This window comes from Capnocytophaga sp. HP1101 (genome assembly GCF_054772415.1).
The window spans coordinates 1-115,343 of the sequence record NZ_BPUU01000003.1 but is presented as its reverse complement, the minus strand read 5'-3'; the positions used below and the strand labels follow the sequence as shown (position 1 = coordinate 115,343).

Here is a 115,343-nt window from a genome sequence, read left to right as displayed (position 1 = left end):
CCTAAAATAAGGTATTTATCTATCTTCTGCCCCGTTTGCAGGGTCAGTACCGACTTCATCACCCCTAAAAAGATCTGAAACAAAAGCAATACAATCATAATTACCGAAAGTAAGTTCAGTAAACGCCTATTGCCATCCACCAGTACATAGTCAGTAATTTTTTGAATGTAAATGGAAGTCGATAATCCTAAAAGAGTATAAAAAATAGCCCCTACAAGAGCTTGTAACAAAATGCTCCTATGCGGTTGTATCAGTTGGTAAAAACGCTGGTAAAGACTTGTTTTTTCATTGCGTTGTTCAAAATATTCGTTAGGTTCAAGTAATATCAGTACGCCTGTCCATATTTTAGCAAATTCCTCAGTAGTATAAGTTTCTATTTTCCCATAAGCAGGGTTCATTACCGAAATTTTCCCTTTGTAAATTTTATAAATAACCACATAATGTTGGTATTGTTCTTTGAAGATCGTATGAGCAATAGCAGGAAGAGGGGCTTGTGGTAAGTTTTCCAAGGAGGCTTTTACTCCTTTGGCATTAAAACCCATCTGTTCCAATCCTTGTATAAGTCCTAAAGCATTAGTACCTCGTTTATCTGTATGACATAGCTGTCGTATTTTAGCAATAGGCAACTGTAACCCATAATGTCCTGCCACCGAAGCCAAACACGCTGCTCCACAGTCACGCATATCGTGTTGCTTGATAAGAGTAGATAATTTCATAGGTAGCATATTAAATAAAGTGAGAATGAGTTGTGTTATTAGTAAATAGGGCAACTATATCTATATCTAATAACTGAGCAATTAAAAAAAGAGTCTTGACTTTTAGATGGCTATCCCCATTTTCTATTCTTGTGTAAGTAGAGAGGTCTATCCCTAATTTTTCAGCTATTTCTTCGCGTCTGTAGCGTTTTTCTTCTCTTTTTTGTCTGATTTTAACTAAGATTTTTTCAGTCCTTTCTGTAGCGTTTTGTATAATTTGTTCCATTGTGTAATTATTTTAATAGGACAAAGGTAGTAATAAAAATATAAATAGCAAAAAAAACTAAAAAAAGTATTCTCATAAAAAAAAAAAACTTTGTGTTGAAAATAATAAAATTTAATTCTTTTTATAAAGAAATATCGAAAAAATAACACTATAAAGCATTGACTTGTTGACAAATGCGTTTTTTGCACAAATTTTGTGCATTTTTTGCACTACACTTTTATGAAATCTGTTATATCTTTATAGCGAGAATTAAAAGCAAGTTGTGCATAGCTTTTCATACACTCAAAAACTAATTGTTACATTTTAACAAACTAAACAAAATGACAAAATCAATCAACAAACAAGTAGAAGCTCAAGGAGCGAAGAAATTTGACAGTTTTAAAGGTTTTCAAGAACTTAATTCTAAGGAATTAAGAAAAGTTGAAGGAGGAGGTTTTGGACCCTTTTATTGGGGGTTACTTAGATTCAATTGGGTTAGATTAAGTCCTGACTATCCTAAAGATAATTTTGTATGATTATTCTTATCCTTGCAATAATAGTAATAGATTTAATTTTAACTTCTTTTCTATGCTTGAAGTATAAAATTAAATTTTGGCAGTTAAAAAAGCTTTTAATTGCTTGGAAAAAAGAATTTGGATTTTAACTCAAAATAAAATAACAACTCAAGTACTATTTTTAATTCAACAAACTAAACAAAATGACAAAATCAATCAACAAACAAGTAGAAGCTCAAGGAGTGAAGAAATTTGACAGTTTTAAAGGTTTCCAAGAACTTAATTCTAAGGAATTAAGAGATGTTGAAGGAGGAGAAGGAGATGGATATCCTTTCTTTAAACTCACAGGTGCTTTAGATGGTATTCGCCATAATACCCATCTTTATCTTTTTGGATTAAAAATTTTTTAAACCTATTATTTAGGGCAAAGGCTTCTAGAAGCCTTTGCCCTTCATTTCTATTTTATGAAAAATATCTTATATCTTTTACTTTTTTATATTGGAGCTGTAAAAGCTCAAAACATCACACTTTTAGATAGCCTTACTCATTACCCTATTTCAGCTGTTGTTATAGAAAACAGCAAAGGTGAGATTAAGGGAATTTCTAATGATAAAGGACAAGTAAACATATCTAATTCATCAGATATTGTTTATACTTCCCACCTTTCCTATGAATCTAAAAAGTTAAATGTAAAAAATTTAAAAGAAAAACAAGAAATATTATTATCTCATAAAATCTATGAATTGCCAGAGGTTATTCTTAGCAAACAACAACCTGATTATATTTTGTTAAAGTGTTATATTCGCACTTATCAATATGCTGATAGCATTCCAATGTATTATACAGAAGGTTGGATAGATTTCTATCTTCCTAAAAAAGGAAATAAATTACAATATAACATTATTGCTATTAAAGCTTACGAAAACACAAAAAGCAAAAAATTACAAGTTCTTAAAAAAAGTCCTCTCTTTATGGGAAATAATGGTTTGTTCGACTTTATTGCTAATGAACATTTCCCTTTGGATAAAAATTATTCTCTGAAAAAGAAAAATGAGCAACAGTATAGCATTGTTTATCGTCAACAAGAAGGTGCAGGAAATATAGAAAAAAAGAATAATGAATACACCTGTTATTTGAATGCCTTATTCCCAAAGGATAGTATTAGGGGCTCTTTTGCTGGAAGAACAAATGTAATTAAGCATAAAGATGTCTACGAAAAATTTCCTGCAAGTATAGATTTTGAAGCAATTAATAGTACAGATTTTAGTATATATCGCTGTTTGATAGATATAAAAACCACATTCAAAAAAGACGCAATTTCTTTAACAAATATTTTTGAGATATATCCTTTCTTAAAGGAAGAAAAGAATAAATCCGAAGTGAAAAATGTAACTCTTAAAAGCGATTTTGGTAATTTTTTTCATTCCTTTAATACAACATATTTTAAGGACAAACAAACTCCTCTAGAGTTATCCTTGCCTTTTGAAAGTCTTTTAGAAAAAGATTTGGTTCTTTTACCTGAGAAAAAGAAGTAGCTTTCCTTTACATAAATTATTTTGTAGTAAAACTTAATTGTAATTAAATATGAAACTAACAACGTTATCATTATTTTTCTTTACTCTCACTGCATTTGCTCAAAGCAAAATAGTATCCAATAATGGCACACCCATCGAATATGTAAACATCGGTATTGTAGGCACTCACAAAGGTGCAATTAGTGATGCACACGGCAATTTCTCCTTAGAAAAATTACAGCCCAAGCCTACTGATAGTATTTACTTTTCACATATTAGTTACGAAAGAAGAGCTATTTGTATAAAAGACTTTCAGAATGATAAACCTATTGTCCTTACAGAAAAGGAAATAATGCTTGCACCTATAGATGTTTCAGCAAAAACAAAGCGGCTAAAAACTTTAAAAGGGAAAGGAGTTCGCTTTGTAGGGGCTATCCTATATTATACGCCTGAAGATATGAAAACGCAAGAGGAATTTCCTGAAACTATTGGTGATTTTGTGAATCTTAAAACCAATTGGGTTGCTACTGAATTTCATATTACTTGTATCAAAAATAACACTGAAAAAGCGGTCTTTCGCCTAAACTTTTTTCAGATGAACAATCAAGAAATGATTCCTTTGACTGAAAAACCTATCTATATCACCATTCCTAAAACTGAAAGTAAAATAGATGTAGTAGAGAAATTCAGAGTTCCTATCCCAAAAGGAAAAATATGGATAGAATTACAACCTATAGACATACAAGGAGAGGAAAAAGCTCGCATTGTTTTTCCAGCTTCACGTTCTTTAGGCTATGCACGCTACGATACTACTTTTGAAAAAATTCCTTTGGGTGCAGGACTTTCTTTTGCCATAAAAGGGTATGAATACGAAGTCGTAGAATAAACTTTTCTATTTCTTGTTTTTTCAAAATAAAGTTTTACTTTTGTAGCCAAATTATAAACACTATGTGGCTACGCACTTCGCTCTATCTAACCTATATCTATTACCGAAAACTTTTCCCAAAAGGAGATATCTTAACCATTGGGTTGCTGTTAGGAGTATTATGCTATGCCTTATATGCACTTTATCTGCATTATGAAAGTTGGCAATATGCACTTTGGAGTTTGCCCTTAGGAAGTTTTATGTATCATAATAATCGAAAAGATTTATCATTATTAAAAGTACATTCACATTATAGAGCAATTATCATTACTGAATATGTAATCGAAAACCTCCCTTTTCTCATTCTTATGCTCTTAAAAAAGGATTTTATAACAGCGGTTGCTATATCATTATCCTTCGTGCTCATAGGTTATTTACCTCAGAAAAACTTCACCCTAAAATATCCTTTCTCTCTCGCCGACCCTTTTTGGCATATTGCTTTTCGCAAGTATAAACTCATCTTAGGGCTACCCTTAGTTATTGCACTCATCATTATAGGAGCTGTTTATCAAAACCCTAACTTAGCTCTTTTTGCCTTAGCTCTTACCGCTTTCATCGGTTGTATCCCCTTTTTTGAAAGAGAGTTCAAAGCTCATATAAATGTTTCAGCCTATCGAGGAAAAGACTATTTATTACAGCAACTCAAAGCAGGAATATTGAATATATCCTTTCTTTTTGCACCTGTTTTCATCACTTACATCATTTGTTTTCACTGGCAATATACAGAAGTCTTACCTTTGTATATCAGTGTTCCTACCTTAGGTGTTCTTACCAAATACGCCTTTTGGAACAATTCTTTATGGCAAACTTTTGCTTTTTTAGCCGTAAGTATAGGTGCTATTTATATCATTCCAGTGATAGCAATCCCTTATTTTTGCCATTTAGCACTACAAACCATAAAAAGACAGCAATATGCTCAACATTTTCATTAAAGAAAAAAGTTATTCCGATAAACTAATTCTCAAAAACATACAGCTTTCTATTCCTCAAAACGGACTCTATGGGGTAGTAGGTAAAAATGGTGCAGGAAAAACTACTTTTTTCAAATGCTTGTGTAGTTTAACACCTTTCAAAGGGGAAGTAAGCTATCAGCAACAACCTTTAACGCCTCAACAAATCGGGTTTCTCCCTACCGAACCTTATTTATACGAGCACCTTACCGTAGAAGAGTTTTATAAGTTTTACAGCTTGCTATTGGATATAAAACCACAAAACACAATGCCTTTTGAAGTAAATAAAACTCTACTCATCAAAGAGCTTTCCACAGGAATGCGAAAAAAGTGTATTTCAATGCCGTATTACAAAAGCCCTACACCCTCTACATATTTGATGAACCATTTAGTGGTTTAGATATTACCTCGGTACTTCAAATCAAAAAATTGCTAAAAAAACTATCAGAGACTCATATCGTACTGTTCGCATCTCATATTTTAGAAACCTTATCAGATTGCAAAGAAATATACTTATTACACGAGGGAAATGCACAATTTTTTTTACCCTCAAATCTCAATAAAATTGAAGAATTTTTAAGTTTATAAAACTTTTTTAGGCTAAAAATTATTTATAATGAAACACCCTATCTATCTGTCTATCCTCCTACTCCTTACTACTGTAGTTGTTGCTCTGCCCTTTATCAAAGTGCCCATATCCGTATCGGCACGTGGGGTCATACGCTCTAATTTCGAAGATACAGAACTTACTGCTCCTGTGAGTGGTAGGGTAGTAAAGTGCTTTCTCTCTCAAAACAACCAAAACGTCCAAAAAGGTGACACCTTGCTCATTATCACTACAGAACTATTAGATACCCAGCGTCAGTTGGTCAATACTCAACAGCAAGACTACAACGCACAGTTACAAGACCTTACTACTTTAGTCTCTCATAAAAACACCCTCCTACAAACACAACAATACGCCCAAGAAAGAGCCGCTTTTTTAGAAAAAATAGGTCAGTTGCAAGCCCAATTATCTTTAGCTAAAAAGGAACTCGACCGTGCTAATCAGCTTTTTAGTAAAGATGTAATCGCTAAGGCTGAGTATGAAAAAATATACTATCGCCACGAAGAACTCTTGCGCCAAGTGCAAAGCACCCAGCAACAACAATACGCCCAATGGCAAGCTCAACGCACTGAGGTAGAACGCAAAATACAATCGTTAGAATCAGACGAAAAACGCATTAGCCAAGAGCAACAAAACTATGTGATAATAGCTCCTATCACTGGTACAATCACTCAATATAAGGGAGTTAGATTAGGTAATTTTCTTTCTCAAGGACAAGCAGTAGCTACTATTTCATCAGAACAAAACCTCATAGCCGAGTGTTTAGTTTCTCCTAAAGATATTGGTTTTATATATCCCTCACAAAATGTGCGTTTTCAAATAGATACTTACAACTACAATCAATGGGGGTTACTCAATGGTAGTGTGAAAGAAATAGATAAAAATCTTGTAGTAAATGAGCAAACAGGAGAAGGCTTGTTTAAAATACGTTGTGGAATCAGCAAAGGTTATTTACAACTGAAAAATGGCTATCGTGGTAATATAAATAAAGGAATGAGTTTTACAGCTCGCTTTTATCTTACCAATCGCACCCTTTGGCAACTCCTCTTCGACCGCACCGACGACTGGTTCAATCCTAATATAATTTAACGTTTACGCCTCACTTTTCTCTGCAACCACTGCGTAGTATCTATTCGTAAAATACCTTAACAAGGGTCGTAATCCTAATTTCTTCACGGGGTGCGTCCATTTTTCTCTATAAATAATACGAAAGCCCGCTTTCTCTACCAGCATATCCAATTGCCAATCCTCAAACTCGTGATAATGGCAGTCGCGCGGGTCAGACATATTGCGGTAAGCTTTGGCAAACCACAGGCGCAAAGGCACGGTAATGAGTATCTTGTCTGTAGGGATATTTTGCAAAACCGCTAAAGGGTTTACCAAATGCTCTAAGATTTCCAAGGCAGTAGTAAAGTCGGCTTTAAAGTCTTGCAAGGTAGTGGCTTCAAAATCCAAATCCTGCCCCGCAGTGTTGAGCACGGTATACCCCTCCTCTTTCATAATAGCTGAAAAAGGATTCTCTACCCCCACATCGAGGATAGTACTGCCCTGGGATGCATACTTTTTAAGAATACTCAAAGTCTTTTGATAGCGTTTTTTAGGAAGCGTTTTGTACATAATTAACAATAAGTGTTTTACCTTTTACCTCTTACCTTTTGCCTAACCTCAGTGTGCTTCCAGCCAGTTGTCTCCCACGCCTAAATCGGCGACAAGGGGCACGGCAAGGATAAAGGCGCTTTCCATCGCTTCTTTCACAAGAGGCTTAACAATGTCGAGCTCTGCTTTAGGCACGTCAAACACGAGCTCATCGTGTACTTGTAGCAGCATACGGGTTTGGAGTTGCTGGGCTTGTAACTGCTGATAAATGCGTATCATCGCTATTTTGATGATATCGGCGGCGGAACCTTGTATGGGGGCATTCACAGCATTGCGCTCGGCACCCCCGCGCACTACTTGGTTGTGGGAGTGAATATCGGGCAGGTAACGGCGGCGTCCTAGAATGGTTTCTACGTAACCGTGTTCGCGCACAAAAGCGATTTGCTTATCAACATACTTGCGTAGATTTGGGTAAGTAGCGTAATAGGTGTCGATGAGTTCCTTGCTTTCAGAACGAGAGAGGTCGGTTTGCGCCGAGAGTCCAAAAGCCGATACCCCATAGATAATCCCGAAATTCACGGTCTTGGCGTGACTGCGCTGTTCGCGGGTAACTTCTTCTAAAGGCACGTGGAACACCTTAGCAGCGGTGGCGCGGTGAATGTCTTCCTTGCGGAGGAAGGACTCAATCATATTGTGTTCCTCGCTGAGGGCTGCGATAATGCGGAGTTCAATTTGGGAGTAGTCGGCAGAGAGGAGCTGGTAATCGGCATTGCGGGCGATAAACGCCTTGCGCACCTGCTGACCGCGGGGGGTGCGGATAGGAATATTCTGCAAATTAGGGTTGTTACTACTGAGGCGACCTGTAGCAGCAACCGTCTGCATATAGGTAGTATGCACTCTGCCAGTGTGTTTATTCACCTCCAAAGGCAAGGCGTCTACATAGGTAGATTTGAGTTTCTGCACTTGTCGCCATTCCAATATATCGGCTACAATTTTATGCTTAGAAGCTAAGGGAGTTAATACTTCTTCGGAAGTAGCATACTGACCTGTTTTCGTCTTTTTGGGTTTGCCGTCAATCTTCAGTTTTTCAAAAAGAATATCACCCAACTGTTTCGGCGATGCCAAATTGAAGTTCTCTCCTGCTTGTTCGGCTATGGTGGCTTCAAGCTGTGCAATATCGGCATCTAAGGTCTTGGCGTATTCTTTGAGGAAAGGCACATCAAGGTTCACCCCTTCGCGTTCCATTGCAGCTAATACTTTGATGAGGGGCGCTTCCAAATCGTCGTACACCTTTTGGGCGTTCACTGGAGGCATTTGCGCTTTGAACACGTCTTTGAGCTGCCACGTTACATCAGCATCTTCCACCGCGTATTCTTTTACTTGTTCCAGGGGTACCGTGCGCATAGAGCGTTGTGCTTTGCCTTTACCGATAAGACTCTCAATGGTGATAGGGGTATAGCCCAAATAGGTCTCGCTGAGGATATCCATATTGTGGCGCATATCGGGGTTAAGCAGATAATGGGCTATCATCGTGTCGAATAGTGCCCCTTGTACCTCAATGCCATAGTTCTGCAATACTTTAATATCGTATTTCAAATTCTGTCCTACTTTAGCTATTTGGGCATTCTCAAAGAACGGACGGAATTGAGCGATAAGCTCCTGTGCTTCTGCTTTTTCTTTAGGGAAAGGCACATAGTGCCCTTTATGTGCTGACCAACAGAAAGAAATGCCTACCAATTCGGCTTCCAAAGCATTTACACTGGTAGTTTCGGTATCAAAACACACTTCTGTTTGTTGCAATAAGCTCTGCAACAAAAGCTGCTGTGCCATTGGAGTATCGGCTAATTGGTATAAGTGTGGGGTGTTACTGCTGTTTTTCTTTTCACTCACCAATTGCGGTTGCGCAAAGAGGTCACCTTGTACCGCAAACATATCCATTTGTCTATTCTTATTCACTACCGGTGTCGCTGGCACTTCAGGACGATAGGTCTTTAAAAAGTTTTGCAACAACTGACGAAACTCCAACTCGTCAAATATCTTCCCTACAGCTTCAAAATCGGGTTCTGACATTGCAAAATCGGCTTCGTCAAAGGTGACGGGCACGTCCAACATAATGGTAGCCAACTGTTTTGATAAAAGCCCTTTATCCTTGTTGTTCTCAATATTCTCGCGCAATTTACCTTTGAGTTGGTCGGTATGGGCGAGTAAGTTCTCCATAGAACCAAAGTCGGCAAGTAGTTTTTTAGCAGTCTTCTCCCCTACTCCTGGCAGTCCAGGTATATTATCTACCGCATCGCCCATCATTCCGAGTAAATCAATTACCTGCAAAGGGTTTTGCACCTCGAATTTCTCTTGCACTTCCTTCACGCCCCAAATCTCTGTTTCGTTACCCGAGCGCGCAGGTCGGTACATAAAAATATTGTCGCTTACCAATTGGGCGTAGTCCTTGTCTGGGGTCACCATATACACTTGGTAGTCTTGGGCTTCCGCTTGTTTGGAGAGTGTCCCAATGATATCGTCGGCTTCATAGCCTTCTTTTTCAATAATCGGAATATGCAAAGCAGTGAGAATTTCGTGAATATAAGGTATTGCCAACCGAATCGCCTCTGGGGTTTCCTCCCGATTGGCTTTATAGTCGGCAAAAGCTTCAGTACGCGCCACGCTACCTCCTTTGTCAAAAGCGACTGCCAAGTGGTCGGGGCACTCCTTTTTAATCACCTCAAACAAAGAGTTCACAAAGCCGAGAATAGCTGAAGTGTTCAATCCTTTGGAGTTGATACGCGGGTTTTTGATAAAAGCGTAATAGCCCCTAAAAATAAGGGCGTAAGCGTCGAGTAGGAAAAGGCGTTTTTTCATTTAACAGTTATTTTTATGGCGCATTAGGTTAGATGCTTCTTTCAGTTCCTCTCAAACCTAATCGTATCCATATTTTTGTGCAAAGGTAACAAAATAATTGTAATATCCGATTTTATTCGTACTTTTGGCGCAAATATAATCTAACCATTAATATTTAATCATTCATCATTATGAAAGTATCTGTAGAACTTACCTTCAGTCCGTTGCAAGATGATTTCGAGCAACCTATTATCCATTTCATTAAGAAACTGCGGGCCTCCGGTCTTATCGTACAAGAAAACCCGCTCAGCACCCAAGTCTATGGCGAGTACGCCCAGGTGATGAGTGTACTCACTACCGAAATAGAAGAAGCATTCGACTTAGTAGAACGTGGCTTGATGTACGTAAAAATTGTAAAATCGGATAGACACGAGTATAAACCGTTTTTTTAAGCAATAAGCAATAGGTCATAGTCGTTAGGTATGGAAGCTTTTTTCAATTGGTTTTTTAGTCAGTATGCAGGAGTCCCCACCCACTTAGTAGTTCTGGAAATCATCGGCGTGTTCTTTGGTTTCCTCAGCGTTTGGTTGGCTAAAAAAGGAAATATATGGGTCTACCCTACGGGCATTATCAGCACCGTGCTATTTGTCTATTTGCTATGGCACTACGTGCTCTGGGGCGATATGCTCATCAATGCCTACTATACAGCTATGAGCATCTACGGCTGGGTGCTATGGGCAAAGAATGCCGAAAATAACGTCATTACCATTTCCAAAACCACCCGTCGCGATTGGCAAATTTGCGCAGGTTTAGGGGCTTTTAGCCTCACTTTTGTTACGGTTGTATACTACTTTAAGCCTTATATCAAAAACAATTTCTCAATGGAAGGCATCACTTTAGGCTTCCACAACTTCCTCCCTACCGAATATGTCGATGTCTTTACCACTGCCATTTTCTTGGTCGGAATGTGGCTAATGGCTAAACGCAAAGTTGAAAACTGGCTCTTTTGGATTCTCGGCGACCTCATTTCAGTGCCTCTCTACCTCAAAAAAGGAATGCTTTTCACCTCCTTTCAGTACTTTTTATTCACCATCATCGCCATAATGGGCTATATCGAATGGAAAAAACACTTGCGCAACGAGACTGTGCAGTAAAGCGCATCGCTTTTGTAGGTCCTGAGTGCACCGGTAAAACCACCCTCAGCCGTATCCTTGCCGAGCGGTATCACACCGTATGGGCTGAGGAGTATATGCGCACCTACCTGCAACACAAGTGGGACACCCAGCGCCTCACCTGCACACCCGACGACCTGCTACCTATCGCTCGCGGACAAGTAGCCCTTGAAAACAAGCGTATTCAGCAAGCTAATAAATATCTCTTCTGCGACACCTGCCTGCTCGAGCTAATGGTCTATTCCTATCTTTACTACGGCGAATGCGAGCCGGAGATAGAGCGCACAGCCCTCATACATCATTACCACCGTATCTTCCTTACTTATGTCGATGTCCCTTGGCAACCCGACGACCTCCGCGATAAACCCCACGAACGCGAGAGCGTATTTGCCTTTTTTGAGCAACATCTCAACGCTCACGGCATACAATACCATATCCTAAAAGGCACTTTAGAAGAACGCATCGCCCAATGCACTAAAATCTTAACAGCATAACCCCCCTTACAAGCCCCCTTTTTCCCTTCACTAATTCCCCCTTTGAAGGGGGCTAGGGGATGTTTCTTCCATTTTTTCTCGCATCCTCTCCATCGCATCTCCCCCTTTGAAGGAAGTCCGCGATAGCGGAGTATGTGAGAGGGGGGATGTTTATACAATATTAGGCACAGCTGAGTATGTGTATTAGGGGGAGGTTTCCTCCATTTTTTCTCGCATCCTCTACATCGCATCTCCCCCCTTGAGGGGGGCAGGGGGGATGTTATCCCACTTTTTCCCGTCGCCTTTCCGTCACTAATTCCCCCCTTGAGGGGGGCTAGGGGGATGTTTTCTTCGTCCCTCGTCCCTCGTTCCTCATCTATTTCCCCCTATTGCCTATGGCCTAATGCCTATTGCCTCTTTCTTTTCTTTCGTCTCGAAACCCTGTTTTTAGCATTATTAGCATTATTGTATTACAGTATGAATCAATTACTTATACACCCTTTGTATAACAATCGTCCAAGATTCGTATAAGCTTCCTATAAGCTTTGTATAAGCTAAGCATACCCATTTTACCTTTTACCTTTTATCTTTTACCTAAAAACACCCTTCCGAACTTCTCCGTTTCCTTCCGACAGCTCCAATACCTCATTTTCCGTCACATACTCCCCCTCAACGAGGTAGTCTGCGAGAGCAGAGTATGTGAATAGGGGGGGAGGTTATTTCACACTGCTGGCGCGAGCTTATTGCTCGTGTCTCATTTGCTAATTCCTCCGTTTCTCCAACAAGTCCGAAATGTCCGACGAGTCTGACTCGTCCGAACTCCTCCAACCAATCTCCCCATTAACGCCCGTGTGGCTCACACCGTGCTACGACCTCGTACCATTCTTACCTTTTACCTTTTACCTTCAATATTAGCATTATTAAGCATTACTTTTTGTCAATTAAAAAATATTTCGTACCTTTGTACTATCTTTTAAACAGTAACACACTATGAAAAAAGAACAACTCGAACAAATGAAAGACGGTAAGGGCTTTATCGCAGCCCTCGACCAAAGTGGCGGAAGTACCCCTAAAGCCCTTAAACTTTACGGCGTGAATGAAGACCAATATAGCAACGAAGACCAAATGTTTGACCTCATTCACCAAATGCGTACCCGCATCATCAAAAGCCCCGCTTTTAATAGCCATAAAATTATCGGCGCTATCCTCTTCGAACAAACTATGGATAGAAAAATCGACGGTAAATACACCGCCGATTATCTCTGGGAAGAAAAACACATAGTACCCTTCCTAAAAGTCGATAAAGGCTTAGAAAGCTTAGATGCCGACGGCGTTCAGCTAATGAAACCCATCGACGGTCTTACAGATTTATTAGAACGTGCCAACGAGCACCATATCTTCGGTACCAAAATGCGCTCAGTTATCAAAAAAGCCTCCCCTGCCGGTATTGCACGCGTAGTCAAACAGCAGTTTGAGGTAGCTATGCAAATCGTAAAAGCAGGACTCGTGCCCATTATAGAGCCCGAAGTAGATATCAATATCCCCGATAAATCTCCTGCCGAAGCCATCTTGCGCGATGAGATAAGAAAATACCTCGACGCCCTCCCCGATACTGCTAACGTGATGCTCAAACTCTCTTTGCCCACAATTAACAATCTCTACAAAGAGTTTACCAAGCACCCTCGCGTAGTACGTGTCGTTGCCCTTTCAGGAGGCTATCCAAGAGAAAAAGCCAATGATATTCTTGCAGAAAACAAAGGCGTAATCGCAAGTTTCTCTCGAGCACTTACCGAAGGACTCACCGCTCAACAATCCGAGGGAGAGTTTCACGACACCTTAGCTCGCACTATCGAAGGCATTTACGAAGCTTCAATTAAGTAATCAAAAAAAACAGATTGCCCCAAAAACCCTATTTGGAGCAGTCTGTTCTTTTATTATTCAAGAAGCTGTTTGAGTTATTTTAAATATTATTTTGAGGTGCAAATCTGTGGCTTTCTTCACCTTTAGGTGATAAATCCGTGAATAAATATACAGATTATTTAAATTTGTTAATAAAATCTGTGTAATCTGTGTAATCCGTGCGAGATTTTAAAATAAATTTTAGATACAGAAGTTAATTCAAAGAACCTCTAATATGAATCAAGAGTTAAAAAATAATTATCACTGATTTACATCTCATTGCCGTTTTTGCATCACATCTCCCCCCTTGAGGGAAGTCAGCGAGCTGGCGTAGCTGAGTATGTGAAGGAGATGTTTATAATCAATTAATTCACCTCTTGATTCGCATATTCAAAAATATTTTATATCTTTGCCACATCTTAACTAAAGAACAGCAACCTATGAAAGAAGAATTAGAACAAAGTTTAGTAGCTCTCGCTACCGAAATCATCGCTAAACAAGGGAAACTTAACCTCACCGAACTCAATAAACAAGCTCATAGATTAGCTGAAAAAACCACTATCTTGAGTTTCGTAGACCAATATTATCAAAGCTTAGGCGCTAAAGAAAACCGAAGAGACTCTATGATGAAAAAAGTATCTCATTTCATCGATGAAAATCAAGAAAAAGATATTTTCAATATCAAAGTAGAAGCTACCGAAGTACAACCTATTACCCTTAAAGGACAAACAAAAGAAAAAGCTTCGTTTGTAGCAATGGAACCAAAACCCGTTCAAAAACAAACTACAAAAATAGCGCAACCCCAAGTAGAAATACACCAGCCAGAACCCGAATGGGTACAACCTCAAAGAGTCAATAACTCTCAGATAGACTTTGCTATTGAGCAACCCCAACAGGTAACCCAACCCGAACAGTTCATAGAACAACCTGAGTACACCGATGAACAACGCATCTTAAAACAAAGCCCTTCTTTAGAAGAGTTCATCTCTCAGTCTAAGCACACCGTATTCGATAAAAAAGAAACTGACGAAGATATAAAACCCGTACAATCTCTTAACGATAAGTTAGGTAAAAATGCTCAAATAGGATTGAACGACAAGTTGGCTTTTGTGCAAAAACTCTTTTTTGGTAGCGAAAGCGAATACAACAAAGTAGTAAAACACATCAGTGAAGTCAATACAATGCAAGATGCTGTTTTATACTTAGAACAAGAAATTAAACCTACTTACAACTATTGGAAAGGTAAAGAAGAATACGAAGAGCGATTCCTTAACCTCCTCCTCAAACGCTTTGAAGTGTAATGAGTAAACTCTATCTCATTCCCACCCCCATAGGCAATCTCGAAGATATTACCCTTAGAGCTCTTCGTTTGCTTAAAGAGGTCGATATCATCTTGGCTGAAGATACACGCACCAGTAGTAAGCTCCTTAAGCACTACGATATCCATACCCCTATGCAAAGCTACCACCTGTTCAACGAACACAAGGTGGTGGATAGTTGGGTACAACGCATCAAAACAGGTACTACCGTAGCCCTCATTACCGATGCAGGAACTCCCGCCATTTCCGATCCTGGCTTCCTGCTCACACGTGCTTGCCTTGCCGAAAGCGTAGCAGTAGAATGTCTTCCTGGAGCTACAGCCTTTGTGCCTGCCTTGGTAAACAGTGGTTTGCCTAACGACCGCTTTACCTTCGAAGGTTTTTTGCCCGATAAAAAAGGTAGACAAACACGCCTAAGCCAGCTCTCCTCTGAAACTAAGACAATGATTTTCTACATCTCCCCTCATAAACTTCTCAAAACCCTCACCGATTTTATCTCTACTTTTGGTGCCGACCGCTTAGCAAGCCTCTCTCGTGAACTTACTAAACTACACGAAGAAACCCAACGTGGCACCCTCCAAGAACTATTCGATTTTTATAAAGATAAGAATATTAAAGGAGAAATAGTACTAATTATTTCAGGTAAAAAATGATTATTCTTCATATAGAAACTTCAGGGCTTAACTGCTCGGTAGCTTTATCAAAAGATACTTATATTATAGCCGAACGATTTCAGAATGCAGGAAAGTTTACGCATTCGGAGAACTTGCATCTCTTTATTGAAGAGGTGATGCAACAAGCCTCATTGCCTCTTTCTGCTATTGATGCTATAGCGGTGAGTGCAGGTGCTGGCTCTTACACTGGTTTGCGCATAGGTATTGCTACTGCCAAAGGACTTTGTTTTGCCCTCAGTAAACCTCTTATCGCTATCCCTACCTTACAAGTATTAGCTCATCAAGCCAAAGCTGATTGCATTATCCCAATGCTTGATGCACGCCGTATGGAGGTCTATACGGCAGTATTCAATAGTGATTATGAGTTTGTGAAGCCTACTGAAGCTAAAATCCTCGATGAGCATAGTTTTCAAGAAGAATTAAGTAAAGGGAAAGTAACTTTTTTAGGGGATGGCAGTGCTAAGTTTGAGGCTATTTGCAAACACCCTAATGCTGTGTTTATATCTAATGCCTTCCCCGAGGCTAAAGATATGATTCCGTTTGCTATAGAAAAATACAAAAAACAAGACTTTGAAGATATCGCTTATTTTGAACCTCAGTATTTAAAGTAAAGGTCAATGCCCTACAATTAGAATTTCATCATCGGTTAGGAGCTGTTCGTTTCGGAAACGCAGCAGTATTTGGGCTACTGTAATAGTATCTTTTTCACAATAGGTAGCAATGCGGTCTACATCGTTTTCGTTATAGAATACATCGCGTACTTCACTGCCATTGATATCGTCTTTAGGAGAAGGTATTCCGAGAATGTGAGCTAAGAGTTTCAGTGAAGAAAAATGTTTATAGTCGCCAAATTTCCACAGCTCAAGTGTATCGAGATGAGGGATTTCCCAAGGTTTTTTGCCAAATAACTGTAGCTTTTGTGGGATAGCAATACCGTTGATAATCATACGGCGTGAGAGATAAGGAAAGTCAAATTCTTTGCCGTTATGAGCGCAGAATAAGTTATTAGGGCGTGAAAAGTGTTCTTCTACCAGTCGTACAAAATCTCTCAACAACACATCTTCTTCTCCTGTAAACGAGGTAACCCTAAAAGTGCGTTGCTGATGTCTAAACGAAAAGTAACCTACTGATATACATACAATCTTCCCAAACTCAGCCCAAATGCCAGCACGGTCATAAAATTCTTCAGCAGTAAATTCATCTTTACGTTGATAACGAGATTTTTCTTCCCACAGCTCTTGTTCTACTGTTGAAAGTTCATCGTGTTGTTTATAAAGTGGTACTGTTTCGATATCTAAAAATAGAATATCTTCAAGATTGATTTTATTGAGCATTTTTACTGAAATTCAAATATCAATTAATATACTACATCGTATCATTTGCTTGTGTGTCCTAGCATCTTCTCCGCTTCATCAATATACTCATAAATATCTGAAGAGAACTCACTGCCTTCGGGGGCTTTACCTGCGGTGTGATGTCCTAAACGTACAATAATAACTTTATCCTTGGGATTGACAATCACATATTGCCCTAAGTGTCCGCGCATCATAAAATAGTGTGTACCTTTATAATCTAATAACCACCAACCATAGCCGTATTCAGGACTTTCGGGAAATCGTGGTTGTACTGAAGTGGCTACAAAAGTAGAATCAAGCAGTTGCTCACCGTTCCATTTCCCGTAGTCGCGGTAAAGTTTGCCGAGGCGTGCAAAATCACGGGCATTGGAAGCAATACAGCAATAGGCTTTTTCGAGTCCGCTTTCCTTACTATCTAACTGCCAAAGGGCATCACTCTCACAACCCATAGGTTGCCAAAGGCTTTCGGTAAGATACTGGGTAAGTGTTTTTTTCGTAGCTTTCTCGAGCACCATTCCTAAGAGAAAAGTGTTGCCGCTGAGGTATTTATACGCCTTCCCTGGTTGTTCTACAATCTTTAATTTTAGCATCTTTTCGCGAAAATGCTTATCAAAATAAGCACGGGTAGTGATTGAAAAGGGATTGTAATACGCCTCATCCCAGTCGAGCCCTGAAGCCATAGAGGAAAGGTCGCCTACGGTGAGTTGGGCAGCGAGTCCGCTTTTGTATTCAGAAAAAAAATCGCTTACTTTTTGGTCAAGACTCTTGATATAGCCATCGGCAATAGCCTTGCCAAGTAGTGCCGATACGTAGCTTTTCGCCATTGAAAACGAATTGCTTTTGCTCTCGCTATTATAACCCTCAAAATACTGTTCGTGCCATATGCTATCGCCTTTGATGATAAGAAAAGCCACAGAGCCGTATTTTCTATGAGCGTTTTGTAGTTCAGGAGTTTCGGGTATTTTGTTGTAATCTGCTGAAAGAGTCCAAGGTTGAGGCTGGGAACTTTTGGTAATCGTCCGGTTATCGAAATAGGTGTAATCATCAAGAAAAGTAGTAGTGTGTCCTGTGCCATAGACCATTGCCACCGCTTTTAAGATATAGCCATAACCCGCTACGTAAAGTGTTCCAATAAGCAGTAAGAGTACAACCGTAAAATTAATGAGAAACTTTTTCATTTTAGTTTGATCTTTTAATAGTGATTACTACGTCTATTCTTCATCGGGTAACAAAATCGTTTCACCTGTTTCAGTTTCGTACATTACGCCGAGGCGTTTGCCTTTTTTCTGAGTCGTGGAAGCATCGGGGGTGGCGCCTTCTACGGTTTTGTACTTGGTGATTTTCTGTCCTTCGCGACGTAAGATTTCCATATCATCGCCTTTTTTCTTGACGATGGTAAAATCTTCACCAGAAAAGAAATCGGCCATATTAAGGTTCATCACCATCGATACCATTAGGGCAACGGCAAAAACCATTGCCACATCAAAGAGGTTTACCACCACGCTTAGCGGGTCGGTATCATCGTCTCTAAGTCGGGAAATACGTCGGTTTGTTTTCATTGTTTTGCATTTTGGGTTAATACACGGCTCACGTACTCGAGGTTGTTGATTTCCTTGGCGTACCAACGTTGTTTGAACTGCAAGGTTACCAAGCCTACTAAGCTGATTACCAAACCTACCACCGTAGTAGCGAATACCACTTGCATATTGCTGGCCATTTTAGAAATGTCGCCGGTGGAAAGACCTGTAAGCGCGGGACTCATTGCGATGAGCGTACCGATAAGACCTAACACGGGACCTACTTTCGCCAAGAGTTTGGAGGTGGCGATGTCCTTCTCGCCCTCATTCTCAAAGTTGGATATCATATAGTCATAGTAAGCTTCATCGGGCTGATGGCTGAGGATATCGCGCAGGTATTGGGTGTAGAGCGCGTTGTCGCGTTCGGGCAAGAGCGCTTTGAGCTGTTCGGCGCTCTCAGGAGTGAGGGTGCGAATGGCTTCGTTCAGTTGTTTGTCGTTCTTGTACTTAGTGATAAAGCGGTTGTAGAAACTGCCTACCAGTAGCAAGGCGCGCACGAAGAGCACCAAAAGAACGATAATGTCGGGTATCAGAAGGCTATCGGATACCAAGAAAAGAATTTTTGAAATTTCAGACATTGTTATTTGTTAATTGTCAATTGTTAATTGTTTCATTGCCATTTCGTAACCATATTCAAAAGCACGGTCGAGGTGGGTGGTGTCGAGTACGCTTATATCGCTGAGGTTGTGCAAGAGCAGGTGGTCGCATTTCTTGAATTTGCGGTTGTAATTGCCGTCCATCGTGATGTTGTAAATACGTTGCATAAACTGGAAAGAGTTGCTGAGGTCTTTCTCGGTAATCGTTTCCAGCGGATTAACAAAGCTACCGATGATGGTATCACATTGGTTTTTGAGGGGTTCAATAGGGAAATTGTTCAGCAACCCACCATCGCAATAGAGGCTATCGCCTATTCTTACGGGTGAAAAGTAAGGAGGCAGGGCAGCTGAGGCAATCAAAGGTTGAATGAGTTCTCCCTTGTTGAAATACTGCACTTTGCCGTTGAGCAAATTGGTAGCCGTAACGATGAGTGGCAGTTTGAGTTCTTCAAAAGTAGGACATTTGAAATGCTTTTTAAAGAACTTAGTATACTTAGCGCTATCCACTAAACCTACTTTTCTAAAGGTGAGCATCGACCATTTGAACACGGGGGTATCTTTGAAAAACTGCGCCATATCATCGGGTTTTACCTCACAAGCATAGAGGGCACCTACAAGAGCACCGCCACTGGTACCTGAAATAATAGACGGTTCCAAGCCTTTTTCTTCCAAGGCTTTGAGCAACCCAGCGTGTGCTAATGCGCGCACGCCACCGCCTGAAAATACTAAACCTAACTTCATAGTCCTCACCCCCTCCGTTCTCCCCCTCCCCGAAAGGGAGGAGGAGGGAATCCGTAAAAGGGGATTAATTCTTAATATAATTTATTACTGTTATAATATTACCTTTCTTTTCTCTTCTCAGCTTGCCCCCTCTCCTTGGGAGAGGGGAACGGGGAGAGGACTCTAAATTAACCAAAACGCCAGCATTGCACTTACATACGCAATGGCTGTCATAAACAAGAATTGTACGGCTGTCCACTTCCAACTGTTGGTTTCCTTGCGTACTACGGCTACGGTGCTGAGGCACTGCATTGCAAAAGCGTAGTAGAGCAATAGCGAAATACCCGTGCCTAAGGTATATACAGGCGTACCATCAGGACGCACTTCAGCACGCATCTTGGCTAAGATGGTTCGCTCGCCCTCTTCGGCTTCCGTGTCTAAATCTTTACCCAAGCTGTATACCGTGGAGAGCGTGCTGATAAAGACTTCACGGGCTGCAAACGAAGCTACTACCCCTATACTAATCTTCCAATCGTAACCTAACGGACGAAATACAGGTTCTATGCCCTTGCCTATGTAACCTAAAAAAGAGTATTCTAACTGTTCAGATTCAATGTAATAGGCTTTCTGCTCCTCCGTCCATTGTTGTTCTTGAGCTAATTGTTCCGCTCGCTGCTCTACATTGTTGTACTTTTCACCTGTTCCGTGAGAGCCTAAGAACCATAATATAATTGAAATAGCTAAGATAAACTTACCAGCACCCATCACAAAGCCTTTGGTTTTCTCATAAACGGTGATGCCCACATTGCGCCAAAGCGGAATTTTATAATCAGGGATTTCAGCAATAAAATAACTGCTGTTCTTCTGCATTTTTAGTACTTTGTCCAAGACGAAAGCCGAGAGCAAAGCTACCGCAAACCCCAAAAAGTACATCGCAAAGAATGTCCACGCTTTATAGCTAATCCATAAAAAATCACCCTCAGGGATCACCAAATTGATGATAATAAGATACACGGGTAAGCGCGCCGAGCAGGTCATAAATGGTGTTACCAATACGGTAATCAGGCGTTCTTTCCAGCTCTCGATATTGCGGGCAATCATCACGGCAGGCACCGCACAAGCTGCTCCTGAAATCAGGGGTACTACGCTCTTGCCACTGAGGCCGAACCTACGCATCACATTGTCCATCAGGAAGACTACACGGCTCATATAACCACTTTCTTCTAAAAGCGAAATCAGCAAGAACAACACTGCTATTTGGGGAATAAACACGGTAATACCCGCAATACCAGGTAGTATTCCGTCGATGAGTAAGTCGGTAAGGGCTCCTGCGGGGAGTTTAGTAGTCAGCCATTCACCTAAAGCATTAAAGCCGTTCTCAATCCACTCCATTGGGTAGCTCGACCAGTTAAACACCGCTTGGAAGATGAGTAACAAGATAACGGCAAACACCACATAACCAAAGAAAGGGTGCATCAAAAAGCGGTCAAGGCGTGTGCGCAGGGTCTGTGCTTGGCGCTGACTAACTGTATAGGTATTTTTGAGTACCTCATTGATAAACTGATAACGGAAGATAGTTTCTTTTTGTTGACGACGACGTTGTTCGCTCTCACTTTGTCCAAAACTCATCGTCTCTAAGCGCAAGAGGTCTACGCAAGGGCTGAGTGGCAATTCTTTATAACTGAGAAGCTCCTGTTTGAGTTGAGAAATGCCTTCGCCTGTGCGAGTGCTGGTGAGTACAATTTTGGTGTGTAGGCGTTGTTCTAAAGCAGGTATATCAATGCTGATGCCCTTGCGTTGCATCTGGTCAGCCATATTCACAACCAGAATGGTAGGTAATCCAAGGTCTTTTACTTGGGTAAAGAGCAAAAGGTTTTGCTTGAGGTTGTCCACCTCACACACCACCACCACCTCATCAGGAAAAAGCTCCTCTTGACGGTTCGTAAGAATATTCACTGCTATTTGTTCATCTTCTGACGAAGCATTGAGACTATAAGTCCCTGGCAAGTCGATGATTTCGGCTTGCACAGCGTCAGAAAGTTTACAGTGTCCTATTTTCTTTTCAACAGTAATCCCTGGGTAGTTGCCCACCTTCTGGTCCAAGCCAGTAAGAGCGTTAAAAAGAGATGTTTTACCAGTATTAGGGTTGCCCACAAGGGCGATTTTTAAATTTGCCAATTTGCTAATTTTCTATTTTTCTAATTGTATTGCTTTTGCCATATCCTTTCTAATAGAGAGATACGCCTCATTCATACGAATATAAATCGGGTCGCCAAAAGTTGCTTTTTGGAGTACCTCCACCTCGCTACCTGCATAACAGCCCAAATCTATCAACTTTTGAGATATTTTTGTAATATCAAAGTCTTGTATAACTCCTTTTTCTCCCTTTTTTAACTCCGCGACAGTAGTAACACGGTTGTGCTCTTCTTCCATAACGATTATTATTTAGAATGATTTTGCGTGCAAAGGTAGTAAATAATTTTAATACTACAATACCATAACTGTCAATAACAACTGTAATATCTATAAAACAAAAGCTTAAACATTGCATTACGCTAAATGTTTAAGCTCCAAGTTATTCTCCTTCTCAATTCTTTTATCTTGTAGTATATTACCCATATGGCTCATTTCGCCCATAGTCACTACAACCAACCGTATCTCAGTCCGTCGTAATACACCCCTGCCTATTATCTCCCCATATATATCAATAAAATACTGATATCCGCTGGCGATACCCCACTAATACGCGAGGCTTGTGAAAGTGTCGCAGGACGTATCTTCTTCAGTTTCTCGCGTCCTTCAAACGAGAGGGATACAATTTTGTCATAATCAAAGTTATCAGGAATGCGCACGCTCTCTAAGCGGTTCAATTTATCGGCGTTGTTGCGCTCCTTTTCAATATAGCCCGCGTATTTTACCTCTACTTCAGCACAGGTTTTTTCTTCTTCGTTGAGGTCATTTTCTTTAATATAGTGAGCAATGCGCGGAATGGCTTCAAAATCGGCAAGGGTAACATCAGGGCGAGAAAGCACTTTTTGTAGTTTGTCGCCTTGCTTCATTGGCGAAGACTCGTATTTTTCCAATATAGGATTCACTTCCTCGGGGGTTACGCTCAGTTCTTTAATATAAGTAATAAAAGCGTTCACCTTGCGGTCTTTAGCCTGCCAAGTGCGGTAACGTTCTTCGCTTACGGTACCTATCTCGTAGCCCAGTGGCGTAAGGCGACTGTCGGCATTGTCTTGTCGCAATAGCGTGCGGTATTCGGCGCGTGAGGTAAACATACGGTAAGGTTCTTCAGTACCTTTGGTAATCAGGTCATCAATAAGAACACCTATGTATGCTTCATCGCGTTTGAGCACAAAAGGCTCGCGTTCGCGCACTTTCAGCACCGCATTCACCCCTGCCATTAGTCCTTGTGCTGCCGCTTCTTCATAGCCTGTTGTTCCGTTAATTTGCCCAGCAAAGTACAAGTTTCCAATCAGTTTTGTTTCGAGCGTATGCTTGAGTTGCGTAGGCGGAAAATAGTCGTATTCTATGGCATACCCTGGACGTAAGAACTTCACCTTCTCAAAACCTGCTACCTGAGTAAGTGCTGCGTATTGCACTTCTTCTGGTAGAGAGGTCGAAAAACCATTCACGTACATCTCTACCGTGTGCCAGCCCTCGGGCTCTACAAACAGCTGGTGGCGCTCTTTGTCGGCAAACCGATTGATTTTATCTTCTATCGACGGGCAATAGCGCGGCCCCACTCCGTGGATAATCCCTTGAAACATCGGTGAGCGGTCAAAGCCTGTGCGCAGTATGTTGTGCACGCACTCGCTGGTGTAAGTCATATAGCAATCCTTTTGCACCGCCAGCGGTTGCGTCTCAGCAGAAAAAGAAAACTTTTGCGGGTGCTCATCGCCCGGTTGCGGAATCATCTTGCTAAAATCAAGCGAACGGGCATCCACACGCGGAGGCGTACCCGTCTTCATACGCCCTGCTTCAAAACCGTGTTGCACGAGACATTCGGTAATACCGTGTGCCGCGGGTTCACCCGCACGACCACCGCCAAACTGCTTGAGCCCTATGTGCATCACCCCGTTCAAGAAAGTACCATTGGTGAGCACTACACTCTTCGCCTTGATAGTAATCCCCAACGAAGTCCGCACCCCCACTACCCTACCCTTCTCAATGAGCAGGTCATTCACCATCCCTTGAAATAGGTCAAGCGTGGGCAAACTTTCCAATTGCAAACGCCAAGCCTCTGAAAAGCGCATACGGTCAGACTGTGCACGCGGACTCCACATAGCAGGACCCTTCGATTGGTTCAGCATCTTGAATTGGATAGCCGTTTTATCAGTGATGATACCCATATAGCCCCCCAGTGCGTCAATTTCGCGCACTATTTGCCCCTTAGCAATACCACCAACGGCAGGGTTGCAACTCATTTGGGCGATATGTTGTAAATTCATAGTGATGAGTAAGGTACTAGCCCCCATATTGGCAGCCGCAGCAGCCGCTTCTGCCCCTGCGTGACCCGCACCCACTACTATCACGTCATATTCAGTTGTAAACATTTGTTTAGGTAAGAGTTAAGAAGTAAAAGATAAAAGTGAAAGAAACTCTCTTAACTATTCACTCTTCCCTTTTCACTCTTTAAAAGTTTATACAGCTCCTTGATGCTCTTTTCAAAACGCTTAACCAGCTTAGCATTCGATACCCTACTGCGCAACTGAGGTTGTTCATACCAAGCCGTATCAGCTCCCGCCCTACTATGGCTCAGCTCCAACTGGTTGTCTATATTCACAATAAAATAATAATCAGAAGGAAAATAAGCGTCTTTCTCATCAAAGAACACTATAGCCTTCGGTAGATAAAAATCACCGTATTCATACGTAGTGTGAGGCTTTTCAGTATTCCACACTACAGCATACTTAAAACCTTTGGTATTGTTCCAAAAAGCCAAGGTCGATGTCTTCTGAGGAAGCTCAAAAATCTGCAAAGCATCTTCAGGAATAAAAGCACTGAGTTGTATGATTTTATTGAATAAATCAACGGTAATCACCTCGTTCTTCAGCGGGTGACCGTGTAGTTTCCTCTCTCTATAATAGATTCTCGGCATAACGATTCAAAGTCTTTTTTAAGTGCGCAAAGGTACAAAATAAAATCATAACTAAAAAATCATACGCTAAAAATAGTATTTTTTCCCCCTCTAAATACCTTTTTACTGCCATTTTACCAATAACCCTACCCCCCACACAGCTTCTTTTATTTTTGCACTACGTTCTCTTTTCACCCAACCTCGTCCCCTCTTTTGTCGCTACATTCCCCCTCTCTGAGGGGGTTAGGGGGAGGTTTTTTTTCGACACAACTTTGCCAAAGTTTCTACTCGCCCGTCGTGCTACGACCTTTGGCAAAGTTAAATAACCTTTTTCTATCTCTACACTCCCCCTTATCAGATTTATCAGATTTATCCGACCTCCCATCCATCTCCCCCTATTGCCTATGGCCTAATGCCTATTGCCTCTTCCTCTTTCTTTCGCCTCGAAACCCTGTTTTTGGTATTTTTGGTATTATTGTATTACAGTATGAATCAATCACTTATACGCCCTTTGTATAACAATCGTCCAAGATTCGTATAAGCTTCCTATAAGCTTTGTATAAGCTAACCATACCCATTTTACCTTTTACCTTTTATCTTTTACCTAAAAACTCTCTTCCGAAACACTTCGTTTTTTTACAACACCAATATCCCATTTTCCGTCACTACACTCCCCCTCTCCGAGGGTTGGCCACGATAGCAGAGTAAGTGAGTAAGGGGGAGCACCCTTTTCCGTCACCACCTCCTCCCTGTCCGACTGGTCTGACCCGTCCCCTGTCGCTTTTACATCACATTTCCCCCTTTGAAGGTAGTCCGCGAGAGCGGAGTATGTGAATAGGGGGGATGTTTTCTCACTTTGAGGGTTGTCTGCGATAGCAGAGTAAGTAAATCAGGGGAGGTTATCTCCTTCAGCCTCCTCAGAGCTTCTCTGAGTTTCTCCGAAAAGTCTGATCTGCCTGAAAAGTCCAACAAGCCCATACCTCAACTTCGCTTATACAAACTTAAAACCCTCATAAAACATACTTTTATAGCATAAAAGAAGAATAGTCCAAAGTGTTAAATAAAGTTAAATTTCACAGAAAGTTATAATGTGTAAAATATTTGATAGACGCTAATTATTACCCTCTATATATCTGAAAATAAACTTCTTACAAACACATTTCAAAAAATTGAATAAAAAGCAGTGTTTTGGGGTAATTCATTGAAAATATCGCAGTAAAATTAGTAAAATAGTGAGAATAATTCAACGTTTTAGTGAAAATAGCCTCATTTTATTCAAAAAAATAACCTCAAAAAATTATACGCAATTCATTATTTAAAACAGAAATTTTTACACATAAAATTTGCTTTTATAATATTTTTTTCTGAACCTTTGCAAAAATTATTGAACGAAATATATAATAGCGATGAAAGAAAAATTGATGTACGCACTGTTATGCACTGTGCTGTTCTTTGGTGTTGCCTTTGCCCAAGAACGCACCATAACAGGGGTAGTAAAAGATGAAGCAGGCACTCCACTACCCGGTGCCTCAGTGCTCGTAAAAGGCTCTTCTCAGGGGGTCGCTACCGATTTTGATGGTAAATACTCCATCAAAGTAGCTAATGATAGAGCTATCCTCGTCTTCTCCTCATTAGGGGCTCAACCTGTAGAACGAACTGTAGGCTCTAATAAGGTAATTAATGTTACCCTTAAAGAGGAAGCCCAACAACTTAAAGAAGTGGTGCTCACCGGTTACCAAGAAATCAACAAAAAACTCTTTACCGGTAGCTCTCAAACCCTCAAAGCCGATAACATCAAAATGGACGGCGTAGTCGATGTAGGTCGTATGATCGAAGGTCGTTCCGCCGGCGTGAACGTACAGAACATCTCTGGTACTTTCGGTACTTCACCTAAGATTACCATTCGTGGGGGTTCCTCTATCTTCGGCGATACCAAACCTCTATGGGTGGTAGATGGCGCTGTGCAAGAAGAGGTAGTAAACCTATCCTTTGAACAATTAGCCTCAGGTGATGCTTCTACCCTCGTGAGCTCCGCCATCTCAGGTATCAATGCAAACGACATTGAGAGCATCGAAATCTTGAAAGATGCTTCCGCCTTGTCCCTCTATGGAGCACGCGCCCTCAACGGTGCCGTGATTATCACTACCAAAGGCGGTCGCAAGAATATGAAAACCCAAGTAAACTACCAGCTCGAAGAGTCCGTACGTATGATTCCTAACTACAATCAGTACGACATTATGAACTCTCAAGAATCAATGGGCATCTACCGCGAATTAGAAGAAAAAGGCTACTTCTCACTTTCTTCCTATACCCAAGCGCGCTACGGTGGGGCTTATAACATAATGTATCGCGCTATTGATACTTATAACCCTGCTACCGGTCATTTCGGATTAGAAAACACCGAAGCCGCTCGTATTGCTTTCTTGCGCAAGTACGAATATGCCAATACCGACTGGTTCAAAACGCTCTTTCGTCCCTCACTTACTCAAAATCACACTGTGAGCCTTTCTGGTGGAGGTGAAAACGCTACGGTATACGCCTCAGCGGGTTTCTTTGTAGACCCAGGTTGGACGATTGCTGACCGTGTGCATCGTGTTACAGGTAACCTAAAAACATCTTATAACCTTTCACCTAACGTAAAGGTGGGTATCCTTACTCAAGGCTCTATCCGTACCCAAAGAGCTCCTGGTACCTTCAACCGTTCAGCTAACACAGTAGATGGGGGTTACGACCGCGATTTCGATATCAACCCCTTTAGCTATGCGCTAAACACAACCCGTGCTTTGCGCCCTTATGGCGATGATGGTCGTAGTTATGAGTACTACAGCTTCAATTATGCCCCTATGAACATTCTCAACGAACTCAACAATAACTATATGGATTTGAATGTACTTGAGTATAAAATTCAAGGGGATTTAGAAATTAAGTTAGCCAAAGGTCTCAAATACAACTTCCTTGGTTCAGTGCGCCACGTAAAGAGTTCAAACGAACACTCTATGAAAGAAAATTCTAACGTAGTAGGGGCTTACCGCGCCAATCGCACCACCGTGATTGCTAAAGCCAACCCCTTCTTGTTTGAAGACCCTGAAAATCCGGACAGAATTCCACAAGTAGTATTACCTAACGGAGGTATCTATAAACTTACCGAGAATAACCTCCAAAGTTACTACTTCCGCAACGCGTTAGAGTACAAAGGCTTATTTAAAGATGTGCACGATGTAAAAGTGTTCTTAGGACAAGAATACCGCCATACCGACCGCGATAACCAAACTTTCACCGGCTATGGTTATCAGTTTGCACGGGGAGGTACCGCCTTTACCGATTATCGAGCTATCCAAAAAGCAATCCAAGATAACTCTCCTTATTTCGAAAAAGGCTTTACTAAAGAACGCGGTATTGCTTTCTTTTTGCAAAGTACTTATAGCTACAAACAACGCTATGTATTTGCAGGAACGCTTAACTACGAGGGGTCTAATCAATTAGGTAGAAGCCGAAGCTCTCGCTGGTTACCTACTTGGAACGCCAGTGTACGCTGGAATGCCTCTAACGAGAAATTCCTTGAAGATAATAGCACTATCTCAAACCTCGCTTTCCGTCTTAGCTATGGATTAATTGCAGGTTTGGGTAAAGCGAGTAACGCATTGGCTATCTTTAAAAATCAGGTATCTAACCGTTATAATCTCAACGATAGAGAAAACACCATTTATATAGACGAACTTCAAAATACCGAGCTTACTTGGGAAAAAGTGTACGAAACTAATTTCGGGTTAGAACTCGGATTGTTCAAAAATCGCGTAACACTCTCAATGGACTTGTATCAAAAGAACTCTAAAGACCTCATCGATTATGTACGTACCTCTGGTATTGGCGGCCAATTTTACAAATTGGCGAACAATGCCTCTATGGTAACCAAAGGTATTGAGATCGCTTTAGACACTAAAAACATTAAAACTGATGATTTTTCTTGGAATACAGGTATCAACTTTGCCTATTTCAATCAAGAAATTACATCACTTACCTATCGCCCTAATGTGTATAGCTTAGTGCGTGAAGTAGGAAGTAATGTAGTAGGAGGAGCACGTAACACCTTGTATTCTTATGATTTCATAGGTCTGAACAATAAAGGCTTACCTTTGTTCAATCTTCGTGATGGTAGCACTAAGTTTGACGATATCGATTTCCAACAAATCGATAATATCTTAAGCTACCTAAAAAAAGAAGGACCTGTAGAGCCTAATGTTACAGCTGGTCTGTCTAACACTTTTCGTTATAAGAACTGGGAACTCTCTGCCTTGATTACTGCTCAAGCAGGTAATAAGCTCCGCAAACCCGCTCAATACGATGTTGATTACAATGATTTAAGTGTATTCCCTAAAGAAATGCGCAACCGCTGGGTAAACCCAGGTGATGAACGCACTACCAATATCCCTGGTATTGCATCTGCAAGAACTATATATGAAACAGGATTAAGAACTCTACGCCGTGTGTACAACGCTTACAACTACTCTACCGAACGTGTCGTAGATGGTTCATTCGTGCGTATGAAAAACATCTCACTTTCTTACAGCTTCCCTAAAGAAGTGTTAGAACAATTGAAGGTGAACAACCTTACTTTGCGTTTACAAGCAACCAACCCTTTCCTTATCTATTCTGATAAGAGACTTAACGGTCAAGACCCTGAGTTCTTCCGTTCTGGTGGGGTAGCTTATCCAGTAACTCCTCAATATACTTTTACTATCAATCTTGGAATCTAAAATTGTGAGCAAATGAAAAAAAATATATATATACCTATCATAGCTCTTGTTTTGGGACTTTCGCTCAGCTCTTGCGACAAGTTTCTCGACGAAGTGCCCGATAAACGTACAGAGCTTGATACCCCAGAAAAAGTACAAGAACTATTGGCAACAGCTTATCCCAATGCCTTGTATGCAGAGTTCAGTGAAACAATGAGTGACAATGCAGGTGATAAAATTAGGTTTTCACCTACCTCTGTGCTCAACAACCAAATGTATGCTTGGGAAACGAATACCGAGAATAATACGTGGGATACCCCTCCGTACTATTTCTATGCAGCTTATCAAGCTATCGCTGCCGCTAACTACGCTTTAGAAGCTACTGATGCTCTTAAAGGAGATACTAACTACCTCAGAGGAGAAGCCTTGGTGGCTCGTGCCTATGCACATTTTATGTTAGGTGTACTATGGTGCAAACCTTACAATCCTGCTACAGCAAGTAGTGACTTAGGATTGCCTTATGCCTCTAAAGCTGAAAGAAAGGTGTTCGAAGTCTATCGTCGTATTTCTGTAAAAGACTATTACGATGCTATTGAAAAAGACCTCACTGAAGGCTTACCTCTCATCGATAATACAAAGTATAGCAAACCTAAATTTCACTTTACCAAAGAAGCCGCACACGCTTTTGCAACTCGCTTCTACTTGATGAAAGGTGATTGGGATAAAGTAATAGAGCACGCCAATGCTGCATTAGGAGCTAACCCCGAGAACAAACTTCGCGATGTAAAAGGACAGCGTTCTCGTACCTACGCACAACAAAGGTTGCTCTACGCCTCCTCCGATGAACCTGCTAATGCTTTGGTCATAGGAGCAGCTTCTCGATATGCAAGAGTTTTTGCCACTAACAAATATGGTCTAACCTTAGAAAAATCTAATGAGGTTTTAGGTGATGCAAAACACCCTTTGAATAGCTACAATGCCACTTGGGCTTATCCTCTTTATGGAGGAGAAGACCTTCGTAACTTTCCTAAATTTCAAGAATATTTTAGATATGAAAATATTTCTGCAGGAACTGGATATCCTTATGATATGGCTGTACTTCTCTCTTACGATGAAGTCTTTCTAAATCGTATGGAAGCCTACGTGATGAAAGGTGAAAAGGCTAAATTCCTTACCGACCTTATTGTTTATTTGAGAAAAAAAACACAGCAAAACATTCCTAATACCTTTGCAATAACCGAATCGGATATGAATGAGATATACCAAGGGCAAGGTACTGAGTTTGACCCTGTCTATACCCTCTCTACTGAGCAGCGTGAATGGTTGCAATGTGTATTAGATGTCAAAAGAGCTGCTTTCGTGTTCGAAGGGTTGCGTTGGTTCGACAACAAACGTCTCGGTATGAAAATCGTTCACCAAAGAGGAGACGAAACTTTAGAACTTACTAAAGACGACCCTCGCCGTGAACTGCAAATTCCTGAAGATGCTATTTCTAATGGTATCACTGCTAACCCTCGTTAATTGTTAATTATAAATTGCTAATAATATGAAAAAAATATATATCACAGCAGTGTTAGCTTTATCATTGGCAGCCTGCAATAACAAAGAGACTCTCGATCCTGAGAGCGTAATCCAGCCTCGTCAAACGGCTAAAACCGCATTGGATACCTATATCTATGACAATTTCCAGCGCCCCTATAACATCAACGTTACGTATAACTACATTGATGCTGATTTTGAAATGGGAAAATACTTTTATCCGCCTACCGAAGCAAAAGTACAACCGATGCTTGAAATTGTAAAAAAAGTGTGGATTGATGCCTATACCCAAGTGGCAGGACAAGACTTTATCAAGACTGTTGCACCACGACAAATTTCCCTTATTGGAGGTTACAACGTAAATAGCGATGGAACTATCACCCTTGGGTTTGCTGATAGCGGTATGAAAATTACCCTTTTCAATGTCGACCAGCTCGACACTCATAACCACACTGGCACTCGTCAGTATTTCCATACTATTCAGCACGAGTATTGCCATATCATCAACCAGAGGAAACCTTACTCCGAAGAATACGGTAAAATCACTCCTTCAGGCTATACCTCTAACTGGTATAACGTGCGATTAGCCGAAGCTAATAGTAAAGGCTTTATCACTCCTTACTCTATGCTGAATGATATAGAAGATTTTGCAGAGATGACCTCTGGAATGCTCAGTATGAGCAGAACCGCTTGGAATGCCAAAGTGGACGCTATCCCTGAGGAAGGAAGAAATCTTATTCGCCGAAAAGAAGCCTTTGTAGTAGACTATTTTAAAAGCGAATGGAATATTGATATCTACGAGCTTCAAGAGGTAGTAGAAAACCAAATGTTATCTGTATTACAATAAAACCTGAAACACGATGAAAAAGTTATTATATTTATGCACTATTGCTTTAGCACTTTTTGCTTGCAAAAAAAACGACCCCGACGATCTTTTCGGCAAAACCCCCACGCAACGATTCCAAGAACAAGAAGCTGAATTGCGCAGTGAGCTTTCCTCCCCTCAACAAGGTTGGAAGTTGGTATATCATACCACTAAAGATTTCGGTAAATTCGTTTTCTTAATGAAATTTACCCCTGAAGGTTTTGTTACAATGGCTTCCGATGCAAGACTGCCAGGAACTCCTGAAACCAGTAAATACGAAATTAAATGGGGACAAGGTACTTTGCTGTCCTTTACTACCAAAAACTATCTTCACGAACTTTCTGATGCGATGCAAGGAATACCAGGAGTAGGCTATGCAGGTGATTTTGAATTTATATACTTTGGTAAAGAAGGTAACAAACTTAAATTTAGAACTCAACGCAAGAAGACCGAACAATTTGTCTACTTTGAGCCTGCTTCTGCAGAAGATTGGGCAGATATCGAAACGCTTTCTAAAAATGTAAACACATTGGAAGAAAATATTGACAAATACTATTTTAAGGTGGAGAATAATGGAGTAACCACTTACTATAATATGGAATATAACAGCAGAAACATAGTTCTTGCTCCCTTAGCAAACCCTGATGCCATTTTGAGAGCAACCGTTTCATCCAGTAAAGCTGGGATTACTTTTAGTCCAACGATTACTTTAGAAGGAAAAACCTTTACAGAGTTAATTTGTGATAACAGTACTACACCGCCTACTTACAAAGCTACCGTAGATGGTGTAACCGCTGAAATCTTTTACTCACAGACTATTCCTGATGAGTTTATTAGTGATGATTATAAGGATATTGGAACTAAATATAAAGAATTACTATTCTTTGGAGACCCTTTAGCTGAGTATAGTTCAGAAACATTCATTCAAAATGTCTTGAAAATAAATGACACTAAGTCATTTAGTAGAGTTTATTTTGTTTTTGACAAGAACACAGGAAAATGTGACGTTACATTACTTTATTTATTTCCTAACAAATCTAATTTATCTAGAATTGTTTATACATACGATTACGAATTTAAAAATAAACGTTTGTATTTGTCAAATCCGCAATTCACAACGAATGGCACTACAGATATTGCTCTTTGGAGAGCTTCAGAGAATGCCGATGTTTTTGCAAAGGTTACTTCAGCTATCAATAACATTTTGTCTGCCTCTACTGAAGGCTTTTATATAGAAAAGTACCCACGAACTATTAAGTATACTAATACTATATATTCATTATCAAGTCGTAGTATACCAACATTCTCTTTTCTTGCTTATGCAAGTAATTAAAAAAGAAACGCATTAGAGACTACAAAAAGTAATCTCTAATGTGTTTTTTTAAATTCTTATACTAACTATATGAATAAAATTATCCTTATAGTAGCTACAATTTTGCTTATCACCCATATTTTTTATGAGCCATCAATAATAGGTATTAGTGCCCTATCATTGGTGATTATAGCGACTTTTTGGAGAATAAAAAAACTAAACACAAAATGAAAAGTTATTATTATTATCGTTATTATGCGCTACTGTTAGTGCTTTTGGTCAAGAAAAACAAACTGCTAAAGACAGTATCAGTATTCCGTATGAAAAATGGTCGTGTCAGTTTGATGCGGGTTTAGGAATTGCGGATATGGTAAGCCGTGATTTTGAAATGAGAGGTAACTTGTTGCGCTTGCAAATGCGATGTCTCTACGCTCCTGAGAAAAACTTCCGTTTGGAAATAGGGTTTGGGGGTAGTGAATTTTCAGCAGGAGGATTCCAGCAAAGTGAAAGTGATTATGCAATGCTGAAAGTGCATACTCTTGAAGTGCCTGTGCGGTTAGCGGTGGTTACCCCTGTAAGCCGTGATATTGCTATGGTTACGGGTGCTGGGCTTCAATTCAATGCCCCTTTGTGGCGACAGTTTAAAACTCAAGACGTGAACAATAAGGGTTGGATAGGGGGTACTCTCAACCTCGGTGGTCATCTTTTTGGAGGAATGGATTTTTACGCTACTGATTCGAGCAAAATAGCAATTTATGGTGAAATAGGAGCTTCTTTTTGGGGCAAAGGGAATTACATTACTAAGACCTACGCTGCAATTAACGTTAGCTATATTTATATGTTTTAAGAAATCGTAAGTTATCGGAAGGACGTTTTTAGGTAAAAGATGAAAGGTAAAAGGTAAAATGGGTATGGTTAGCTTATACAAAGCTTATAGGAAGCTTATACGAATCTTGGACGATTGTTATACAAAGGGTATTTAAATAATTGATTAATACTATAATACAACAATGCCAATAATGCCAAAAATAGGGTTTCGAGACGAAAGAAAGAGAAAGAAGCGTTAGGCATTAGGCAATAGGCAATAGGAGAAAATGGACGAATGACGAGGGACTAAGAAAACCTCTCCCTATTCACATACTCTGCTCTCGCAGTGCACATACCCAGCTGTGAGCCCTCGCTGGCTATCTCCAAAGGGGGATGTGGTGATACGAAAGGAGAAAACAGTATTTTGCTAATCAGAAGTAATGATAATCAAAAAGAGAGGGGAGGCAGTTTGTACAAACTGCCTCCCCTATTGTTATATAAAATAATAGCGATGGGATTTTACTATAGTTTAAAATACTTCTCTAAACTCTACTTCTTTATCGGTTTTGTTTACAATGAGTATTTCAGAAGATTGGGCTGTATAACCTAAATCTTTACCTTCATCAATGGTGTATTTTACCAAAATACCGCCTGTAAGGGTGGTCTCGAGGGCTTTTACAGCTATTTTTACTTCCTTATTACTGGCAGGAGCTACGATAGCTAAAACGCTTTGTTTGCTAAAATCAATAGCGGTAGGGCGAGCCGTCATAGTAGTAGCGCCTCCAAAGATGCGGTCAAAATCAGCTTGTGAGTCGATTTTTAAAGTTTCTACTTTTGTATTTTGGAAAGTGTTATTCACAAAATAGTTCTCAGCAGGAGTGTAGCTCACAGCGTTTTTACTGTTGCCACAACTGGCGAGAAAGGTTGCTATCACTGCCATACTTAGGATAAGTTTTTTCATTATTTGTGAGTTTTTAATGCTAAACTGCTAACATATTGGCAAAAACCGTGCCAAGACTATAAGAGGTCGCGTGCCATAAGGCGTTGCATACCTATTCTTTTTGCTGCACGGTCACCTTGTAAGCCGTGCAAAAACACCCCTAAGCAAGTAGCTTCTACAGCTCTATAACCTTGGGCACGCAAGCCAGTGAGCATTCCGGTAAGCACATCGCCACTGCCTGCGGTTGCCATTCCTGCATTGCCTGTGGAGTTTATCCAATACTTTTCTCCATCGGTTATCATCGTATACGCACCTTTGATGAGGAGTATTACTTGGTGCTTTTTGGCAAAATCTTTGGCTTTAGCGAGCTTGTGTAAATCGTCGTCCCATTTACCTATAAGGCGCTCTAATTCCTTAGGATGAGGGGTAAGAATTGCGTTTTTTGGAAGGTATTTCAATTGTTCAGGGTGTTGAGCGAGGATATTTAGTGCATCGGCATCTACTACAAAAGGCATATCGGGGTATTGCTGAAAAAGAGCAAAAAGCGAGGAAGCGGTTTCGGTATGCGTACCCCAACCGATACCCACCCCTATGGCAGAGGGCACAAAAGGAATTTCCATCTCTTTGTAGTGCTTTTCTTCGTTACAGGTGAGCACCATCGCCTCGGGGAGTGCTGTTTGCAATACTGCATAACCACATTGTGGAATAGCTACTGTAAGCAGTCCTGCTCCTGCGCGTAATACAGCTGTACCGCTAAGTACTACGGCTCCCATTTTACCATAGCTACCTCCTACAAGCAACGCGTGCCCATAAGTACCTTTGTGCGAAAAGGTAGCGCGTGGACGTTGTAATTGCTGTATATCGGCTTCAAGGTAATAAAAATCGGGGTGAAGAGTGTTTAAAAATTGCTCATCTAAACCTATATTGAGCACTTCCCACTTACGAATATAGCGCCCTGTGGAGGGAAGAAAAAAAGGTAGTTTTGGGGTTTGAAAGGTGAGCACTTGATGAGGGTGTACCCAAATTTCCTCGGGCGATGGGATACGTTCAGTAGGTAGCCCTGAGGGCATATCTATACTTAATACATAGCTGTTGGAGTTGTTTAGTGCATTAAATATTTGTTGTAACCATTCAGGTGCAGGGCGATTCAGTCCTATGCCAAAAACAGCGTCTATCACTATCTTACCAAAAGTAATGTTTTTTACTTGTTCGGCTCGTATTTCAGTAATACTAATACCTTGTGCTATTAAAAGCTCTTTGTTCTTTTGGCAATCAGGTGAGAGATGTTCGCTAAGGCAGAGTAAGTAAATATTCACTTGCCAACCCTCAGCAATTAGCATACGCGCCAGAGCAAGACCATCGCCACCGTTATTGCCCGTACCCGCCAAGACGGTAACCGTCCGTTCTTTGGACAGGTGTTCTTTCACCCATTCAAAGAGTTTGGTTGCGGCACGTTCCGTCAGTTGCCACGAGGTGATACCTTGTGTGGCGATAGTGTGCGCATCGGCATCGCGCATTTGCTGTGTGTTTAGAACTTTCATACCTCTAAAGTAAAAAGATATTAGTAAATCACCGAATTTGTTAATCTACTAATTTTCAAATTTCCTAATTAATTTGCTTATGTGACTCACTCTTAATTCTTATTGGGTTTATAGAGTGATTGCTTAAAGAGCTCATCGGGTTTCATTGCTAAAATTTTCAGCATAGATTCCTCTTTGTGGTTTTTAGCATAAGCCTGCACTATGCGCAGCCCTATAAATCTACCTATTTGTCCAGGGGATTCGTTATCCAATTCTAAGTAAAACTTGGAGAAAGGTGCTGGATACAAAAAGCGAGAGAGCAACTTCTTATCTGTTTGATATAGCAATTCATTTTCTATAAAATAACGCCATATTTCGGCTTCGTTTGCCTCAGCCCAAGCGTACTTCTGCGCATCGTAACGCAAGAGGTCAGCAGGTGTCTTTTTAGGTAATAATTCACTTTCTAAATAAAGCTTTTTACCCTCATAAATCATATTGTCTAAGAAGGTAAGGTGCACACCACGAGGGACGAGTTTATCGGCAAAAGCGTCGGCTACATCTATCACAAGGTTTTTCTTGTCTAAGTCGGCACTGATATACTTATCCATATCTTGATAGTATTTGTGTTGAGCACCTAAGTAATTATCAGTACCGATAAGTAATAAACTATCGGCATAAATCACTCGGGTTTCATAAGCCACCCTACTGATGAGCATTACTACCTTAGGAGGTTCAAACTTTGGAAAATAGTACTTAATATGCTGAAACAGATTCTTAATTTCTTTCTTTTCAGTAGAGAGTGTGCCCACACTCTTTTCAATTTCACCATACAAATCGGCGTAATGCAGATTTGCAAAAGCAGGAATATCGGGGAAGATAGAGCCTTTGCGTATCTCACACCACTCCTCGGGGGTAACGCTCTGGGTAAAGAAATAAGGATATTTTGCACTTAACTCTCCCATCTTTGCATCGGGAGTTTTCATAAAGAGCGAATCAAGACGTATCCAACTAAAATCCATCGGAATTGTGGCTATTTCTTTTTCTTTTTTGTCGGTACAAGCCATTGCTATTAGCAGACCTGTAAAAATAAGTACTTTTCTTATCATAGTATAATATTATTAGTTGTCAGATAATTGTCAAATCGACAAATCTGCTAATTTACTAATCATTCACTTGCCATTTCTCTTCCTCTAAGTTCAACTGTCGGTGAAATTCGCGTATTTGTGCTTCGTCAATACGCGGGTTCTTGTTCAGCTCTCTGAGGAGTTCGCGTTGGTGTTGCAAAATAGCGATGTACTTAGCGCACACTTCGGGGGTGGTGCTGCAAGACGGCGTATCAAGTTGGTACTGCCATATATCTTTTTGCGTTTGCAAGAGAAAACTATCGGTAATACCTTCTTTGTAATATTCTTTCATATAGTCTAACGCTCCTTGCGCTAAGGTTTTACGTATGAGGCTTTCGGCTTCGGCTTCTGGTATATGGTCGTCAAAATCGGGAATTTTAGCCCAACGTATGAGGGCAGGTAGGGTAAGCCCTTGGGTTACCAAGGTTACCAATATCACCACAAAGGTAATGTACAATATCAAACTGCGGTGCAGAAAAGGCTCGCCATTGTCCAAAGTAAGCGGAATTGAGAGCGCTACCGCCAGCGAGAGCACTCCGCGCATCCCTGCCCAACCGAGCACCAAAGGTACTCTCGCTCCATAGGTGCGTTCATCGGCTACCGTGATAAATCGTTTCATTATTTGGGTGATGAGTACTGCTCCATAGGCACTGAGCATTCGTACCACTACCAATACACCTGTGATAAGCAATCCGTAGCCTGTAGCCGTCCATAGGTCAATCCCCTCCGCTTGTACATCAGCGAGAATTTCGTTCAGGTCGAGCCCTATGAGCATAAAGGCAAGTCCGTTCAGCACAAAGCCTAACAAATCCCACACGGCTACCCCTTTGTTGCGAGTGGAAGCTGCTATAGTTGAGTTCAAGTGAATAGACATATACATACCTCCTGCTACTACTGCCAACACGCCTGAGGCTTGCAATTCATTGGCTATTATATACATCACATAAAGCGAAATGAGGGTGAGCATCACGTCCATATTGGCATCGGTGGGCAGGAACTCGTGTAGTTTGCGCATTACCCACGCAATGGCCAACCCTATGAATGAACCACCAACCACTACCCAAACAAAATTCAAAGCCATTTCACTCCACACCAGCTGACCCGTAGTTACTACCAAAGCCGCAAACCTAAACACGATTAGTGAGGAAGCATCGTTCAAGAGGCTCTCACTTTCAATCATCGTACTAATCCGGTTAGGCACTTTCACAAATCGCATAATAGCAGAAGCACTCACCGCGTCGGTAGAGCCTACCACGCCCCCCAGCAAAAAGCCTAAAGCTAATGAAAATCCTGGGAATACCATATTGGCGACCCACGCCACCGCAGCCGCCGTGATAAATACAACAATAAAGGCAAAACTAAAGATGATGCGTCGCCATTTCCACATCTCTTTTAGTGATATAGAAAAAATATCGGCATAGAGCAGTGGTGGTAAGAAGATAATAAGCACCAAGTTCGGGTCGATAGTAATCACTGGCATATTGGGTATAAAGCTAATCGCCAGTCCGCCAAGTACCAAAAGAATAGGGTAAGCTACCTTAAGTCGGTTTGCTAACATTATCAGTAGCATAATCGCTACCATCAAAAGTAATAAGTAAGGAAAGTATTGAACCATTTAGTTGTTATATGGGGCGTGTTGCCTTTCGCCCTTGTTAGAATCAAAGTGCAAAGGTACGGCGTAATTAGCAAATTAGCAAATTTGCCTTTTCTCATTAGTAAGAAAAAGGTTGCTCAGCGTCTGCTAAACAACCTTCGTCATTCGTAATTCGTAACTCGTCTCGTTACTTTTTCTTTTTCTTGTCGAAATTCACCGCACACGAGTCAATTTCCGATACTCGCAACGTATTCACCATTCCTTTGCCTTGCATTGGCATTGATACGAGGCTAATCATTATGTCGCCCATATCTACATAGCCTTTTTCGTTGGCAATGTGGTTGATGTCCTCAATAAGCTCATCGGTAGAGACAAAGCGATCGTAATAGAAAGTAGTTACCCCCCACAAGAGGTTCAACTGGGTGAGGATACGCTTGTTGGCCGTAAAGATGAGAATGTGCGAATTAGGGCGATAGGACGAAATGCGGAAGGCGGCATACCCACTATTCGTTAATGAAGTAATCACCTTAGCGTTGGTATCGTTTGCCATTTTAGCCGCGTGGAAACATATCGTATTGGTCACATAGCGCAACGAACGGATAAAAGGTGTAACCAATGGCACTTGAATGAGGTTAGAATCTTCCACACTCTTGATGATACGGGTCATTTGTTGGATTACTTGTACAGGGTATTTACCTACAGAAGTTTCACCTGAAAGCATCACAGCATCGGCACCGTCCATTACTGAGTTCCCTACGTCGTTCACTTCCGCACGAGTAGGGGTGAGACTGTTAATCATACTTTCCATCATTTGGGTAGCGATGATTACAGGGATGTGGTGTGATTTGGCTTTGCGCACCAATTCTTTTTGGATGAGTGGCACTTCTTCAGCTGGGATTTCTACCCCAAGGTCGCCACGGGCTACCATAATACCGTCGCAAGCAGCCATAATCTTATCGATATTCACCAAAGCTTCTGGTTTTTCAATCTTAGCGATGATAGGAATACGGTGACCGGCATTTTCCTCGATGAGGTCTTTTAAATCCTGAATATCTTCGGGGTGACGTACGAAGGAGAGCGCAAACCAATCTACATCTTGGGTAATCGCAAAAAGGGCATCGCGCACGTCTTTTTCGGTAAGGGCAGGGAGCGAAACTTTGGTGTTAGGCAAGTTTACGCCTTTTTTAGATTTCAGCGGACCTCCTTGTACTACTACGGCTACTACCTCATCTTCACGATTGGTCGATTCCACTTCAAAGATGAGTTTCCCGTCGTCTAACAAGATGCGTTCACCAGGATTTACGTCCATCGGGAACTCCTTGTAGTTCATATAGGCACGTTCTTTGGTTCCCACGAAAGGTTCGCCAGTAACAAAAGTCACGCGGTCGCCAGGATATACCACTGCGTCGTCTTCCATTACGCCCACGCGGAGTTTAGGTCCTTGAAGGTCGGCGAGAATAGCGGTATGGAAGCCGTATTCTTCGTTGATTTGGCGGATCATCTGCACGCGAGTGCGCACATCGTCATAATCGGCGTGTGAGAAGTTGATGCGAAACACGTTCACGCCTGCCTCCATCATATCTTTTATCACCTCAGGACTCTCAGTAGCAGGGCCTAAGGTAGCTACAATCTTTGTTTTCTTTGTATTTAACATTCTTGAAAAATCAATTTATATTTTTTATCTATCGTATCAATAGCTATTTCTCGAGCAGTAGTGGCAGGCACTTCACGAAGGCTATTTAAAATTTTTGACATATCCAAACGCCCCTCAGTATCAATCTTCAAAAAGTAATCCACCTTCTTTTCGTTCTCAACCAAATATTGCACCTGTGGCAACTCGTCAAACAACCCCATATGAACACTATCCGTGAAAGTATCTTGTAACCTATTAGCTATACAATGCCAAGTAACATCGGCAGAGGTGTCCTCCCAAGTGTAATATGAAAACTGTGCTCCTGAAGGCATAGTCAAACAATCTTTCCCTCTTGTCTTAGCCAACTGCAAGTGTAGCGTTTTGTTTAAGAAATATGCCAGCTGATAGTCTTCCAAATGGGTATGAAGAGCGATAAGTTTATAATCGCTGAAAAACTCTGTCGATAATCTCAGTTTTGCCATAACCACTCATTTCGGGGGCAAAGATACAAAACAATTCACAATTAACAATTACCAATCAACATTTTTAACACCATAGCTCTCTTACTATCAAAACCGTATCCCAAAGCCAAATCCCACTCCGCGATACTCTACCAAGTCTGGTGTTTCATCGGCAAACAACGGTTTGGCAGGGGTAAAACTTGTATAAGAAGCGTGTAGAATAACCCCTACACTGTATGATTCCTCAACAAGAAGAGGTATACTCAACCCTATCTTCGCTTCTCCTGTTGATGTTTTTACATTGTGTAAAGGAAAGAAACCTGAGAACTGAGCAAAAGCATATCCAAAGGAATCTTCTATAAGTTCATAACGTATCACCCCTCCTAATTTTAAAGCTGTAGCAACAGGATTTCTGAAATGATTTATTCCCGTTAATGCTCCTATACTAAATCTCTCAAAAAGTAAATAATTCATAGAGAAATCAGTTGAATATATTACTTTCCCCTTCAATACAATTCCTCCATTTTCAAAACGTCTATTTTCTGATATTTTTACGGTATTTGTATTGTAAGAATAAATCGTCTTATCTTTATTGGGTACCATAAGGTTTACCTCAGCCTGTGAAAACCAACGTTTGTCTTCAAGATCTTGTCCTTTAACTGAATATGGTAGTACTAAAAAGAATATTATATAAACTATTTTTTTCATTCTATGATTATTATTTTGTTAAAACCGTATCCCAAAACCAAAACCCACTCCGCGATACTCTACCAAGTCTGGCGTTTCATCAGCAAACAAAGGTTTAGCCATATGAAAAGTGGAGTAAAGTGTGTATAAACTCCCATTAACACTAAACTTGTCCTCTATGAGCACAGGAATACTCAACCCAAGTTTTATTTCTCCCAAATTGTGTTGCAAACTCTTTTTAAGCGGAATGTAGTCTGATAACTGCAAAAAAGCATTCGCTTTAAACTCTTCCGAAAAGTCAAACCGAATAACCCCTCCTAATTTTAAGACCGATATTGAAGGATAAGAAAGATACGTAAATCCTCCTAAAACACCCACACTCCATCGCCTAAACAACTGATAATTTATAGAGTAATTAGTGCCCCACAACACTTTTCTATCTAATACAATTCCACCTACTCTATAGTCTCTGTTTTTTGTTATGTCTACGGTGTTTATATCCGAAAAAGAATACAATACTTTATCTTTCCTCGGGATAGTAATTTCTATTTCAGCTTGTGAAAACCAACGCTTGTCTTCAAGATCTTGTCCTTTAACTGAATAAGAAAGCATTAATAAAAGGATTACATAAACTATTTTCTTCATTCTATGATTATTATGTCACTAAAACAATAGATAAAAGTGAATCTATTCATAACACTTACTTTTAGTTCGGTGCAAAAATACGAAAATAACACACAACACCAAAAATCACCTCCCAAAACTCCCACACTATTCCATCTTCTCATTATTTTCCCGTCACTTCATTCCCCCTCTCCGAGGTCGTCAGCAATTGCCAAGTAAGTGAATAGGGAGATGTTTTCTCACATCCTCTTCATCGCATCTCCCCCCTTGAGGGAAGTCCGCAATTGCCAAGTAAGTGAATAGGTGAATGTTCAAACATTTTTACTCCACCTTTTCGTCACTACATTCCCCCTTTGGAGGGGGCTAGGGGGAGGTTTTTGTCATATTTTCCCCTAATGCCTATGACCTAATGTCTATTGCCTAAGGCCTAACACCTCTTCCCCTTTCTTTCGCTTCGAAATCCCATTATTGGCATTTTTAGTATTATTGTATTACAGTATGAATCAATTACTTATATACCCTTTGTATAACAATCGTCCAAGATTCGTATAAGCTTCCTATAAGTTTTGTATAAGCTAACCGTACCCACTTTACCTCTTCCCTTTTATCTTTTACCTAAAAACCCCTTCCGAACTCCTCCGTTTCCTTTCATTCCCTCAGCTACCCTCAATCTATATAGCTCACACCTCCAAATTATCTAACCTATCTGAAAAATCTGACTCGTCCAAAAACTAAAAAGACTGTCCCTTTTAGGACAGTCTTTTTTATTATATGCTTTCTCAAAGTCCTAAGACTTTGACAAAGTTTGTAACAAATATTATATGTGGCTCACACGGCCTGTCGTGCTACGACTGCCTGTGCGGCTCGCACTATTTCACTCCGTGCATCATTGCTTGTAGCTTCTTGTTAAGGAGTATCATTCCCAAACCACAGAGAATTACAAATCCTGATACCGCTGCAAACACTACGCTCGCACCGAGTTTTTCAACATAAGAAGCAATCACACCTCCAGCAGCATTGGCAAAGAAAGCAGCCATCATCCAAACTCCCATCATAAGTCCTGCTAAACGCGGAGGAGAAAGCTTAGTAACCGTAGAAAGTCCCACAGGTGAAAGGCATAACTCACCAATAGTATGCGTAAGATAAGTAAGTACCAACCAAGCTAAGCTCGCTTTTACAGCCACATCCGTAGGGTCTACACCTATAGCACCACCGCGTTCGTACACAGCTCCCAGCATAAAGAAGAACCCTACGCCCAAGAGTATCATACCCATACCCATTTTAAACGGAGTAGAAAGACGTTGCCCGGCTTTAGTACCCCAGAAAGTCGCAAATACAGGCGCTAACAATACAATAAACAATGGATTCACTGATTGGAACCAAGCAGTAGGAATTTCAAAGCCCATCACCGTACGGTTGATATAGTTATCGGTGTAAAGAGTCAGTGATGACCCCGCTTGCTCAAAGCCTGCAAAAAAGAATATAGCAAAGAAGAAATAGATAAAGATAACAGCAATACGCTCTTTTTCTTCTTTAGTAAGTGGTTTTTGCGCTTCAGCTTCTGAGAGCTCTACCACTTTCTTCTTACCCCCTTGTGGGTGCATACCAAGGTCACCAAGATATTTCTGTGCAAAGAAAATAAATATCAATTCCCCGATGAGCATACCAATAGCAGCTGCTAAGAAACCATATCTATATCCATAAGAAAGAATAATTTCTTTACCTTGTGCATCTACCCCGTGAGTAGCAAAGATGTTATCGGTAAGTAACCCTGTGATAAGCGGTGCTAAGAAGGCACCAAGGTTAATCCCCATATAGAAAATAGAGAAAGCTGAGTCTAAGCGTTTGTCACCAGGTTCATAGAGTCCACCCACTAAGGCAGAAATATTCGGCTTGAAGAACCCATTACCGATGATAAGCAAGAAAAGCCCTAAGTACAAACCAAAGTGTGTGTTGATAGAGAAGAGCGCAAACTCACCAAAGAACATAATAAGCCCCCCCAACAACACCGACTTGCGTTGCCCTAAAAAGTTATCAGCAATCCAACCACCAATCAGTGGGGTAAAATAAGTAAGCCCCGTAGCGAAGCCGTAAATCAAACTCGCAGTTCCCTTATCGAAGGCAAGTCCCCCTTCTAAGAAAGTTTTGGTGAGGTATAACATCAAAATACCTCGCATTCCATAGTAGCTGAAACGCTCCCACATACCAGTGAGGAAAACCAAGTAAAGCCCCTTAGGGTGCTTCTTTTTCGCATTTTCTACGTTTGTATCCATTCTTTGTTTTTAAATTAAAGGTTGTTTATTATAAAATTCGTCATTTTTGTATACAACTGATAACGAGTGCTTCCCGTATTATCGTAAATACCGTGATTCTTATCGGGATAGATAAGCCAATCGAAATCCTTTTGTAAACTCACCAAGGTGTTGATGAGCACCATTGCGTTCTGTACGTGCACATTGTCGTCGGCGCTGCCGTGAATGAGCAAGTATTTGCCTTTGAGTTTATTCGCGTGAAACAAAGGCGAATTAGTGTCGTACCCTTGAGGATTCTCTTGAGGGGTACGCATAAAGCGCTCGGTGTAAATAGTGTCGTAAAATCGCCAATTGGTAACAGGTGCTACGGCTATCGCCATTTTGAATATATCACCTTTTTGAAACAGACAGTTGCTGGACATAAAGCCTCCAAAGCTCCAGCCCCAAATGCCTATTCTGCTCTTGTCAATATAAGGGTAAGAACCTACGAGCTGAGCTACCGCCGCTTGGTCTTCCACTTCGTATTTACCCAATTGCTGGTAAGTGCATTTCTTGAAATCAGCGCCTTTGTAGCCCGTACCACGACCGTCTACACACAACACAATGTAGCCTTTTTGGGTGAGCATCGCGTGCCAAAAGTCGTTCATATCCCACCACTGGTCGGCTACTTCTTGCGAACCTGGTCCTGAATATTGGTACATCAATAGCGGATATTGCTTGTTAGGGTCAAAATCCTTAGGTTTGAGCATATAAGCGTTGAACGTGCCCTTAGCGGTTTTGAGCTCTATAAACTCTTTGGTAGGTAGATTATAAGATTTGAGTCGCTGGGCATACTCAGTATTAGTAACAATTTCTTTGAGTTGTGCGCCTGTTTTAGTATCGTTGAGAGTATAGCGTGGCGGGGTGTTAGCATTGGCGAAAGCGTGTATATATACGCTGTAATCACTGCTAAAAGTGCCCTTGTTAGTTCCTGCTTCTATTGAAAGAGGACGTATTTTACCTTTCAGAGAGACCGCATAGAGTCCCCTACGGGTAGAGCCTATTTGGGTAGATTGGTAAAACAACTGCTGACTCTTAGGGTCGTAGCCATAGCAATCGGTAACTTCCCAAGCACCACGCGTGAGCTGGCGCACTTGCTTGCCTTGGGCATTGCAGTGGTAAAGGTGGTTGTACCCGTCTTTCTCCGATTGGTAAATAAAACTATTATCGGGCAAAAAGAGTATTTCCTTATTGATACTCACATAAGTGGCACTGGTTTCTTTCACTAAAGTAGTAACCGCTTTGGTCTGACTGTTCACTTGCACGAGTTGCCAATCGTTTTGGTGGCGGTTAAGGGTTTGCACCGTCAGCTTATGCGGGTCGTTCGTCCATTGCAAGCGTGGAATGTAGTAAGCGTTTAAAGGCACTTCGGCAGTTGTCTTATTAGCAACATTATAGATGTGCAAACTCACTTTAGAATTAGGTTCGCCCGCTTTTGGATATTTAAATGTATAAAATGTAGGATAGAGGTCGTAGCCGTACACATCCATTGAGAACTCAGGCACTTGGCGCTCGTCGGAGCGTATAAAAGCCAATTGACTCCCATCAGCATTCCACGCAAAGAGTTTCACGATACCGAACTCCTCTTCGTACACCCAATCCACAGTGCCGTTGATAATTTCGTTTTTCTTACCGTCAGTCGTGATTTGAGTTTCAGCATCAGTAGTAAGATCGTACAGATATAGATTGTTCTCGTACGCAAATGCCAATTGCTTCCCGTCAGGTGAAAAAGTGGGCACTTGTATACGCTTTTTGCTTATTTTCTTAAGGTCGCCTGAGGCAATGTTATAGAGGTAGTAATCAGCTATAAACGAATGGCGGTAAATATCCTCTTTACGAGTGGCAATAAGTAGCGATTGTTCATCGGGTGAAAACTCATAGCTACTAATGCGTCCTATCCTTTCGTTAGTTTTAAAAAGAGTTTTCACTTTGCTGAGGGTCGCAAAGTCGTAGAGATTTACTTCCTGTTCTCGCCTATCGTGGCTGTTTTCTAATACTGTATATTGTGGAGTTTTTTTCAGCGCCTTGAGGTTATACATACGCTCAGGGTAAAAAGCGTGTTGCGTCCAGATTTCCTCAAGCGTTTGTGCTTTTAGTAGGTAGCAGGTAATAGGTAAAAAGTAAAAGGTGAGAAATAGTAAGCACAGACGCTCCCTATTGCGCCTAAACACAGTTCCCTTTTGCAATTCATAATTCGCCATTTCTAATTAGTCTTTTGTCGTTTATCTGTCGTCTCTCGCTACTCGTCATCAATCATTAACCACCAACCATTAATCATTATTTCGCGGTCAATATTAGTCAATATTTTTGATATAAAAACTATCTTTTAATACCTTTTTTCGTATTTATCTTCTATATAATTGATTTTGAATAGCTCTCACTGTTCAACTGATTTTCATATTCCCCTAATACTTTCAGCTCTTCAGTCATAATATCCAAAAGTTGCATCGCTTGCTGATATTGGGCATAGCTATTAAACACCACGTCTACAAAAAAAGCGTATTTCCAAGGCGTGTCTATCACAGGCAACGATTGGATCTTGGTCATATTCATATCGTAATCGCGTAACACGTTCAGTACCGTTGCCAAACTACCACTCTTGTCGTACACTTGGAATTTAAGCGTCGCCTTATTGATATCTTCCTTCGGTAAATGAGCATCAGCAGTCTTGAGCACTACAAAGCGCGTAGCATTGCGCTTGATAGTTTGTATGCTCTCGGCAATAATAGGCAACCCATAGAGCTCAGAAGCCGATGCCGACGCAATCGCCGCCACGCCTTTGAGTTGTTGCTGTTGTATTTGTCGCGCCGCCTCAGCTGTATCGGGGGCTTCTACTAATCGAATATGAGGATAGTCGTGAAAGAAATCCTTACATTGTAGCAGTGCCATATAGTGCGAATGCACCTCCGTAATATCCTCCAAGCTTTGCCCCTCAAGCGCCATCAAGTGGTGCTGTATGTTCATATAGTGCTCCCCTGTGATGTGCAAGTTATGGCGGTCTATAAGAGCATAGTTAGGCAATATCGCCCCTGCGATACTATTCTCAATAGCCATTACTCCCCATAGGGTTTCTCCGCTCAACAGTGCTTTCACTACCGCATCAAAATTACGGCATTCTATCACTTCTATATCCTTGCCAAAGTAAGTCTCAGCCGTCTGATAGTGAAACGAACCTTTAGTACCTTGTATCGCTATTTTCTCGCTCATTTATGCAAATCGCCTCTCACTCTTAACTTACGGCAATATCGCCCCTACCGCTATATCGCAACGGTGCCCTGGTTGTCCGTGTGGCGGATTCGGTTTCCCCGAAAAACCTGGCTCTGTAGTCCCCGTGTGCTGTTGTGCCATTTTAGGGTCAATAACTATTTGTTGTTCTACTGTCTGAGGTTGCGCTGGTGCTTGTTGTTGCACAGGCTTACTGTTCAGCGGAGCTCCCACCGGTATATCACAACGGTGCCCTGGCTGTCCGTGAGGTGGATTCAATTTCTGACCCTTCGCTCCCATTGCTTGCTGTGTTTGAGGTTGCGCCACCTGCACTTGTTGCACTTGTGGCATCCCGCCCGAAACTACAGGCTTAGCATCACTACTGCCCACCGGGTGTGCTTGTGTTTGAGCTATCACATTGCCGTCATCGGGTAGTGGTGCCCCCACCGCTATATCACAACGGTGTCCCGGCTCGCCGTGTGGCGGATTGAGTCTTACTCCCTGCTGTGTCACCGGTAACGATACGTTATTAGCAAAATTCGCATCGCTCGCACCAAACGGATTCCCTTCATTGCTCTTATCACGAGCCTCCTCCGCTTTCTGAGTGTTAGCAAGAGCATCTTCAGCAACAGCTATTTCCTGTTGCCCGTTATTACAAGCCATTAAGGCAAACATCGTGGTAGTGAGTATAGTAAATCTTACATTCATAAATGGGTAAATTTTCGGCAAAGATAGAAAATAATTATCAATTAGCAATTCACTGCCGAATATTTTTTTACACCCAACCCCTAAATAACCTACATTCGTCATATATTCTGCACAATCCTCGTTTAAATAGTTTATTTTTCTACCAAAACATTATCTTATAGATATTCACCTTTTAAGCTGAAGACTCACAATAAGTAATAAGAATAAAAGAAACAACAACATTTAGTTTATACTAAGTCATAATAACACTCACTACACTCCCCCTCCACGAGGTGGTTAGGGGGAGGTATCTACTCATTTTCTATCACTTTCCCCATCGCATCTCCCCCTTTGAAGGGGGAAGGGGGGATGTTTACACAATATTAAAAAGATGTTTATATAACAATAATGACCGTCACAACCCTAATGCCTATTGCCTAAGGTCTAACACCTCTTCCCCTTTCTTTCGCCTCGAAACCCTATTTTTAGTGTTTTTGGCATTATTGTATTACAGTATGAATCAATTACTTATATACCCTTTGTATAACAATCGTCCAAGATTCGTATAAGCTTCCTATAAGCTTTGTATAAGCTAACCATACCCTTCTCACAGCTCATCTTTTACATTTTACCTAAAAACTCCCTTCCGAACCTCTCCGTTTTTTTTCTACAACACCAATATCCCATTTTCCATCACATATTCCCCCTCAGAGAGGGTTGTCCGCGATAGCGGAGTAAGTGAATTAGGAGGAGGTTATTTCCTTCAGACTCCTCAGAGTTTTTCAGAGTTTCTCCGACAAGTCCAAAATGTCTGACTCGTCCGAACAAGCCTAACCAATCTCTCTATTACTGCCCGTGCGACTCACATTGCCCGTGCGGCTCGCACTGCCCGTCGTGCTACGACCTTTGGCAAAGTAAATTATCAGTATTATTGGTATTATCAGTATTATTGGCATTATCGGTATTATTGGTATTATCAACTTTTTTAAACTTTATAAAACTTTTTCTTGCTTCGTAAATAATAATTCACTACCTTTGCAACGAAATTTTAAATCATACTAAACATATGAAAACACAAAAAACAAACCGAATTGTAGGTGCTTTCCTAATACTAATAGCAGTCGTCTATCTGTACAACAACTGGACTTCCTTTAAACAAGGACTCCTTGAAGGATTGTACGGACAATAGTCTATTAATGTCAATCAAGAGTTAAAAAATAAATAGCTCCTGATTTACAACTCCATTGTCGCTTTTGTGTCGCTTCTCCCCCTTTGAAGGGGGATGGGGGGATGTTTATAATCAGCAAGTTAATTCAGCTCTTGATTCCTATTATTACCATAATACCCATTTGCAATATGAAAACAAAAGAATCAAAAACCATATCCATACCCAAAATAGTATTCTTAGCAATACTAATGTGGTGGTTCTTATATGGCATATTTTACGCCTTAGGACAGTTTGTAGGAAATATCCAAAAACACTTATGATACACCTCCTTGCCTTAGTCCGTCGCCTTATTCTCAGTGATAAAAGGCTAACCCTTGTAGCTATTGGCTTATCTATACTTTTTATCTATAGATTAGGAAAAGCTACAGGAGAATTTTTGTTTTATATAACCCTTTAAATCCTAATATTATGTGGTTAGTTATTCTATTTTTATGTCTCTTTTTAGCCAGTACTTACCGTGAGAAAGACAAAAAAAGACGCTTAGTACTCTCTGTTATTTGGATAGTAGCAATCCTCCTTACCATAGGCTTTCAAATAGGAAGAGACCACGCAAAAGCTGATATAACTAAAGCTAAAGCTAATATAACTAAAGAAATGACTATGGCAGTTTCAAAAACCAAATAACAAAAAGCCCGTGTTTCTCACACCTGCCCGTGCGGCTCTCACCTCTTACCCTTCTATTTCCTATTTCCTATTCCCTATTTCCTATTTCCTAATCCCTAACTTCTATTTTCTAAAAAAATCTCTTTTTATTTGCTTTTTTCTTTTTTTGTTTATATCTTTGTCCTCTCAAATAATCGTAAGTTATAGAATGTTAAACGAAACTATTATATTATGAATGAATTAACAGAAAAAGACCGCCAACTGCTCATCAAAAAAGGCATCTCCGAAGCTATGCTCGATGCCCAAGTAGCACTATTTAAAGAAGGAGTACCCCCTATCCAGCTCTATAAAGCCGCTGTGATAGACGATGGTATTATCCCGCTCAGCAAAGAAGAAGCTGCTAAATACGCCGCTATCTATCAAAAGCGTAAGCAAGGAAACACTATCCTCAAGTTCGTACCCGCCTCTGGCGCCGCTACCCGTATGTTCAAATCACTTTTCGCCTTTAGAGATGATTTTGAACCCGACCGTGAGTCGTTCGTAGCCTACGTTGCCCGAACAGGAAATAAAGAAATCAAAACTTTCTTCGAAGGTCTTGAACGCTTTGCCTTCTATCCTATCCTCAAAGCCACTATCAACAAACACCACCCCGACTTTTCCTCTCTAAACGAAGATATCCAAAAACACATCATCGTCAATACACTCCTCAATGAGGACGGTCTGGGCTATGGCAATATGCCCAAAGGACTGTTGCCTTTTCACAAACATTCCGAGAAAATCGCTACCCCTTTCGAAGAACATTTCCGCGAAGCCGTACTTTATGCCTCCGATGAGGAGGAAGCTCACCTACACTTCACCATCACCGAACAGCATACCGAAGCTTTCTATCAAGAGCTCAATCACATCAAACCCATACTTGAAGAGCGCTACAATATTGCTTTTGATGTAGATTTCTCTTACCAAAAACCAAGTACTGATACCGTTTCAGTAACCGAAGACAACGAGCTCTTCCGCGACGAAGAAGGCAATCTCCTTTTTCGCCCCGCAGGTCACGGAGCGTTACTGAGCAACCTCAACGATATTGATGCTGATATTATCTTCATCAAGAATATAGACAATGTGGTAGTCAAAAAATACACCGATGAGACCGTGTTCTATAAAGAAGCCCTTGCCGGTAAACTATGTGAAGTACAAGACGAAGTATTTAAGATTCTCCACCGTATCGACAACGATAAGATTAAGAAGAAAGAAATCAAGCACATCCTCGACTTCCTCAAAGAAATTAACATCACTGTCCCCGATTATCTCTATAAGTTCCGTCGCCAATACGCTATGGAGTTCATCAAAGAACAGCTCAATCGCCCTATACGTGTGTGCGGAATGGTAAAGAATGAAGGCGAACCCGGTGGTGGTCCGTTCTGGGTGAAAGACATCAACGGATACAGCTTGCAAATCGTCGAATCAGCACAGGTAAATATGGAAGACTCCAAACAAAAGGAAATTTTCCAACAGTCTACTCACTTCAACCCCGTAGATTTGATTTGCGGTACAAAAAACTACAAAGGTGAGAAATTCGACCTCCAAAAATACGTAGACCCCAGTCAAGCGTTTATCACTTCCAAAACCTATATGGGGCGTCCGCTCAAAGCATTGGAACTCCCCGGACTTTGGAACGGTTCAATGGCGCACTGGATTACCCTTTTCGTTGAAGTACCTATCATCACCTTCAACCCCGTAAAAGTAGTAAACGACCTACTCAAGAAAACTCACCAAGGATAATTCTTTATTAACAATTGATATCATTAAAAAAACATTGCCAAAGGTCATACTATAACCTTTAGCAATGTTTTTTTCTCTTTTACCTTTTATCTTTTACCTAACTATACACTCCCCCGTTGATATTAATCACTTCACCAGTGATGTAGCTCGCTTTTTTAGAAACCAAAAACGACACGAGGTCGGCTACTTCTTCAGCTTCCCCAAACCTACCTACAGGTATCAGTTTCACTAAGTCTTCTTCGTTGAGTGAAGAGGTCATATCCGTACGGATAAATCCTGGCGCAATGGCATTCACGGTAATATTCCTTTTAGCCACCTCTTGTGCTAAAGCTTTGGTAGCCGCAATAATCGCCCCTTTAGCTGCCGAGTAGTTGGTTTGTCCTGCCGTTCCTTTCGCCCCTGATACTGACGAGATGTTAATAATCCTGCCATAGCGGTGTCGTAACATCTTTTGGATGAAGAAGTTGGTTACATTGTAGAACCCGCCAAGAGTAGTTTGGATTACCTTGTTCCAATCGTCTTCGGGCATCCACATAAAAAGGCCATCGCGGTTAATACCCGCATTGTTCACAATCACCTCCACTACGGCATCTTTGTTGTCGTGTTGCCATTGGGTAAGCGCTTTTACAGTGCTTTCGTGACTTGATACATCAAAGCGGATAATCTCTCCCTCACGTCCTAATTTCTTAATATGCCCAAGGGTTTCAAGGGCAGCCACCTCATTGCTTTGGTAAGTAATGAGGAGATGATAATCGGTGTCGTGAGCCAGTTTTTCGCATATAGCGCGCCCTATACCTCGTGACCCGCCTGTAATAATAGCGTATTTTCTCATTTTATTTTTTTATTTAGTTGTTACTTCTTTAAGAATTTTCTTACTTCTTTCAAGTAAGTGTAAAACACCAAATCTTCTTTAAAAAACGGAATAATTTCTCTTATTTCCTTATACCACTCTTGAGTAGTACTTGATAGTTCGTCATAACAACCCAAGACATCAATAGCTTGTGCAATAGTAATCGCCTCAATCGCCAATACTTCAAAAGCGTTGTCTATCACCTTGCGGGTAAGGGTTGCGGCATTGGTACCCATACTCACAATATCCTGATTATCGTTGTTGTTCGGGATACTGTGCACGTACATCGAGGTAGAGAGCGTTTGATTCTCGGCAGTAGTGGAAGTAGCGGTAAACTGCACCCCTTGCATACCAAAGTTAAAGCCCAATTTACCTGCATTTACAAACGGTGGTAATAGCTCGTTAATCTTAGGATTAAGCAAATAATTAAGTTGGCGCTCGGCGAGCATCGTCATACGGGTAACTACGAGTTTGAGCTTGTCCATCTCAAGGGAAATATAATCGCCGTGAAAGTTCCCCCCGTGATACACCTGCTGAGTTTCTACATCTACTATCGGATTATCGTTTGCTGAATTGAGCTCCTCTTCCACAATACGCTCAGTATAAGTGATAGTGTCATATACAGCACCCAGTATCTGAGGCACGCAACGCAATGAGTAGTACTCTTGCACCTTTTCTTTGAAAACTGTCTCTTTGTGCTCACCTTGGTAAAGGTGTTCCGCGCGTTTGCGTGTGCGCTTGCTGTCGTGTAGGAAGTCACGCATCATTCGTGCAATCTCTTTCTGACCTGTATGTTGTTTGGCGTTGTTCAGTTCAACAGAAAAATGGTCGTCATAGCTTTGCACGAGTTCATTAATAGCAGTAGTGAATTTCACTGTCCATTCCAATAGTTTTTCAGCGTAATACACATTCACGCCAGCTAAGCCGGTCATCACCGATGTACCATTTATCAGCGAAAGTCCTTCGCGCAAATGTATCTGTAAAGGTTTTAAGCCTACTTCGGCAAATACCTCTGCCGTGGGTCTACGTTTGCCTTTGTAAAATACCTCTCCTTCGCCTATGAGCACCAAAGCAAGGTGTGCCAATTGCACAAGGTCACCACTGGCACCCACGCCACCGTGCTTAAAGATGAGGGGCGTAATGCGGTAGTTCAGTAGGTCACGCATCAGCTCAATCGCCTCCATATGTACCCCCGATTTGCCAAGTGATAAGCTCGTGAGTCGGCACAATATGGCAGCACGCACCGTCTCTTCATCAAATGCCTCCCCACAGCCCGAACTGTGACTGCGAATCAGGTTGTACTGCAGTTGCAGTTGGTCGGCTGGCTCTATACGGTATTGTGCCATCGGTCCAAAGCCTGTGTTCACACCGTAGATAATCTTGTTCTCTGCGAAGTCTTTGAGAAACTCGTAACTTTCCTCTATCAGTTGTTGAGCTTCTTTGCTAATAGCCACTTCTTTCTTATCAAAAACGATGTCTTTAAAATCGTCATAAGTACGTAATGTTTTCACGTTCAATTTTTATATATTAGTTATTAGTTATCAAAAGATTATATTTCCCGTGTATAATGACCGTCCCACACTCCCCCTTTGGAGGGGGCTGGGGGGAGGTTATATTCCTTTGGAGATAATCTGCTCTTGCAGATTATGTGAATGAGGGGAGGTGTAAATAATAATACAATCAAGTAATATATTATATCTGGCGACAAAGGTAATAACTAATTTGTAAATTAGCAAATATTAGTTTTAGCCTCTCCCCCTTCACCTCCATTTTTGTCCAAAAAAACTCTATTTTCGTCTAAAAAAGACATTTTTGTAATAAAAAAGCCCCTAATGCTTTCTATTTAAAAAACTTTTCGTACTTTTGTCGCTCACTATTCTGCAATAGATATGAAGCACTTCATCGTCTTACTTATCATTCTCTGGGGGCATCTCCCCAACATAATAGCCCAAAATCAGGACTTGCCCCTTGTCCCCCCTATCTATAACTACTCTCAAACTCAATACAAGGCAGGCTTGCAAAACTGGCAAATAAGCCAATGCAAAAACGGTATACTATACGTAGCCAATAATCAAGGGCTACTTACTTTCGACGGACAGGTATGGCAACTCCACTACCTGCCCCAGAAAAAAATAGCCCGTTCTGTTCTTGCCGATAATAACGATCCCAAACTGCGCGTCTATGTAGGCTCTTTCGAAGAGTTTGGCTACTTCCAGCGCAATGCTCAAAACCAATTGGTCTACACTTCTCTAAAAGACCAACTCAAAGATTACCGCTTTCACAACGATGAAGTCTGGCGCATATTCAAGCATCAAGATAAAATTTACTTCCAAACTTTCTCCTCCTATTTTGTGTTCGACGGCAAGCAAGTACGCGCTTTCAGCCCTAAACCCGCCCCTTTTGCAATGTTCTCCGACGGCAATACCCTCTATATGCAAGGCGTAAATGCCGACTTTTATACCATCGACCCTCAGCATCGCCTCCACCAAAAACTCTCTACTAACAGCTTAGGAGGCTTGGTAATCGCTACTATCCCCTATCAAAAAGAACTCCTTCTGGTAACCGACAAGAACGGTTTGTTCTTCTTCAACCCTCAAACCGACCAGCTTCGCAAGTTCACTACCGATATTGATGCCCTCTTACCCAACATTAGGCTCAATCGCGCCATCATCACTAATAAAGGCAACCTCATCTTAGGAAGCCTTACCGAAGGATTATACGCCCTCAGTACCCGAACGGGAAAACTCTTGTGGCATATCCATAAAAAAAACGGACTCAATAATAACACCGTCCTCGGACTCTATGAAGACGTCCAACACAACCTATGGGTAGCCTTAGACAACGGCATCGCTATGATTGAAATCCCCAGCAAACTCCGCTTCTTAAACCTCAATGGAGATGTTGAACTCATCAGCGATATGGCTGAGCAAGGTAACACCTATTATTTAGCCTCCAATAAAGGCGTCTTCTCATTTAGCAACGGAAAACTCAACAAACTGCCCAACTTCTCAAACCAAGTATGGTTTGTAAAACAGTACGACCACCAACTTTTTGTAGGGCATAACAAAGGAACGTCCGAACTTATAGGTAATCAATTGCGCCCCCTTAGCAATGTAGGCGTCGGCGGTATGGATTTAAAGAAAGGTGTCATTCACGGTCAAGAAGTGCTCGTCGGTTCATCGTATTCTGTACTCACTATTTACAAGCGCGACAAAGCCGGTAGGTGGGCGCCTTCGCATATCGTCAATGGCTTTTTCGACCTTACTTACCGCATCGAAATAGACCCTATGGGCAACATATGGACAAACCACGCCTATAAAGGCGTCTGCAAAGTTTCTCTCTCCGAAGACCTAAAAAACGTCAAACACAAAGTAGTGTTCGATAAACCCAAAACCAAAGAAGCTCTCAGATTGCTGAAAATACGCAGTAAGGTTATTTTTGCTGACGGCTCTCAATTCTACTACTACGACGAAGATAAAGAAGAAATTGTACCTTATACTATCCTCAATGAACAACTCCCTCAGCTCACCAAAACTCGCAATATAGTACCCGTAAACGATAATCGGTTCTGGTTTATCACTGCCACCGATTACTTTTTAGTTTCCTTTGTCGATGGTCAATACAAAATAACCGAAAAGATTGCTTTCGATGACCTCCAACACCCTACCACCGAAGACCGTGCCTCTGTATTCGTGTCCTCCGACGGCGCTTCTTTCTTTTGTTTAGACGGTAGTATTGCTCGTTATACCGATAATACCCCCCAAACCTCCTACCCCGATAACCTCAGCCTAAAAAGCCTCCGCTCCTACGAACGCGATACCGACCAATATCTTTTAGAAGAAATTACCGCCAACCCTTCTTTCCCTTACGCCAAAAACAATTTGGTGTTCCAATTTCAGTATCCCAATTTTAGTAAAGAACACTACCAACTGTGGTACGTCTTAGAAGGATATGACAAGCGGTGGGCGCAAGCCGACCCCGATTTTAGCATCAGCTATCAAAATCTCCCCCCTGGTAAATACAGGCTCAAAGTAAAAGTGCTCAACGAACTAAACAAAGAGCTCTCCCTCTATTCTCTCCCGTTTCAAATCACCACCCCTTGGTATAAAAGCCTCTGGGCTTATATATTGTATTTCGTCAGCTTCATCGGGGTAAATATCGTAGCAACAGCTATCTACTTCCGTTATAAAATGAAGAAAAAAGAGCGTTCCTTCTTGCGTGAAAGAATACGTCGCCAACGCCTGCTCGAGTCACGCGAACAAGAAGTGACTAAACTCCAAAACCAAATGCTCGCCAAGCAGTTAGAGTACAAGAGTAAGGCTCTTGCCGAAGCCACTATGCTAAACATCAGGCGCGACGAGTTCCTTACCAACCTCATAGTAGAGCTCGAACAACTAATGGACAACCAGAAAGTAAGTAAAGCCAAAAGTCATCTTATCTTGCGACATATCCGCGAGAATATCTCAGAAGAAGACCAATGGGCAGTATTCCAAGAAAACTTCGATATGATTCACAAGAACTTCTTCAAGAATCTCAAAGAGCGTTTCCCTTCACTCACCACCACCGATTTACGCATCTGCGTACTGATAAGGCTCAACTACACCACCAAAGAAATCGCCACTATGCAAGGCATATCCATACGTGGTGTCGAAACCGCCCGTTATCGTATCCGCAAGAAACTCAACCTTTCCGAAACCGATAACCTCTACGACTTTTTTGTAAAATTCCAATAACCCCCACTTCCCCACCTGCCTGTGCAGCTCGCACTTCCTCTTTCTCGTCACACATTCCCCCTCTCCGAGGGTTGTCCGCGATAGCGGAGTAAGTGAATTAGAGGGAGGTTTCTGCACATTTTCTTATTTTCAAATTTCCTAATTCTCCAATTTTCCCCCTGCCTGTGTGGCTCACACTCCCCCCTTGAGGGTAGTCCGCGATAGCGGAGTAAGTGAATAGGGGGAGGTTTCTACCGTTTTTCCATCATTTTCCCGTCGCATCTCCCCCTTTGAAGGGGGGTAGGGGGGATGTTTAAACAATATTGAAAAGATGTTTATACAACAATAATGACCATCATAACCCTAATGCCTATGGCCTAATGCCTAACACCTCTTCCTCTTTCTTTCGCCTCGAAACCGCGTTTTTACCATTTTTGGCATTATTGTATTACAGTATAAATCAATCACTTATACACCCTTTGTATAACAATCGTCCAAGATTCGTATAAGCATCCTATAAGCTTTGTATAAGCTAACCATACCCATCTCACAGCCTATCTTTTACTTTTCACCAAAAAAACCACTTCCGTTCCTTTCCGTTATCTTTCTCCTTCCCCATCTCTCTTTTTGAGTTACTCAAAATTTCGAGAAAAATCCGACTTATCAGAAAAATCCGACTTCTCCACACTTTGCCAAAGTTTTTAATCGCCCGTCGTGCTACGACCTTCGCCAAAGTTCATTATCCGGTATTATTGGTATTAATCTGGCATTATTTTTGAGGCTCTCTTATCAATTAAACGTTACTGAAAAATGAAAACCTATTTTTTTACATTAATTACAATAGCTTTCACTATCGGGTGTGCTAACGGCAACAGCCCAAGAGCAAACACTCTCACCACTAACGACGAAAATTCAACGCATCAAGAAGCTGAAATGAAAAAAACAAACAAATCAAAATCTACTGATATCTATTTCGCAGGCGGTTGCTTTTGGGGTACCGAACACTTCTTTAAACAAATTCGCGGAGTGCTCGCCACCGAAGTAGGCTATGCCAATGGCAAACTCCCCAAAGCCCCCAGTTACGAACAAGTAAGTACAGGCAATACAGGTTTTGCCGAAACCGTAAAAGTAACCTACAACCCTCAACTCATCGACCTCAACCAGCTGCTCGACCTCTATTTTAAAATCATCGACCCTACTTCCCTCAACAAACAAGGCAACGACCGTGGTACCCAATACCGCACAGGCATCTATTACGTAAACGAAACCGAAAAACCGCTCATCGACAAAGCTATTGCAGCGCTTGCCTCTCAATACAGCAAACCCATAGTAGTAGAAGTACTCCCATTGAAGAATTTTTATAGAGCCGAAGAATACCATCAGGCCTATTTAGATAAGAATCCCGGAGGCTATTGCCATATTTCACCCGCCTTGTTCGAGGTAGCCCGTAAAGCCAATCCAGCCAAACAAAAAGGCTTTAAAAAACCTTCCCAAGTCGACCTTCGCAAACAGCTCACCCCCGAGCAATACGCCGTTACCCAAGAAAGCGCTACTGAGCGTCCGTTTGCCAATGCTTATTACAACGAGTTCCGCGAAGGCATTTACGTCGATATCACCACCGGCGAACCCCTCTTTATCTCTACCGATAAGTTCGAGTCAGGTTGTGGCTGGCCAAGTTTCTCTAAACCTATTAATAAAAGCCTTATACAAGAAAAAACCGATAAATCACATAATATGACCCGTACCGAAGTGCGCAGTAAATTAGGCGACGCACACTTAGGTCACGTATTTAATGATGGACCAAAAGACAAAGGAGGCTTGCGCTATTGTATCAACAGTGCCTCCTTGCGTTTCATCCCCAAAGCCGATATGGAAAAAGAAGGCTATGGCAAATATCTCTCCCTCTTAGATAAAAAGACTAAAAAGTGAAAATCAATGCTTCATTTTTAAAAGGGAAAGACTACCATTGGGGTCTTTCCCTTTTTGCTTAATTGTTATACCCTCATTATATTCTTCGTGTGTATAATGACCAGAATTGTCGGCAATTGCCAACTAAGTGAGTTAGGGCTCTGTGCAATCCAAGCAACTTGTTGCTAAAATCCGTGATTACTCACCTTTTGCACATTGTTTTTTCCGTGTAATCCGTGAAATCTGTGCGAGACTTTATAATATCTTCCTCTCTTTAATCGAGTTAAAAAATATATTTGTCACAATCTCCACCCCCGTTAAAAGTTCTTCTGCTTAAATAAAAAATTGTATCTTCACCCCACAAACAATTCTTTATTAAATTTGTTTTTCTCAAATAAAAGTTCTACCTTTGCAAAACTTTTAACTCTTATCTAAAAAGATGGTTATTCAAAAAAAAGACGTATTAGAAGCGCTCCGCAAGATTACCGCTCCTGGTGAAGGGAAAAATATGGTAGATAGCGGTGCCGTACAAAATATAGTAGTTTTTGGTGATGAAGTAGTAGTAGATGTGGTGATAAACAACCCCAGTCTGCAAGCCAAAAAACGCACCGAAGTAGAAGTGATGAAAGCTATTCACGGCGAAGTGCACGAGAAAGCCAAAGTAGTGGTAAACGTAAAAGTAATTGCCCCTGAAGTTCCTGAAATCAAAGGCAAACCCATTCCTGGTATTCAGAATATCATCGCCGTAGCCTCAGGTAAAGGAGGCGTAGGAAAGAGTACTGTTACAGCCAACTTAGCAGCAGCTTTAGCGAAGATGGGCTTTAAAGTAGGCGTGCTTGATGCCGATGTGTACGGTCCTTCTATCCCTATGATGTTCGATGTAGCCACTGAGCGCCCTCGTTCAGTAACTGTTGACGATAAATCGTTCATACAGCCTATTGAGAACTACGGAGTGAAAATACTCTCAATAGGGTTCTTTACCAATGCCAATCAAGCAGTAATATGGAGAGGTCCTATGGCAGCCAAAGCCCTTAACCAACTTATATTTGAGGCGTATTGGGGCGAGTTAGATTTTCTCCTCATCGACCTCCCTCCTGGCACAGGCGACATTCATCTAAGCATTATGCAAGCATTGCCTATCACAGGGGCAGTAGTAGTGAGCACTCCACAGCCTGTCGCCCTCGCCGATGCCCGTCGTGCAGTAGCAATGTTTGAACAAGAAAATATCAATGTGCCTGTGTTGGGTATCGTAGAGAATATGGCTTACTTTACTCCTGAGGAATTGCCAAACAACAAGTATTATATCTTTGGTAAAGAAGGAGCTAAACACTTGGCAGGAGAACTGAAAGTGCCTTTCTTAGGCGAAATACCCTTAGTACAAGCCGTTCGTGAGGCAGGCGATACAGGTCACCCTATTGCATTGCAGGAGGACAGTCCGCAAGCAAACGCTTTCCATAGCTTAGCACAAGAAGTAGTAAAAAACGTTGTCGCTCGTAACGAGAATTTGCCTCCTTCTGAGGCTATCAAAATCACCAATATGGCAGGCTGTAGTAACAAGTAGTAAGAAACCCAAAAGAGTTATACTTACCCTTTTATCTTTAACTCTTAACACTTAATATCAATGAACCCAGAAAAACTTAAACAAGAAGTAATAAAAGCTTTAGATAAGATTCGCCCTTATTTGCAAAACGACGGGGGTGATATTTCTTTAGTGGATATCGAAGACGGAAAAATCGTAAAAGTGCGATTGGAAGGCACTTGCACCAACTGTTCAGTAAACCAACTCACACTTAAAAGTGGAGTGGAAATGACCATCAAAGAGTTTGTGCCTCAAATAGAAAAGGTAATCAGTATAGAATAACTAATTGTACAATGGCAACGAATAAAGAATCGAGAAAAGAATATTGGAAACGCAAGTGGCTTAGCAAATACCGCTTAGTAGTAATGGACGATAGTACTTATGAGGAGAAAACCTCCTTCCGCTTGAGTCGTCTTAATATCTTTGTTTTCGGTTCGTTGTTTGCTTTTGTGCTCATTACGCTCACCACTGTACTAATTATCTATTCCCCTTTGCGTCAGTATATCTTAGGGTATACTGCCGTAGAAAATAAACGTGAGACTTTAAACTTGCTCTTTAGGGTAGATTCATTAGAAGGCAAAATACAAAGTAATGATGAGTATCTCGCTTCACTGAAAAAGGTGCTTGTTGGCAATATCAAACCTCAACAAGACAAAGATACTACCAGCTTTAACATCTCTGACCCTAAATACGACCCTAAGGCTTATAGAACAACACCTAACAAACCAGATTCTATTCTGCGTAAAGAAGTAGAAGAGGAAGAAACGCAACCTCAACCTCAAGATAGTTTATAGCAAAAAAAACAATGACAAAACTAAGTGTAAACATCAATAAGATAGCTACCTTGCGCAATGCACGCGGAGGCAATCTCCCCGATTTATTAAAGGTAGCTAAAGACGTTCAACAGTTCGGTGCAGAAGGTATCACCATTCACCCTCGCCCCGATGAGCGCCATATCCGCTACCAAGACGCCTTTGATTTGCTAAACGTAGTAACCACTGAATATAACATTGAAGGCAATCCTATCCCTAAGTTTATAGATTTGGTGCTAAAAGTAAAGCCTACCCAAGTAACTTTAGTACCTGATGCCGAAGATGCGATTACCTCTAACGCAGGTTGGGATACACTCAAACACAAGAGTTTTTTAACCGAAGTAGTAACCGAGTTCAAGCGCAATGGTATTCGCTCCTCACTATTTGTAGACCCAGTGGAAGCAATGGTAGCAGGCGCTGCCTCTACGGGCGCTGACCGTGTAGAGCTCTATACTGAGGGGTATGCGCGTGAGTATGCCCGTGGTGATAAAACCCAAATAGCTCCTTATATCAAAGCTGCTTTAGAAGCAGAAAAAGTAGGCTTAGGACTTAATGCAGGGCACGATTTAAGTTTAGACAATGTGAAGTACTTCAAAGATAATATTCCTAACCTATTGGAAGTATCCATAGGGCACGCTCTTATTTGTGAAGCGTTGTATTTAGGATTAGAAAATGTAGTACAACTATATTTAGCTAAATTAGCTGATTAGTAATAAGGAAGTATCATCTGTAAAAAAACAGAAGATTTTATACAAAAAAGTTCTAATAACTATTCTGAATATTAAAGCATTAGACAAAAGTAATAAAAAAACTGACAAAATAATCACTAAATATTTTGCAAGTTTAGAAAATAGTATTACTTTTGCACCCGGAAAGTTGAAAACAACTGGTACCTTAGCTCAGTTGGTAGAGCAAAGGACTGAAAATCCTTGTGTCCCTGGTTCGATTCCTGGAGGTACCACGAGATCTTCTTCATAGAGGAAATTTTTCATATTTTTAAGGATTAGGAATTGCAAAAGCCTCAGCGTAATGCTGAGGCTTTTGTTTTTTATATCAATATTTTTACATTCTAAAGCTTTTATATTATAAAATTAAGCACTATCTTTGTAGCCTTAATTAATTTCTTAAGTTATGGCTAAAATAAAACTACTTATTGCCTTTGTGATTTTTTGCCAAGCTTTTGCACAAGCACAAGTAACATTGGGTATGGAAGTAAAAGCTGGGGTAACAGGCGCAGGACTTTACGATATCTCTACCCCTAATTACTACACGAAAAGTGTGGCAGGGGTACAATTAGGCGCTTTGATAAGTGCTGATTCCCCGAGTGGAATAGCTCTTGAAACAGGCTTGATGTATATGGGTAAGAGTTTTGCCTATGACTTTCAGAAGTACCCTTCTGAATCTAAACGAGAGGATGGTGCTTATTTGCGTGAGCAAGTATTTAATAATCACTATTTGGAAGTGCCTTTAAATATTGCTTACCGATTGAGAGCTCGCAAACTGCGCTTTGTATGGAAAGCAGGTCCTTATATGGCAACTAATTTTGCTGCTAATACTCGAGAAACGTGGGGTCATTACAAAGATAGTTTGTTTACACACGTTTCAAAGAAGAAATACGCACGTCGTATAGGCAGTAAATCTACTGATGATGTAAAACGCTTTGATGTAGGCTTCAACATAGGAACAGGCATAGAAGTGGAGCGCTTTACAATAGGTATACAATACGGCGTTGGACTAATGGATATATTGCCCAGCAGTGAAGCTGAATATTTAAAGAACAGGGTGTTTACCTTTGCTATAGGTTTCAGAATTAAGTGGCAAAAACAGGTCGGTTGTTATCACAATCGACCTCTTTTTGTTTTTTGTATGTATTTATTTAAAATATTCTATATCCCACTGAAAGGCTAAGCACTTGGTTTGAGGTGCTCTCAGAACGGTTAGGGAGCACATCGGAGAAGCCGATACCATACTGAAGACCTGCTGTAAATCGTTTGATTTCTACGCCAGTGGCTAAGTTTAATCCTGCATCAAAAGGGCGTAAATCATCTGAAGAACTATTGCCTATGCTGAGAGAATGGCGATTGGTTTCTTTATAATCTTTTAATCTATTATCTTTGTAATAAGCCCATTCTTCACGGCTGTTACCCCACAAAGCGGCTGCTACATAAGGTCCTGCTTTCCAAACAAGCTTTACATTCCCAAGCTTAAGTTTATAGCCCACATAAAAGGGCACTTCTAAATAGCCATAAGTGTAATGCAATTCACTTAGCTGTCTTTTGTCATCATCTTTATATTTGTATTCATAGGCTTGTCCTTTGGTGTTGAGCATTAAGCCTGTTTCAAGAGCTATTCCAGAAGGGAAGTTCAGACTGAATAATCCTCCTGTGTGAAAACCTGGAGTGAAAGTTCTATCACTATTAGAAGAATCGGAATAGTAAAGACCTGCTATGTTGCCTCCTATTTTTACTTCTAAACCTGTTTTTACTTGTGCCTGCAACATTGCTATACTGCCAAGCAACATTATGGCTAATAATAACTTTGTTCTTTTCATCTTATATTGATTTTTGTTATTTGAAGTACAAAAGTACAAATTATTTTGTAAACCAACAAACTTGCGAATATACTAATTATTATTACCTTTGCCTCCCAAACTAAAAGCAGAACTCTAATACTTAACAACTGATGAAACAGATAGACGGTTTTTCTAAACTTACCAAAGCCCAAAAGATTCAGTGGCTTTGCGACACTTATTTTCCTGAGATAGAGAATGCAACTACTTTTTTTGAAAAGTACCACAATGCTGATTCGGAACTACAAAAACTCCACGACGAATTTATTGAGAACACGGTATCGAACTACTATCTTCCGTTTGCAGTAGCGCCTAACTTCCTTATCAATGGGCGTACTTATACTGTGCCTATGGCGATTGAAGAGAGCTCGGTGGTGGCAGCTGCAAGCAGGGCGGCTAAGTTCTGGCAAAGTCGTGGTGGGTTTCATACCGAAGTGCTTTCAACCGAAAAAACAGGGCACGTACATTTCTTCTTCTATGGTGAAAAAACTGACTTAGAAACTTTCTTCAACCGTATACAGCCTTTGATGCTGAGTAAGTCGCAACCGATTACTGCTAATATGGAAAAACGGGGGGGCGGTATTACTTCTCTTACTTTAGTGGACAAAACGGATGCTTTGGCGCACTATTATCAGCTTTCGGCTACTTTTGAGACTTTAGACGCGATGGGTGCTAACTTCATCAATTCGTGCTTGGAACAGTTTGCGCAAGTTTTTAGGGAGGAGGCGGAACAAGACCCTTCTGTTAGTGATAAATACGAAATCGTAATGTCGATACTCTCTAATTATGTGCCGAACTGTTTGGTGCGCGCTGAAGTGTATTGCCCGATTGACGACTTGGAGATTGCTGATTTAAAAGGTGCTGAAGCTGCGAAGAAATTTGTGCAAGCGCTTGCTATTGCCAATGCCGATGTGTATCGTGCAACTACCCATAACAAGGGTATAATGAACGGTATTGACTCGGTTATTTTGGCTACGGGTAATGATTTTCGGGCGATAGAGGCTGGGGTGCACGCTTATGCTGCTCGCTCAGGGCAATATAAAAGCCTCTCCAATGCGTGGATAGAGGGCGAGACTTTCCACTTTGTTCTCGAATTGCCTTTGGCTTTGGGGACTGTGGGCGGACTGACGACCTTGCACCCTTTGGTGAAAACGGCACTTGAAATTCTTGAAAAGCCTAATGCTCGTGAACTGATGCAGATAGTGGCTTGTGTGGGGTTAGCGCAAAACTTCTCGGCTGTAAGCTCGCTCATTAGTTTGGGAATTCAAAAAGGGCATATGAAAATGCACCTAAATAATATCTTCAATCAATTAGGCGCTACTGATGACGAGAAGCGCATACTTTCTTCTTATTTTAAAGATAAAACGGTAACTCATAGTGAAGTAGCAGAAGCTGTACGAGCCATACGGGCGGGTGCGAGCCACACGGGCAATAAGGGGGAGATTGGTTAGAGTTGTTAGAACGAGTGGGACGAGTCGGAAATTTCAGACTTGTTGGAGGAAGTCTCAAAAACTCTGAGGGTCTCAGAAGAAAGATATCGGAGGGATTCGGAAGGGGTTTTTTAGGTAAAAGATAAAAGGTAAAAGGTAAAATGGGTATGGTTAGCTTATACAAAGCTTATAGGATACTTATACGAATCTTGGACGATTGTTATACAAAGGGTATATAAGTGATTGATTTATAACATAATACAATAATGCCAATCATACTAAAAATAGGGTTTCGAGGCGAAAAAAAGAGGTCGTAGCACGACGGGCAGATAGGTAATGAGGAGTGACGAATGACGGAGAAAACATCCCCCCTATTCACATACTCTGCTCTCGCAGACTACCTTCAAAGGGGGAGATGCGACGGAAAAAGTGATGAAACCCGCCCCTTGCTCTCTCATAGAAGGGGGAATGTAGTGACGGAAAAGCGACAGAAACATCCCCCTATTTACTTACTCCGCTTTTGCGGACAACCTCCAAAGGGGGAATGTAGTGACGGGAAATGTGACAAACATCCCTCCTACCCCCCTTCAAAGGGGGAGTGTGGTGACGGGAAAGAGATATAAACCTCCCCCTTGCCCCCTCGGGGAGGGGGAACTGTAGTGACGGAAAAACGCTCCAAAAATGGGTGAAAAGGAGCAAAAACCTCTCCCTTGCCCCTTCATAGAGGGGGAATATAGTACCGAAAAATGGGTAAAAAAGTGGATTGTGAGAAAAGGACAGTTTTTTAGTTGGTTTTAGGCACTACGTCAAAAGTACTACAAAATTTGTTATATAATTATATTTCAGAAATTTAGAAAAGCAGTTTTGGGGTGTTTTCAGGTGATTTTGAGTAGGGAGAGACCCCTTGCGAGCCTTTATTTTACGTGAATTCTTGATTTTTCTTAACGTTTGTTAAAAAACTACGTCAATAGTACGTCAATAGGGGTTTTTGCGTTAAATAAGTCTTAAAAACTTGGTAAGTACTTGACAGCGCCCTTAACTTTGCACCGATCTAATTTTCTAAAAAAATAAAGAAATATGAGAAAAAACATTTTTGCCTTAATGGCATTTACAGCACTTACTTTAGTGTTTACAGCACTTACTTTAGTAGGGTGCAAATCAGAAGCCGATGATGGTGTGGGCGAGAAACCACGCTCGAGCACCGAGACCAGTTTTTACTTCCGCGATGGTAGGACACACACTATCCATATGCAGGAAACAGAAACGCGCACTGTTAGTATTGACGGAGCGACTAATAATTTTACCTACGAAGCGCCTGCGGGTTCTTTGGGTGTAAGCAAGAGTACCGACCCCACCCCTTCACTTTTCCTTGAGGCTTACGATGGTAACACAGGTAGTTTTGACATCCGCATTACTGATAAAGCCGCTGACGGCGCAGGTATTACTGCTACTCTTACTGTAGTAGTGAGTGAACGTAGTCGCGGTTGGGACGGCAATAACTTTGTTATTGAAAATATTGACGGTGATAAGACCACTGCGAATGCTAAGGACTTTGTGGATATAGAAATTCCTGCAGATTATACTTACCAAGCAAATAGTTTGCAACCTGATGGTGCGAGCGAAAGGGTAAGCATTCAGGCTACCGGTAGCATTATAAAAGTAACGGCTAAAAACCATTACGATGAGACAACGCCTATTACTTTTAAATTGACAAAAGCCAATGCGGAAGACCGTGTGGTGACTATCAAGAAAGTAACTAAGTTTTGGAGAACAAATGGAACTACTTTAACAGGGCTCTCCAGCGATGTATATGTAACCAAACGCAGTTTTGATATTTTGCAAGCCCCTCCTAAAGTACCTTATGCTGTGAAAAGGGTTAGCGGTGGTAGCACTATAAGTGGAGGAACTCAGGTTCTTTACCTCAATGCTAAGATTACCAAAATAGACCTCAACAACGTTGAAACTATTGATTCTTGGGCATTCTATGGCAGTGCTTTACAAACTGTCATTGCCGATAAAGTAAAAACTATAAGTGCTGGTGCTTTTGCAAGTACCAAACTCACCCGTATCAACTTGCCTGAAGTAGAACATATATACGGATATAGAGATCAACTTGCCCCACATTATTTTACTTTCCCTAACACTATGCAGGCTGTTATCATAGGCGCTAAACTAAAAACACTCGATTATGGACTTTTCCCTAAAGAAGTGAGAGAAGTGCGTATAGCAGTGACTACCCCGAGCCAAACTAATATAACTTTCGATCCAAGTAACGATTTACGCTACTGGATTTCTGCTACAGCTTATAACAATAACACAATATTGTACGTACCGAATGCTTATGTAAACGACTGGAAGATTAGATTTCCTTGGATAGAACAAGCGTTTAAAGGCGGTGTGAGAGGAATGTAGTGTTGCAGGAGGAGAAAATCTGATAACTCTGATAAGTCGGAGGGATCTGAGAGGTCGGAGGGAATCCAGAAAACCTCCCCCCTATTCACATACTCTGCTCTCGCAGACTACCTCAGAGAGGGGGAGATGCGACAAACATATTTACAAACTGTAACGGAGGTAAAAGATAAAAGGTAAAAACTCTTAACTCTTACTTCTTAACTAAAATAAACAAAAGAATGAACAGAATTAAAATATTTAGTATTGCCATTGTGGCAATCCTTAGCAGTGGGGTGTTATCCGCGCAGGATAATTACCGTCCGTGGCTGGTAGGCGCTGGTGTGAGCACCGTAGACTTTAAAGTGCCTGAACGCAGTGTAGTGAAAGACTGGTTTGGTTACCCTGATATGAACGTGGGCTTCCGTGTGAACGCTGCGCGTTATATCAAAAAAGGGATTACTGCCGAAGCTGGTTTTGCTTATGCGAGTATCAAGAAAGACCAAAATTACTTTCCTGATGTAGACGAGACCAAACTCGCTGATGCGAAAAGCTATTGGGCGTTTGACGTACGTGGGCGTTACCACTTAAACCGTTTGTGGAACGCTGCGCCGTGGCTTGACCCTTACCCACAAGTGGGTGTGGGCGTTGCCTCAGTAGACAGCGAGAGCAAGTTTAAGTTTATCGCTGGTGTAGGGGTGAACTTCTGGTTTACCGATGTGGTTGGTGCGAATGTGAACACGGCTTATAACATTGGCGGTGGCACAGGTCACGATTATTACCAATGGGGTGCTGGTGTAGTGCTTAAATTGCCTCTTACCGCACGTGAGAACCCTATAGTAGACCACGTGGAACGCACTAAAATTAAAGAACCTAAGGTGAAGAAAGACCGCAAGCGTGTATCGGCTAACAAAGCAATTACTCGTGTGGAAACTCCCGAAGAACGCGAAGCGCGTACACAGCGCGTGGTAAAACAAATTAACCTTTATGCAAAGACTATCTTGTTTGACACTGATAAATCGGTAGTGAAACCACAAGCTGAGTTTATCTTGGATAACATTGCTATCATTATGAATGAGAACCCTGATTTTAACTTTGTGATTGAAGGTCATACTGATAATACGGGTACGCCTGAGCACAACCTTAAGCTTTCACAAGAGCGTGCGGACTCTATCAAGCAGTATCTTTCACGCCACGGTGTGAGCAAGAAACGTCTTGATGCGAAGGGTTACGGACAAACTCGCCCTATTGAAAGCAATGATAATGAACGCGGTAAAGAAATTAACCGTAGGGTAGAAATAAACGTAGTGAAAGACAATCAGTAGTATATGGCAGTCTCCCACAGGAAAAGGCGAGAAAACTTCACAATGTTACGAAATTTATTTTTAGCCTCTGTGGGAGTCTTTTTAAGGACATCATTTTTAAACCAAGAATAAGAAGGTTTTTTTTTCATAGGTGATACTTTCACCACAACTAGTTAAATTATACAGTAATGAAGGCTTCCTGATGGGATATCGGGAAGCCTTCTTTTAATGATTAAGTGCGAGCCACACGGGCAGGGGAAGTTTGGAAATAGAGAGGTGGTTGGGGTTTTCAGATTGGTTGGAGGGTTCGGAGGGTTCGGGGAAACCTCTCCCGTAATTCACTTACTCCGCTCTCGCGGACAACCTCCAAAAGTGGAAACATCCCCCTACCCCCTTCAAAGGGGGAGAGTGGCGACGGGAAATGTGGCGAACATCCCACCTATCCCCCTTCAAAGGGGGAGTGTAGTGACGGGAAATATGATGGAACATCCCCCCTACCCCCCTTCAAAGGGGGAGTGTGTGACGCTTATATTAACTTTGCCAAAGGTCGTAGCACGACGGGCTATTAACTTTGGCAAAGTTGCGTGCGTTATAATCATTAACCATTATTCTTCACTAGCAAAAGTGCTGGCGGGGAGGTTAGCCTCATTTACTAAATTGGCGTCGGTGGTGGGGGTGAAGGCGTAGCGGACGACTTTAGGAGAGGCGACTTTGTCGCTGGTGACTTTCACTTCTTCGCCTACGATTTCGGCGGTAGCGGGGTAGAAAATGCCATTACCATCCGAGAGCTCAAAACCGCGTAAGGGTTTGCCATCGGCGGAGTGCATTCCTTGGGCATAGCTGAAAGATACGGTGGCTGTTTTTCCACTGAAAGAGGCTGAACGAAACAAAGGTCCGGAAGGGATTACATTCTTCTTTCCGTAAGTATCGTGTAAAGCCCATTGCGCTAAGCGTTCGCCTATGGGTTGCTTGTTTTTAGGGTGTACATCGGTGGGGTTACCGTGGTCATAAGATACTGCCATTCCGCTATGAGGTACAACGCTCATTAAACGGCGCTGACTATCGCGAAACCAACCCCAAGACGGGCGGTTAATACTTGATAGCTGTACGTAATAGATGGGCATTTGAGGGTTGCTGAAGTAAGTGCGCCAGCTCTTCACTAATAGAGGGAAGAGACGACTATGAGCGTCTTTATTATGTGCATTTGATTCGCCTTGATACCAAATTACCCCTTTAATGGCGTAATGGTCTAAGGGGAGTATACCTGCCTCGAAAAGGTAAGCAGGCTCATAGGGGTGACGTTGGAGTTTATCAGTAGACTTTTTGATGTTCTCAGAAGCACGGGAGCGCACCCAGTCCATTATAAAATCGTTTTCACGCCAATTATAGAGGATAGCAGGAAAATCGTATTCAAGAGTACGGCGGTCAATCCACGCTTCGGTAGGTGAACCCCCGATAGCGTTACAGATAAGCCCTATCGGCATATCCAAATCCTTTTGGAGGGTACGCCCAAAGTAATAAGCCACTGCTGAAAAATCGCTTACAGTTTTAGGGTTGCACACTTCCCACTGAGCGGGCTCATAATACTGCAAATGATTCAGTGAATCTAACACTGAGGCGTTCCATTCTACGGGGTCGGTGCGCCAAATAGCTTTCATATCAAATAAGCGGATATTAGGGTTATCGGCTTGGGGGATATCCTTTTCGCCTGTGGTAGTTTGGTTCATATAAAACTCCATATTTGATTGCCCAGAGCAGAGCCATACTTCGCCGGCAACTACATTGGCAAAGGTGCGTTTTTCTTTACCAGCAGTAATTTGGAGGGTATAGGTTTCTTTGGCAGTAAGAGGTGCTAAGGTTACTTGCCATTTGCCGTTACTGTCTGCCGTAGTATTCAGTTGCTGTTTACCTATTTTCACACTGATTTTAGTACCTGTATTGGCAATGCCGTGCAGGGTGAGAGGTATACCGTGTTGGAGCACCATATTATCGGAGTAAATAGCGGGCAATTGCAAACCGCCATAGTTACCTGTAATAGCACTGTAAACCACTTGCGCCAAGATAGCAGCGCCTTGAGCTTTGGGGTGTACTGCATCGGGGAGCATTTGAGGGTAGTGATACAGCGGTTCGTGGAAATTGATGAGCTGTACACCTGTTTGTTTGGCAATGAGCTCAATAGCTTGTTGTATTTCGGCGTGCCAATCGCGAGTACCCGATTCAAAACGCCAATGGCGATGCGCTAGAGGGGTCATACGTGCGATGATGATACGCGCTTTGGGGTTCACTTTCTTAAAAGAAGCGATAAGCGCCAAATAATCTTTAACAAAATCGTCGCGGTAGTTAGGCCAATTGCGGGGATCGGTATCGTTAATACCTAAGTGAATGACTACGATATCACCAGCAAAGGCGAGGGCTTTTTTGTATTCTTCTTGGTCGATGTAAGGTTTATGCCCTTTGCTGAGCAAAGTAGCCCCTGAATGACCAAAATTGCCTACTTCATAACCCTTGCCCAATTGACGTTGGAGCACTGAGGGGTAGCTGTTTTGTTCGCGGTTTTCAACACCAAAGCCATAGGTAATGCTATTGCCTACGCAGGCTACTTTGATAGTTTTTTTCTGTGCACAGGCAAAGGCGCTGAGCAGTAAAAGCGTGATAAGGAAGAGTTGTTTTTTCATTGGTTGCTATAAGTTTTAAGTATGATAACATTTCATATTTGGCTACAAAGATAATAAAAAAAACGATAGGTTGTATACTAAATGAGAAAATATAGGTGCGAGGTCGTAGCACGACAGGCAGTAAAGGTTTGAGGATATCGGAAGGAAACGGAAAGGTTCGGAAGGGTGTTTTTAGGTAAAAGATAAAAGGTAAAAGGTAAAATGGGTATGCGGAGCTTATACAAAGCTTATAGGAAGCTTATACGAATCTTGGACGATTGTTATACAAAGGGTATATAAGTAATTGATTCATACTGTAATACAACAATGCTAATAATACTAAAAATAGGGTTTCGTGGCGAAAGAAAGAGGAAGAGGTGTTAGGCATTAGGCAATAGGCATTAGGGGGAAATGGACGAGGAACGACGAGCAAAGGACGAATGATGAGGGGCGAAGAAAACATCCCCCCTAATACACATACTCAGCTACGCCAGCTCGCTGACTACCCTTCAAAGGGGGAGTGTAGTGACGGAAAAGTGAAAGAGACATCCCCTCCTATTCACTTACTCGGCAATCGCAGACTACATTCAAAAGAGGGAGATATGACGGAAAAGAGAAAGAAACATCCCCCCTAATACACATACTCAGCTACGCCAGCTCGCTGACTACCCTTCAAAGGGGGGAGTGTAGCGAGGGAAAAAAGGGGATTGTGGCAATGGGAAGATGAATTGAGGATGAATTGAAAGTGAGTTATGGATAAAGTAAGGGTAAATTTAGGGAGGTTTTGAGAGCGATTTTTGTGGTTAGTGAGAAATTTTTATCATTTTGAAACGTTAAAATTGTTTAGGGGGAGTCATTAAGATACGGTGATTTTTACACACATTAAAAAATGGGTTAAAAGGTAAAAAAAGCATTATTTTTTTCAATAAAATGAGAAAATGTAGTATTTTTATATGTTAATAATTCACAAAATAGCATTTTTTAAACTGCTGAAAAACAGCTTTAAAAATGTTAATGAAAATATAAATGTGTTAAATATGCACATTTTTTTGTTCAAAAAATAGTGCAGTAAAAAAAAAATGACTATATTTGCTGAAAATTTTGCACACTATATCTATATAACTATATAGGTGTTGCAAGACAAACAGTATTTTTATAGCAAGAAAATAGTTTAAGTAAATTTTTATCGACAATGAAAAGAATAGTATTGTTAATGCTCGCACTATGCACTATGGGAGGGAAGGCTTTTTCACAAGAGCTGAACTTGCCACAAATGAACCAATATTTGGCAGATAGCGAATTTCTTATTGCCCCTACCTATGCAGGGATTGGGGACTTTGTGAGGATCCGTTTATCAGCAGGCACACAATGGGTAGGTGTTAAAGGGGCTCCTGATTATCAATCGCTTGCGGGCGATATGCGTTTAGGTGAACGCAGTGGGGCGGGGGTTATGCTTTATAATGACCGCAACGGGCACACTAAACAAATGGGGGGTAAGGCGACGTTTGCGCACCACCTTACGTTAGACCGTTATGACAACCACTTTATTTCATTTGGTATTTCGTATGCCTTGAACACATTCAGAATTGACATCGACAAGTTCGACAATATTCCTGACCCACAAGTTACTAACGACCGCTTTACTGTGAATCACAACTTTGATGTAGCTGTGCTTTACCGTTACAAAAGATGGTTTGTAAACTTATCTGCGTTAAACATTTTAAACAAGGATACTGAGCGTTTCTACAAAGAAGAGCCTAATGCTTTGCGCAACTACCTTGTTTACGCGGGATACCGTTATAAAAAAGACAAGAACAGCCGTTTTGAAATAGAGCCATCAGTGCTTTATCAGTACTACGAAAGCGATGGGCGTTCTACTACGGATTTCAATCTTAAATTTCGCTGGATGGACTTAGACGATTATTATTGGGTAGGGGTGAACTATCGTTCATTGAACGACCAAATTTTCAAGCCTCTCAATATTGGTCCTATGGCGGGGTTGAAACGCGGGAAGGTATACTTTGCATACTCATACCAACTCCACTTAAACGAACTTATCAGATACAACTCAGGGACACACGTAGTAACCTTAGGTCTTGACCTATTCCAAGGAGTAAGTAACTGTAAGTGTGCACAGCGATAGTAGTATAACAATATAGGATGCAACATATTATCTTAAAGAACATACGCGTTCGTGCCAATCACGGATGCCTTACGGAAGAGGGCGTTATAGGGAGTGATTACCGCGTGGACGTGAAGGTGAAAGTTCGGCTTGAGAAAGCTATGAAGAGTGACCGGCTTGCTGACACGGTAGATTATGTACACTTGAATAGAATAGTAAAGGAAGAGATGGCGATAAGATCGGAATTATTAGAACACGTAGCAGGCAGGATTATAGACAGAGTATTCAAAGAACTTTCTGAAGTTCAGAAGATAACCCTTGAGATTGCAAAAATAAACCCCCCTATAAATGGCGACGTAGCCTCGGTGAGTGTAAAAATAAAGCAGAAAAAACTTGCTAATTAGAAAAAAGGTAGTATCTTTGCGCGCTGATACTACAAAACGAAAAAAGGCATCGTGGCCGAGGGGCTAGGCAGAGGTCTGCAAAACCTTTTACAGCGGTTCAAATCCGCTCGATGCCTCACTTTTTAAGTAATTTATTAATCCACAAAGTAAAAATTTCAAAAAGATGACAAACGTTTTAGACAAATTTATTCAGGATGTAAAGAGTAACATTCCTGGATTTTTCGCCGTTTCAGTAACTGAAGTACGTTCTGGGGTTTCTTACGGTGCAGAATCAATAGATCCCAGCTTTGATCCTAACTTAGCTGCAGGTTATAACTTAGAGGTAATAAAGGCTAAACAAAATGCGCTTCAAGCGTTAGGATTGGCTGCTAAAGAAAAAATAGATGAAATTGTTATTGTGCTAAGTGACCAAAATCACATCATTGATGTATCGTCAAATGGTAGTTACTTCATCTACTTAGTAGTAGACTCTACCAAAGCGAACTATGGTATTACAAGAGCCTTACTTGCTAAGTACAAAAAAGATTTAGCTTCTATTTTCTAATAATAGCTATATTTTAAGTTAGTAAAAGATTATTAATTAAGGACATTATTAAAAGAAAGCTACCGTATTGGTAGCTTTTCTTGTATTTTTGCATTAAATTAGACTAATGGAAGCCACTGTAAAAACCTATACTGTACAAGAAGCTAAAGAGCGATTGGAAGCCTACTGTGCCTACCAAGAACGTTGCCATCGTGAGGTAGTGAGCAAGTTACGCACTATGGGTATGATACCTTTGGCTATTGATGACATTGTAGTGTACTTGATACAAAACGGCTTCCTCAATGAAGAGCGCTTTGCTAAGAGTTTTGCTCGTGGTAAGTTTCGGATTAAAAAATGGGGGCGTGTACGTATAGAACGAGAGTTGAAAGCACGCGGACTTTCGGACTACAATATTGAAGTGGGATTAGAAGAAATTGACGAAGATGAATATATAGAGACATTTGAGACCATAGCTGAGAAGAAACAAGCTACTATCAAAGAGAAAAACCTTTATAAAGCTAAAACTAAATTGGCAAACTATCTTTTGTACCGTGGTTGGGAGTCGGATTTGGTTTATGAGAAAGTTAACGAACTATACGACGAGTAATTTAACATTATAAATCAAGTGTAAAATAAGGCATAAAATATCTCCCCTCTAATTCACTTACTCCGCGATAGCGGACAACCCTCAAAGAGGGAGAATGTGTGACTGAATAGCGACACAAATGAGCACAAACAGACATTATTAACTGTTACTTAAAAAAATGAAAAGTAGAGCACAAGAATCAACGAACGCTATAGAGCGTATGTATGTAACAATGAGACACCTCTTTTCGAGGGGTTTCTATAAGCCTATGGGCATCTCGGGCGAGGCGCTACGAGAATCATTATTGGTATTGCGCCCTGAGATTTACGGTAGTATTGCTGAGAGCAAATCAGAGCTCAGCGGACTTATTTACGTGCTTGACCGCTTGCCTGAAGGGATTGAGCAGTGTAAATACATCAACCTAATTGCTGATGAGGGTTACCGCCAATCGCATTTTAAACCTATTATTCCACCTAAGCGTCGGCGTAATTGCTACCGGATAGATCCTGAGCAGATGAATATTGAAATCACTCGTGGGCGCTCGGACATCTACGATGTGCTTACGCACCTTACCTTCCTGTTTATAGAATCGCACAAGATAGCTGACCGCATACTGTTAGACGATAACAAAATATCTCACGATTGGGCGAAACTTGAAGCGAATATACAGAAGAACAAGCTTACCCTTGCTGAGCGCGAAGCGACTTTTATACACATAGGCAACCTCTTGGGACGTACTTTTGAGGAAGTATTAGGTGCTTACAAAGCGTTGGCAACCCCTACCCTGCCCGACCGTTTTATTCACATCATCTATTGGTTAGGTAAATTAGCCCTCAACGAACGTTTGAATGATGATAAACGTGTAATTACTTTTAGTACGGTGTTACGAGAGCGCATAGGACATCACTTGCACGGTGAGATATGGGCAGAGCACATCAAGCATATACTTTTGAAAAATGGGCTCTTAGAGCGACCTGTACACATCATCAGTGCGAATATGCACAGTGTGATGAATAGCTTATTTGCTGAAAAAGCCCTTGCTAAGGAGGTGGAAGTGGGCTCTCGCATAGAACTTTTTGAACTACTGAGCTTACCTGAGAGTGAACCTCTGCGCAAAAAGGTAAAGGAATATGCTCACAAACACGGAATGCTCTCGGTAGATGATACTTCGGGCACAAACATCGACGTGCAACTGTTCGACACTGCTAAGATAGATTTCTCGGGCACTCCGTATGCGGTACATCATCTTGGGGAGGGGGAAAAGCCCGTTATCTTTGTAATGGATTACGCTTTTGGCGAACAAGCCTACGAAACCATTGACGAACTGTTAAAACCTTATCACAAAGGTGGTAAGACCTATTTCTTAGATGTGCTTTCCATCTCGATTATGGGAAAAGCAGGTATTTTGGAGGGCGACAAAGGAGACCTAATGATTCCTACGGCACATATTTTTGAGGGTACTGCGGATAACTATCCTTTCCACAACGAGTTCACCAAAGCCGATTTTGAGGGCAATGGACTGAAAGTATTTGAAGGGTCAATGATTACGGTCTTAGGAACCTCTCTACAAAACAAAGATATTTTAAAGTTTTTCTTGCATTCTACGTGGAATGCAGTAGGCTTAGAGATGGAAGGTGTACACTACCAAAAAGCTATACAATCGGCTTCCAAAATACGCAAGAGCATTCGTGAGGACGTGAAAGTACGTTATGCTTATTACGCCTCTGACAATCCGTTAGAAACTGGCAGTACCCTCGCCTCGGGAGGGTTAGGTACTACGGGCGTTAAGCCTACCTACCTGATCACTTTCAAGATATTAGAACAGATATTCAATTAGGTGCGAGCCGCACAGGCAGGTTTGAGCCACACGAGCAATCGTAGCACGACAGACAGTGTACAAGCCTCTAACTTACTTATTTAGCAACTGCTGAGTAAGTGAGTTAGAGGCTTTTGCTAATTTGCTAATTCACAAATTTGCTAATTTGCTAATTAGTTTATATCTTTGTGGTCTGAAATATTACTGTTATTAAAATATGAAAAAAATAAGCTTTGTATTAGTAGCGTTGTTGCTGATAGTCGCTTGCAAAAAAAACGCAAACTTTAACAGCGACCCGTTAGCTTTTAAAGACTACATTTCAGGGTATACCTCTGGGCTTATCTCTGCCCATTCGGGAATAAAAATACTGCTGAACGAACCCTTGTCTCAAGAGAAAATGGACAAGGTGAATGACCTCAACCTCTTTGAGATTTCGCCTAAAGTAAGTGGAAAAGTACACTGCGTGAACCCTACGCTGGTGGAGTTTATACCTGAAAAACCGCTGGCGCAAGACACCGAGTACCGCGTATCATTTCACGTAAAGAAGCTCTATGCCGTACCTAACAATGATTTGGCGGTCTTCAACTTCACCGTCAAAACCTTTGAGCAGGCTTTCCGCATCAAGGAAGGCGACTTGCAGTCGTACAACCAAAACCTCTACTTTCTCAGTGCTGAGCTTTTGGCAAACGACCAAGTGCCTTACGAAACCGCTAAAGAAATCGTAAAAGCGACCCTCGACGGCAAAAAGGTAGCTGTGAAATTCCAATCACAAGGCACTAACAACAAGTTTGTGATTATATTCGACAGTTTGCCGCGCCTCAACAAGGAACAAACCTTGGAAGTAAAATGGGAAGCTAAAGATGTGCCTAAAGAAAACCTCATTCCTTTTTCGTTCACCATACCGCAAAAGGGGGTGTTCAAGGCACTGAACGCTAAGACGGAAGGTGCCAATCAGGCGTTTACCGTGAACTTCTCCGACCCCTTAGACAAAGAACAGGATTTTAACGGATTGGTGAGCCTCAGCAACACCTATAGTGTACTGAAATACAGTGTGAATGGCAATGTACTGAAAGTCTTCCGCGAAGAACAAAAAGAAGGCGACTACAAGGTGTACGTGCACAAGGGCATCAAGAATATCTACGGCGACCGCTTGGATAAGGATGTTTCTTTCTCTATCAAATTCTTGCAGCAAAAGCCTGATATTCGCTTCCTCAAGAGCGGTACAATCCTGCCCAGCTCGCAAAATTTGAAAGTCAATTTCCAATCTATCAACTTGCGCGCCGTGAATGTTACTGTTTACCGCATTTTTGAGAACAATATCTTTCAATTTTTGCAAGACAATGATTTGGGAGGTGGTTCATATATCCAGCGCGTGGGTAAGCCTATTGCGCGCAAAGTACTGAAGCTGAACGATAGTGCGCTCTATCCGCTCAACGAGTGGAATACTTATTCACTTGACCTCGCTTCTCTCATCACTCCTGAACCCGGCGCCATTTATCGCATTGAGTTGGGAATGACCAAAAACTATTCGCTCTACGCTTGTGGTGCGAAAAACGAAGAACCGCTCGACCTTTCGTTTGAACAAAAACCTCTTAATGATGACGATGTTACCTACTCGCAATATTATGATTACGACGATGAGGGTTACTATTGGGAAGAAGATGAAGATGCCCCTTGCAAAGATGATTACTACTACGGTCGCACCGTGGGCACCAATGTTTTAGCTTCCGACCTTGGGGTGATTGTGAAAAAAGGCCAAACCAATAGCTTTACCATTGTAGTAAACGACCTGCTCACTACCAAACCTGTTGATGGGGCGGTGGTAGAGGTATTTAGCTACCAACAACAAAAAATACAAGAAGGCAAAACCGATAGCAAAGGCATTTTGCGTTTGAACCTCAGTAGTCGGGCGTATTTTGCCAAAGTGAAAAAAGATAAATTCACTACTTATGTGAAGTTAGATGATGGGGCTCCGCAATCGGTGAGTAAATACGATGTAGATGGAATGCGCTTGCAAAAAGGTCTCAACGGTTTTATCTATACCGAACGCGGCGTATGGCGTCCTGGCGATAGCATCTATGTGGGCTTCATTTTGAACGACTTCGCTCAAAAATTGCCTGAAAAACTCCCTATCAAACTCCGCTTTACCGACCCTTACGGCAAGGTAATCGCTGAGCGTATGCAAACCAGCAACCCTACCAATCAATATGTATTCGGTCTCAAAACCAATGCCGATGCCCCTACAGGCAACTGGAGTGTAGCGATTTCGGCAGGGGCAGCGAAGTTTAGCAAACGCATTAAAATAGAGACCATTAAGCCCAACCGTCTGAAAATTGAGAACAGCCTCAACGGCAAGCTCATCAGCGGAAGGGGTGAGAATGTGCGTATGCAAGTGTTGTGGTTGCACGGATCGCCTGCGGGCAATACGGGCATCAACGTGAAAGCCAAATTCTACCCCTTAGAAACAGCTTTCAAAGGTTATGAAAAATACGTGTTCAACAACCGCGCTTATGAGTTTGAAAGCGAAGAAATGAACGTGTACGAAGGCCAAACCGACAGCAATGGGAATGCCAACTTCTATTTCAAAACCAATGAGTTGGACGCTCCTGGTATGCTCAAAGTGAACTTCCTCACCCAAGCTAACGAAAGCGGTGGCGACTTCAGTACCGATGTGAGTACCGCTTCTTATTCTCCTTATAGTGAATACGTGGGCTTGCGATTGCCTGAAACTAACAAGTACGATTACTACAACACCCAGCAAAACCACACTTTTGATGCCGTAGTACTCAGCGAAGAGGGCAAACCGCTCAGTCATAAGGATGTATCGGTTACAGTGTACAAAGTAGGTTGGAACTGGTGGTGGGATGCTTCTAACCAGAACATCTCTACCTACAATAGCAGTAGTAGTAATGCCATTTACAAAACACAAAACATCACTACCGACGGTAGTGGTAAAGCACGCTTTACCCTCAATATCCCTGATGCCGACTGGGGGCGCTATTTCATTATGCTAACCGATAACCAAAGTGGTCACAAATGCGGTACTACCGCGTACTTTGATTGGGGCGACTGGCGTGGCAAATCGCGCGGTAGTGAAGGCAGTGAAGCCGTAATGCTCGCTTTGGGTACCAACAAAAAAGAATACAACGTAGGCGAAAAAGCTAAACTCTCTTTCCCTTCTGATAAAGGTGGACGCGCCCTTATTTCGGTGGAAAATGGCAACGATGTGCTCGAAACTTATTGGGTAGAAACTGCCGACAGAGAAACTTCTTTTGAGGTGCCTATCACCAATAAAATGTCACCTAACGTATATCTATATGTTACTCTCTTGCAACCGCACAACAAAACGGTGAACGATGCGCCTATACGCTTGTACGGCGTGGTGCCTGTGAAGGTAGTAGATAAAAACACCGTGCTCAACCCTGTCATTCAAATGCCCAATCGCCTCACTCCTAACCAAAAAGTGAGCATCAAGGTGAGTGAAAAATCAGGGAAAGCAATGACCTATTCCTTGGCGATTGTGGAGGACGGACTCTTGAACCTCACTCGCTTCAAAACCCCTAACCCTTGGAACACTTTCTTTAGCAAAACCGCTCTCGGCGTGAAAACTTGGGACGTGTACAACGACGTGATTGGCGCTTATGGCGGTACTATCAATCAAGCGTTTAGCATCGGTGGTGACGAGGATCTCGGTGGTGCCGAAGCTCAAAAAGCAAACCGCTTTAAGCCGTTTGTGATTTTCCGCGGTCCGTTTGAACTCAAAAAAGGTGGTACCAACGTTCACAACGTGAAGATTCCTAACTATATGGGCTCTGCGCGCGTGATGGTAGTCGCCAGCGATGTGGCCAACAACGCTTTCGGTAGTGCCGAGAAAAAAGATATTCCTGTGGTGAGTCCGCTTTCTATTTTAGGCTCTCTACCGCGCAAGGCTACCCCTAATGAGAAAATAGTGTTGCCGGTAACCGTCTTTGCGATGGAACGCCAAGTGAAAAACGTGAGTTTGCAGGTAGAAACCAATGGTTTATTCAAAGTAACTTCCGAACGCTCTCAGCAGTTGCACTTCGATAGTACAGGTGAAAAAATGGCCTATTTTGAACTCGAAACTACCGCACAAACGGGTATTGCCAAAGTAAAAATCACCGCTACTTCGGGCAAAGAAAAATCGACTTACGAAGTGGAAATGGACGTGTACAACCCGAACCCTGTAACCTACGTGGTACAAAATGCTGTGTTGCAAGGCGGACAGTCGCACAACCTCAATATCAACCTCTTTGGCGAAAAAGCTAAAACGGTATTGGAAGTTTCCAGCTTCCCAGGGGTGAACCTCACCCAGCGTTTGGGCTACCTCATTGCCTATCCACACGGCTGTGGCGAACAACTCACTTCAGGGGCTTTCCCTCAATTGTTCCTCGGTGATTTCGTGTCGCTTACCAAAGAAAAAGCCGATGAGGTGAACCGCAATGTGAGTGCCGCGATTAGCAAATTGCACGAAAACCAACTTGCTAACGGAGGCTTTACCTATTGGAAAGGTGGCAAATACGCCGATGATTGGGTAACTTCCTATATAGGTCAGTTCTATGTAGAAGCCGAGAAAAAAGGTTATGTGTTGCCATCGGGTAGCAAGCAAAGTTGGCTCAACTATCAGAATAACGAAGCGCGTCAATGGCGCTATGAAGCTAAATATCAGAACGATTTTGCACAAGCTTATCGCCTTTACACCTTGGCGCTCGCTGGCAATCCTAATATGGGCGCAATGAACCGCTTGCGCGAACTCTCTGAGCTCACCCCTAATGCCAAACGCACTTTGGCAGCAGCCTACGCCCTCGCAGGTCAAAAGCAAACCGCCGATAAACTATTCCAAACCACCGCTATTGACGATGATGCCGATAGCTACTACGGTTCAGTGCTTCGCAACAAGGCAATGGCTATGGAAACCGCCTTGCTCATTGGGCGAAAAGAAGATGCAGGCCGTTGGGCGTTGGAAATTGCCGAAAAGCTCTCCACCAACGATTGGCTCAGCACCCAAACCACCGCTTATGCCCTCTACGCTATGGCCAAATACGTAGCTGTAAATAAGAGTGGTAAGAGCATCAGTGCCAGCTATACTTTAGGAGGTAAAACCGAAAACCTCAAATCAAGCGAACCGATGTTGCAGAAAACACTTAGCGCCAAAGGCAATGAAACCTTGCAGGTGAAGAACAACGGCAACCAAACCCTCTACGTGCGCCTGATTACCAGTGGCGTATTGCCTGTGGGCAAAGAACTCGCGATGCAAAACGGACTCTCGCTCAGCACCACTTATCGCGATAGCAACGGTCAAGCGGTGGATGTCACCAATTTGCGCCAAAGCACTCAGTTTGTAGCCACTATTGAGATTACCAATCTCACAGGCGAGAATGTTGAGAATGTAGCGCTTACCCAAATTATCCCATCAGGTTGGGAAATCGTGAACACCCGCTTCACCGATTACGACGAAGGCAATAGCAACAGCAATGTAGATTACGTTGATTTCCGCGATGACCGCGCCAACTTCTACTTGTCGCTCAAAGCCAAACAAACGAAGTATATCAAGCTCAAACTCAACGCCTCCTACGCCGGTCGCTATTATCTGCCAGGCACTTATGCCGAAGCGATGTACAGCAACCGCTACAACACCCGCACTAATGGCAAATGGGTGGAGGTAATGAAAAAATGAGATAATTAGACAATTTGCTAATTAGCTAATTGCTAATTAATAAATTATACACTTTGCCAAAGGTCTAATAGCCTATCGTGCTACGACCTTTGGCAAAGTTTTTTGTCATTCGTCACTCATCATTCGTAATTATTTACTATCTTTGCCGCCGTTAATAATAAAAACTAATAAAATGAAAAAAATCTTTGTTTTGGCTTTTGTAGCCTTATCTCTATTCATTACCGCTTGCGGGAAAAGTGATGATAGCAACGAAACTTTACCAGGAACGTGGTATCTTGTGTATCAGAATGATGCTGGAGAAGAAGTAAAACTCACTGAATGTGATAAAACAGATCATTACGTTTTTACAGAAAATACTTATACTTACTACGAAGCATTGAATACAACAAGCGGTTGTGAGACCCAAGAATTTTCTGGAAAGCTTACTGTTTCAGGTAATCAACTTTCATTGGACGATGTTACTTTTATATTTTCTATTTCAGGTAATCGCCTTACTCTTACTGTAACTGAAAAAGATGAGGATGGCACTGAAGAAACTTCTGTAGAAATATACGAAAAACGTTAGTTTTTAAACCGTACTCTTTAAACCTTTATACAACTGCCCACAGCAATGTGGGCAGTTTTTTTATTGCAGGTGCGAAGTCGTAGCACGACAGGTGTGAGCCACACGGGCGGGTGCGAGGTCGTAGCACGACGGGCAGGCACAGGCAGGTGGAAACTTTGTCAAAATATATACCGCTAAAAGTGACATATTAGTGATTTCGGAAGGAAACGAAGAAATTCAGAAGAGGGTTTTTAGGTAAAAGGTAAAAGACGAACCCTAAGAAGGGTATGGTTAGCTTATACAAAGCTTATAGGAAGCTTATACGAATCTTGGACGATTGTTATACAAAAGGTATATAAGTAATTGATTCATACTGTAATACAATAATGCCAAAAATACTAAAAACGGGGTTTCGAGGCGAAAGAAAGAGAATCCTCACCCCAATCACATACTCTCCTATTCGGAGACTTCTCCCAAGGAGAGGGGGGATATAGCGACGGAAAGGGGAAGGAATAATTAAAGAATTAACAAATTTGGAAATTAGCAAATGAGAAGTGTGATTAATTGGAGAGACTCGGAAAGAAGTTGGTTTTTTGTCATTGTGTAAAAGTTTAACATTCCTTTAATAGTTAAGAATAAAAAAAAGCATTACTTTTGCCCCAAAATTTAAATACATACAACATTATGAAGAAATTTTTATTGAGCCTTTTGGCTATCGCTACACTTGCATCTTGTAGCAAAAACGACGATGATAATAACAATAATGGTGGAGACAACGGTGGTGGTAACAATACCTCAACTGGCACATTGCCTAAGAAAATCACGATAAAAGACAACGATGGAAACCTTATGGAGGTTACTACCATTAGTTTTGAAGGAGAGAAACCTTCTACCCAATCAGTAGTAAGATACAATAGCGCAGGTGCACAAATCGGTACTCCCCAAGTTACTACTTTTACTTATGAAGGCAACCTCATCTCTAAAATAAAAAGAGAGGGGGCAGGAGTAGATAACTTCGAGAGAAGAATTTCTTATGAAAATGGGAAAATTACTTTTATAATAGAAAAAAATGAGGTAGACCCTCACACTTTTACATTCACATATGGCTACACCGGCAATAAGCTCACAAGTATATTGAAAACTTACTCTATTGATGTAGATGTAAATGGAAGCATACAAAGTCGCACCTTGTGTTATGACTATCAGTACAACTACAATGGTAATATAGTCACCAAATCAGATGTTTACTACGAAAAGAACAAAGATGGAAAAGTGATAGAGTATTCCACCGTTACAGGAACCACAGTTACCTATACACTTTCTAATGAGAATGTAGTAAAAGAAGAAGATAGTGAAAATAATCTCGTTTTCGAATATAAATACGACACTCAGCATAATTCCTTGTGCTATGATAGTGTAAAACCAGAAGATGTTTTTTCTTCACAATATGCTAAAAACAATATGTTAGAAAGTACCATTACAAGAAACGGTATAAAAAACACTTATGTTTATGAGTACACTTATAACAAAACAGGTTATCCTACTGTTGTAAAAAGGTATTCAAAAAGAGAAGATGGTGAAAAAACATTCTTAGGTACTACCGAATACGAATATTAATTCGCTTACAACCTCAAAAGAAACTGCCCTCACTGTGTGAGGGCAGTGCTTTTATAGAGAGAGGAGAGGAAAAATTAGCAAATGGAAATGTGATTAATCGGAGTTCTCGAAAAGACTCTGAAGAGAGGTGGATTTTTGCTACTGTATAAAAGTTTAACAATCTTTTAATAGTTGAGAATAAAAAAAGTAGTATTTTTGCACCCGAATTTAATTTACTTACACCATTATGAAGAAATATTTATTAAGCCTTTTGGCAACGGTTGCCTTTGTAGGTTGTGGAAGTAAGGACGATGATACGCCTGCACCTCCTCAGCGGCCTGACTTCACTCAGGCGCAACAAAATTATCTACCTACTAAAAAAGTAAAACACATCACAGCAACTTATTTAGAAGAAGATGAAAATACCTCTTACAATTCTGTAGAGTACACTGATTTTTTAAACCCTACAATTCCTCAGGGTTTATCGTTTACACTAAAGAATTTAGACTACCAATATGAGTATGACTCCGCTGGAAGAATCAATAAGATCACCTTTAAAAGTGATGATGATTTACTGATGCAAAGCACCTTTGTGTATTCAGACAACTCAGTAACAGTAACTTCTCCTCCCCCCTATGATGGTATCAGAGAGCCACGAACCATTGAGTATGGGTTCAACCTTTCTGGAAATATGTTAGGTATAGGTATGTACAACGAAAAGCAACAGCTCAAAAATTCTATGAGTGCAGGTACTTTTGTTTGGGAAAATGACAACCTTACTAAAATTAATAGAAAAACAATGGTAAATGGCGTAGAAGGAGAAAGAGGGCTTTCGTTTTCTTACAATACTGCTGTGAACAAAAATATGTTTTACCTCATCGACTTTGCAGGAGATGAATTGCATAGCTATCAGGAATATTTTGCCCATTCTATTGGTTTTATAAAAGGGAAAGCCCCTAAAAATCTCCCTACAAAAATTGTCCCTTTAGAAAAAAACTACCCTTACAGTGATTTTAAATACCCTATAGAGTTCAGCTACACTTTTGACAGCGATAACTTCGTAAAAACCATCGCCGAAAAAGAACTCAAACACCTAAGAGCTGGAGTACATTCATATATTTATATTGAAAATGATGCCAACACCTATTGGGGACAGTTGCAAACGCTTATCGCAGGTATTGAAAATAAAACAATTACTGATAAAACTTACAATTTGATTAGCGATAAAGATAATACGCTTACCTTTCAAATTACAATCCCTATGAAAGCCGAAAAAGATAGTAAAGGCAATACTATCAACCTAAATATGAATAAAGTTTGTGAGTTTAGTGTGCGCTATACTACAGAAAACAACAAGAAAAAAGCAGAAAGCATCAATATGAGTGCTACTTATTATGCTGAAATTACTACTAATTACGAATTAAATTACTAATACTATGAAAAGATTTTTATCAAGCCTTTTAGCATTAGTTGCTCTTGTAGGGTGTAATAGTAAGGACGACAATACGCCTACACCTACAAAAACTCTTTCAGAGCAACAACAAGCTTTTTTGCCTACTAAAAAAGTGCAACGCGTGAACTGTACTTACATTGAAGAAGGTGCAACAACTCCTACCCATACAAATGATTACCTAAAGACAGAATTGTACAACCAAACCTATACTTTGCGTACAGCCGAATACCTATACGAGTACGACAATGCTGGTAGAATCAACAAAGTAACTATAAAACAAGAGGGAAAACCTCAAGATGTTCGAACCTTTACCTATAAAGACTATTCGGTAATCATTTCTGCGCCTTATGACACTGAAGTGGATAGAGATTACGAATATCAATCGGTGGAATATGGACTAAATGCATCAGGAAATATACTTGGCTTTGGCGTGTACAATGAAAAACAACAGCTTAAAAGTATTATGGGTAACCTTATTCACTGGGAAGGTGATAATATTACTAAAATCACTGATAAGGATAGAGATGGAGAACCTGTCGAAACTGTTTTGACTTACTACAGCAAGGAAAACAAGAATAAATTTTTTAACGGATTTTTCTTTGAATCTAGTAATAATAGAAGTTTTATGGAGTTTTTTGAAACCCCTATTGCTTTGATAATCGGTCACGCTCCTAAAAACTTACTTAAAAAAGTAGTAGCTCCCTCTTCCCGCTACAATGGAAAAATGGAAAACAAAATCATAGACCTTGCTTATACCTTTGATAGCGATGGTTTTGTAAAGAACATTACTGAAACCGAATATTTCAGAAAAGGAACTTCGGTGGGTAATTATTATAGCGACGGTTCTTATGGAGGAAACAACGAGGCTACTACACTGTCAAACACCTTGCAAGATCTTATGACTAAGATTGACAACGGCACGGTTACTGATAAGAGCTATAAAGTTATCAGCGACAAACAAGATGAGCGTGTGATTCAATTTACGATTCCTGTAAAAGTTGAGAAGGACAGTAATAACAAACCTCTTAACCTTATGGTGGATAAAATTTGTAAATATACCCTCCGCTACACTACTGAAAACAATCAGAAAAAGCTGTCACAAATAGAATTAAATGTAATATTCAAACCTCATTTGGTTACGCATTACGAACTGCATTATTAACATAGGCTTTGAATAGGAAACAAATTGCCCGCCCTCACTGTGTGAGGGCGGGCAATTTGTTAATTAGTAAATTATCCGTACTTTTGCACCCTGAAACGAACTAAGAAATGCGAACAAGAAGTATTAAGAAAAACACTATAAACGTGGTCACCCTTGGGTGCTCTAAAAATGTATATGACAGTGAGGTGCTAATGGGGCAACTGAAGGCTGGCGGTAAGGACGTGGTACACGAGAAAAAGGGCAACATTGTGGTGATTAACACCTGTGGGTTTATCAACAATGCTAAAGAAGAGAGCATCAACACTATACTTGACTATGTGCAACAGAAAGAAGCGGGGTTGGTGGACAAAGTATTTGTAATGGGCTGCCTCTCCGAGCGCTATAAACCTGATTTAGAAAAAGAAATCCCTGATGTAGACCAATACTTCGGTACTACTGAACTCCCTGCCTTACTAAAGGCATTAGGCGCCGACTACAAGCACGAACTCATTGGCGAGCGCCTTACCACCACCCCTAAGAATTACGCTTATCTGAAAATATCGGAAGGTTGCGACCGCCCCTGTAGTTTTTGTGCGATACCACTAATGCGCGGAGCTCACGTGTCAACTCCTATAGAAGATTTGGTTACCGAAGCCGAGAAATTGGCTACTAAAGGGGTGAAAGAGCTGATTCTCATCGCTCAAGACATCACTTACTACGGACTTGACCTCTACAAAAAGCGTGCTTTAGCTGACCTACTGTGCGCCTTGGTGAAAGTAGAAGGCATTGAGTGGATACGCATTCACTACGCTTTCCCTACGGGCTTCCCAATGGACGTATTGGAAGTAATGAAGTCCGAACCTAAGATATGTAACTATTTGGATATCCCATTGCAACACATCTCTGACCCTATTTTGGCGAGTATGAAGCGCGGTACCACTCAGGCGAAGACTACTAAGCTCTTACAGAAATTCCGCGAGGCAGTGCCCGAAATGGCGATACGTACTACCCTCATTGTAGGTTACCCAGGTGAGACCGAAGAAGATTTTCAGAAGTTAAAAGACTTTGTAAAAGCGATGCGCTTTGACCGCCTCGGTTGTTTTACTTACAGCCACGAGGAGAACACTATGGCTTACGAATTGGAAGACAACGTGCCTGAAGAAGTAAAAATGGCTCGTGCCAACGAGATTATGGAATTGCAATCGCAAATATCGTGGGAGCTGAACCAGCAGAAAGTGGGCAAGACTTTCCGTTGTCTTATCGATCGCAAAGAGGGTAACTATTTTGTAGGTCGCACCGAATACGATTCTCCCGATGTAGACAACGAAGTGCTCATCGACGCTAAAAAATACTATGTAAAGATAGGCGATTTCGCTAATATAAAGATTGTAGAAGCAACGGATTACGATTTGTATGGCGAACCAGTAACAACTAATTAATAAGCACTATGAAGAAATACTTAATCGCCTGTCTCGGCAATATAGGCACTGAATACGCCAATACGCGCCACAATATCGGCTTTATGCTGGCTGATACTTTGGCAAAGAAATACGACGTGAGCTTTACCACTCAAAAGCTCGGCGACCTCACCGAATTTAAGGTGAAAGGCCGCACTTTTATCTTGCTGAAACCTTCTACTTATATGAACCTCAGCGGTAAAGCCGTGCACTACTGGATGGAAAAAGAGAATATCCCTTTGGAAAACCTCTTAGTCATCACCGACGACCTAAACATCCCCTTTGGCACCATTCGCATCAAAGGCAAAGGAAGTGACGGTGGTCACAACGGACTTAAGGATATCCAAGCACAACTCAACAGTCAGCAGTACGCGCGCTTGCGTTTTGGCATCAGCAGTAATTTTGAATCAGGGCGACAAATAGACTACGTGCTCGGCGAGTGGACGCCCGAAGAGCAAGCCCTCTTGCCCGAACGCCTCGAAAAATGTGCCGAAGCCGTCGTTTCCTACGGCTTAGCAGGGCTAAATATCACTATGAATACGTTTAACAACAAGTAACAAGCCAAGTCCTAACACCTATGACCACGCATCACATTCTCCTCATTCTTCACCTCATTGCCGCTACTATTTGGGTAGGCGGACACTTAGTATTGGCTTTTGGCTATATGACCAAAGCGCTCAAGCACAATGATTTTAGCTATATTGGCAATTTTGAAAAGACGTATGAACCCATCGGGATGCCGTCGTTAGCCGTTTTGGTGATTACGGGCATTTGGATGGCTTACGATTACAATGCGGGGCTCAGCTCTTGGTTTGCTTTTAGCAGTCCGATAGAGCGTGTGGTCTCTTTAAAAATCATCTTGCTACTCACCACGGTATGTTTTGCTATTTCGGCACAAACGCGCGTATTGCCCCAATTGCGCAAAGGCAATCTCAAGAAATTACCTGAAATGGCTGTGCACATCACCTGTGTAACTCTTATAGGGGTGCTAATGGTAATTTTGGGAAGCTTTGTAAAAAACGGGGGATTGTAATGAGAAAACATTAACTATTGACACAGCTATATTTTGATTATACAAGAACTATGGAGGCTATCTAAGAGTATTTGGATAGCCTTTATTGTTTAAAAAGAGCGTTTTATGTTTTCTTGTGAAAAATTGATAAGTAAACGAAAAGAAATGATAACAGTCCTTTAACTATAACTCTTTACCTTTGCCCCATCAGAATTATACATTTTCCATATAACTAAAATTCCAAAATTATGGATAGAATACATTCATACAAAAAACAACTACTGATGCTCGCCTGGTTCTTTGGGCTATGTGTAGCATCACAATCCTTATTCGCCCAAACGGTGAGAGGAAAAGTAGTAGATGAAGACAATATGCCCTTAATGGGTGCTACCGTGCTGGAGGTGGGCACTAAAAACGGAGTAACTTCTGATTTTGATGGTAACTTTCAAATCAACTTAAAGGACAACAATGCCTCTTTGGAAGTTTCTTATATAGGCTATAAGAACGCTATCGTAAAGGTACAGAACCGCAATAACCTTACGGTGAAACTTTTGCCGGAAACTACCGAACTAAAAGAGGTAGTGGTGGTGGGCTATGGTACCCAAAAGAAGGAAACCGTAACGGGGGCTATCTCTTCAGTGAAAGGTAACAAGTTGGTTGAAAATGCAGTCGCCAATGTTTCGAATGCTTTGGTGGGGCGTATGCCGGGGATCACTACCACTCAATCTAGTGGTGAACCGGGAAGAAACGCAACGACCATTCGCATTCGCGGGGTGAGCACGTTCAACGCCAGTAGCCAAGAGCCTTTGGTGGTAGTCGACGGTATCCAAAGTTCTATGGATGCCGTGAACGCAATGGATCCTTACGAAATTGAGAGTATCAACTTGCTGAAAGACGCTTCGGCAACAGCGGTCTATGGGGTAAAAGGGGCGAATGGCGTAGTAGTGGTTACTACCAAACGCGGCCGCTCAGGCGCTCCTAAGGTGAGCCTTACTTACAACTTCGGTATGAGTCAGCTGGCTACTAAGTTAGATTTGCTCAGTTCGTACGACTATGCGCTCTTCCGTAACGAAGCGATTCGCAATGACAACGACCCCAGTAATTTTGATAAACTCTTCAGCGAAAGTGGTTTTCACAACGAACTCTGGAAATTCAAGAACAACCGTGATTATACTCCTCAAGAGGTAGAAGCGATGAACCTCACTCCTGAACAAAAGCAAGCGCTGCTGAACAGTCCTGCGCTTTACTATACCAATCACAACTATTTTGAAGAGGCTTTCGGCGGACTGGCTCCTCAAAATCAGTTTAACTTGAACGTATCAGGAGGCAGTGAGAAAACGCGCTACTTCACTTCCTTGGGGTATTTCTCTCAAGGGGGTACTTTCAAAGAAACGAACTACCACAACGCCGATGTAAACTCTAAATATCAGCGTTATAACTTCCGTTCTAACTTTGATTTTGAACTTACTGATAATACCAACCTTACTCTTGACCTCGCTGCTGTATCTTCAAAAGTAGGGGGCATTTTGGGCAGTGAGCAGGACGGCGATGTGAACAGCGAGGTAGCTCGCAAAAAATCAATGTTGGTGCATATCTTAGCCAATACGCCTTTTGCAGGGCCTGGTATGGTTGACGGCCGTTTGATCGACGGTTATGTAGATGGCTTGAATCCTTTAGCAGGCAAAGGTGGTACAGGCTATTCGGTGTTGTCCAGCTTGCTCTGGCGACCTTACCTCACTACCTATCAAACCGACCTCAACCTGAATTTAAAACTCAAACACAAACTCGATTATATTACCAAAGGACTTTCTATTTCGGGCACCTTTTCCTATAACGATATTTACCGAAAAGGCGTAAAAAGAGAGCGCTCTATCCCTTCGTATACCGTAACGCGCAACCCCGAAAATCCTGCTGAATTGCTCTTCTTTGGCGGCCGACTCAAGCACACTACCCTCACCGACCGCTTCAAATCTAATAAATGGCGTCGCCTTTATTTTGAACTCGCGACTAATTACGAGCGTTCTTTCGGCAACCACAATATCACTGCGCTGCTTTTGGCTAACGGTCAAAAAACGTATGACCCTGGTTTTGAGTTCAACGTGCCTGCGGGCATTATGGGGCTTGCTGGTAGGGTTACTTATGATTACGATCGCCGCTACCTCATCGAAGGGAATATGGGTTATAACGGCACCGAAAACTTCGCTCCTGGCAAGCGCTTTGGCTTCTTCCCTGCTTTCTCTGTAGGTTGGGTGGTTACTAATGAAAAATTCTTCCCTAAAAACAATATTCTCACTTACTTAAAGCTCAGAGGTTCTTATGGCGAAGTGGGGAACGACCAAGTGGGGGGACGCCGTTTTCTGTACTTGCCCAGCACTTGGGGCTACGGCTATGAAGGTTACCGCAACGATGGCTATGGCGCAGGAGGTTACTATTTCGGCAGCAGCGATGGTTCGGCCAAAGACCCTTTCTATACCGGTAGTTGGGAAACCCGCGTGGGGAACCCCAATGTTACTTGGGAACGCGCCAAAAAAAGCAATGCGGGTATCGACCTGAATATGTTTAGCGACAGACTTACCATCAACGCTGATGTATTCCAAGAAAAACGCGATAACATTCTGTGGAACAGAGGTACTGTGCCGGGTATCGTGGGTTCTGATTTGCCTGCCAGCAACATCGGGAAAGTAACCAATAAAGGTTACGAAGTGCAACTGCACTGGAGCGACAAGATAGGCGATTTTACCTATGGCATAGGCGGTAACGTTTCGTATGCTAAAAACAAAATAGACTACCGCGACGAACCTAACAACCCTTATCCTTGGATGAATGAAACGGGCTATTCTATCGGTCAGTATAGAGGTTACCTCACCAATGGTTTCTACAACACTTGGCAAGAGGTGATGCAACGCCCTTATTCGCGTTTTGACGGCAACAAAGTGCAACCTGGCGACCTCCGCTATGTAGATGTGAACGGCGATGGCGTTATCGACGAGAAAGACCGTGTACCTATTGGTTATGCGAACTTCCCTCGCTATACCTTTGGCGCTAACCTGAACGTAGGCTACAAAGGCTTTGAAATCTCAGTGTTGTTCACCGGTACGGCTCAAGGCTCTATGCCTTTGGATTTCTATACGCGCAATCCTTTCTATATGACCACAGGGGCGGCTTTCCAACACCAATACGACGGACGTTGGACGCCTGAAAAAGCGCAAAATGGCATTACCCCTACCTTCCCGCGTGCTTCTATGCGCACCGGCGACAATATCAACGGATTGTTTAGCGACTTCTGGTTGCTTTCTACCGACCATATCAAGCTGAAAAACGTGGAAGTAAGCTATCTCTTGCAAAAGAAAATGTGGTTAGACAAAGCCGGCATCTCATCGGTAAAAGTATCGGTGAGTGGGAATAACCTCTATACGTGGTCGAAAATGCACGACGGTTACGACCCCGAACAACAGGATTCTAACGGGGCTGCCTCTGGATATCTATACCCTATGACGCGCACTTATAGCGTAGGGCTCAATGTTCAATTTTAAAAAATACCACCGATGAAAAAACTCATTTATACCACCTTAATCCTCGTCTTTTTCTCACAAGTATTCTCTTGTAAGTTAGAAGACCACTTCCTCGAAAAGAGTTTAGGGAGCGATGTGAACGTCGATTCTATCTTTTCGAGCCGACAAAAATCACTTTCAGCTATTGCACAAGCCTACGCGATGAGTCTACAATCGGGCATTACCTTGCGTTACGACAACGGGCGTGTGAGCGGATTGAAAGCGGGTACCCTCTCTCACCTATCGGGAGAAGTGAACGATGTGAAATTCAGCTGGGAAGACACCTATAAAATTCAGCGTTCAGGAATGGTAGCCAGCGACTCCGACGGCAAAGCCTTGAGTTCCGATGGTTTTGTGTTCAATTACCAATCTATTCGTCAGTGTTATCTCGTGATTGAGAATATTGATAAAGTGCCTGACCTTACCGAGGTACAGAAGAAAGGCATTAAAGCCGAAATGTACACCCTCATCGCCTACCGCTATGAGGAGATGTTCAAACGTTACGGGGGAGTGCCTATTATAGAAGGTACGCTTTCAGTAGATTCTGACCTCAATATCCCGCGTGCTACCTTGCGCGCTACCTTAGACCACATCATTGCCCTTTGCGACAAAGCCATTGCCGACCTACCTGACAGCTACAACGCTTCAGAAAAAGGACGTGTAACCAAAGGCATCGCTATGTGTGTGAAAGCGGAAGCACTGATGTTCGCCGCACGTCCGCTGTTCAACAGCAACACACCTTATATGAGTTTGGGAGGTAATAACAACCTGATTTGTTTTGGTACGCACGACGCTTCGTTATGGCAACAAGCTATAGAAGCAAATCAGCAAGTGATACAATGGGCAACTGCCAATGGTTATCAAATCATCAATACGGGCAACCCTTTAGCTGATCACGGTACTGCCGTGGCAACCCCTAACAACCGCGAAGTGTTGCTCGCTTTCAAATCACAACAGTTCGTGGAGGCTTATAACCCTCATAGCCAACCAGGAGGTGCCAACTCTATGAGTTACTTGCAATTGACCCAGTACTACAAAACAGATGGTACCGACCAAACGTGGACTGGTGAGAATTGGGAAAGCTACGCTACTTATGTGAGCAAGTGCAATGAATTGGAAGCTCGCTTTAAAGCCTCAGCAGCTATTGCAGGGCAACAAGCGTGGAACAACCCGAGTTCACATTACTGGTCCAGTGAGACTTTGGCTAATGCTTCTACTTGGGAAAAGAGAGCAGGCAGTGAAGGGGCTGGACGCCGTGTGAAGTTCTTTTATATGGCTGATACCCGCGATTGGTTTGAGTTTCCTATTTACCGATTGGCTGAATTCTACCTCAATCTCGCAGAAGCCTATAACGAAGCCGGCAACCCTACTTTGGCTTTGCAAAACTTAAATGTGATTCGCTCGCGCGCTGGATTGCCCGATGTTACTGAAACAGGGCAAGAGGCTTTGCGCAAGCTCGTGCAAAGAGAATGGGCGGTAGAGTTTTACGAAGAAAATCACCGTTATTTTGATATAAAGCACTGGAAACTCACTGATATCGCTAATGGTATCGTTGGAGGAGAAAAGAAAGGAGTAGTATTTGAGTACGCCCCAGGGAAATCGGAAGGGTGGAACGCGTGGGATTACGCTTCGTATGCGGTGAGAACTGTTTATACCGGTTATTGGGACAACAGTCAGTATTTAGAGCCTTTTCCTCAATCGGAAGTAAATAAAGGATATTTGGTACAGAACCCGGGATATTAGGAGTTAAGAATTAGGAATTAGAAGTTAGGGATTAGAAGTTAGAAGTTAGGGATTAGAAGTTAGGGATTAGAAGTTAGGAATTTGATATGAGAAGGTTCGACAGATGATCAGAGACTTTCTTAAAGAAAGAAAAAGAAAGCACGAACAACATAAGAAGAGGCTTTTCTGTTTGAAGATATCTTATGCTTAGTTTATACAAAGCTTATAGGAAGCTTATACGAATCTTGGACGATTGTTATACAAAGGGTATATAAGTAATTGATTCATACCATAATACAATAATACCAATAATACTAAAAACAGGGTTTCGAGGCGAAAGAAAAGAAATCCTCACCCCGACCCTCTCCCAAGGAGAGGGAGAGAGTAGCGACGGGCAGGTAGGGAAATTAGAGAATTAGTAGAGGTGTTGGACGGGGGGTCGGATAAATCAGATAAATCAGATTAGTTGGAGAGGAACTGAAGATTTTTGGGATAACCTCCTCCTGACCCTCTCAGAGAGGAGGAATGTAGTGACAGTTATTATACACGAATCAAGGGTTAAATTTAAACATCCCCCCAGCCCCCCTCAAGGGGGGAGATGTGACTAAAAAGCGATTATGTACTGTAAATCAAATATCATTATTTTTTCAACTCTTGATTCATATTACAAATATTATATCAGAATAACCTTTTGGAGTTTTTAATAAACTTAACCAATTAATAAAACAACAAAGATGAAATATAAAAATAACATATTATTTTGTAGTCTTGTGGGTTGTATGTTCTGGGCAGGTGCTGTGCAGGCACAAAGCCCATTGAATGTACCCGAAGAGCTTTCTACACTTTCTACCTCATCAGTAAAGGGGGAACAGCTCTTGAAAATGCCTGCAAGCAATTTTACCAACAGCTTGTTTGGGTTGCTACCTGGGCTCACTGTGCTACAAGGCGGGGGCATAGACAATGCCAGCCTAAACATCAGAGGGTTGGGCTCGTACAACTACCCTTCGGTTACCTATTTTATCGATGGTTACCAAAGTGATTTTATGTTGCTATCGCCTTCTGAAATCGAATCGATTACGGTACTGAAGGACGCAGCAGCCTTAGCGCCTTTTGGAATGAAAGGAGCACACGGTATCGTGTGGATTACCACCAAACGCGGGGCAGAAGGCAAGCCTGTAGTGGGGGTAGATTTCCAAACAGGCGTGCAAATGCCTACGGTACTGAGCAAACCGCTATCGGCTACTGAGTACGCTCAGCTCTACAACGAGGCTTACAGCAACGATGCAGGTGCTTGGACGAGCTTTTACAATATTCCTAACGATGTGAGATACAACACCGATTGGTACGACAAAGTGCTCAAAAAGTCGGCTTTGTTTGACCGCCAAGATGTGAGCATACGCGGAGGCTCGGCTACCACTAAGTATTTTGTGCTATTGGGGCACGCCGGCAATAGCGGTCTGTATGCCTCAAAGAACGATGACTCACATTCTAGCGGAAGGTTTGACCAATATCTTGTAAAGGCAAATTTAGACTTCAGTATGCTGAAGATATTTGAAGGAAATGTGAACATCAGTGGGCGTATAGACGACCGCAAATCACCAAATTACGACGAGCAAAAGCTATGGCAAAACTTGGCGAGCTACCCTAATATTATTTACCCCGCGCAGAATGCTAACGGTTCTTTCCCCGGCACAGCTATCCACCCCGATAACCCTTACGCTTCTATCCGAGCCTTAGGCATCAAGCAACTACACGACCGCACTTTGGGAGCTAATTTCAACCTAAAAGAAAAATTAGACTTCATCACACCAGGGTTGTATATACAACAAGGCGTATCCCTCAGTTCGTGGACACGAGGCACGCGCATTGTGAGCCGAGACTACACGCGTATGTTTAACGGCGTGGCACAAACCACCCACCGCGATAGCAACTACAAGGTAGACGACGACTGGGGCACCAACCAATGGAACCGTTTGCAGTTTTTGTTGGGTGCGGGTTATGCACGCGTGTTCGGGCAAAACACCTTTCAAACAGCGGTAAACTACTTGCAATACGTTTATAATATCGACGACAATCTCAACGGTAAAGCGGGCTTGAACAACAACTACGCTTATCAGAATATCGGTGGACGTGTGTTCTACGATTGGAACAAACGCGTATCAGCAGAATTTGGCTTTGCTTTGGGAGGTTCGGACAACTACAAGAAAGGCAATCGCTTTGGTTTTTATCACGCCCTTTCAGCTGCTTATCAAATTTTTAATGAGCAACACCCTTCGGCGAATGCCAATATCAATCGGTTGAAGTTGCGCGCTTCGGTAGGTACCACCGGTAACGATGTGTACAACGAAGGACGCTACCTATACGAACGCTATTACGGTTCTTACGGCGGAGGCGGTTTTGCCACAGGAAACGACGACCCATCGTGGCATAGTGCTATCGGACTAAAATACGTGCCTAATGAGCGTATTTTTGCCGAAAAAGCCTATAAGTACAACGTAGGCGTGGAAGCTAAATTCTTTGACAAATGGGACGTGATGATAGACGCTTTCCTCAACAAACACGAAGGTATTATCACCCCCGACTACAGTATTTCGGATATCTTCGGGGCTACCCCACCGTATAAAAATATCGGAAAGGTAACCAACAGAGGTTTTGAAGTGAGTACCCTTTACAGCAACACAGCGGGTAAATTCACTTATAGCATAGGCGCAAATGCTTCGTATGCCAAAAACAAAATAGACTATATGGCTGAGTACGACGCCACCAGCGAGCGTTCAGCGCAAACCGGCCGACCTATCGGCACGCGCTTTGGCTACGAAACCACAGGCTTTTACGACGTGAGCGATTTTGACAGCAATGGTAATCTGCTACCTTCACTGCCTAAACCTTCGTTTGGAAACGTAGTGCCCGGTGACGTGAAATACCGCGACCTGAACGGCGACAACATCATAGACCCTGCCGATAAAACCGAAATAGGCAAAAGTTGGCTACCTACCCTCACTTATGCGGGGACACTCAACCTCGGTTATGAAGGCTTTGACCTTGGGGTGCTTGTGCAAGGTGTACAAGGCAGAGAGCTAAACTTATTGGACGACGCACGCCAAAAAACGGTGGCTTTTGAGAACAACGGCAATGTGTATGCTATCGCCAAAAACCGCTGGGCTTACTATCCTGCGCAAGGTATTGACACCCGTAGCAGTGCTGAGTACCCACGCCTTTCGCTCTTGAGCAACAACCACAATACACAACCGTCCACCCTGTGGATAAAGAAAGCCAATTACCTAAGAGTGCGCTATATAGAGGTAGGCTATAGCGTTCCTAAGCGAATGCTCGACGATATAGGCGTTAGCAAATTGCGCATTTATGTGAATGCTACCAATCCGTTTACTTTCTCGCGCTTGCTTAGCGATTACGACTTAGACCCCGAAGTACTCTCAGGTTATCCTGCCCTCAAATCGGTTACTATGGGGGTTTCTTTAAAATTTTAAACCCAATGAACTACCAAAAATATACAGCTATGTTAAAGAGTAATAAATTGAGTAGAAACACCTTTGCGGTGAGCTGCCTCGCCCTGATGATGGGACTCATCGGCTGTGATGTGTTAGACACCAAAGAAGATATTTACGACACCGACGAGCAGATAAAAACGAATTACCAAGTGCTCTATGACTTTGGTTATGCTACCTATACGCGTTTGCAAAACCGCTTTGATGCTATCGATGGCAACCTCTTTGCGGCAGTGAGCGACGAGGCAGAATACACGTTCTCGCCTTCCAAAACACAAGTTTTTAACGAAGGTAGCTGGAATAGCACCAATAATCCCGACAATTCGTATGCTTACAACTACGAGGGGATACAGGCAGCCAACTATTTCTTGGAAACTTTTCCTAACTATGCAACCTTCTTAAAGCAGAACCGCGCCCTTCTCACGCAAAACGACATCAACAATTACAATCGCGATGTGAAGAGCATACGGGCTTTGCGCTTTGAAAACCGCGTGTTGCGCGCTTATTTTTACTTTGAACTACTGAAACGCTACGGAGGGGTGCCTCTTGTAAAAACACAGCTTTCGGCTGAAGGCAACACGCATTTACCTCGCAATACAGTAGACGAGGTAGTAAGCTATATCGTCAGTGAGATTGATGCTTCCAAAGATAGCTTAATCACCAATTGGGGAGCAGATTTTGACATTGGCTTAGACGGGCGCATTACCAAAGGGGCTGCTTTAGCGCTCAAATCGCGAGTATTGCTTTATGCTGCAAGTCCGCTGTACAACCCTACTAACGATGTAAACAAGTGGAAAGCGGCTGCCGAAGCGGCTAATGAGCTCCTCAGCTTGAACCTCTACCGTTTGGACAACAGCTACCGCGACCTATTCCTCGGCGACAGAACCGCGAAGAGCACTGAGACGATTTTCGCGATCCGCCAGAGTGCTACCAATGATTTGGAAAGGAAAAACTACCCTATTGGCACCGCTGGAGGTCACAGTGGCATCACCCCCTCACACAATTTGGTGAGTGCTTACGAGTACAAAGGTACGCCCGACCCTAATGATATCTATGCCAACCGCGACCCTCGACTTGGTTATACGATAGTAACCAATAACAGCCAGTGGAACGGACGCACGATAGCAACTTATGCAGGAGGTACTGACGACTACAACGCTAAGAACGCTTCGCGCACAGGCTACTACCTCAAAAAGTTCTTGAACGACCACCTCGATTTGGTGCAGGACGAGAAGAAACTCCGCTCTTGGGTGGTGTTCCGTTTAGCCGAAATATACCTCAACTATGCCGAGGCGATGAACGAAGCCTACGGACCTGATGCAAACAACGGTTATGCGCTCACTGCCAAAGAGGCTATCAACCTGGTGAGAGGCAGAACGGGCGTGGAAATGCCTGCTATTACCACCTCGTCTAAAGAGGAGTTCAGAGAAAAGGTAAAACACGAACGCCGTATTGAGCTCGCTTTTGAAGAACACCGCTATTGGGATTTGCGCCGCTGGAAAGACGCTGCTACCGTGCTCAGTCAGCCACTCACAGGCGTACAAGCTACTAAAAACGGCAACAGCTTTAGCTATCAAGTAAAAGAGGTGGAAAAACGCACTTTTGCTGAAAAGATGTACTTTTACCCTATCCCTCATAGCGAAATCAATAAATCTAACGGAATTGTAAAACAAAACCCTGGTTGGTGATATGAAAACAAAAAACATTACCCTATTGCTACTCTTGTTCGTAGCCTTCATCGCTTGTAAAAAAGACGATGTGTTTGACGACCCTGGCATCAACAATATTTATATGCCACAAGCCTCCTTGAACAACGGAGGGAATGAATACAATGTGCCCTTTGGCGGAAACTCCGAGAACTACACTTTTGACGAGACTACCAAACAACTGAAAATCGTACTCGGTGTGAAAAACTCGGGTCGCGCTACCGATGGCTTTGCCGTGAAAGTAAAAGTGGATGCTCAAGCTACTAATGCTTATGTAGAAGCGCACAAAGCCGATGAGCAAAAACCCACCGTCCTGCTTCCTGAAGGAACTTATAAACTACCTGAAAACGTAACCGTTGCCTCTGGTAAGAGTGAAGAATCGTTTTACTTGGACGTAGATATGCAAAAGCTCCTCGCCGACCACCCCGATTATTACAAAAATCGCATTGCGTTGGCGGTAAGCATCTACGGCAATGAGAGAATTTTGCCAAACAAAGCAACTACCATAGTCATAATTGACGGAGCGAAATTCTTGCCTACCCCTCCTGAACCTCCTAAACCTACTGTGGAGAATTTGGTGAAGAAAGATGCTTGGCAAATTGTAAAACAAGGCATTGACGGTAAAATCACTGCCGATGCTAAGATTAGTATCGTTGATGGCAATATCCAATATTCCTCTGGTAAAGTGGGCGGTAAGTTCAACCACGTGATTTACCAACCTGTAAATGTTGAAAAAGGACAGACTTACACTTACGATATGCACGTGGAAATCAAAGGACAAGCGTGGGGCTGGATACAAGTGTACGTGAGTGAGCAAGCGCCTGAAGAAGGCAAAGACTTTGGCGATGGCAAAGTGTTAGAACTTCAAAACAACATCACCTCCCCTATGAGTGGTTCGTTTGCAGAACTTTCGGCTATCCAAGACCAAAAAACTTACACCGCTGGCAAAACTGGTACGCTCTACTTTGTGATAAAAATAGGTAGCTGGGATAATAACTTTGAGGATTTAGTGCTCTCTGATATCGTATTCAAGAAGGACGACACCCCTCAGCCTCCTAAACCCCAAGTAGAGACCACCCTTAAGAAAGACGCTTGGAAAATACTCTTACAAGGTATCAATGGCGGACTTTCAGAAAAAGCGGATATCACCATTACCGATGGCAATATTCACTACACTTCGGGCACCGAAGGCAAGATGTTCAACCACGTGATTTATCAGCCGATAGATGTGGTAGGGGGTGAAACCTATACTTACGATATGACCCTCAGCGCCAAAGGTAAAGCGTGGGGTTGGATACAAGTGTACATCAGTCAGTGGGCGCCTGAAGAAGGCAAAGACTTTAACGACGGTAAAGTGTTTGACCTATCGGGAGAAATTAAGACGCCTAAGAGCGGACTAATGTCGGAATTGGCTACAGGTGAAAAGACTTACACCGCTACCAAAACCGGCAAGCTGTACTTTGTGATAAAGATAGGCAGCTGGGATAATAACTACGAAGATTTGACACTATCGGATATCTTTATTAAAAAAGCACCTTAATAATACGTATTAAATAAACAAATTAAAAACATATGAAAAACGCAACAACCTTTAGTTTTATTACAATGCTATTGTGCGGGCTTATAGCCTGTGACAAATCAGGAGGCGATGCCCCTATTGATGATAATCCTATGCCCGAAACCCCTACTGAATGGGTGTTAGACTTTGAAGATAATTTCGAGGGCAACGCCTTGAACACGGATAATTGGGCTGTGTACGACAATGAGTACCTCGAAAAAGAAGGTAAGCTCAAACCCGAAAACACGCGTCGTACGTATGCAGTGGAAGTGAAAGACGGCTTCTTGAACTGTCTTATTGACAAAGACCCTAAACGCGAAGGGTTCTTTATGACTGGAGGTCTCGCCCATAAAAAGAACTACCAATACGGCAAATTTGAGTTCAGAATACGAATGGACGAAGACCCCGATAAAGCTTCGAGTGGGTTAGGACTTACTTGGCCTGAGAGTGAAAAATGGCCTGACGATGGTGAAAACGACATCTATGAAACAAATCACGAGGACAATGTATGGAATACCTATATCCACTATGCTGTGTCTGGTAGTGACCGGCAGTACCAACAGACCTTCCGTTACAACAAGAGCGATTGGCATATTGTAGCAATGGAATGGGCTCCTGAGTATATAAAGATTTATATCGACGGCAAATTAGAATGGACACTGAAAGACCCAGTGGCTATAGCTAAAGCCCCCCACCATTTATGTTTCCAAACTGAAAAAAACATTGACAAACCTTTTACCAAACAACTCAAACTACAAGTAGACTGGGCTAAGGTATACAAATATGTACCTAAAAAGTAAATGAGATATCCATACAAGTTTCTTCCCTTTCTCATCGGTATGCTCCTATGGCTTGCTCACCCTATTTATGGGCAAGCCATAAGGGAGCATATATTATTAGATAACGGTTGGAAATTCACTTTAGGGCACGCTACAGACCCTTTTAAGGATTTGTATTACCGCGTGTATAACGATTTTTCCAAAGCTCTTTCTAAAGGCATAAACTTTTCGAGCATAGACTACGACGATAGCTCTTGGCAAAGTGTAGACCTCCCTCACGATTGGGCAGTAACACTTCCGTTTAGTGAAAAAGGCGACTGGTCACACGGGTATAAGACCTTAGGCAATGCCTTCCCTGAGAAAAGCATCGGGTGGTACCGAAAAACCTTTGAACTGAGTGAGGCACAACAAGGCAAACGGGTAAGTCTGCAGTTTGACGGTATTTTTAGAGATAGTCATTGTTGGGTGAATGGTATCTATGTGGGGCATCATCTCAGCGGTTATACAGGAGTAACTTACGATATTACTGACTTAGTATATTTCGGTAAGCCCAATGTGATTACCGTAAGAGTAGATGCTACCCAAAACGAAGGTTGGTTTTACGAAGGGGCAGGTATCTATCGGCACGTGTGGTTAAACACTTACAATCCTATACATTCTTCCCCTTCCGATGTGTTTGTATACACTAAATCTATAGGCAAACAAGCCCAAATGCACGCTGAAACTACCGTGTATAATCAGGGGAGAGAAAACAGTAATTTTACTGTGGAATGGACAGTTCTCAACCGTGAGAAGAAAGTGGTAGCTACTCAGAGTTCTAACAATACTACTTTTATCCCTAACGAAAAAATCACCCTAAAGAACGAAATCACTATCCCTAACCCACAGCTTTGGGATACTGAGCGACCTTACCTCTACACTTTGGTCACTAAAATCATTGCTGACGGAAAGACCGTAGACCTCATTCACACACGTTTTGGGGTACGTACTTTCAGTTATCAACCCGACGGCTTTTACCTCAACAACAAAAAAATGAAAATAAAAGGCGTGTGTGTGCACCAAGACCACGCTGGCGTTGGCACGGCGCTGTTAAACGAATTGCAATATTACCGCGTGGGCTTACTCAAAGCAATGGGTGCTAATGCCTACCGCACTGCACACAACCCTCCTACCCCCGAACTACTGCAAGCCTGCGACAGCTTAGGATTATTAGTGATGGACGAAACCCGATTGCTAAACAGCGGAAAGGAGTATCGCCAGCAGTTTGAAGACCTCATCAAGCGTGACCGCAATCACGCCAGCGTGTTTATGTGGTGTATCGGGAATGAGGAGGAAAAAATACAGAGCAACGATACGGGGGAACGCATTGCGGGTACTTTAGTGAGTTTGCAACAGTATTTAGACCCTTCGCGCGTGAGTACTTATGGCGCCAACGTAGGCAATGAGAGCGAAGGAGTAAGTGCAGTAATCCCCGTAAGGGGTTTTAATTACAACCTTTACGGACTTACTGACTACGAGAAAGCACACCCCGACCAACCTATTATAGGCACTGAAGTTGCCAGTACGGTGAGCACTCGCGGGGTGTATCTGCCCGAAGTAGTGCTTGAGAAAGCCGGTGGTTACAGCGGTCACTTTGTAGCCGACACCTTGCGTGCTTACTTGCTTGACCAAGACAAGAGTTACCCCAGTTGGGCTTCGCAAGCAGTGCAATGGTACAGTGCCACAGCCAATGACCCTCGCTTTATGGGAGGTTTTGTTTGGACGGGCTTTGACTATCGCGGTGAGCCCACTCCTTTTGCGTGGCCTAATATCAGTTCGCATTTTGGGATAATGGACGTGTGTGGCTTTCCTAAGAACGTGTATTACTACTACAAAGCCCAGTGGAGCGAAACGCCCGTGGTACATATTGCCCCGCATTGGAATCTGAACTTGACAAAAGGGACTCCCGTAAAAGTTTGGGTATATAGCAATGCTGAAGAGGTGGAACTTTTCTTAAACGGAAAAACACTCGGCAAACAAAAAACACCTGCCTTCGGACATCTACATTGGGAAGTGCCCTACCAAAAAGGTACGCTCAAAGCGGTAGGACTCAAGAACGGAAAGCGCATCACTGCCGAAGTAACAACTACCGAAAAGCCTTTTGCTATTGTGCTCACTCCTCATAAAACGCAGCTAAAAGCTGGTAAACAAGACGCTGTAGTGGTGAATGTGAGCGTAGTGGATAAAAAAGGACGTGAAGTGCCCGATGCTCAAAACCTCATTCGCTTTAGCCTTACTGGAGATGCCATTATAGCAGGCGTAGGTAATGGCGACCCGAGTTCGCACGAGCAAGATGTTTTTGCCGAAGGAAACCGTGCTGAGCGCAAGCTCTTCAATGGCAAATGCTAAGTGATTATTCGCTCGAGTGAAAAAGGAGGAAAGGTGCAACTGCGTGCCACTGCTGAGGGAGTGAAAGAGGCGACGGTGAGAATGAATTAAGACGGAGCTTAATACCACAATGCCAATAATACCAATTACTGAAGGTAAAAGATAAAAAGGTAAAAGCTAAAAACTATACTGATAATACGCGAAGATTTGATAAAAATCGGGTGAGTAGGAAAGAGGTCTTGAAAAAAGAATGTTATTAGTGAGTGAGAAAACAACGTCTTATAACAAGTAAAAACGGTAAAAGACTTGTTGTATTGGTAAATCTTTTATATTTTTGTGGTGTGAATAGGAGATTTTTCAGACAGAAAAATATACTGTGGGTATAGGTACCTTATACGAACCTTATACGAATCTTGGACGAACCTTATAGGATAGAAGTCCCTTTTTTGGGAGGGGGCACTCTGTGAAATGAGAATTTTGTAAAAATTTTTTCTAGGTAACAAGCAAGAGAGGTAGAAAAAAAAGGTATTTCAGAGGTTTGTAACTCAAACGGATTTTATATAGATTGCGAATAAATTAAAGGCGAATTGCAATTCGCCCCTACAACATACCCAAATAAAAGAGTGATTGCCAAGGTAATCAACTTTGACAAAGGTTGGAACTTTGCGAAAGTTCACGACGCAAAAATTCGCAAAATTAATTCTGATTGACTATAAAAAATAATTGTTATATATGAAGACAAATGTATTTTTAGCAGTGCTGTTATTGGTGATAACAGCTTGCGGTTGTTCTAAAACAGAGGATAAGGAAACTACATTTCCTGATGCTGTATTGGTTAAGAGTTTTGTGACTGTAACGAATACTTCTGACCATAGTTTTGTGAATTTTGCACTTACCTCAGATGGCTATCGCATAGTGCAAAATAAGGAAGCCTTACAAGCGCTCTTCCGGAATACTGACCTTAGTAGCATAAAGGAATTTAAGGACATTGACTTTGCTACACAGACGCTTATCATAGGGAGAAAGAGCCTTACTGAAATTACTGATGCGAAATGCAAATTCAGCAAGAAGGGTGATAATAGTTATGTGCTTACAATAGACCTCAGCACACCACAGCTATTGGAACCTGCGGTATTATATTACGGTGCAATAGTACAAAAACTACCTAATAGCGCTACAGTAAGCGTAGAAGTATTGCCTTTTGAGCCTAATAAAGATTTATAAGGTGCGAGCCGCACAGGCAGTCGTAGCACGACAGGCAAGGAATTTTGTAGAGGAGTTGGACGGGGAGGGTCGGATAAATCTGATAGGTAGGAGAGAGTCTGAAAAACCTCCCCCTAATACACATACTCAGCTACGCCAGCTCGCTGACTACCTCCAAAGGGGGAGTTAGTGACGGAAAAGCAACAATGGACTGTTAATCAGTAGTAAATATTTTTAACTCTTGATTCATATTAATATGATAGAAAGAATGAATATAAACCTACGTAAAATACTAAAAAACGTTTTGCTTTTAGCACTTTGCTTGAGCTGTGCTTTGGGTTGGGCACAAGCAAAGATAACAGTAAGTAAGACCCACCCGCGCTATTTTGAGAAAAACGGTGCGGTGTGGATTCCTATTGCGACCAACTACCTACCCTCACATAATTTTGAAGAGGTAGAAAAGTACTTTAAACACTTTGCTGAGAACAGCGGAAACGCAATGCGCATTTGGATAAGCACTGAGTTCTTAGAAATAGAAGAGCAAAAGGAAGGCAAATATAACCCCGAAAAGTTAGCGCGTATTGAGCACTTATTGCAGTTGGCAGAGCAATATCACATCTATCTAAAATTTACTTTGCATCACTTGCGCACCATTGCTGATACTATAGCGCCTGAGGCGTCGTGGGCTAACAGTCGGGCATTAGCGAGTCGTTTTAAAAACGTAAATGAGTACGTAAGCACAAAAAAAGGCAGGCTGTCTTACCTAAAGCGTTTCAGAGCGCTTGCCGAAAAGTGCCGAAACCACCCTTACGTATATGGCTGGGAGCTGTGGAACGAGATGGACGCAGTAGTACCTGAAGCGGAATGGTTGTCTTTCACTGAGGAGATGCTCGGCAAGGTGAAAAAGGAGTGCCCACAGCAGTTGGTGAGTCAATCCTTAGGCAGTATGCATTCTGCTTATATGGAGACAATCTATCAAAAGATAGCGGAGCTACCTCAGAACGAGTTTTTGAGTATTCACCGTTATGTAGACGAAGGTAACAAATGGCAACAATACCCTGTTGTAAAGGGTGCGGTGGACAGATTAGTGAGCAATGCAGTGGCTGTTGGGCTTGAGATGACTAAAGGACAGCCAAAGCCTGTGGTCATTAATGAGATAGGAGCAGTAGAGCCCAACCACGCGGGACCTTCGGCACTTTACCCTAAGGATAAAGAAGGTGTCTTGCTACACGACTTTATCTTTGCGCCTTTCTTTTGTGGGAGTGCAGGTTCGGGTACTACGTGGCATTGGGATCATTATATAGAGCCTAATGGACTGTGGTACCACTTCGGTCGTTTTAAAAAAGCGATAGAGGGCATCGACCCTATAAAGGAGCAAATGCAACCCATTTCGTTTACCATAGAAAATGTAATTTGTTATGGCTTACAAGGAAAAACTAAAACGATTTTATGGTGCAGAGATAGTGCCAACAACTGGAAAACAGAGCTCCGAGAGGGGCGTAATGCTAAAATGAAACGTGATTTTGAAATACCACTTAACGTTATCAACACAAAATATACGCATTACAGTGTATACGACCCTTGGACGGATAATTGGGAACGACATATGCCTATGTATGACGGAAAGGCATTGATTCCAGCCTTCAAACGTTCGATAGTAGTGGTATTAGAAAACCCATAGCATCTTCCTGTCTTCTTTCCTTAGTTTTCTCATTGCCCTGATGGATGAGCAAAGGGCAAGACTATAAAAACAAAGCAATATGTAATTCTCATTTCAAGGGAAGAGTACAGGCGGGAAGGTGTTTTTTTTTAGAAAACCAAAATATCAATGAGATATAGCAAGTATATTTTTAAGCTCTTTATAGCATTACTTGTTGTGAGCTGTAGCGCGCCTGCTATACTAAAGTCTAACCGTGAAGCAATCGGAGAAAGGTCTTTCAGTGGTGACAAACGTATAGAGCAACGAGTGGATTCAGTATTACAGCTGATGACTCTTGAAGAGAAGATAGGACAAATGACACAATTCTCAGCGGACTGGTCGGTTACAGGACCTGTAATGGCTGATAAATACCAGCCTTACCTTGAGAAAGGCTTAGTAGGGAGTATTTTTAATGCTACCTCGGTATCGGGTATACGCCAATTGCAAAAGATAGCGGTAGAGCAAACGCGCCTAAAAATTCCTATTCTCTTTGGTCAAGATGTGATACACGGCTACAAAACGATTTTCCCTATTCCGTTAGCTGAGTCTTGCTCGTGGGATTTAGCACTGATGCGCAAAACAGCTGAACTCGCTGCCCGAGAAGCCAGTGCTGATGGCATCAACTGGACGTTTGCCCCTATGGTAGATATCACGCGTGATGCGCGTTGGGGACGCGTAATGGAAGGTGCGGGTGAAGACCCTTATTTAGGAAGCCTAATTGCCGAAGCACGCGTAAAAGGGTTTCAAGGAGGCGACAATTGGCAGACTTTGAGTAGCCCCCACACGCTTTTAGCTTGTGGCAAACACTTTGCCGGTTATGGTGCTGCCGAATCGGGGAAGGATTACAACACTGCCGAACTCTCACTGCACACCTTGCGCAATGTGTATTTACCACCTTACGAAGCGACCCTAAAATCCGGTGTAGGTAGTGTGATGGCTTCTTTGAACGAGATAAACGGTGTGCCTGCTACCGCTGATAAATGGTTACTCACTGAGGTGCTTCGCAAAGAATGGGGCTTTAAAGGATTGTTAGTGAGCGATTACACAGGTATTAACGAGCTGGTGCGACACGGGGTAGCTAAAGACGACAAGCAAGCTGCTTACCTCTCAGCTAATGCGGGAATAGAAATGGATATGAACGGGGCTACTTTTATTAAATACCTCAATGCCTTAGTGAAAGAAGGCAAAGTAAGTGAAGCGCAAATTGACAAAGCAGTAAAGCATATCTTGGAAATGAAGTTCCTTTTAGGTCTCTTTGATGACCCTTACCGGTACTTAGATGAAGAGCGCGCGAAAACAAATACTTTTACTGAAGAATATCTGAAAGTAGCACGACAAGCGGTCGCCTCTTCAGTAGTGTTGTTGAAAAATGAAGCTGTATTGCCTATCCAAAAGAATAGTGCTAAAACAATTGCTCTAATAGGACCTATGATGAATAACACCAGCGATATCAACGGGAGTTGGACGTGTTTAGGCGACGGCAAACAAAGTATTAGCGTTCTCACAGGTCTCACCCAGAAATACAAGGGCACGAACGTAAAACTTCTGTATGCCGAAGGAAGTGGTTTTACAACTATTTCAGCTGAACAGCTAAGTGAGGCGGTAGCTATTGCCCGCAAAGCGGATGTGATATTAGTAGCAGTAGGTGAACAGAGCAATTGGGCAGGAGAATCGGCGGTGCGCACCGATATTCGTTTGCCGAAAGCACAACGCCAATTATTAGAAGCGTTGAAAGCTACTAACAAACCAATAGGCATTATCACTTTTAGTGGTCGCCCTTTAGACCTTTCGTGGGAAAACGAGAATATACAAGCTATCTTGCAAGCGTGGTTCCCTGGCACACAAGGAGGCAATGGCATCGCCGACGTAATAGCAGGTGATGTAAACCCTTCAGGACGATTGACAATGTCATTCCCTCGCAATGTAGGACAACTGCCTATTTACTACAACTACAAGAACACAGGGAGACCTGTCTATCTCGAAAATGAGGAAGTAGACCATCGCCCTCATTACAACGTTGGTTATTTGGATAGTTCTATCACTCCGCTATATCCTTTTGGGTATGGGCTCAGTTATACTACCTTTGCTATCAATAACATTCAGCTGAGTAAAACAAGCATTAAGCGCTATGGCGATAGCATTACAGTGAATGTGATTGTGCAGAACACTGGCAACAGAGCAGGCGAGGTGGTGGTGCAACTCTATACCCGACAGTTGGTGGCGAGCGTAACCCGCCCTGTAAAGGAATTGAAAGGATTCCAGAAAATAGCTCTCAAAGCTGGTGAAAGTAAACAAATTTGTTTTGAAGTGACTTCTGAAGCGCTTGCTTTTTACGGTATCAATGGGAAGAAGGACACTGAACCCAGCGAGTGCTTACTGTGGGTGAGCTTCAATGCAGCTGATAATACCCACGAACAACATTTTACGATAGACGAATAACAAACCATAAAATAGTAAACGATTATGAGAATACAACGTACCTTATTCTTATCAGTACTTGCCTTAGCAAGTAGCCTTAGCTTAGCACAAACCCCCAATTGGGAGAACTTAGCGGTGAGTAGCGTCAATACTGAGCCCAGCCATAGTCATTATGAGCCTGCTGGCAAACTGCTCCTCAACGGTCAATGGCAGTTTGCGTACTTCAAGCACCCTTCACAAGTGCCCACCGATTTCTTTCTCGGTAAAGGCATTGCCAAGTGGGACGCTATCAAAGTGCCTTCGAACTGGCAATTGCAAAGTACAAAGTATGACCCTCCGGTGTTTACCAATATCAAATACCCGTTTGAGATGAACCCGCCCTATACCCCTAAGGACTACAACCCTACGGGCGTGTACAAAACGCAGCTCACGGTGCCTAACAAGTGGCAAGGACAGCAGGTGTTTCTTCACTTTGCGGGAGTGCAATCGGCGATGGAATTGTTTATCAACGGCAAGCAAGTGGGCTATCACGAAGATGCGATGTTGCCTGCCGAGTTCAACATTACGCCTTATCTAAAAAAAGGCAAGAACGAAATGTACGTAAAAGTCTTGAACTGGTCGGATGGGAGTTATATAGAAGACCAAGACTTTTGGCGACTCAGCGGTATTTATCGCGATGTGTACCTCTTTGCTACCCCTGAGGTGCGTATGCGCGACTTTACAGTGTATCCTGAATTAGACGCGCAATACGGCGATGCGACCTTACAAGTGGAAGTGGAAGTGCAAAACTTAGGCAATAAAGCGAGTGAAGCCCTTGTAGTACAAACCATTCTTAAAGACAACAAAGGGGAAGTGATAGGTACTGAGAAAGCACCTATCAGTACAGTAAATAGCAAAGACAAGTCAATAGTAAAGACACAAATAGACGTAAAGAACCCTTTGAAATGGACAGCCGAAACGCCTAATCTCTACAAGGTAGAACTGAGTTTGCTTACTGCCAAAGGCAAAGTACTACAATCGTTTACACAGAATGTGGGCTTTAGGAAAGTAGAGCTTAAAAACGGATTGCTATTGGTAAACGGTAAGCCTGTAAAGTTTAAAGGGGTAAACCGCCACGAGTTCGACCCTTATAACGGTCGTACGATCACCCGCCAATCGATGATTGACGATATTATCCTAATGAAAACCCACAACATCAATGCGGTGCGTACCTCTCATTACCCCAATCAGCCTGAGTGGTATACCCTCTGCGACGAATATGGCTTATACGTGGTAGACGAAGCCAACATCGAAAGCCACGGATTGTGGGAAAGTGGCTACTACATAGGCGAACGACCCGAATGGAAAAAGGATATCGTGGAACGCAATGTGAATATGGTAGCCCGCGACAAGAACCACCCTTGTATCATCTATTGGTCGATGGGGAATGAATCAGGTTGGGGAGTGAACTTTGATGCGGCTTATGAGGCTATCAAAGCACTCGACCCTCAAAAGCGTCCTGTGCATTACGAGTCCAAGAACCCTGCTTATGCAGGTGTGCTCTCGCATTACGATATCATCTCGAATATGTACACGGAACTCAATCACCTCAATAATCTTTTTACCGAAGACCCCAAACGCCCTGTGATTATCTGTGAGTACGCTCACTCTATGGGGAACAGCTTGGGCAACTTCCGCAAGTATTGGGATTTATTCGCTACCAACGAGCGTTACCAAGGCGGTTTTACCTGGGATTGGAAAGACCAAGCCTTGCGCTGTAAAGATAAAAACGGCAAAGAGTATTGGAACATTATCAACCATATTGATAGAGCAAACGTGAACGACGGTTTGGTAAATGCTACAGGCATTGCGCAACCCGAAATGCACGAACTCAAGAAAGTGTATCAGGAGTTCAATGTGAAAGCGATTGACATCAATACGGGATTGGTAGCGATTCGCAATAGTAACTATTTCGTCAATAGCGACGAGGTGTATTTGCAATGGGAACTCATTGAGAATGGCAAACCTAGCGCTAAAGGGGTACTTGATAAGTTAAATATCGCTCCTCAAAGTGAGAGAGTTCTTGAAATTCCTTTTGACAAACAACTCGTGAAAAACGGCAAGGAGTACTTTATGAATTTCCGTTTTAAAAACAAAAAAGCTACTGCTTGGGCATCGAAAGATTTTGAAGTTGCCAAAGAACAAATCGCTTTTCCTAACCGTTTTGTGAGGGAAATCGCTCAACCTTCGGATAAGAAACTTACTTTTAGCGAAGAGCCAATGGGTATTACCGTAAAAGGTGAACACTTTACAGCGGTTTTCAGCAAAAAAACAGGCGGTTTAAGTCAGTTAGTTTACAAAGGTAAAAACTTGCTTTCCGAAGCTTTAACACCTTCTTTTTGGCGTGTGCCCACCGATAACGACGAGGGAGGTTTTGAAAACTCTTACGCCTCAGCGTGGCGCAAAGCAGGACTCAAAGAGGCGACGGTAATGCCTACTGAAATGAAAGCTACCCCTATAGAAACTACCCAAGTGCGCATAACCGCCAATAACCGCATTGAAACTAAAGCAGGTGCTATTATCCAGCGCATTACCTATCTCATCAATGGCGAGGGACGTATGGATATTTCTACTGATTTTGAAGTGCCTGCCTCATTGCCTCCTTTGGCAAGAGTGGGAATACTCCTCACACTCGATAAGAGTTTTAACAAAGTGGAATGGTATGGCAAAGGTCCTTATGAAAGCTATGCTGATAGAAAAGAATCGGCGTTTGTGGGCATTCACAGCAGTGCGGTGAGCGATATGTATTTTCCTTACGTAATGCCTTCAGAGAACGGCAACCGCACCGATACGCGTTGGCTCAAACTCCTTTCAGGCAGTACCGAATTGCTTGTCAGTGCGCCTGCGCTTTTTAATTTCAATGTGCAAAACTATTCGGATGACGCACTCAACCAATCCAAAGAGAGCCAAGAGCTACAACGCGACAACCATACTTATTTGCACATCGATGAGGCGCAAATGGGGGTAGGTGGTGACGACAGCTGGTCGCCTCGCGTACATAAAGAGTTCTTACTCAACCAACCGTATTACCATTACGAGTTTAGTATAAAGGTTGGTGGAAAATGAGGAGGCCTTAGGCCTTAGGCACTAGGGGATAACATCCCCCCTACCCCCCTTCAAAAGGGGAGTGTAGGGACGGAAAAGAGAAATTAGCAAATGGGAGAGTTGAGGAGTTCAGAAGGAAACGGAAAAGTTCGGAAGATGGTTAAGAGGGATTTTGGTAAAAAAAGGCTGTAAGGAGGGTATGGTTAGCTTATACAAAGCTTATAGGAAGCTTATACGAATCTTGGACGATTGTTATACAAAGGGTGTATAAGTGATTGATTCATACCATAATACAATAATGCCAATAATGCTGAAAATAGGGTTTCGAGTCGAAAGAAAGAGGAAGATGTGATAGGCCTTAGGCCATAGGCAATAGGAGAAAATGGACGAGGAACGAGGGGCAAAGGACGAAGAGAACATCCCCCCTGCCCCCCTCAAGGGGGGAAATGTAGCAACAGAAAAAGGGGATAACATCCCCCTAGCCCCCTTCAAAGGGGGAAATGCGATGCAAAAGTGATAAAACCTCCCCCTAGCCCCCTCAGAGAGGGGGAGTGTAGAGACGGAAAAGCGACAGGAAAAGGTGGAATAACATCCCCCTAGCCCCCCTCAAGGGGGGAATTAGTGACGGGAAAGCGACGGGAAAAAAGGGGAGATGTAGGGAGGAAAAAAGGGGATAACATTGTCATATCCTGAAATAGGTTTACACAAAAAACAGGAAAAAATATGACAGAGCGGAGAAAAGTAATAGTTCGGTACAGTGATTGCTTTAAGTTGAGTATCGTAGAAGAAATTGA

At 42.1% G+C, this 115,343-nt stretch carries 87 protein-coding genes and 2 tRNA genes (1 of these 89 running past the window's edge); 60 read left to right on the top strand and 29 right to left on the bottom strand.

Going from position 1 to position 115,343, the window contains the following annotated elements; translation table 11 throughout:
• Together RCZ04_RS01510 and RCZ04_RS01505 are read right to left on the bottom strand one after the other, a co-directional pair.
• On the bottom strand, positions 1-716 hold the 5' portion of the coding sequence (locus tag RCZ04_RS01510; RefSeq protein ID WP_460484167.1) for a peptidase domain-containing ABC transporter. Its footprint begins 1,438 nt before the window's first position; only the first 716 of its 2,154 coding nucleotides appear in the window; the start codon lies at positions 714-716; its stop codon lies off the left edge, out of view.
• Positions 717-726: 10 nt separating this feature from the next.
• Entirely contained in the window at positions 727-981 is a 255-nt protein-coding gene (locus RCZ04_RS01505; RefSeq protein WP_454989919.1) for a helix-turn-helix domain-containing protein, read from the bottom strand.
• A gap of 320 nt (positions 982-1,301) precedes the next feature.
• Between RCZ04_RS01505 and RCZ04_RS01500 the strand changes: the two genes are divergently transcribed.
• From RCZ04_RS01500 to RCZ04_RS01470, 7 genes are all read left to right on the top strand, one after another.
• Positions 1,302-1,496: a bacteriocin gene (locus tag RCZ04_RS01500; protein WP_460484166.1), complete on the top strand. Its 195-nt coding sequence runs from the start codon at positions 1,302-1,304 to the stop codon at positions 1,494-1,496.
• A 182-nt stretch (positions 1,497-1,678) separates the two neighbouring features.
• Complete coding sequence (locus tag RCZ04_RS01495; protein ID WP_460484165.1) at positions 1,679-1,885, top strand: hypothetical protein; 207 nt, start codon at positions 1,679-1,681, stop codon at positions 1,883-1,885.
• A 54-nt stretch (positions 1,886-1,939) separates the two neighbouring features.
• Positions 1,940-3,010 carry a hypothetical protein gene (locus tag RCZ04_RS01490; protein ID WP_460484164.1) on the top strand — a complete coding sequence of 357 codons (1,071 nt, stop codon included), beginning with the start codon at positions 1,940-1,942 and terminating at the stop codon, positions 3,008-3,010.
• 49 nt (positions 3,011-3,059) lie between these two features.
• Positions 3,060-3,875 (top strand): peptidase associated/transthyretin-like domain-containing protein, encoded by an 816-nt coding sequence (locus RCZ04_RS01485; protein WP_460484163.1) that lies wholly within the window; start codon positions 3,060-3,062, stop codon positions 3,873-3,875.
• A gap of 62 nt (positions 3,876-3,937) precedes the next feature.
• A complete protein-coding gene (locus RCZ04_RS01480) occupies positions 3,938-4,846 on the top strand; it encodes an ABC transporter permease (RefSeq protein WP_460484162.1) in 909 nt (302 codons plus the stop codon).
• Positions 4,827-5,264, top strand: a complete 438-nt coding sequence (locus RCZ04_RS01475) for an ATP-binding cassette domain-containing protein (protein ID WP_460484161.1) — start codon at positions 4,827-4,829, stop codon at positions 5,262-5,264. Before RCZ04_RS01480 ends, RCZ04_RS01475 begins: the two co-directional genes overlap by 20 nt.
• A gap of 216 nt (positions 5,265-5,480) precedes the next feature.
• Complete coding sequence (locus tag RCZ04_RS01470; RefSeq protein ID WP_460484160.1) at positions 5,481-6,560, top strand: HlyD family secretion protein; 1,080 nt, start codon at positions 5,481-5,483, stop codon at positions 6,558-6,560.
• Between the two features lie 3 nt (positions 6,561-6,563).
• On the opposite strand, the gene RCZ04_RS01465 is transcribed toward RCZ04_RS01470, so the two are convergent.
• The gene (locus tag RCZ04_RS01465) at positions 6,564-7,088 is read right to left on the bottom strand and encodes a class I SAM-dependent methyltransferase (protein ID WP_460484159.1); all 525 of its coding nucleotides are present in this window, start codon (positions 7,086-7,088) and stop codon (positions 6,564-6,566) included.
• Positions 7,089-7,136: 48 nt separating this feature from the next.
• Entirely contained in the window at positions 7,137-9,923 is a 2,787-nt protein-coding gene (polA, locus tag RCZ04_RS01460) for a DNA polymerase I (RefSeq protein ID WP_460484158.1), read from the bottom strand.
• A 170-nt stretch (positions 9,924-10,093) separates the two neighbouring features.
• Between polA and RCZ04_RS01455 the strand changes: the two genes are divergently transcribed.
• From RCZ04_RS01455 to tsaB, 7 genes are all read left to right on the top strand, one after another.
• The gene (locus tag RCZ04_RS01455; protein WP_460484157.1) at positions 10,094-10,354 is read left to right on the top strand and encodes a YkoF family thiamine-binding protein; all 261 of its coding nucleotides are present in this window, start codon (positions 10,094-10,096) and stop codon (positions 10,352-10,354) included.
• A 30-nt stretch (positions 10,355-10,384) separates the two neighbouring features.
• Positions 10,385-11,056, top strand: coding sequence for a nicotinamide mononucleotide transporter family protein (pnuC, locus tag RCZ04_RS01450; protein WP_460484156.1), 672 nt, complete (start codon positions 10,385-10,387; stop codon positions 11,054-11,056).
• Positions 11,020-11,568: an AAA family ATPase gene (locus RCZ04_RS01445; protein ID WP_460484155.1), complete on the top strand. Its 549-nt coding sequence runs from the start codon at positions 11,020-11,022 to the stop codon at positions 11,566-11,568. The genes pnuC and RCZ04_RS01445 overlap by 37 nt, the downstream gene beginning before the upstream one ends.
• Before the next feature lie 969 nt (positions 11,569-12,537).
• Positions 12,538-13,428, top strand: coding sequence for a class I fructose-bisphosphate aldolase (locus RCZ04_RS01440; protein ID WP_460484154.1), 891 nt, complete (start codon positions 12,538-12,540; stop codon positions 13,426-13,428).
• A gap of 458 nt (positions 13,429-13,886) precedes the next feature.
• Complete coding sequence (locus RCZ04_RS01435) at positions 13,887-14,747, top strand: hypothetical protein (RefSeq protein WP_460484153.1); 861 nt, start codon at positions 13,887-13,889, stop codon at positions 14,745-14,747.
• Positions 14,747-15,418 carry a 16S rRNA (cytidine(1402)-2'-O)-methyltransferase gene (gene rsmI, locus RCZ04_RS01430; RefSeq protein ID WP_460484152.1) on the top strand — a complete coding sequence of 224 codons (672 nt, stop codon included), beginning with the start codon at positions 14,747-14,749 and terminating at the stop codon, positions 15,416-15,418. Before RCZ04_RS01435 ends, rsmI begins: the two co-directional genes overlap by 1 nt.
• Entirely contained in the window at positions 15,415-16,050 is a 636-nt protein-coding gene (tsaB, locus tag RCZ04_RS01425; RefSeq protein ID WP_460484151.1) for a tRNA threonylcarbamoyladenosine biosynthesis protein TsaB, read from the top strand. Before rsmI ends, tsaB begins: the two co-directional genes overlap by 4 nt.
• A gap of 3 nt (positions 16,051-16,053) precedes the next feature.
• Here the strand turns inward: tsaB and RCZ04_RS01420 are convergent, their stop codons facing one another.
• The 9 genes from RCZ04_RS01420 to RCZ04_RS01380 all read right to left on the bottom strand — a co-directional run bounded on the left by RCZ04_RS01420 (position 16,054) and on the right by RCZ04_RS01380 (position 24,791).
• The gene (locus RCZ04_RS01420; protein WP_460484150.1) at positions 16,054-16,773 is read right to left on the bottom strand and encodes a 3'-5' exonuclease; all 720 of its coding nucleotides are present in this window, start codon (positions 16,771-16,773) and stop codon (positions 16,054-16,056) included.
• A 41-nt stretch (positions 16,774-16,814) separates the two neighbouring features.
• Positions 16,815-17,972: a serine hydrolase domain-containing protein gene (locus RCZ04_RS01415; RefSeq protein WP_460484149.1), complete on the bottom strand. Its 1,158-nt coding sequence runs from the start codon at positions 17,970-17,972 to the stop codon at positions 16,815-16,817.
• A gap of 33 nt (positions 17,973-18,005) precedes the next feature.
• Positions 18,006-18,353, bottom strand: coding sequence for a DUF2149 domain-containing protein (locus tag RCZ04_RS01410; RefSeq protein ID WP_460484148.1), 348 nt, complete (start codon positions 18,351-18,353; stop codon positions 18,006-18,008).
• Positions 18,350-18,949 (bottom strand): MotA/TolQ/ExbB proton channel family protein, encoded by a 600-nt coding sequence (locus RCZ04_RS01405; protein ID WP_460484147.1) that lies wholly within the window; start codon positions 18,947-18,949, stop codon positions 18,350-18,352. Before RCZ04_RS01405 ends, RCZ04_RS01410 begins: the two co-directional genes overlap by 4 nt.
• Before the next feature lie 9 nt (positions 18,950-18,958).
• Positions 18,959-19,708, bottom strand: a complete 750-nt coding sequence (locus RCZ04_RS01400) for a patatin-like phospholipase family protein (RefSeq protein WP_460484146.1) — start codon at positions 19,706-19,708, stop codon at positions 18,959-18,961.
• 162 nt (positions 19,709-19,870) lie between these two features.
• Complete coding sequence (gene feoB / locus RCZ04_RS01395; protein ID WP_460484145.1) at positions 19,871-21,865, bottom strand: ferrous iron transporter B; 1,995 nt, start codon at positions 21,863-21,865, stop codon at positions 19,871-19,873.
• A gap of 12 nt (positions 21,866-21,877) precedes the next feature.
• Positions 21,878-22,120, bottom strand: coding sequence for a FeoA family protein (locus RCZ04_RS01390; RefSeq protein ID WP_460484144.1), 243 nt, complete (start codon positions 22,118-22,120; stop codon positions 21,878-21,880).
• 254 nt (positions 22,121-22,374) lie between these two features.
• On the bottom strand, positions 22,375-24,246 hold the full coding sequence (gene mnmG, locus RCZ04_RS01385; protein WP_460484143.1) for a tRNA uridine-5-carboxymethylaminomethyl modification enzyme MnmG/GidA: 1,872 nt from the start codon (positions 24,244-24,246) through the stop codon (positions 22,375-22,377).
• A gap of 50 nt (positions 24,247-24,296) precedes the next feature.
• On the bottom strand, positions 24,297-24,791 hold the full coding sequence (locus RCZ04_RS01380; protein ID WP_460484142.1) for a hypothetical protein: 495 nt from the start codon (positions 24,789-24,791) through the stop codon (positions 24,297-24,299).
• Positions 24,792-26,176: 1,385 nt separating this feature from the next.
• Here RCZ04_RS01380 and RCZ04_RS01375 point away from each other — a divergent pair.
• From RCZ04_RS01375 to RCZ04_RS01355, 5 genes are all read left to right on the top strand, one after another.
• Entirely contained in the window at positions 26,177-29,524 is a 3,348-nt protein-coding gene (locus RCZ04_RS01375) for a SusC/RagA family TonB-linked outer membrane protein (protein ID WP_460484141.1), read from the top strand.
• 12 nt (positions 29,525-29,536) lie between these two features.
• Entirely contained in the window at positions 29,537-31,024 is a 1,488-nt protein-coding gene (locus RCZ04_RS01370; protein WP_460484140.1) for a RagB/SusD family nutrient uptake outer membrane protein, read from the top strand.
• 25 nt (positions 31,025-31,049) lie between these two features.
• A complete protein-coding gene (locus RCZ04_RS01365) occupies positions 31,050-31,889 on the top strand; it encodes a zinc-binding metallopeptidase (RefSeq protein ID WP_460484139.1) in 840 nt (279 codons plus the stop codon).
• 13 nt (positions 31,890-31,902) lie between these two features.
• Positions 31,903-33,240 carry a DUF4302 domain-containing protein gene (locus RCZ04_RS01360; protein ID WP_460484138.1) on the top strand — a complete coding sequence of 446 codons (1,338 nt, stop codon included), beginning with the start codon at positions 31,903-31,905 and terminating at the stop codon, positions 33,238-33,240.
• 346 nt (positions 33,241-33,586) lie between these two features.
• The gene (locus tag RCZ04_RS01355; RefSeq protein ID WP_460484137.1) at positions 33,587-34,066 is read left to right on the top strand and encodes a hypothetical protein; all 480 of its coding nucleotides are present in this window, start codon (positions 33,587-33,589) and stop codon (positions 34,064-34,066) included.
• 489 nt (positions 34,067-34,555) lie between these two features.
• Here the strand turns inward: RCZ04_RS01355 and RCZ04_RS01350 are convergent, their stop codons facing one another.
• The 12 genes from RCZ04_RS01350 to RCZ04_RS01295 form a co-directional block, all read right to left on the bottom strand.
• The gene (locus RCZ04_RS01350; protein WP_460484136.1) at positions 34,556-34,987 is read right to left on the bottom strand and encodes a hypothetical protein; all 432 of its coding nucleotides are present in this window, start codon (positions 34,985-34,987) and stop codon (positions 34,556-34,558) included.
• 56 nt (positions 34,988-35,043) lie between these two features.
• Positions 35,044-36,507, bottom strand: coding sequence for an NAD(P)H-hydrate epimerase (locus tag RCZ04_RS01345; RefSeq protein ID WP_460484135.1), 1,464 nt, complete (start codon positions 36,505-36,507; stop codon positions 35,044-35,046).
• 92 nt (positions 36,508-36,599) lie between these two features.
• Positions 36,600-37,592 carry a gliding motility lipoprotein GldB gene (gene gldB, locus RCZ04_RS01340; protein WP_460484134.1) on the bottom strand — a complete coding sequence of 331 codons (993 nt, stop codon included), beginning with the start codon at positions 37,590-37,592 and terminating at the stop codon, positions 36,600-36,602.
• A gap of 55 nt (positions 37,593-37,647) precedes the next feature.
• Positions 37,648-39,225, bottom strand: coding sequence for a Na+/H+ antiporter (locus RCZ04_RS01335; protein ID WP_460484133.1), 1,578 nt, complete (start codon positions 39,223-39,225; stop codon positions 37,648-37,650).
• Between the two features lie 166 nt (positions 39,226-39,391).
• Positions 39,392-40,858, bottom strand: coding sequence for a pyruvate kinase (gene pyk / locus RCZ04_RS01330; protein WP_460484132.1), 1,467 nt, complete (start codon positions 40,856-40,858; stop codon positions 39,392-39,394).
• Complete coding sequence (locus tag RCZ04_RS01325; protein ID WP_460484131.1) at positions 40,852-41,319, bottom strand: IPExxxVDY family protein; 468 nt, start codon at positions 41,317-41,319, stop codon at positions 40,852-40,854. Before RCZ04_RS01325 ends, pyk begins: the two co-directional genes overlap by 7 nt.
• 87 nt (positions 41,320-41,406) lie before the next feature.
• Positions 41,407-42,006: a hypothetical protein gene (locus RCZ04_RS01320; RefSeq protein WP_460484130.1), complete on the bottom strand. Its 600-nt coding sequence runs from the start codon at positions 42,004-42,006 to the stop codon at positions 41,407-41,409.
• An 18-nt stretch (positions 42,007-42,024) separates the two neighbouring features.
• Positions 42,025-42,630: a hypothetical protein gene (locus RCZ04_RS01315; RefSeq protein ID WP_460484129.1), complete on the bottom strand. Its 606-nt coding sequence runs from the start codon at positions 42,628-42,630 to the stop codon at positions 42,025-42,027.
• An 848-nt stretch (positions 42,631-43,478) separates the two neighbouring features.
• Positions 43,479-44,882 (bottom strand): peptide MFS transporter, encoded by a 1,404-nt coding sequence (locus RCZ04_RS01310; protein WP_460484128.1) that lies wholly within the window; start codon positions 44,880-44,882, stop codon positions 43,479-43,481.
• Positions 44,883-44,896: 14 nt separating this feature from the next.
• Positions 44,897-47,101, bottom strand: a complete 2,205-nt coding sequence (locus tag RCZ04_RS01305) for a S9 family peptidase (RefSeq protein ID WP_460484127.1) — start codon at positions 47,099-47,101, stop codon at positions 44,897-44,899.
• Positions 47,102-47,252: 151 nt separating this feature from the next.
• Complete coding sequence (locus tag RCZ04_RS01300) at positions 47,253-48,107, bottom strand: prephenate dehydratase (RefSeq protein ID WP_460484126.1); 855 nt, start codon at positions 48,105-48,107, stop codon at positions 47,253-47,255.
• A gap of 27 nt (positions 48,108-48,134) precedes the next feature.
• A complete protein-coding gene (locus RCZ04_RS01295; protein ID WP_460484125.1) occupies positions 48,135-48,812 on the bottom strand; it encodes a hypothetical protein in 678 nt (225 codons plus the stop codon).
• 1,045 nt (positions 48,813-49,857) lie between these two features.
• Between RCZ04_RS01295 and RCZ04_RS01290 the strand changes: the two genes are divergently transcribed.
• The 5 genes from RCZ04_RS01290 (at position 49,858) to RCZ04_RS01270 (ending at position 52,401) form a co-directional block, all read left to right on the top strand.
• A complete protein-coding gene (locus RCZ04_RS01290) occupies positions 49,858-49,980 on the top strand; it encodes a hypothetical protein (RefSeq protein WP_460484124.1) in 123 nt (40 codons plus the stop codon).
• Between the two features lie 167 nt (positions 49,981-50,147).
• Positions 50,148-50,279 carry a cell division protein FtsX gene (locus RCZ04_RS01285; protein WP_460484123.1) on the top strand — a complete coding sequence of 44 codons (132 nt, stop codon included), beginning with the start codon at positions 50,148-50,150 and terminating at the stop codon, positions 50,277-50,279.
• Positions 50,276-50,416, top strand: coding sequence for a hypothetical protein (locus RCZ04_RS01280; RefSeq protein ID WP_460484122.1), 141 nt, complete (start codon positions 50,276-50,278; stop codon positions 50,414-50,416). The genes RCZ04_RS01285 and RCZ04_RS01280 overlap by 4 nt, the downstream gene beginning before the upstream one ends.
• Before the next feature lie 11 nt (positions 50,417-50,427).
• Entirely contained in the window at positions 50,428-50,643 is a 216-nt protein-coding gene (locus RCZ04_RS01275; RefSeq protein WP_460484121.1) for a hypothetical protein, read from the top strand.
• Positions 50,644-50,853: 210 nt separating this feature from the next.
• Positions 50,854-52,401, top strand: a complete 1,548-nt coding sequence (locus RCZ04_RS01270; RefSeq protein ID WP_460484120.1) for a DUF4301 family protein — start codon at positions 50,854-50,856, stop codon at positions 52,399-52,401.
• Between the two features lie 97 nt (positions 52,402-52,498).
• Here RCZ04_RS01270 and fabG read toward each other — a convergent pair whose 3' ends face one another.
• Together fabG and RCZ04_RS01260 are read right to left on the bottom strand one after the other, a co-directional pair.
• Positions 52,499-53,233, bottom strand: coding sequence for a Rossmann-fold NAD(P)-binding domain-containing protein (gene fabG / locus RCZ04_RS01265; protein ID WP_460484119.1), 735 nt, complete (start codon positions 53,231-53,233; stop codon positions 52,499-52,501).
• 20 nt (positions 53,234-53,253) lie between these two features.
• Positions 53,254-54,762, bottom strand: a complete 1,509-nt coding sequence (locus RCZ04_RS01260; RefSeq protein ID WP_460484118.1) for an HAL/PAL/TAL family ammonia-lyase — start codon at positions 54,760-54,762, stop codon at positions 53,254-53,256.
• 378 nt (positions 54,763-55,140) lie between these two features.
• Here RCZ04_RS01260 and RCZ04_RS01255 point away from each other — a divergent pair, with 378 nt between their 5' ends.
• The 8 genes from RCZ04_RS01255 to RCZ04_RS01220 all read left to right on the top strand — a co-directional run bounded on the left by RCZ04_RS01255 (position 55,141) and on the right by RCZ04_RS01220 (position 64,170).
• Complete coding sequence (locus RCZ04_RS01255) at positions 55,141-57,984, top strand: ligand-binding sensor domain-containing protein (protein WP_460484117.1); 2,844 nt, start codon at positions 55,141-55,143, stop codon at positions 57,982-57,984.
• A gap of 789 nt (positions 57,985-58,773) precedes the next feature.
• Positions 58,774-59,892, top strand: coding sequence for a peptide-methionine (R)-S-oxide reductase MsrB (gene msrB / locus RCZ04_RS01250; RefSeq protein ID WP_460484116.1), 1,119 nt, complete (start codon positions 58,774-58,776; stop codon positions 59,890-59,892).
• Positions 59,893-60,310: 418 nt separating this feature from the next.
• The gene (locus RCZ04_RS01245; protein WP_460484115.1) at positions 60,311-61,432 is read left to right on the top strand and encodes an Mrp/NBP35 family ATP-binding protein; all 1,122 of its coding nucleotides are present in this window, start codon (positions 60,311-60,313) and stop codon (positions 61,430-61,432) included.
• 60 nt (positions 61,433-61,492) lie between these two features.
• Complete coding sequence (locus RCZ04_RS01240; RefSeq protein ID WP_460484114.1) at positions 61,493-61,732, top strand: NifU family protein; 240 nt, start codon at positions 61,493-61,495, stop codon at positions 61,730-61,732.
• Between the two features lie 11 nt (positions 61,733-61,743).
• The gene (locus tag RCZ04_RS01235) at positions 61,744-62,244 is read left to right on the top strand and encodes a peptidase M23 (RefSeq protein WP_460484113.1); all 501 of its coding nucleotides are present in this window, start codon (positions 61,744-61,746) and stop codon (positions 62,242-62,244) included.
• A gap of 11 nt (positions 62,245-62,255) precedes the next feature.
• Positions 62,256-62,972 (top strand): pyridoxine 5'-phosphate synthase, encoded by a 717-nt coding sequence (locus RCZ04_RS01230; protein ID WP_460484112.1) that lies wholly within the window; start codon positions 62,256-62,258, stop codon positions 62,970-62,972.
• 178 nt (positions 62,973-63,150) lie between these two features.
• Positions 63,151-63,223 (top strand) — tRNA-Phe (locus RCZ04_RS01225).
• Positions 63,224-63,393: 170 nt separating this feature from the next.
• Positions 63,394-64,170 carry a porin family protein gene (locus RCZ04_RS01220; protein ID WP_460484111.1) on the top strand — a complete coding sequence of 259 codons (777 nt, stop codon included), beginning with the start codon at positions 63,394-63,396 and terminating at the stop codon, positions 64,168-64,170.
• On the opposite strand, the gene RCZ04_RS01215 is transcribed toward RCZ04_RS01220, so the two are convergent.
• A complete protein-coding gene (locus RCZ04_RS01215) occupies positions 64,139-64,813 on the bottom strand; it encodes a porin family protein (protein ID WP_460484110.1) in 675 nt (224 codons plus the stop codon). The two genes, RCZ04_RS01220 and RCZ04_RS01215, sit on opposite strands and share 32 nt — an antisense overlap.
• Before the next feature lie 131 nt (positions 64,814-64,944).
• Here RCZ04_RS01215 and RCZ04_RS01210 point away from each other — a divergent pair, with 131 nt between their 5' ends.
• The 3 genes from RCZ04_RS01210 (at position 64,945) to RCZ04_RS01200 (ending at position 69,974) form a co-directional block, all read left to right on the top strand.
• Complete coding sequence (locus tag RCZ04_RS01210; RefSeq protein ID WP_460484109.1) at positions 64,945-66,282, top strand: hydroxymethylglutaryl-CoA reductase; 1,338 nt, start codon at positions 64,945-64,947, stop codon at positions 66,280-66,282.
• Between the two features lie 1,056 nt (positions 66,283-67,338).
• The gene (locus RCZ04_RS01205) at positions 67,339-68,673 is read left to right on the top strand and encodes a leucine-rich repeat protein (RefSeq protein WP_460484108.1); all 1,335 of its coding nucleotides are present in this window, start codon (positions 67,339-67,341) and stop codon (positions 68,671-68,673) included.
• A gap of 218 nt (positions 68,674-68,891) precedes the next feature.
• Complete coding sequence (locus RCZ04_RS01200; RefSeq protein WP_460484107.1) at positions 68,892-69,974, top strand: OmpA family protein; 1,083 nt, start codon at positions 68,892-68,894, stop codon at positions 69,972-69,974.
• Positions 69,975-70,558: 584 nt separating this feature from the next.
• On the opposite strand, the gene RCZ04_RS01195 is transcribed toward RCZ04_RS01200, so the two are convergent.
• On the bottom strand, positions 70,559-72,628 hold the full coding sequence (locus tag RCZ04_RS01195; RefSeq protein ID WP_460484106.1) for a GDSL-type esterase/lipase family protein: 2,070 nt from the start codon (positions 72,626-72,628) through the stop codon (positions 70,559-70,561).
• A gap of 1,171 nt (positions 72,629-73,799) precedes the next feature.
• Between RCZ04_RS01195 and RCZ04_RS01190 the strand changes: the two genes are divergently transcribed.
• The 25 genes from RCZ04_RS01190 (at position 73,800) to lacZ (ending at position 114,570) form a co-directional block, all read left to right on the top strand.
• Positions 73,800-74,750, top strand: a complete 951-nt coding sequence (locus RCZ04_RS01190; RefSeq protein WP_460484105.1) for a PorP/SprF family type IX secretion system membrane protein — start codon at positions 73,800-73,802, stop codon at positions 74,748-74,750.
• Positions 74,751-74,767: 17 nt separating this feature from the next.
• On the top strand, positions 74,768-75,133 hold the full coding sequence (gene folB / locus RCZ04_RS01185; RefSeq protein WP_460484104.1) for a dihydroneopterin aldolase: 366 nt from the start codon (positions 74,768-74,770) through the stop codon (positions 75,131-75,133).
• 45 nt (positions 75,134-75,178) lie between these two features.
• Positions 75,179-75,249 (top strand) — tRNA-Cys (locus RCZ04_RS01180).
• A 47-nt stretch (positions 75,250-75,296) separates the two neighbouring features.
• Positions 75,297-75,677, top strand: a complete 381-nt coding sequence (locus RCZ04_RS01175) for a hypothetical protein (RefSeq protein ID WP_460484103.1) — start codon at positions 75,297-75,299, stop codon at positions 75,675-75,677.
• Positions 75,678-75,783: 106 nt separating this feature from the next.
• A complete protein-coding gene (locus tag RCZ04_RS01170; RefSeq protein ID WP_460484102.1) occupies positions 75,784-76,263 on the top strand; it encodes a regulatory protein RecX in 480 nt (159 codons plus the stop codon).
• A 157-nt stretch (positions 76,264-76,420) separates the two neighbouring features.
• Entirely contained in the window at positions 76,421-78,079 is a 1,659-nt protein-coding gene (locus RCZ04_RS01165; protein WP_460484101.1) for a DUF6909 family protein, read from the top strand.
• Between the two features lie 196 nt (positions 78,080-78,275).
• Entirely contained in the window at positions 78,276-83,753 is a 5,478-nt protein-coding gene (locus RCZ04_RS01160; protein ID WP_460484100.1) for an alpha-2-macroglobulin family protein, read from the top strand.
• A gap of 172 nt (positions 83,754-83,925) precedes the next feature.
• Positions 83,926-84,318, top strand: coding sequence for a lipocalin-like domain-containing protein (locus tag RCZ04_RS01155; RefSeq protein WP_460484099.1), 393 nt, complete (start codon positions 83,926-83,928; stop codon positions 84,316-84,318).
• 663 nt (positions 84,319-84,981) lie between these two features.
• Positions 84,982-85,914 carry a wall associated protein gene (locus tag RCZ04_RS01150; RefSeq protein ID WP_460484098.1) on the top strand — a complete coding sequence of 311 codons (933 nt, stop codon included), beginning with the start codon at positions 84,982-84,984 and terminating at the stop codon, positions 85,912-85,914.
• A 226-nt stretch (positions 85,915-86,140) separates the two neighbouring features.
• On the top strand, positions 86,141-87,325 hold the full coding sequence (locus RCZ04_RS01145; RefSeq protein WP_460484097.1) for a hypothetical protein: 1,185 nt from the start codon (positions 86,141-86,143) through the stop codon (positions 87,323-87,325).
• 4 nt (positions 87,326-87,329) lie between these two features.
• Positions 87,330-88,508 (top strand): hypothetical protein, encoded by a 1,179-nt coding sequence (locus tag RCZ04_RS01140; RefSeq protein WP_460484096.1) that lies wholly within the window; start codon positions 87,330-87,332, stop codon positions 88,506-88,508.
• 107 nt (positions 88,509-88,615) lie between these two features.
• Positions 88,616-89,926 carry a 30S ribosomal protein S12 methylthiotransferase RimO gene (gene rimO / locus RCZ04_RS01135; protein ID WP_460484095.1) on the top strand — a complete coding sequence of 437 codons (1,311 nt, stop codon included), beginning with the start codon at positions 88,616-88,618 and terminating at the stop codon, positions 89,924-89,926.
• Positions 89,927-89,934: 8 nt separating this feature from the next.
• A complete protein-coding gene (gene pth, locus RCZ04_RS01130) occupies positions 89,935-90,501 on the top strand; it encodes an aminoacyl-tRNA hydrolase (protein WP_460484094.1) in 567 nt (188 codons plus the stop codon).
• Between the two features lie 20 nt (positions 90,502-90,521).
• On the top strand, positions 90,522-90,977 hold the full coding sequence (locus RCZ04_RS01125; protein WP_460484093.1) for a CopD family protein: 456 nt from the start codon (positions 90,522-90,524) through the stop codon (positions 90,975-90,977).
• A gap of 227 nt (positions 90,978-91,204) precedes the next feature.
• On the top strand, positions 91,205-94,489 hold the full coding sequence (locus RCZ04_RS01120; RefSeq protein WP_460484092.1) for a SusC/RagA family TonB-linked outer membrane protein: 3,285 nt from the start codon (positions 91,205-91,207) through the stop codon (positions 94,487-94,489).
• A gap of 12 nt (positions 94,490-94,501) precedes the next feature.
• Positions 94,502-96,250, top strand: coding sequence for a RagB/SusD family nutrient uptake outer membrane protein (locus RCZ04_RS01115; protein WP_460484091.1), 1,749 nt, complete (start codon positions 94,502-94,504; stop codon positions 96,248-96,250).
• A 713-nt stretch (positions 96,251-96,963) separates the two neighbouring features.
• A complete protein-coding gene (locus RCZ04_RS01110; protein ID WP_460484090.1) occupies positions 96,964-99,717 on the top strand; it encodes a SusC/RagA family TonB-linked outer membrane protein in 2,754 nt (917 codons plus the stop codon).
• A gap of 5 nt (positions 99,718-99,722) precedes the next feature.
• The gene (locus tag RCZ04_RS01105) at positions 99,723-101,423 is read left to right on the top strand and encodes a RagB/SusD family nutrient uptake outer membrane protein (protein ID WP_460484089.1); all 1,701 of its coding nucleotides are present in this window, start codon (positions 99,723-99,725) and stop codon (positions 101,421-101,423) included.
• 1 nt (position 101,424) lies between these two features.
• Positions 101,425-102,981, top strand: coding sequence for a DUF1735 domain-containing protein (locus RCZ04_RS01100; RefSeq protein WP_460484088.1), 1,557 nt, complete (start codon positions 101,425-101,427; stop codon positions 102,979-102,981).
• 32 nt (positions 102,982-103,013) lie between these two features.
• A complete protein-coding gene (locus tag RCZ04_RS01095; protein ID WP_460484087.1) occupies positions 103,014-103,799 on the top strand; it encodes a glycoside hydrolase family 16 protein in 786 nt (261 codons plus the stop codon).
• Positions 103,800-106,166: a beta-galactosidase GalA gene (galA, locus tag RCZ04_RS01090; RefSeq protein ID WP_460484086.1), complete on the top strand. Its 2,367-nt coding sequence runs from the start codon at positions 103,800-103,802 to the stop codon at positions 106,164-106,166. It abuts the gene before it with no gap.
• 711 nt (positions 106,167-106,877) lie between these two features.
• Entirely contained in the window at positions 106,878-107,369 is a 492-nt protein-coding gene (locus RCZ04_RS01085) for a hypothetical protein (RefSeq protein WP_460484085.1), read from the top strand.
• A gap of 247 nt (positions 107,370-107,616) precedes the next feature.
• Positions 107,617-109,029 (top strand): cellulase family glycosylhydrolase, encoded by a 1,413-nt coding sequence (locus tag RCZ04_RS01080; RefSeq protein ID WP_460484084.1) that lies wholly within the window; start codon positions 107,617-107,619, stop codon positions 109,027-109,029.
• Positions 109,030-109,176: 147 nt separating this feature from the next.
• Entirely contained in the window at positions 109,177-111,486 is a 2,310-nt protein-coding gene (locus RCZ04_RS01075) for a glycoside hydrolase family 3 N-terminal domain-containing protein (protein WP_460484083.1), read from the top strand.
• Between the two features lie 24 nt (positions 111,487-111,510).
• Positions 111,511-114,570 carry a beta-galactosidase, LacZ type gene (gene lacZ, locus RCZ04_RS01070; RefSeq protein ID WP_460484082.1) on the top strand — a complete coding sequence of 1,020 codons (3,060 nt, stop codon included), beginning with the start codon at positions 111,511-111,513 and terminating at the stop codon, positions 114,568-114,570.
• Positions 114,571-115,343: the final 773 nt, after the last annotated feature.

Excerpts from the sequence above, each read along its gene's own strand:
- RCZ04_RS01085 (WP_460484085.1), top strand. The coding sequence starts at position 106,878 with ATGAAGACAAATGTATTTTTAGCAGTGCTGTTATTGGTGATAACAGCT.
- RCZ04_RS01505 (WP_454989919.1), bottom strand. The coding sequence starts at position 981 with ATGGAACAAATTATACAAAACGCTACAGAAAGGACTGAAAAAATCTTA.
- msrB (WP_460484116.1), top strand. The coding sequence starts at position 58,774 with ATGAAAACCTATTTTTTTACATTAATTACAATAGCTTTCACTATCGGG.
- RCZ04_RS01075 (WP_460484083.1), top strand. The coding sequence starts at position 109,177 with ATGAGATATAGCAAGTATATTTTTAAGCTCTTTATAGCATTACTTGTT.
- RCZ04_RS01165 (WP_460484101.1), top strand. The coding sequence starts at position 76,421 with ATGAAAAGTAGAGCACAAGAATCAACGAACGCTATAGAGCGTATGTAT.
- RCZ04_RS01190 (WP_460484105.1), top strand. The coding sequence starts at position 73,800 with ATGAAAAGAATAGTATTGTTAATGCTCGCACTATGCACTATGGGAGGG.
- RCZ04_RS01160 (WP_460484100.1), top strand. The coding sequence starts at position 78,276 with ATGAAAAAAATAAGCTTTGTATTAGTAGCGTTGTTGCTGATAGTCGCT.
- lacZ (WP_460484082.1), top strand. The coding sequence starts at position 111,511 with ATGAGAATACAACGTACCTTATTCTTATCAGTACTTGCCTTAGCAAGT.
- RCZ04_RS01255 (WP_460484117.1), top strand. The coding sequence starts at position 55,141 with ATGAAGCACTTCATCGTCTTACTTATCATTCTCTGGGGGCATCTCCCC.
- RCZ04_RS01275 (WP_460484121.1), top strand. The coding sequence starts at position 50,428 with ATGTGGTTAGTTATTCTATTTTTATGTCTCTTTTTAGCCAGTACTTAC.
- RCZ04_RS01215 (WP_460484110.1), bottom strand. The coding sequence starts at position 64,813 with ATGAAAAGAACAAAGTTATTATTAGCCATAATGTTGCTTGGCAGTATA.
- galA (WP_460484086.1), top strand. The coding sequence starts at position 103,800 with ATGAGATATCCATACAAGTTTCTTCCCTTTCTCATCGGTATGCTCCTA.
- RCZ04_RS01440 (WP_460484154.1), top strand. The coding sequence starts at position 12,538 with ATGAAAAAAGAACAACTCGAACAAATGAAAGACGGTAAGGGCTTTATC.
- polA (WP_460484158.1), bottom strand. The coding sequence starts at position 9,923 with ATGAAAAAACGCCTTTTCCTACTCGACGCTTACGCCCTTATTTTTAGG.
- RCZ04_RS01500 (WP_460484166.1), top strand. The coding sequence starts at position 1,302 with ATGACAAAATCAATCAACAAACAAGTAGAAGCTCAAGGAGCGAAGAAA.
- RCZ04_RS01150 (WP_460484098.1), top strand. The coding sequence starts at position 84,982 with ATGAAGAAATTTTTATTGAGCCTTTTGGCTATCGCTACACTTGCATCT.
- RCZ04_RS01295 (WP_460484125.1), bottom strand. The coding sequence starts at position 48,812 with ATGAATGTAAGATTTACTATACTCACTACCACGATGTTTGCCTTAATG.
- RCZ04_RS01110 (WP_460484090.1), top strand. The coding sequence starts at position 96,964 with ATGAAATATAAAAATAACATATTATTTTGTAGTCTTGTGGGTTGTATG.
- fabG (WP_460484119.1), bottom strand. The coding sequence starts at position 53,233 with ATGAGAAAATACGCTATTATTACAGGCGGGTCACGAGGTATAGGGCGC.
- rsmI (WP_460484152.1), top strand. The coding sequence starts at position 14,747 with ATGAGTAAACTCTATCTCATTCCCACCCCCATAGGCAATCTCGAAGAT.
- RCZ04_RS01175 (WP_460484103.1), top strand. The coding sequence starts at position 75,297 with ATGACAAACGTTTTAGACAAATTTATTCAGGATGTAAAGAGTAACATT.
- RCZ04_RS01320 (WP_460484130.1), bottom strand. The coding sequence starts at position 42,006 with ATGAAAAAAATAGTTTATATAATATTCTTTTTAGTACTACCATATTCA.
- RCZ04_RS01435 (WP_460484153.1), top strand. The coding sequence starts at position 13,887 with ATGAAAGAAGAATTAGAACAAAGTTTAGTAGCTCTCGCTACCGAAATC.
- RCZ04_RS01490 (WP_460484164.1), top strand. The coding sequence starts at position 1,940 with ATGAAAAATATCTTATATCTTTTACTTTTTTATATTGGAGCTGTAAAA.
- RCZ04_RS01195 (WP_460484106.1), bottom strand. The coding sequence starts at position 72,628 with ATGAAAAAACAACTCTTCCTTATCACGCTTTTACTGCTCAGCGCCTTT.
- RCZ04_RS01445 (WP_460484155.1), top strand. The coding sequence starts at position 11,020 with ATGGAAAAAACACTTGCGCAACGAGACTGTGCAGTAAAGCGCATCGCT.
- RCZ04_RS01290 (WP_460484124.1), top strand. The coding sequence starts at position 49,858 with ATGAAAACACAAAAAACAAACCGAATTGTAGGTGCTTTCCTAATACTA.
- gldB (WP_460484134.1), bottom strand. The coding sequence starts at position 37,592 with ATGATAAGAAAAGTACTTATTTTTACAGGTCTGCTAATAGCAATGGCT.
- RCZ04_RS01205 (WP_460484108.1), top strand. The coding sequence starts at position 67,339 with ATGAGAAAAAACATTTTTGCCTTAATGGCATTTACAGCACTTACTTTA.
- tsaB (WP_460484151.1), top strand. The coding sequence starts at position 15,415 with ATGATTATTCTTCATATAGAAACTTCAGGGCTTAACTGCTCGGTAGCT.
- RCZ04_RS01095 (WP_460484087.1), top strand. The coding sequence starts at position 103,014 with ATGAAAAACGCAACAACCTTTAGTTTTATTACAATGCTATTGTGCGGG.
- RCZ04_RS01475 (WP_460484161.1), top strand. The coding sequence starts at position 4,827 with ATGCTCAACATTTTCATTAAAGAAAAAAGTTATTCCGATAAACTAATT.
- RCZ04_RS01365 (WP_460484139.1), top strand. The coding sequence starts at position 31,050 with ATGAAAAAAATATATATCACAGCAGTGTTAGCTTTATCATTGGCAGCC.
- RCZ04_RS01345 (WP_460484135.1), bottom strand. The coding sequence starts at position 36,507 with ATGAAAGTTCTAAACACACAGCAAATGCGCGATGCCGATGCGCACACT.
- RCZ04_RS01360 (WP_460484138.1), top strand. The coding sequence starts at position 31,903 with ATGAAAAAGTTATTATATTTATGCACTATTGCTTTAGCACTTTTTGCT.
- pyk (WP_460484132.1), bottom strand. The coding sequence starts at position 40,858 with ATGTTAAATACAAAGAAAACAAAGATTGTAGCTACCTTAGGCCCTGCT.
- RCZ04_RS01390 (WP_460484144.1), bottom strand. The coding sequence starts at position 22,120 with ATGGAAGAAGAGCACAACCGTGTTACTACTGTCGCGGAGTTAAAAAAG.
- RCZ04_RS01120 (WP_460484092.1), top strand. The coding sequence starts at position 91,205 with ATGGATAGAATACATTCATACAAAAAACAACTACTGATGCTCGCCTGG.
- RCZ04_RS01200 (WP_460484107.1), top strand. The coding sequence starts at position 68,892 with ATGAACAGAATTAAAATATTTAGTATTGCCATTGTGGCAATCCTTAGC.
- pnuC (WP_460484156.1), top strand. The coding sequence starts at position 10,385 with ATGGAAGCTTTTTTCAATTGGTTTTTTAGTCAGTATGCAGGAGTCCCC.
- rimO (WP_460484095.1), top strand. The coding sequence starts at position 88,616 with ATGCGAACAAGAAGTATTAAGAAAAACACTATAAACGTGGTCACCCTT.
- pth (WP_460484094.1), top strand. The coding sequence starts at position 89,935 with ATGAAGAAATACTTAATCGCCTGTCTCGGCAATATAGGCACTGAATAC.
- RCZ04_RS01495 (WP_460484165.1), top strand. The coding sequence starts at position 1,679 with ATGACAAAATCAATCAACAAACAAGTAGAAGCTCAAGGAGTGAAGAAA.
- RCZ04_RS01415 (WP_460484149.1), bottom strand. The coding sequence starts at position 17,972 with ATGAAAAAGTTTCTCATTAATTTTACGGTTGTACTCTTACTGCTTATT.
- RCZ04_RS01420 (WP_460484150.1), bottom strand. The coding sequence starts at position 16,773 with ATGCTCAATAAAATCAATCTTGAAGATATTCTATTTTTAGATATCGAA.
- RCZ04_RS01325 (WP_460484131.1), bottom strand. The coding sequence starts at position 41,319 with ATGGCAAAACTGAGATTATCGACAGAGTTTTTCAGCGATTATAAACTT.
- RCZ04_RS01145 (WP_460484097.1), top strand. The coding sequence starts at position 86,141 with ATGAAGAAATATTTATTAAGCCTTTTGGCAACGGTTGCCTTTGTAGGT.
- RCZ04_RS01235 (WP_460484113.1), top strand. The coding sequence starts at position 61,744 with ATGGCAACGAATAAAGAATCGAGAAAAGAATATTGGAAACGCAAGTGG.
- RCZ04_RS01315 (WP_460484129.1), bottom strand. The coding sequence starts at position 42,630 with ATGAAGAAAATAGTTTATGTAATCCTTTTATTAATGCTTTCTTATTCA.
- RCZ04_RS01465 (WP_460484159.1), bottom strand. The coding sequence starts at position 7,088 with ATGTACAAAACGCTTCCTAAAAAACGCTATCAAAAGACTTTGAGTATT.
- RCZ04_RS01350 (WP_460484136.1), bottom strand. The coding sequence starts at position 34,987 with ATGAAAAAACTTATCCTAAGTATGGCAGTGATAGCAACCTTTCTCGCC.
- RCZ04_RS01285 (WP_460484123.1), top strand. The coding sequence starts at position 50,148 with ATGAAAACAAAAGAATCAAAAACCATATCCATACCCAAAATAGTATTC.
- RCZ04_RS01155 (WP_460484099.1), top strand. The coding sequence starts at position 83,926 with ATGAAAAAAATCTTTGTTTTGGCTTTTGTAGCCTTATCTCTATTCATT.
- RCZ04_RS01335 (WP_460484133.1), bottom strand. The coding sequence starts at position 39,225 with ATGGTTCAATACTTTCCTTACTTATTACTTTTGATGGTAGCGATTATG.
- RCZ04_RS01305 (WP_460484127.1), bottom strand. The coding sequence starts at position 47,101 with ATGGCGAATTATGAATTGCAAAAGGGAACTGTGTTTAGGCGCAATAGG.
- RCZ04_RS01100 (WP_460484088.1), top strand. The coding sequence starts at position 101,425 with ATGAAAACAAAAAACATTACCCTATTGCTACTCTTGTTCGTAGCCTTC.
- RCZ04_RS01170 (WP_460484102.1), top strand. The coding sequence starts at position 75,784 with ATGGAAGCCACTGTAAAAACCTATACTGTACAAGAAGCTAAAGAGCGA.
- RCZ04_RS01380 (WP_460484142.1), bottom strand. The coding sequence starts at position 24,791 with ATGCCGAGAATCTATTATAGAGAGAGGAAACTACACGGTCACCCGCTG.
- RCZ04_RS01485 (WP_460484163.1), top strand. The coding sequence starts at position 3,060 with ATGAAACTAACAACGTTATCATTATTTTTCTTTACTCTCACTGCATTT.
- RCZ04_RS01105 (WP_460484089.1), top strand. The coding sequence starts at position 99,723 with ATGAACTACCAAAAATATACAGCTATGTTAAAGAGTAATAAATTGAGT.
- RCZ04_RS01115 (WP_460484091.1), top strand. The coding sequence starts at position 94,502 with ATGAAAAAACTCATTTATACCACCTTAATCCTCGTCTTTTTCTCACAA.
- mnmG (WP_460484143.1), bottom strand. The coding sequence starts at position 24,246 with ATGTTTACAACTGAATATGACGTGATAGTAGTGGGTGCGGGTCACGCA.
- RCZ04_RS01370 (WP_460484140.1), top strand. The coding sequence starts at position 29,537 with ATGAAAAAAAATATATATATACCTATCATAGCTCTTGTTTTGGGACTT.
- RCZ04_RS01400 (WP_460484146.1), bottom strand. The coding sequence starts at position 19,708 with ATGAAGTTAGGTTTAGTATTTTCAGGCGGTGGCGTGCGCGCATTAGCA.
- RCZ04_RS01240 (WP_460484114.1), top strand. The coding sequence starts at position 61,493 with ATGAACCCAGAAAAACTTAAACAAGAAGTAATAAAAGCTTTAGATAAG.
- RCZ04_RS01455 (WP_460484157.1), top strand. The coding sequence starts at position 10,094 with ATGAAAGTATCTGTAGAACTTACCTTCAGTCCGTTGCAAGATGATTTC.
- RCZ04_RS01300 (WP_460484126.1), bottom strand. The coding sequence starts at position 48,107 with ATGAGCGAGAAAATAGCGATACAAGGTACTAAAGGTTCGTTTCACTAT.
- RCZ04_RS01280 (WP_460484122.1), top strand. The coding sequence starts at position 50,276 with ATGATACACCTCCTTGCCTTAGTCCGTCGCCTTATTCTCAGTGATAAA.
- folB (WP_460484104.1), top strand. The coding sequence starts at position 74,768 with ATGCAACATATTATCTTAAAGAACATACGCGTTCGTGCCAATCACGGA.
- RCZ04_RS01140 (WP_460484096.1), top strand. The coding sequence starts at position 87,330 with ATGAAAAGATTTTTATCAAGCCTTTTAGCATTAGTTGCTCTTGTAGGG.
- RCZ04_RS01405 (WP_460484147.1), bottom strand. The coding sequence starts at position 18,949 with ATGTCTGAAATTTCAAAAATTCTTTTCTTGGTATCCGATAGCCTTCTG.
- RCZ04_RS01470 (WP_460484160.1), top strand. The coding sequence starts at position 5,481 with ATGAAACACCCTATCTATCTGTCTATCCTCCTACTCCTTACTACTGTA.
- RCZ04_RS01245 (WP_460484115.1), top strand. The coding sequence starts at position 60,311 with ATGGTTATTCAAAAAAAAGACGTATTAGAAGCGCTCCGCAAGATTACC.
- RCZ04_RS01080 (WP_460484084.1), top strand. The coding sequence starts at position 107,617 with ATGAATATAAACCTACGTAAAATACTAAAAAACGTTTTGCTTTTAGCA.
- RCZ04_RS01270 (WP_460484120.1), top strand. The coding sequence starts at position 50,854 with ATGAATGAATTAACAGAAAAAGACCGCCAACTGCTCATCAAAAAAGGC.
- RCZ04_RS01230 (WP_460484112.1), top strand. The coding sequence starts at position 62,256 with ATGACAAAACTAAGTGTAAACATCAATAAGATAGCTACCTTGCGCAAT.
- RCZ04_RS01410 (WP_460484148.1), bottom strand. The coding sequence starts at position 18,353 with ATGAAAACAAACCGACGTATTTCCCGACTTAGAGACGATGATACCGAC.
- RCZ04_RS01310 (WP_460484128.1), bottom strand. The coding sequence starts at position 44,882 with ATGGATACAAACGTAGAAAATGCGAAAAAGAAGCACCCTAAGGGGCTT.
- RCZ04_RS01355 (WP_460484137.1), top strand. The coding sequence starts at position 33,587 with ATGGTAAGCCGTGATTTTGAAATGAGAGGTAACTTGTTGCGCTTGCAA.
- RCZ04_RS01220 (WP_460484111.1), top strand. The coding sequence starts at position 63,394 with ATGGCTAAAATAAAACTACTTATTGCCTTTGTGATTTTTTGCCAAGCT.
- RCZ04_RS01375 (WP_460484141.1), top strand. The coding sequence starts at position 26,177 with ATGAAAGAAAAATTGATGTACGCACTGTTATGCACTGTGCTGTTCTTT.
- RCZ04_RS01480 (WP_460484162.1), top strand. The coding sequence starts at position 3,938 with ATGTGGCTACGCACTTCGCTCTATCTAACCTATATCTATTACCGAAAA.
- RCZ04_RS01125 (WP_460484093.1), top strand. The coding sequence starts at position 90,522 with ATGACCACGCATCACATTCTCCTCATTCTTCACCTCATTGCCGCTACT.
- RCZ04_RS01210 (WP_460484109.1), top strand. The coding sequence starts at position 64,945 with ATGAAACAGATAGACGGTTTTTCTAAACTTACCAAAGCCCAAAAGATT.